General features: G+C 42.6%; 114 protein-coding genes and 3 pseudogenes (2 of these 117 running past the window's edge). 55 read left to right on the plus strand and 62 right to left on the minus strand.

Annotated features, from left to right (window positions below):
* The 8 genes and pseudogenes from BTO10_RS03665 to BTO10_RS03700 all read right to left on the minus strand — a co-directional run.
* Nucleotides 1-476 carry the 5' portion of an SDR family NAD(P)-dependent oxidoreductase gene (locus BTO10_RS03665; protein WP_105023598.1) on the minus strand. Its footprint begins 160 nt before the window's first position, so the window shows 476 of its 636 coding nt (coding positions 1-476); the start codon lies at nt 474-476; its stop codon lies off the left edge, out of view.
* A gap of 273 nt (nt 477-749) precedes the next feature.
* A pseudogene (locus tag BTO10_RS03670) lies at nt 750-1,271 on the minus strand (hypothetical protein); the annotation flags it as partial.
* Nucleotides 1,264-1,734, minus strand: a pseudogene (locus BTO10_RS03675) (OmpP1/FadL family transporter); the annotation flags it as partial. The pseudogenes BTO10_RS03675 and BTO10_RS03670, both read right to left, overlap by 8 nt.
* A gap of 93 nt (nt 1,735-1,827) precedes the next feature.
* Complete coding sequence (locus BTO10_RS03680; RefSeq protein ID WP_105023600.1) at nt 1,828-2,640, minus strand: crotonase/enoyl-CoA hydratase family protein; 813 nt, start codon at nt 2,638-2,640, stop codon at nt 1,828-1,830.
* Between the two features lie 201 nt (nt 2,641-2,841).
* Entirely contained in the window at nt 2,842-4,836 is a 1,995-nt protein-coding gene (gene fhuB, locus BTO10_RS03685) for a Fe(3+)-hydroxamate ABC transporter permease FhuB (protein ID WP_105023601.1), read from the minus strand.
* Nucleotides 4,836-5,789 carry an iron-siderophore ABC transporter substrate-binding protein gene (locus tag BTO10_RS03690; RefSeq protein ID WP_105023602.1) on the minus strand — a complete coding sequence of 318 codons (954 nt, stop codon included), beginning with the start codon at nt 5,787-5,789 and terminating at the stop codon, nt 4,836-4,838. Before BTO10_RS03690 ends, fhuB begins: the two co-directional genes overlap by 1 nt.
* A 90-nt stretch (nt 5,790-5,879) precedes the next feature.
* Entirely contained in the window at nt 5,880-8,003 is a 2,124-nt protein-coding gene (locus tag BTO10_RS03695; RefSeq protein WP_004737285.1) for a TonB-dependent siderophore receptor, read from the minus strand.
* Nucleotides 8,004-8,210: 207 nt separating this feature from the next.
* On the minus strand, nt 8,211-9,119 hold the full coding sequence (locus tag BTO10_RS03700; RefSeq protein ID WP_105023603.1) for an AraC family transcriptional regulator: 909 nt from the start codon (nt 9,117-9,119) through the stop codon (nt 8,211-8,213).
* A gap of 217 nt (nt 9,120-9,336) precedes the next feature.
* Between BTO10_RS03700 and BTO10_RS03705 the strand changes: the two genes are divergently transcribed.
* Nucleotides 9,337-10,095, plus strand: coding sequence for a siderophore ferric iron reductase (locus tag BTO10_RS03705; protein WP_105024240.1), 759 nt, complete (start codon nt 9,337-9,339; stop codon nt 10,093-10,095).
* A 33-nt stretch (nt 10,096-10,128) separates the two neighbouring features.
* Nucleotides 10,129-10,914 (plus strand): ABC transporter ATP-binding protein, encoded by a 786-nt coding sequence (locus tag BTO10_RS03710; RefSeq protein WP_105023604.1) that lies wholly within the window; start codon nt 10,129-10,131, stop codon nt 10,912-10,914.
* A 102-nt stretch (nt 10,915-11,016) separates the two neighbouring features.
* Here BTO10_RS03710 and BTO10_RS03715 read toward each other — a convergent pair whose 3' ends face one another.
* A complete protein-coding gene (locus tag BTO10_RS03715) occupies nt 11,017-12,210 on the minus strand; it encodes a multidrug effflux MFS transporter (RefSeq protein ID WP_004737280.1) in 1,194 nt (397 codons plus the stop codon).
* Nucleotides 12,211-12,477: 267 nt separating this feature from the next.
* On the opposite strand from BTO10_RS03715, the gene BTO10_RS03720 reads away from it, so the two are divergent.
* From BTO10_RS03720 to BTO10_RS03745, 5 genes are all read left to right on the plus strand, one after another.
* Nucleotides 12,478-13,569 carry a PQQ-dependent sugar dehydrogenase gene (locus BTO10_RS03720; protein WP_105023605.1) on the plus strand — a complete coding sequence of 364 codons (1,092 nt, stop codon included), beginning with the start codon at nt 12,478-12,480 and terminating at the stop codon, nt 13,567-13,569.
* Between the two features lie 444 nt (nt 13,570-14,013).
* Nucleotides 14,014-14,223, plus strand: a complete 210-nt coding sequence (locus BTO10_RS03730; RefSeq protein WP_105023606.1) for a cold-shock protein — start codon at nt 14,014-14,016, stop codon at nt 14,221-14,223.
* Between the two features lie 600 nt (nt 14,224-14,823).
* Nucleotides 14,824-15,372, plus strand: a complete 549-nt coding sequence (locus tag BTO10_RS03735; RefSeq protein ID WP_105023607.1) for a hypothetical protein — start codon at nt 14,824-14,826, stop codon at nt 15,370-15,372.
* Between the two features lie 555 nt (nt 15,373-15,927).
* Nucleotides 15,928-16,983 carry a tyrosine-type recombinase/integrase gene (locus BTO10_RS03740; protein WP_004737276.1) on the plus strand — a complete coding sequence of 352 codons (1,056 nt, stop codon included), beginning with the start codon at nt 15,928-15,930 and terminating at the stop codon, nt 16,981-16,983.
* Nucleotides 16,984-17,360: 377 nt separating this feature from the next.
* Entirely contained in the window at nt 17,361-17,891 is a 531-nt protein-coding gene (locus tag BTO10_RS03745; RefSeq protein WP_105023608.1) for a hypothetical protein, read from the plus strand.
* A gap of 147 nt (nt 17,892-18,038) precedes the next feature.
* On the opposite strand, the gene BTO10_RS03750 is transcribed toward BTO10_RS03745, so the two are convergent.
* The 5 genes from BTO10_RS03750 to BTO10_RS03770 all read right to left on the minus strand — a co-directional run bounded on the left by BTO10_RS03750 (nt 18,039) and on the right by BTO10_RS03770 (nt 22,148).
* Entirely contained in the window at nt 18,039-18,512 is a 474-nt protein-coding gene (locus tag BTO10_RS03750; RefSeq protein WP_105023609.1) for a hypothetical protein, read from the minus strand.
* Nucleotides 18,513-18,568: 56 nt separating this feature from the next.
* Nucleotides 18,569-19,330: a hypothetical protein gene (locus BTO10_RS03755; RefSeq protein WP_105023610.1), complete on the minus strand. Its 762-nt coding sequence runs from the start codon at nt 19,328-19,330 to the stop codon at nt 18,569-18,571.
* 84 nt (nt 19,331-19,414) lie between these two features.
* Entirely contained in the window at nt 19,415-19,924 is a 510-nt protein-coding gene (locus tag BTO10_RS03760) for a hypothetical protein (RefSeq protein ID WP_105023611.1), read from the minus strand.
* 550 nt (nt 19,925-20,474) lie between these two features.
* Nucleotides 20,475-20,855 (minus strand): hypothetical protein, encoded by a 381-nt coding sequence (locus BTO10_RS03765; protein WP_105023612.1) that lies wholly within the window; start codon nt 20,853-20,855, stop codon nt 20,475-20,477.
* Between the two features lie 480 nt (nt 20,856-21,335).
* Nucleotides 21,336-22,148 (minus strand): helix-turn-helix domain-containing protein, encoded by an 813-nt coding sequence (locus tag BTO10_RS03770; protein ID WP_105023613.1) that lies wholly within the window; start codon nt 22,146-22,148, stop codon nt 21,336-21,338.
* A 175-nt stretch (nt 22,149-22,323) separates the two neighbouring features.
* Between BTO10_RS03770 and BTO10_RS03775 the strand changes: the two genes are divergently transcribed.
* The 21 genes from BTO10_RS03775 to BTO10_RS03875 all read left to right on the plus strand — a co-directional run bounded on the left by BTO10_RS03775 (nt 22,324) and on the right by BTO10_RS03875 (nt 36,500).
* Complete coding sequence (locus BTO10_RS03775; protein WP_099165635.1) at nt 22,324-22,617, plus strand: pyocin activator PrtN family protein; 294 nt, start codon at nt 22,324-22,326, stop codon at nt 22,615-22,617.
* Nucleotides 22,618-22,669: 52 nt separating this feature from the next.
* Complete coding sequence (locus tag BTO10_RS03780) at nt 22,670-23,212, plus strand: phage regulatory CII family protein (RefSeq protein ID WP_105023614.1); 543 nt, start codon at nt 22,670-22,672, stop codon at nt 23,210-23,212.
* 15 nt (nt 23,213-23,227) lie between these two features.
* A complete protein-coding gene (locus BTO10_RS03785; protein WP_105023615.1) occupies nt 23,228-23,443 on the plus strand; it encodes a hypothetical protein in 216 nt (71 codons plus the stop codon).
* Complete coding sequence (locus BTO10_RS03790) at nt 23,440-23,682, plus strand: hypothetical protein (protein ID WP_105023616.1); 243 nt, start codon at nt 23,440-23,442, stop codon at nt 23,680-23,682. The genes BTO10_RS03785 and BTO10_RS03790 overlap by 4 nt, the downstream gene beginning before the upstream one ends.
* Nucleotides 23,670-23,897 (plus strand): hypothetical protein, encoded by a 228-nt coding sequence (locus tag BTO10_RS03795; RefSeq protein ID WP_105023617.1) that lies wholly within the window; start codon nt 23,670-23,672, stop codon nt 23,895-23,897. Before BTO10_RS03790 ends, BTO10_RS03795 begins: the two co-directional genes overlap by 13 nt.
* Complete coding sequence (locus BTO10_RS03800; RefSeq protein WP_105023618.1) at nt 23,894-24,172, plus strand: hypothetical protein; 279 nt, start codon at nt 23,894-23,896, stop codon at nt 24,170-24,172. The genes BTO10_RS03795 and BTO10_RS03800 overlap by 4 nt, the downstream gene beginning before the upstream one ends.
* Before the next feature lie 3 nt (nt 24,173-24,175).
* Nucleotides 24,176-26,095: a rolling circle replication-associated protein gene (locus BTO10_RS03805; protein WP_105023619.1), complete on the plus strand. Its 1,920-nt coding sequence runs from the start codon at nt 24,176-24,178 to the stop codon at nt 26,093-26,095.
* The gene (locus tag BTO10_RS03810; protein ID WP_105023620.1) at nt 26,095-26,346 is read left to right on the plus strand and encodes an ogr/Delta-like zinc finger family protein; all 252 of its coding nucleotides are present in this window, start codon (nt 26,095-26,097) and stop codon (nt 26,344-26,346) included. Before BTO10_RS03805 ends, BTO10_RS03810 begins: the two co-directional genes overlap by 1 nt.
* Nucleotides 26,347-26,380: 34 nt before the next feature.
* Nucleotides 26,381-26,602, plus strand: coding sequence for a hypothetical protein (locus BTO10_RS03815; RefSeq protein ID WP_105023621.1), 222 nt, complete (start codon nt 26,381-26,383; stop codon nt 26,600-26,602).
* Between the two features lie 134 nt (nt 26,603-26,736).
* Nucleotides 26,737-28,416: a tetratricopeptide repeat protein gene (locus tag BTO10_RS03820; RefSeq protein ID WP_105023622.1), complete on the plus strand. Its 1,680-nt coding sequence runs from the start codon at nt 26,737-26,739 to the stop codon at nt 28,414-28,416.
* 265 nt (nt 28,417-28,681) lie between these two features.
* Nucleotides 28,682-29,872, plus strand: a complete 1,191-nt coding sequence (locus BTO10_RS03825; protein WP_105023623.1) for a DNA circularization N-terminal domain-containing protein — start codon at nt 28,682-28,684, stop codon at nt 29,870-29,872.
* On the plus strand, nt 29,869-30,807 hold the full coding sequence (locus BTO10_RS03830; RefSeq protein WP_105023624.1) for a phage tail protein: 939 nt from the start codon (nt 29,869-29,871) through the stop codon (nt 30,805-30,807). Before BTO10_RS03825 ends, BTO10_RS03830 begins: the two co-directional genes overlap by 4 nt.
* Nucleotides 30,800-31,399 (plus strand): phage baseplate assembly protein V, encoded by a 600-nt coding sequence (locus BTO10_RS03835; protein ID WP_105023625.1) that lies wholly within the window; start codon nt 30,800-30,802, stop codon nt 31,397-31,399. The genes BTO10_RS03830 and BTO10_RS03835 overlap by 8 nt, the downstream gene beginning before the upstream one ends.
* Entirely contained in the window at nt 31,396-31,797 is a 402-nt protein-coding gene (locus BTO10_RS03840) for a phage GP46 family protein (protein ID WP_105023626.1), read from the plus strand. The genes BTO10_RS03835 and BTO10_RS03840 overlap by 4 nt, the downstream gene beginning before the upstream one ends.
* Nucleotides 31,794-32,837, plus strand: a complete 1,044-nt coding sequence (locus BTO10_RS03845) for a baseplate J/gp47 family protein (protein WP_105023627.1) — start codon at nt 31,794-31,796, stop codon at nt 32,835-32,837. Before BTO10_RS03840 ends, BTO10_RS03845 begins: the two co-directional genes overlap by 4 nt.
* Nucleotides 32,819-33,349 (plus strand): hypothetical protein, encoded by a 531-nt coding sequence (locus tag BTO10_RS03850; RefSeq protein ID WP_004737256.1) that lies wholly within the window; start codon nt 32,819-32,821, stop codon nt 33,347-33,349. Before BTO10_RS03845 ends, BTO10_RS03850 begins: the two co-directional genes overlap by 19 nt.
* The gene (locus BTO10_RS23675) at nt 33,346-34,926 is read left to right on the plus strand and encodes a hypothetical protein (protein WP_258096983.1); all 1,581 of its coding nucleotides are present in this window, start codon (nt 33,346-33,348) and stop codon (nt 34,924-34,926) included. The genes BTO10_RS03850 and BTO10_RS23675 overlap by 4 nt, the downstream gene beginning before the upstream one ends.
* Complete coding sequence (locus tag BTO10_RS03860) at nt 34,926-35,468, plus strand: hypothetical protein (RefSeq protein ID WP_004737254.1); 543 nt, start codon at nt 34,926-34,928, stop codon at nt 35,466-35,468. Before BTO10_RS23675 ends, BTO10_RS03860 begins: the two co-directional genes overlap by 1 nt.
* A gap of 127 nt (nt 35,469-35,595) precedes the next feature.
* Entirely contained in the window at nt 35,596-36,018 is a 423-nt protein-coding gene (locus BTO10_RS03865) for a glycoside hydrolase family protein (protein ID WP_004737253.1), read from the plus strand.
* Nucleotides 36,019-36,027: 9 nt separating this feature from the next.
* Nucleotides 36,028-36,258, plus strand: a complete 231-nt coding sequence (locus BTO10_RS03870) for a hypothetical protein (RefSeq protein ID WP_004737252.1) — start codon at nt 36,028-36,030, stop codon at nt 36,256-36,258.
* Complete coding sequence (locus BTO10_RS03875) at nt 36,249-36,500, plus strand: hypothetical protein (RefSeq protein WP_004737251.1); 252 nt, start codon at nt 36,249-36,251, stop codon at nt 36,498-36,500. The genes BTO10_RS03870 and BTO10_RS03875 overlap by 10 nt, the downstream gene beginning before the upstream one ends.
* Before the next feature lie 124 nt (nt 36,501-36,624).
* On the opposite strand, the gene BTO10_RS03880 is transcribed toward BTO10_RS03875, so the two are convergent.
* The 3 genes from BTO10_RS03880 to BTO10_RS03890 form a co-directional block, all read right to left on the minus strand.
* Nucleotides 36,625-37,818, minus strand: coding sequence for an acyltransferase family protein (locus tag BTO10_RS03880; RefSeq protein WP_004737250.1), 1,194 nt, complete (start codon nt 37,816-37,818; stop codon nt 36,625-36,627).
* Nucleotides 37,819-38,037: 219 nt separating this feature from the next.
* On the minus strand, nt 38,038-39,006 hold the full coding sequence (locus tag BTO10_RS03885; RefSeq protein ID WP_004737249.1) for a phage portal protein: 969 nt from the start codon (nt 39,004-39,006) through the stop codon (nt 38,038-38,040).
* A gap of 20 nt (nt 39,007-39,026) precedes the next feature.
* On the minus strand, nt 39,027-40,778 hold the full coding sequence (locus BTO10_RS03890) for a terminase large subunit domain-containing protein (protein WP_004737248.1): 1,752 nt from the start codon (nt 40,776-40,778) through the stop codon (nt 39,027-39,029).
* A 134-nt stretch (nt 40,779-40,912) separates the two neighbouring features.
* Here BTO10_RS03890 and BTO10_RS03895 point away from each other — a divergent pair, with 134 nt between their 5' ends.
* The 14 genes from BTO10_RS03895 (at nt 40,913) to BTO10_RS03960 (ending at nt 50,928) form a co-directional block, all read left to right on the plus strand.
* Nucleotides 40,913-41,740 (plus strand): GPO family capsid scaffolding protein, encoded by an 828-nt coding sequence (locus BTO10_RS03895; protein ID WP_004737247.1) that lies wholly within the window; start codon nt 40,913-40,915, stop codon nt 41,738-41,740.
* A 46-nt stretch (nt 41,741-41,786) separates the two neighbouring features.
* The gene (locus BTO10_RS03900) at nt 41,787-42,824 is read left to right on the plus strand and encodes a phage major capsid protein, P2 family (RefSeq protein WP_004737246.1); all 1,038 of its coding nucleotides are present in this window, start codon (nt 41,787-41,789) and stop codon (nt 42,822-42,824) included.
* Between the two features lie 121 nt (nt 42,825-42,945).
* On the plus strand, nt 42,946-43,395 hold the full coding sequence (locus BTO10_RS03905; protein WP_004737245.1) for a head completion/stabilization protein: 450 nt from the start codon (nt 42,946-42,948) through the stop codon (nt 43,393-43,395).
* Nucleotides 43,395-43,859 carry a phage tail protein gene (locus BTO10_RS03910; protein ID WP_004737244.1) on the plus strand — a complete coding sequence of 155 codons (465 nt, stop codon included), beginning with the start codon at nt 43,395-43,397 and terminating at the stop codon, nt 43,857-43,859. Before BTO10_RS03905 ends, BTO10_RS03910 begins: the two co-directional genes overlap by 1 nt.
* A complete protein-coding gene (locus BTO10_RS03915; RefSeq protein WP_004737243.1) occupies nt 43,856-44,395 on the plus strand; it encodes a phage virion morphogenesis protein in 540 nt (179 codons plus the stop codon). Before BTO10_RS03910 ends, BTO10_RS03915 begins: the two co-directional genes overlap by 4 nt.
* Nucleotides 44,395-44,613, plus strand: coding sequence for a DUF2635 domain-containing protein (locus BTO10_RS03920; RefSeq protein ID WP_004737242.1), 219 nt, complete (start codon nt 44,395-44,397; stop codon nt 44,611-44,613). The genes BTO10_RS03915 and BTO10_RS03920 overlap by 1 nt, the downstream gene beginning before the upstream one ends.
* Nucleotides 44,613-45,749: a phage tail sheath subtilisin-like domain-containing protein gene (locus BTO10_RS03925; protein WP_105023628.1), complete on the plus strand. Its 1,137-nt coding sequence runs from the start codon at nt 44,613-44,615 to the stop codon at nt 45,747-45,749. Before BTO10_RS03920 ends, BTO10_RS03925 begins: the two co-directional genes overlap by 1 nt.
* 3 nt (nt 45,750-45,752) lie before the next feature.
* Complete coding sequence (locus tag BTO10_RS03930; protein ID WP_065679511.1) at nt 45,753-46,118, plus strand: phage tail tube protein; 366 nt, start codon at nt 45,753-45,755, stop codon at nt 46,116-46,118.
* Between the two features lie 11 nt (nt 46,119-46,129).
* A complete protein-coding gene (gpM, locus tag BTO10_RS03935) occupies nt 46,130-46,873 on the plus strand; it encodes a phage terminase small subunit (RefSeq protein WP_105023629.1) in 744 nt (247 codons plus the stop codon).
* Entirely contained in the window at nt 46,857-47,126 is a 270-nt protein-coding gene (locus BTO10_RS03940) for a phage tail assembly protein (RefSeq protein WP_105023630.1), read from the plus strand. Before gpM ends, BTO10_RS03940 begins: the two co-directional genes overlap by 17 nt.
* 29 nt (nt 47,127-47,155) lie before the next feature.
* Nucleotides 47,156-47,269, plus strand: a complete 114-nt coding sequence (locus tag BTO10_RS03945) for a GpE family phage tail protein (protein WP_258097042.1) — start codon at nt 47,156-47,158, stop codon at nt 47,267-47,269.
* 35 nt (nt 47,270-47,304) lie between these two features.
* Nucleotides 47,305-49,347 carry a hypothetical protein gene (locus BTO10_RS03950; RefSeq protein WP_181143952.1) on the plus strand — a complete coding sequence of 681 codons (2,043 nt, stop codon included), beginning with the start codon at nt 47,305-47,307 and terminating at the stop codon, nt 49,345-49,347.
* Nucleotides 49,348-49,796: 449 nt separating this feature from the next.
* Nucleotides 49,797-50,336: a YaeQ family protein gene (locus BTO10_RS03955; RefSeq protein WP_105023631.1), complete on the plus strand. Its 540-nt coding sequence runs from the start codon at nt 49,797-49,799 to the stop codon at nt 50,334-50,336.
* A complete protein-coding gene (locus tag BTO10_RS03960; RefSeq protein ID WP_105023632.1) occupies nt 50,329-50,928 on the plus strand; it encodes a hypothetical protein in 600 nt (199 codons plus the stop codon). The genes BTO10_RS03955 and BTO10_RS03960 overlap by 8 nt, the downstream gene beginning before the upstream one ends.
* Before the next feature lie 410 nt (nt 50,929-51,338).
* Here the strand turns inward: BTO10_RS03960 and folE are convergent, their stop codons facing one another.
* Entirely contained in the window at nt 51,339-51,992 is a 654-nt protein-coding gene (gene folE, locus BTO10_RS03965) for a GTP cyclohydrolase I FolE (protein ID WP_004737232.1), read from the minus strand.
* A 215-nt stretch (nt 51,993-52,207) separates the two neighbouring features.
* Here folE and moeA point away from each other — a divergent pair, with 215 nt between their 5' ends.
* Together moeA and moeB are read left to right on the plus strand one after the other, a co-directional pair.
* A complete protein-coding gene (moeA, locus tag BTO10_RS03970) occupies nt 52,208-53,443 on the plus strand; it encodes a molybdopterin molybdotransferase MoeA (RefSeq protein ID WP_105023633.1) in 1,236 nt (411 codons plus the stop codon).
* Between the two features lie 12 nt (nt 53,444-53,455).
* On the plus strand, nt 53,456-54,205 hold the full coding sequence (moeB, locus tag BTO10_RS03975; RefSeq protein WP_105023634.1) for a molybdopterin-synthase adenylyltransferase MoeB: 750 nt from the start codon (nt 53,456-53,458) through the stop codon (nt 54,203-54,205).
* Nucleotides 54,206-54,324: 119 nt separating this feature from the next.
* Here moeB and ribB read toward each other — a convergent pair whose 3' ends face one another.
* From ribB to luxC, 7 genes are all read right to left on the minus strand, one after another.
* Nucleotides 54,325-55,017, minus strand: a complete 693-nt coding sequence (gene ribB / locus BTO10_RS03980; RefSeq protein WP_105023635.1) for a 3,4-dihydroxy-2-butanone-4-phosphate synthase — start codon at nt 55,015-55,017, stop codon at nt 54,325-54,327.
* A 22-nt stretch (nt 55,018-55,039) separates the two neighbouring features.
* Nucleotides 55,040-55,741: a flavin mononucleotide reductase LuxG gene (gene luxG, locus BTO10_RS03985; RefSeq protein ID WP_105023636.1), complete on the minus strand. Its 702-nt coding sequence runs from the start codon at nt 55,739-55,741 to the stop codon at nt 55,040-55,042.
* Nucleotide 55,742: 1 nt separating this feature from the next.
* Nucleotides 55,743-56,879 (minus strand): long-chain-fatty-acid--protein ligase LuxE, encoded by a 1,137-nt coding sequence (luxE, locus tag BTO10_RS03990; RefSeq protein ID WP_105023637.1) that lies wholly within the window; start codon nt 56,877-56,879, stop codon nt 55,743-55,745.
* Between the two features lie 85 nt (nt 56,880-56,964).
* Nucleotides 56,965-57,939, minus strand: a complete 975-nt coding sequence (gene luxB / locus BTO10_RS03995; protein ID WP_105023638.1) for a luciferase subunit beta — start codon at nt 57,937-57,939, stop codon at nt 56,965-56,967.
* Nucleotides 57,940-57,965: 26 nt separating this feature from the next.
* Nucleotides 57,966-59,033: a luciferase subunit alpha gene (gene luxA, locus BTO10_RS04000; RefSeq protein WP_105023639.1), complete on the minus strand. Its 1,068-nt coding sequence runs from the start codon at nt 59,031-59,033 to the stop codon at nt 57,966-57,968.
* A gap of 34 nt (nt 59,034-59,067) precedes the next feature.
* On the minus strand, nt 59,068-59,985 hold the full coding sequence (locus BTO10_RS04005; RefSeq protein WP_105023640.1) for an acyl transferase: 918 nt from the start codon (nt 59,983-59,985) through the stop codon (nt 59,068-59,070).
* Nucleotides 59,986-60,000: 15 nt separating this feature from the next.
* Nucleotides 60,001-61,434 carry a long-chain-fatty-acyl-CoA reductase LuxC gene (luxC, locus tag BTO10_RS04010; protein WP_105023641.1) on the minus strand — a complete coding sequence of 478 codons (1,434 nt, stop codon included), beginning with the start codon at nt 61,432-61,434 and terminating at the stop codon, nt 60,001-60,003.
* Between the two features lie 225 nt (nt 61,435-61,659).
* On the opposite strand from luxC, the pseudogene BTO10_RS04015 reads away from it, so the two are divergent.
* The 6 genes and pseudogenes from BTO10_RS04015 to BTO10_RS04040 form a co-directional block, all read left to right on the plus strand.
* Nucleotides 61,660-61,755: pseudogene (locus BTO10_RS04015) on the plus strand (molybdopterin-synthase adenylyltransferase MoeB); the annotation flags it as partial.
* A gap of 258 nt (nt 61,756-62,013) precedes the next feature.
* Nucleotides 62,014-64,149: an LruC domain-containing protein gene (locus BTO10_RS04020; RefSeq protein WP_105023642.1), complete on the plus strand. Its 2,136-nt coding sequence runs from the start codon at nt 62,014-62,016 to the stop codon at nt 64,147-64,149.
* 11 nt (nt 64,150-64,160) lie between these two features.
* Nucleotides 64,161-64,778 carry a hypothetical protein gene (locus tag BTO10_RS04025; protein WP_105023643.1) on the plus strand — a complete coding sequence of 206 codons (618 nt, stop codon included), beginning with the start codon at nt 64,161-64,163 and terminating at the stop codon, nt 64,776-64,778.
* A gap of 161 nt (nt 64,779-64,939) precedes the next feature.
* Complete coding sequence (locus BTO10_RS04030; RefSeq protein ID WP_105023644.1) at nt 64,940-65,254, plus strand: hypothetical protein; 315 nt, start codon at nt 64,940-64,942, stop codon at nt 65,252-65,254.
* A 50-nt stretch (nt 65,255-65,304) separates the two neighbouring features.
* The gene (locus BTO10_RS04035) at nt 65,305-66,153 is read left to right on the plus strand and encodes a sulfurtransferase (protein WP_105023645.1); all 849 of its coding nucleotides are present in this window, start codon (nt 65,305-65,307) and stop codon (nt 66,151-66,153) included.
* A 328-nt stretch (nt 66,154-66,481) separates the two neighbouring features.
* Nucleotides 66,482-68,782 carry a putative bifunctional diguanylate cyclase/phosphodiesterase gene (locus BTO10_RS04040; protein ID WP_105023646.1) on the plus strand — a complete coding sequence of 767 codons (2,301 nt, stop codon included), beginning with the start codon at nt 66,482-66,484 and terminating at the stop codon, nt 68,780-68,782.
* Between the two features lie 147 nt (nt 68,783-68,929).
* Here BTO10_RS04040 and BTO10_RS04045 read toward each other — a convergent pair whose 3' ends face one another.
* The 13 genes from BTO10_RS04045 to BTO10_RS04105 are packed head-to-tail and all read right to left on the minus strand — an operon-like array spanning nt 68,930 to nt 80,116.
* Nucleotides 68,930-69,496, minus strand: a complete 567-nt coding sequence (locus tag BTO10_RS04045; RefSeq protein WP_004737224.1) for an OmpA family protein — start codon at nt 69,494-69,496, stop codon at nt 68,930-68,932.
* 1 nt (nt 69,497) lies between these two features.
* A complete protein-coding gene (locus BTO10_RS04050) occupies nt 69,498-70,814 on the minus strand; it encodes a TadE/TadG family type IV pilus assembly protein (protein ID WP_146106814.1) in 1,317 nt (438 codons plus the stop codon).
* Nucleotide 70,815: 1 nt separating this feature from the next.
* Nucleotides 70,816-71,400 carry a tight adherence pilus pseudopilin TadF gene (gene tadF, locus BTO10_RS04055; RefSeq protein WP_102424796.1) on the minus strand — a complete coding sequence of 195 codons (585 nt, stop codon included), beginning with the start codon at nt 71,398-71,400 and terminating at the stop codon, nt 70,816-70,818.
* Nucleotides 71,390-71,926 (minus strand): TadE/TadG family type IV pilus assembly protein, encoded by a 537-nt coding sequence (locus BTO10_RS04060; RefSeq protein ID WP_102424797.1) that lies wholly within the window; start codon nt 71,924-71,926, stop codon nt 71,390-71,392. Before BTO10_RS04060 ends, tadF (BTO10_RS04055) begins: the two co-directional genes overlap by 11 nt.
* Complete coding sequence (locus BTO10_RS04065; protein ID WP_105023647.1) at nt 71,923-73,053, minus strand: tetratricopeptide repeat protein; 1,131 nt, start codon at nt 73,051-73,053, stop codon at nt 71,923-71,925. The genes BTO10_RS04060 and BTO10_RS04065 overlap by 4 nt, the downstream gene beginning before the upstream one ends.
* Complete coding sequence (locus BTO10_RS04070; RefSeq protein WP_105023648.1) at nt 73,050-73,916, minus strand: type II secretion system F family protein; 867 nt, start codon at nt 73,914-73,916, stop codon at nt 73,050-73,052. The genes BTO10_RS04065 and BTO10_RS04070 overlap by 4 nt, the downstream gene beginning before the upstream one ends.
* Nucleotides 73,916-74,830 carry a type II secretion system F family protein gene (locus BTO10_RS04075; RefSeq protein ID WP_105023649.1) on the minus strand — a complete coding sequence of 305 codons (915 nt, stop codon included), beginning with the start codon at nt 74,828-74,830 and terminating at the stop codon, nt 73,916-73,918. Before BTO10_RS04075 ends, BTO10_RS04070 begins: the two co-directional genes overlap by 1 nt.
* Nucleotides 74,827-76,092, minus strand: a complete 1,266-nt coding sequence (locus BTO10_RS04080; protein WP_004737217.1) for a CpaF family protein — start codon at nt 76,090-76,092, stop codon at nt 74,827-74,829. Before BTO10_RS04080 ends, BTO10_RS04075 begins: the two co-directional genes overlap by 4 nt.
* The gene (locus tag BTO10_RS04085; protein WP_004737216.1) at nt 76,089-77,282 is read right to left on the minus strand and encodes an AAA family ATPase; all 1,194 of its coding nucleotides are present in this window, start codon (nt 77,280-77,282) and stop codon (nt 76,089-76,091) included. Before BTO10_RS04085 ends, BTO10_RS04080 begins: the two co-directional genes overlap by 4 nt.
* Nucleotides 77,283-77,284: 2 nt before the next feature.
* Entirely contained in the window at nt 77,285-77,746 is a 462-nt protein-coding gene (locus BTO10_RS04090) for a hypothetical protein (RefSeq protein ID WP_004737215.1), read from the minus strand.
* Nucleotides 77,746-79,071 (minus strand): type II and III secretion system protein family protein, encoded by a 1,326-nt coding sequence (locus BTO10_RS04095; RefSeq protein WP_004737214.1) that lies wholly within the window; start codon nt 79,069-79,071, stop codon nt 77,746-77,748. The genes BTO10_RS04090 and BTO10_RS04095 overlap by 1 nt, the downstream gene beginning before the upstream one ends.
* Nucleotide 79,072: 1 nt before the next feature.
* Nucleotides 79,073-79,849, minus strand: coding sequence for a pilus assembly protein CpaB (locus BTO10_RS04100; protein WP_105023650.1), 777 nt, complete (start codon nt 79,847-79,849; stop codon nt 79,073-79,075).
* A gap of 54 nt (nt 79,850-79,903) precedes the next feature.
* Nucleotides 79,904-80,116, minus strand: coding sequence for a Flp family type IVb pilin (locus tag BTO10_RS04105; protein ID WP_004737212.1), 213 nt, complete (start codon nt 80,114-80,116; stop codon nt 79,904-79,906).
* Between the two features lie 211 nt (nt 80,117-80,327).
* On the opposite strand from BTO10_RS04105, the gene BTO10_RS04110 reads away from it, so the two are divergent.
* A complete protein-coding gene (locus BTO10_RS04110; RefSeq protein ID WP_105023651.1) occupies nt 80,328-80,786 on the plus strand; it encodes an A24 family peptidase in 459 nt (152 codons plus the stop codon).
* Here BTO10_RS04110 and BTO10_RS04115 read toward each other — a convergent pair whose 3' ends face one another.
* From BTO10_RS04115 to BTO10_RS04125, 3 genes are all read right to left on the minus strand, one after another.
* Nucleotides 80,787-81,671 (minus strand): LysR family transcriptional regulator, encoded by an 885-nt coding sequence (locus BTO10_RS04115; protein WP_008216276.1) that lies wholly within the window; start codon nt 81,669-81,671, stop codon nt 80,787-80,789. It abuts the gene before it with no gap.
* A 566-nt stretch (nt 81,672-82,237) separates the two neighbouring features.
* Nucleotides 82,238-85,255 carry a M6 family metalloprotease domain-containing protein gene (locus BTO10_RS04120; protein ID WP_105023652.1) on the minus strand — a complete coding sequence of 1,006 codons (3,018 nt, stop codon included), beginning with the start codon at nt 85,253-85,255 and terminating at the stop codon, nt 82,238-82,240.
* 254 nt (nt 85,256-85,509) lie between these two features.
* Nucleotides 85,510-86,502 carry a sugar-binding transcriptional regulator gene (locus BTO10_RS04125; RefSeq protein WP_008216278.1) on the minus strand — a complete coding sequence of 331 codons (993 nt, stop codon included), beginning with the start codon at nt 86,500-86,502 and terminating at the stop codon, nt 85,510-85,512.
* A gap of 457 nt (nt 86,503-86,959) precedes the next feature.
* On the opposite strand from BTO10_RS04125, the gene tal reads away from it, so the two are divergent.
* Together tal and tkt are read left to right on the plus strand one after the other, a co-directional pair.
* Nucleotides 86,960-87,910, plus strand: a complete 951-nt coding sequence (gene tal, locus BTO10_RS04130) for a transaldolase (protein WP_004737207.1) — start codon at nt 86,960-86,962, stop codon at nt 87,908-87,910.
* Nucleotides 87,911-87,988: 78 nt separating this feature from the next.
* On the plus strand, nt 87,989-89,980 hold the full coding sequence (gene tkt, locus BTO10_RS04135) for a transketolase (protein WP_105023653.1): 1,992 nt from the start codon (nt 87,989-87,991) through the stop codon (nt 89,978-89,980).
* 94 nt (nt 89,981-90,074) lie between these two features.
* On the opposite strand, the gene BTO10_RS04140 is transcribed toward tkt, so the two are convergent.
* A complete protein-coding gene (locus tag BTO10_RS04140; protein WP_102424154.1) occupies nt 90,075-90,728 on the minus strand; it encodes an outer membrane beta-barrel protein in 654 nt (217 codons plus the stop codon).
* A gap of 223 nt (nt 90,729-90,951) precedes the next feature.
* On the opposite strand from BTO10_RS04140, the gene BTO10_RS04145 reads away from it, so the two are divergent.
* Nucleotides 90,952-91,539, plus strand: coding sequence for a peptide permease (locus BTO10_RS04145; RefSeq protein ID WP_141565386.1), 588 nt, complete (start codon nt 90,952-90,954; stop codon nt 91,537-91,539).
* Nucleotides 91,540-91,587: 48 nt separating this feature from the next.
* Here the strand turns inward: BTO10_RS04145 and BTO10_RS04150 are convergent, their stop codons facing one another.
* Nucleotides 91,588-92,784 (minus strand): sensor histidine kinase, encoded by a 1,197-nt coding sequence (locus BTO10_RS04150; protein WP_105023654.1) that lies wholly within the window; start codon nt 92,782-92,784, stop codon nt 91,588-91,590.
* Nucleotides 92,781-93,470, minus strand: coding sequence for a response regulator transcription factor (locus BTO10_RS04155; protein ID WP_105023655.1), 690 nt, complete (start codon nt 93,468-93,470; stop codon nt 92,781-92,783). Before BTO10_RS04155 ends, BTO10_RS04150 begins: the two co-directional genes overlap by 4 nt.
* 195 nt (nt 93,471-93,665) lie before the next feature.
* Here BTO10_RS04155 and BTO10_RS04160 point away from each other — a divergent pair, with 195 nt between their 5' ends.
* Entirely contained in the window at nt 93,666-95,198 is a 1,533-nt protein-coding gene (locus BTO10_RS04160) for a methyl-accepting chemotaxis protein (protein WP_105023656.1), read from the plus strand.
* 572 nt (nt 95,199-95,770) lie between these two features.
* Here the strand turns inward: BTO10_RS04160 and BTO10_RS04165 are convergent.
* The 18 genes from BTO10_RS04165 to BTO10_RS04250 form a co-directional block, all read right to left on the minus strand.
* Complete coding sequence (locus tag BTO10_RS04165) at nt 95,771-97,696, minus strand: transporter substrate-binding domain-containing diguanylate cyclase (protein ID WP_004737199.1); 1,926 nt, start codon at nt 97,694-97,696, stop codon at nt 95,771-95,773.
* Nucleotides 97,689-99,707, minus strand: a complete 2,019-nt coding sequence (locus BTO10_RS04170) for an EAL domain-containing protein (RefSeq protein ID WP_105023657.1) — start codon at nt 99,705-99,707, stop codon at nt 97,689-97,691. Before BTO10_RS04170 ends, BTO10_RS04165 begins: the two co-directional genes overlap by 8 nt.
* 17 nt (nt 99,708-99,724) lie before the next feature.
* Nucleotides 99,725-102,328, minus strand: coding sequence for an EAL domain-containing protein (locus tag BTO10_RS04175; RefSeq protein ID WP_181143953.1), 2,604 nt, complete (start codon nt 102,326-102,328; stop codon nt 99,725-99,727).
* Between the two features lie 515 nt (nt 102,329-102,843).
* Complete coding sequence (locus BTO10_RS04180; RefSeq protein ID WP_105023659.1) at nt 102,844-103,470, minus strand: OmpA family protein; 627 nt, start codon at nt 103,468-103,470, stop codon at nt 102,844-102,846.
* Between the two features lie 8 nt (nt 103,471-103,478).
* Nucleotides 103,479-105,065, minus strand: coding sequence for a pilus assembly protein (locus BTO10_RS04185; protein ID WP_105023660.1), 1,587 nt, complete (start codon nt 105,063-105,065; stop codon nt 103,479-103,481).
* Nucleotides 105,066-105,076: 11 nt separating this feature from the next.
* Nucleotides 105,077-105,634 (minus strand): tight adherence pilus pseudopilin TadF, encoded by a 558-nt coding sequence (gene tadF / locus BTO10_RS04190; protein ID WP_105023661.1) that lies wholly within the window; start codon nt 105,632-105,634, stop codon nt 105,077-105,079.
* A complete protein-coding gene (locus BTO10_RS04195; protein WP_105023662.1) occupies nt 105,624-106,106 on the minus strand; it encodes a TadE/TadG family type IV pilus assembly protein in 483 nt (160 codons plus the stop codon). Before BTO10_RS04195 ends, tadF (BTO10_RS04190) begins: the two co-directional genes overlap by 11 nt.
* Nucleotides 106,090-106,830 carry a tetratricopeptide repeat protein gene (locus BTO10_RS04200; RefSeq protein ID WP_105023663.1) on the minus strand — a complete coding sequence of 247 codons (741 nt, stop codon included), beginning with the start codon at nt 106,828-106,830 and terminating at the stop codon, nt 106,090-106,092. The genes BTO10_RS04195 and BTO10_RS04200 overlap by 17 nt, the downstream gene beginning before the upstream one ends.
* 12 nt (nt 106,831-106,842) lie before the next feature.
* Nucleotides 106,843-107,685, minus strand: a complete 843-nt coding sequence (locus tag BTO10_RS04205) for a type II secretion system F family protein (protein WP_105023664.1) — start codon at nt 107,683-107,685, stop codon at nt 106,843-106,845.
* Nucleotides 107,682-108,584 carry a type II secretion system F family protein gene (locus tag BTO10_RS04210; RefSeq protein ID WP_105023665.1) on the minus strand — a complete coding sequence of 301 codons (903 nt, stop codon included), beginning with the start codon at nt 108,582-108,584 and terminating at the stop codon, nt 107,682-107,684. The genes BTO10_RS04205 and BTO10_RS04210 overlap by 4 nt, the downstream gene beginning before the upstream one ends.
* 1 nt (nt 108,585) lies before the next feature.
* Entirely contained in the window at nt 108,586-109,857 is a 1,272-nt protein-coding gene (locus BTO10_RS04215; RefSeq protein WP_105023666.1) for a CpaF family protein, read from the minus strand.
* Nucleotides 109,854-111,095, minus strand: a complete 1,242-nt coding sequence (locus tag BTO10_RS04220; protein ID WP_105023667.1) for an AAA family ATPase — start codon at nt 111,093-111,095, stop codon at nt 109,854-109,856. Before BTO10_RS04220 ends, BTO10_RS04215 begins: the two co-directional genes overlap by 4 nt.
* Complete coding sequence (locus tag BTO10_RS04225; protein WP_105023668.1) at nt 111,095-111,574, minus strand: hypothetical protein; 480 nt, start codon at nt 111,572-111,574, stop codon at nt 111,095-111,097. The genes BTO10_RS04220 and BTO10_RS04225 overlap by 1 nt, the downstream gene beginning before the upstream one ends.
* Nucleotides 111,571-112,935, minus strand: coding sequence for a type II and III secretion system protein family protein (locus tag BTO10_RS04230; RefSeq protein ID WP_105023669.1), 1,365 nt, complete (start codon nt 112,933-112,935; stop codon nt 111,571-111,573). Before BTO10_RS04230 ends, BTO10_RS04225 begins: the two co-directional genes overlap by 4 nt.
* Nucleotides 112,935-113,759 carry a Flp pilus assembly protein CpaB gene (gene cpaB, locus BTO10_RS04235; RefSeq protein WP_105023670.1) on the minus strand — a complete coding sequence of 275 codons (825 nt, stop codon included), beginning with the start codon at nt 113,757-113,759 and terminating at the stop codon, nt 112,935-112,937. Before cpaB ends, BTO10_RS04230 begins: the two co-directional genes overlap by 1 nt.
* 20 nt (nt 113,760-113,779) lie before the next feature.
* Nucleotides 113,780-114,235 carry an A24 family peptidase gene (locus BTO10_RS04240; RefSeq protein WP_105023671.1) on the minus strand — a complete coding sequence of 152 codons (456 nt, stop codon included), beginning with the start codon at nt 114,233-114,235 and terminating at the stop codon, nt 113,780-113,782.
* Between the two features lie 121 nt (nt 114,236-114,356).
* Nucleotides 114,357-114,575 (minus strand): Flp family type IVb pilin, encoded by a 219-nt coding sequence (locus BTO10_RS04245; protein WP_105023672.1) that lies wholly within the window; start codon nt 114,573-114,575, stop codon nt 114,357-114,359.
* A 310-nt stretch (nt 114,576-114,885) separates the two neighbouring features.
* Nucleotides 114,886-115,343: the end of a methyl-accepting chemotaxis protein gene (locus BTO10_RS04250; RefSeq protein ID WP_105023673.1), read on the minus strand. Its footprint extends 1,105 nt past the window's final position; the window shows 458 of its 1,563 coding nt (coding positions 1,106-1,563); its start codon lies beyond the right edge, outside the window; its stop codon occupies nt 114,886-114,888.

A 115,343-nucleotide genomic window follows, 5' to 3' on the forward strand; every position in this document is an offset into this window, starting at 1 on the left:
TCTAGCAAGCCACCGGGACGTAAAATCGTGTACTCCAACGAGCTCGACATTAACCACGCTTCCGCCAACGATTTTTCACGAACGGCAGCGCCAAATCCTTTCTTAGAGCGCTCTGACAAGTATTGCCATGAATCACCGCAACCTAAAGACGTCACCAATACAAAGCGCTTAATGTCATTCATTTCCAGAGCATCAATCACATACCGGTGACCAATATAGTCAACTGGCACATCCGCTCTAAAACTGCCCATACTTGAAATCACCAACGCCGATTTCGGCAACTCAGCCACCGTCTTCTCAACTTGTTGCTTGTCGGTCGCATCGCAGCTCAGTGTTGTTACTCCAAGGATAGCCAAGCGTGGGTTCTTTTCTGGGTTTCTAGCAACCGCGATCACTTCAAAACCTTGTTGATGAAAGTGCTCGACTATTGCTGCGCCTAAGCCACTACCCGCTCCCCATACAACGACTGTACTCATAAATACCTCAAAAGAATCATGTTGTTCCTAATATTAACGACACAATCTAATCGGTTCTTTCGCTCAGATCAATAAATGCGAATAGTTCTCAACATTAAGCATTTATCCATAAACTAACTAATGTTTAACGAGATCCAGTAGAAGCCTTAACAGAGAATAGAGATACTTCGAGATGGCAATGATGCAGCAGAAACACAACAAACGCTGAGTGTAAGTCAGCCTCAACAGGCGGCCTACACTCAACTCTTTATTTGTGTGGAAGCAAAATAAAGATTATTTAAATTCGTAGGTGTAGGAAGCACCGACACTGTTATTTTCACCAAAGTCATCCTCGGCAAAAATAGTGAAGAAATTGAACGACTGTGCATCAGTTAACCTGTAACTTGCCCCTACACTAGTCCAGTAGCCTGAATAGTCATCAGAGCCCATTGAGCCTCCACCAAAGGCCATAATCGACCGCTCGTCAGTAATCGTTTTTAAGCCGAAGGCACCAATATAGCCACCATGTGTAGAGATCGGCATCAACACGTAATCAGAACCAACGTTTTCATCATCGAAAACGGCTACTTCGCCATCGTTATAGCTGTAACCCGCCATAGGAAAGATTTGCCAGCCAAAAGGCTCAATATCAAAGTAACTCAGTGGAACAAATGTCCCGATACTGTAGTTGTTCTTATAAGCATCGTTGTTGTATTCAGAGCGACTAAAGTTAAAGTTGACGATTCCCAAAGGCAATAACCAAGAACCACCAACTCGCCACTCTTCACCGTCAGCATTAACACGATCATTGGTCATTCAACTTGTAGCTAAGCGATGGGTTAATCTGCATTGCGGTTAAAGTGATATCTTCTAACAGCCCCGCTCCAGCCCAATCACTGCCGTAGTCAAGGCTATAACCACCTACTGCGCCTAACGCAATACCAAGGTGTAATTTGTCAGTCACTTGATGAGCGTGGAAGGCGCCAAATGAAGGCATCACTGAGTGAGCTTTACCATCTTGCTTGTCACCGTTATCTTGATATTTCATCTCAAGATCGAACGCCATTGTGTTGATGGTCGTCTTACTTTCGCCCATGTGAGACATGGTTGCAGGGTTTGTCCACATCGCCGCAGCAGAACGAGTGTACACACCATCACCAGCACCTGTAGTACCAGCGTTGGCGACAACAGCCTCTTGTAAAAATAGGCCACTTGCGAACGCATTTAAGCTAGTTAGGATAGCGGTGGCAGCTAGAGAGTAAGTAAAAGTTTTGTTCATCAGGATGCTCATTTAGCCTTAGACATAAAATTGCTCTAAGGTTACCGCAATGCCCTATAAGCAAAGGGAATATCCATTATTCCTGTACAAACGTTATTTGAACTTTCTCGCTAAGTAGGCGCGTGGTTTATCAGGATGAATTTCACGCTGTGCTGCTATCGCTCTGTTCTTGCCTAAAGCGACTTTGATTTGGTACCAAGTCTCGTAGAATAACGCGACACCAGGGCTAGACCACCAAGTTTTGTTGTAGAGCTTCTTATTAGCAGCGACAACATCCGGCGACCGGTTTGCACACTCCAATGCCAAGGCATAAGCTTCCGCGTACGGATCTTCAGCTATTTTTGTGACAAGCCCGTATTCTTTTGCGGTCTCGCTATCGATCACCTTAGCGGTCATTGCCATTTCTAGAGTGTGGTCTTTACGCATCAACTCTCGAAAAGCTATCGCGCCTCCCATATCAGGAATTAAGCCCCACTTGGCTTCTAGGATAGAAAAGTTCGCATCCGGGCTAGCAATTCTAAAGTCTCCCCCGCTCACCAGTTGCAAGCCACCTCCCCAACAGCGACCATGGATCGCAAAGATAACTGGGCATGGAATATCTCGCCAACCAACCGAGAAATACTGCGCGGCATTAGGACGTGTGGGCCACCACTTAAACAAAAGCTTCATCGCACCAGATTTGCTGTTCAGCAGCGACTTCACATCAAGTCCGGAACAAAAGTCAGCCCCATTACCTTTCACAATCACAGCTCGAATTTCCGTGCTCTTTTTAAGCGCCTTAACCATGTCATTAACGCCTTGAAACATATCCATATCAATGGCATTCAGCTTATCTGGGCGATTTAATGCCACCGTCGCAATTTGGTTTTCATCAATGGAACAAGTAATACAAGATAGGCCGGTCATATGGGCTACTCAACTAAGTGGTCAGACCTTATCGTTATACATCTTGTTAACATATGCAAAATTTGCGTATCAAAAACGAGAGCTAGGTTGATCATTTTACGCTCAGGTTGGATAACGCATACGAACTAAAAAGGCAGCGATAGATAACATCAATCACTGCCTTGAATACTGATTTCAGCAGACAAAGCGCCGGGCGTTCACCTACGCTCTCCGAGATTTCAGCAGCAAGAAGATGAAGTAGCTTCCGCCTATGATAGAAACCAACGTGCCTGCCGCAAGCTGAGCTGGGAACACCACCACTTGTCCTAACCAGTCGGCGAATAGCATTAGTGCTGCACCAATCAAAAACGATAAGCTGATCTGCTCTCGAACCAAGCGAGCACCAACCATAGCGGCGATATGTGGAGCCAGTAGACCTACAAAAGTGACCGGCCCCATAGTGGTTGTTACCATCGAACATAAAACCGCGACAATACACAACAGAGCCACATAGGCGATGTTGATATTCAGTCCTCTAGCACTCGCGAACTGACGCCCCGTCGCAATTAACGTCACCCAAGGGCTCAACAGTAATGCAATGCCAATACAAACGGTTGTCACTAAAGCCATGATCGTCGCGGTATCAGGTTCAACACGATACGTAGAGCCAGCCAACCAAGCCAATAAGGTGTATTTTCCCTCGCCGACTCGCGTTAGAGAAAATTGTACTAAAGCCTCCAACACGGCGGTCAATGAGATACCAGTGAGAATGAGAATCGAAGGTGCAAACTGATGCTTTTTACCAAGGAGCAGCAACAAACATAGGGCAATCGCACTGCCCAAAAACGCTACCCACGGGCTTAATGAGTGAATCGAGTATCCCATAAGCAGGCTACTGAAAATCAAGGCTAAAACCGCACCGGCTGACACTCCAAGAATGTCAGGGCTTGCAAGTGGGTTGTAAACCAACCTTTGTAAAATCACACCTGCTACAGCCAGACCGCCACCAGCGAATATTGCGGTTAACATTCTAGGCCAACGAATAGACCATTCAAATGAATCTGGGATAACAAAGTAGCCCATATCAGAAGCAGGCTGTGACATTGTACTCAACGCCAGTAAAGCGAAGATCATCGTACCCACTAAGAAATAAGCCAGAGGTGAAATAGACCGTGGCCCTTTAGGCATCGAGAAGAATAGCTGATCCTGAGCTGACATCTGCTTACGAGCAATAATGATCAAAGCTGGAGCACCAATCACCGCAGTTGCCGTTCCTGTTGGAATCATATCCAATGACCATTGTGCCAAGAAAATCGCCAAGCTATCAGTCACACAAAGTAACAACGCCCCTAGCACGCAGCTGGCGATGAGTTCAGATTTCGCCTTTAAAAAGCCTAGATGTCTCGCTATGTTTGGCGCAATCAAACCAATAAAGCTGATCACGCCCACCGAAGTAATCGACACAGAAACCAGCCATACGCCAATCGCCATCAGTACAAAGAAGGTCGTACCGATATTAAGACCACGTGCAGCAGCTCCCTCTGTACCAATCGAAAGCAGAGTCAGAACCCTTGGAGCCAACAGGAAAATTGAGAAGACTGGCAGTAGTTTAGGCATCAACCAAAACACTTGCTCCCAACCATTCTGACCTAGATCGCCAGCTCCCCAAACAAACAAGTTCTGCGCATACTGATCATTAAGCAGAATAATCGCCGTCGCAAACGCACCGAGCAGTAAGTTAACTGCCATGCCCGCCAAAACAATCGGCAAACCGCTCATATTTTTAATACCAACAATGGAAACGATAAGCCCCATAGAAAGCAGCGCCCCAACCAGCGCAAACCAAACTGAATACTGAGCCACCAACATCGGCGCGACCACATTTAGAATGACCAGACCCAGCCATGCACCTGACGATGTACCTAAGGTAAGCGGAGACATCATGCGATTCTGTGTTAGCTGTTGAAACAGGCTACCTATCGCGCCGAGAGTTCCACCAATCAAAATCGCCATCACCAAACGAGGTAAGTTGACATAGGCTAACGCCATCAACTCAAATGAATCATCGGTCATTCGTTCGAACGAAGCGATGTCGCTAATCTGTGAGATTTGCCGGAACAACTCATCAACGGGACCAAATTCAGACTGGCCTAACCATAAATGAATAAGGGCAGCGAGAAATAGCGCTACCCCCATCATCAAACCACTGAATCTCATTACTGCTCCGCTAGCGTCAACAACGATTGCGCCATGGCTTCAGCGTTATACAAAATCGACATCGCCCCGCCGTAGCTCCAACTTGCCTCCACTGGGCTAAATTGGCCATTGCGCACGAAAGGCATACTCTTCCAAATTGGGGACTGATTTAACTTGTCTTGGTATGGGAAAGGTTCGAAGTAAAGCGCAATACCATTCTTTACCTTCTTAAGCTCAGTCATACGCTTTTGACTGATACCCCACTGGCTCGCAGGAAGCTCCATCGCATTTTCAAAGCCAAGCTGCTCAAGCGCATATTGTGGAATCGAGTTATCACCATAAATGTATACCGAAGTGGTGCTGGCAAAACGGAATGAAGTAACTTTCGGTTTGTCGCCCGGATACGCTTTATCTAGTTCGGCCTTAAGTACAGCAATACGCGCATCCATCGTAGCCAGTTTATTGTTCGCTTGTTCTTCTTTGCCAAGCAATTGAGCTATCTTCTTAAAGTTCTCGATAGCCGCCGCCGCGTTGCTATGCTGCTCACTATAAGTTTGGTAATAAAATACTGGTGCAATTTCAGAGAGTCGCTCTTGCAAATCTTTTTGAGGTGAAGCAATAAGAATCACATCAGGGTTGAGTTTCTTGAGCGCTGAAAAGTTAGGTTCAGTTCGAGTACCGATATCCGCAACCCCCTTAGGAATAGCGGGTTGAACAACCCAATCGGTATACCCTGCAATATCAGGTACTGCGACGGGTTTTACACCGAGTTCAATCACTTGTTCAGCAATGTCCCAGTTCAGCGCTGCTACTCTAACAGGTTGAGCTTCAAGGGTTTTCACTCCTTCGCTGTCTTCAACTTGGTAATCCGCCATCGCATTAAACGATAAGGCGCTCAGCAACAACGAAAATACGAGTGTCTTGTTCAGTTTTGTCACTTTAGAAAAATGGGAGCCTACACGTACTATATTCATGCCTAACCTACTCAATCTAAATTAAATATTTCTTGATAAGAAAAAGCAGCCCAATGTAAGGCTGCTTTTTAAGTGGTATTACTAACTGAATCAGAACTCGTAGTTCACGCTAAGCTCTACAGACTGCTCAGCACCGAACCAGCAGTTAGATTGGTCGTAGCACGCGTAATATTCTTCGTTGAAAATATTGTTCACGGCTAGGTTAGCTGTCGCACCAGATAGTGTGTCGCTTGCTGCTCCTAGGTCATAACCCACCGACAAATCAACAACCGTATAAGACGGAACTTTACCTTGCGTGTTGCTCGCATCCATTTGCATTTCACCCACGTAACGAGCGCCGGCACTGAATCGAGAACCAGCCAACATACCATTAAATATGTTGTAGTTAGCCCACACATTAGCCGTATGCTCAGGCACATAGATCGGTGTCGTACCCTCTAAACCGTTACTAGAGTCTTCAGTGATTTCCATGTCAACATAGGTGTATGCTGCTGCAATATCGAAGCTTTCAGTCGCGAACCAACGTCCTGATAGTTCCGCACCTTGCGATACCACTTCACCCACTTGGATTCTTGGGCCATAAACGTTAGTTGGGTCTGTCATCAACATGTCTTGCTTAACGATATGGAATAGAGAAACCGTCGCTTCTTTCGACATATCATCAGACAGGTATTTCACACCAATCTCTGCTTGTTGAGCATTCTCTGGATCGAATTCGTTACCCGCTTTATCAACACCTGGAGCGGGTTCAAAGCTCGTCGCATAACTTGCGAATGGTGCTAATCCATTATCAAACTGATACAAACCACCTAAACGGTAAGTGAACTGCTTGTGATCGGATTCATGTGCGTAGTAATCACTTTCAGACTTGTAGTGATCGAATCGCGCACCTGCAATCAGCACTAACGCATCCAGACGAATTTGGTCTTGAACGTAGAAACCAAGCTGGCTTGACGTTGTGTCATCTAAGTATTCGCCGGTTTTAGTCACGTCACTACGGTCTAGTAGATCGTTATTCGGATTTAATGGATCAAAGCTGTTAAAGCCGCTGCCATTCGCACTGTAAGATGAGTAGTTAACATTACCGTCTAGATCTTGGTAATCGATACCAAGCAACAAGTTATGCTCTACTGAACCAACATCGACAATACCGCTCAATTGGTTATCAATAACAAACCCTTTAAAGCTCTCATCAGTAGAGTACAAGTAACGGTCAAGCTGATTAGGCGTGCTTGGGTCGTAGCTCACGTGATAAGTGTTCTCTTGGTATAAAGAGGCATCTGTATAACGAGCGTTCTGTAGGAATGTCCAATTGCTATTAAACTCATGGTTGATCTTATAGCCGACCATAAGAACTTCACGCTCAAACTTACTCCAGTTCTTGTCACCCATAGAAACAGATGGATCACTTGCTTTCAGCACATCCAACGGCATTGCCGAGTTGATACCCATTGAAGGGTCATTTTGGTAGTACAGATTGAAGTTGATTAACGTGCTGTCCGTTGCTTGCCAGTCTACAGAAGGAGCAATCAAGTAACGCTCTTCTTCTGCGTTATCAACTTGGCTGTCTTGCTTACGAGCTAGTGCTATCAAACGGTAAGAAAAGTCACTATTGCCGAACTGACCAGTAGTATCAATCGACGCTTCTTGTAGATTACGTGAACCTGTTGCAACACCAACTTTAGTAGACTGCTCCGTTTGTGGTGCTTTAGCGATCATATTGACCATACCACCCGGTGGCATAGCACCATAAAGTACAGAGGTTGGCCCTTTGAAGATCTCTACTTGCTGCATTGCAATCGGGTCAATTTGCGGTTGTAGATTCCAACCATTCAAGAATTGAAGTGACAGACCATCGTAGTAGTTAACATTGTTAGTCGCGAAACCACGGATAGAGTAAGAGTCAAACATTGCTACTGAGCTACCGCGGTTTTCAGTTACAACACCCGGTGCATAACGAAGGGCTTGATTTAAAGATTGAACACCTCGTTGCTCTAACTGTTCTTCATCAATAACGGTAATACCTTGAGGCGTTTCTTCAGGCTCAAGTGCCGACTTAGTCGCGGTATTACGATAGGCTTTACCCATAATCGTAACAGTTTCTACATTCGAATCTGCCGTAGTAACGGTCTCTTCCGCCATGGCTTGCGCTGAAAGTGCAGTCAGCAATGCAACTGCTAGTGATGAATACTTAAAACGAGTGTGAGTGGTCATGATTCCCTCGGTACCAATGCTTATTTGTAAATAATAATAAATCTCATTTGCATTGTATGTATCTATCGATGGGATAATTAACAATTTGGTGCAAGTTCAAAAAGAACTTGGCCTATTTATAACGAAAAAAGGTCAATTGATGATTAAAAACACAATTGACCTTATTGAGTGAATGGCTTTGTAAAGAGTATGCTAGACGCGATATGACTACGATTTAATAATAGGAACCCAGTACTCCATCACTGCATCCGCTGCATGAGTTTGATAACCGAGTGGGTATACTTCAAGCTCATAGCCATCAACACCTCGATAACCAGAACTCGGTAACCAATTGAGTACAAACCAACTCAAAGTATGTCGAAGATTCTCAATCGGACCACAATGTTTCACCACAGCATAGGTTTGCTTTGGAATGTTTAAGACCTCTAGCTTGTCAGAGATAATGCTCGGCAATTGAGGAATTGAAATCTCATCATTCAGTTCAACTCCCGCCCAATAATGAATATTGGTGCCATCAAAACAAGCCTGAGTGAGATCAACCACACCAATGAACTGATAGGCATTGTCATCAGGTAGTGTCACTTCCCCTTCTAAGCGTGACCACAATTGAGGGACTTTCTGTGCAAAATCTTGTGTCAGCGAAAACAGACCACTGATTTCAGAAGTGATCCCTTTCACTAGGAACGATTCTCTTTCCTCAATACGAACTTCAACAAAGCTCTGCGGGCCATTATCAGTGCTGCTCAGCGTGTCAGACACTTGTATCGGTTTACGAAGTCCCGTTCTTTTTCCAGCTTTTCGATACTGACTTGGACTAGAACCAAACATCTGCTTAAACGAACGGCTAAAGCTAATTTCTGAATTGAATCCTAGTTCAAGCGCGATATCGATAACTCGCTCTTTGGTATCTAACAGTTCTTCAGCAGCTTGGCTTAACTTGAGCTCTCTGACGTAGTTCGCCACAGTAAGCCCAGTTTCGGCTTGAAACACTCTTTGCAGCTGCCAACGAGACCAACAGCTCTGTTTCGCAATATCCTCTAAAGATAATGTCGAGCTGAGGTTCGCATGTATATAAGCCAAGACACGGCTGATACGGTCAAATGCAGGTGTGTTCATAGTCACGCTTTTATAATCTCGCTAATGGCAGCAATTAAGTCGATTCAGAATTACTTTTTATCATTTAAAGAGGCTTTTATCACTTAAAAATGACTAAGACGCACTCAATTTATAAATTTAACAATAAGAGTTCTCCGAGGAGATGCTCCATTTTGTATGGTTATCATCGATAAGGTTCGATATGATAACGCAACTGATTATCATTTACTGGTTTAACATGCTTTCCCAGCTGCACAACATTGCCACTCGTCGTAGAGCCCCCTCTCTACACCAGAAAATCTTCGCTTATTCAAAACAGATTACCCCTTATTTAAGCGGCAGTTATGGTTCTCTGAGCAGCAAAAGTATTGCCATAACAAATGATAAAAGCCATATCGAGATAAAGCGCGTTTACGATGGCTTGGCGGAAAATCATTCTGAGGCAGGTAAAGCCTATTGGTTAACCCGAACCTGGGATTTAGTATGCTGGCAGCCAATCTACGTCACCTTCGTTTCTATCTATGGCCTTCATTCATTGCCAGATATCAAGAATATCGGTCAATTCAGGTATAAAGAATTTGTCACAGGATACCGCTTCTTCAATGGTGATCACCAACACGGTACACCAGAAGAACTAATCCCGCATGCGGGTCAAGCCATATTGGAACTCACGGAGTTTTTACGCAGCCAGATTAGCGAGTGGACACGCATTCGCCCGGGGTTTACCAACCATTTGCTCGCAGATCTACTGCTGGGTTGTTTGATCAAACTGCAACAGCGCGAACAAAGCCTGACTAATGAGTACATCACTGAGCAAGCAAGGCTATGGTTAACAGCGTGCCAACTACCAGAGAACCACTTAGACAGCCTCAAAGTCGACGATACAACAGGGTTGCTTAAGCTCGTTAGGGTCAGCTGTTGCTTAGTCTACAAGTGTGACTCTAGAAAATATTGCGACGATTGCCCTAGACACCCAGACAATAAGAAAACCGCTTAACACTATTACTTAATCTTAAAATCCAGGACTGACATGTTTCAGCTTTCAAATATCACAATGGTTCGTAACGAACGCACCATTCTCTCAATTGACGAGCTTTGTATTCCAACAAATGAACTTACGGTCGTTCTTGGTCACAATGGTTCTGGTAAATCGACGCTGGTTAACTTGCTCTCAGGTCAAATGGCACCTGATCACGGCACAGTAAAGCTGGATGGTGCTTCTATCTCTTCTTTCAAAAGCAAAGACTTAGCCAAGAAGGTTGCGTATTTACCTCAAAAGCTCCCTGCTTCGGCAGGCTTAACAGTAGAAGAATTGGTTCGTTTAGGGCGTTTTCCTTGGCGAGGCGCGTTTGGCCGTTGGAACGTTGAAGATCAATCTATTATCCAACAAGCTATGGTTAGAACAGGCGTTGCCGAGTTTTCACAAGCTTTAGCGGACGATTTATCCGGCGGTGAGCGCCAACGAGCGTGGGTTGCGATGTTGCTCGCCCAACAGTCTCCAGTATTGATTCTCGACGAGCCTACATCCGCACTAGATGTTCATCACCAGTTCCAATTGATGGGTTTACTGTCTGAGCTTAATAAAAAAGAAGACGTTGGAATCATCGTCATTCTGCACGACTTGAATCTCGCACTGCGTTACGCGACACACATAGTCGCTCTAAAGAAAGGTAAGATCGCCTTTGAAGGAAGCGCTGATAAGTTGCTTAATGAGCAGGCCTTGTCTGAGCTTTATGAGTCCCCTATCCGACTGATCGACCATCCAGTTCCAGCCAAGACGGCAGCCAGTGAGAAGGTCGCTGTCGTCTGCGAATAGCAGATAGTCTGGGCAAGTTAAGCCAAAGCGTTGAGCATTAAAAAGGCCATTGAAATTCATCATTTCAGTGGCCTTCCAGTTTAAATTCGAGAACTCATTTAACTAGCTAAGCTGAGCGTCTCTGGCTTCTTGGCTACTAAAGCCACGCAAAATATTCAATAACGTAATCGCCGTGAACAACGCGATGACCAATGACAGATGCCACGCTTCGCCAAGGCCAAGTTTAACCAACCCCATACTTACCAGCGAAGACACCACCATTTGGCCGCCTCCCGACATCGCAGCCGCTGCACCTGCGTTCTTTTTGTAAGGCAACATCACCAAAGCTTGAGCACAAGGTAACGCGATACCATTCCCCAGTATCATCAAAAACTGACCGAGCATTAGATAGAGAGGCTCAAGTGGGCAGAAGAAAAGCCACAACGCTGCCGATATATGTAACACAGGCGTGCATAGCAGTGTTTTCTTGTTACCTAACATTGGACGGATACGGTTACACAAACTTGTCCCGCCAAGCATGCCTAACGCAGGGATCACCGCCCACATCGCATATTCATCGGATGTCATCCCGATCTGGTTTTGCATAATAAATGGCATCACCGACACAGTGGTGATCATGAGACTAAAGTTAAGCCAACCAATGCTCGCAAAACTCATAAAGTAGCGAGAAGTGAGTAGCTCTTTGTATTGCGATGCCATCTTCTTCGGTGAGGGAATCGGCGAGAGCTGTAAAACCGTTTCTTTGAATTTAAACGCCAATACGACCCAAGCTAATGAGACATAGCCAAGTAGCGAGATAAACACCATACTCCAGCCAAAGTGGAAGTTGATAAAGCCACCAATGACGGGGGCAATAAGAGGTGTAATCGACGCAACCATCGCAATGTAAGACATCGCTAATGGTAAGTCAGCACCGTTGAATCTATCTCGTGTGGAAGCGCGAGCCAGCACAGCACAACAGCCCGTGCCCAATCCCTGCAGGAATCGCCCCAATACCATACTGGTAAAAGAATGGCTGAAGAAGATGATCATCAACAAGCCACACATGGCGAGTAGTAAGCCACTTAATAGTACCTTTTTACGCCCCAAAGCATCTGAAATTGGACCATAAACAAACTGTGAAGGCCCGAAGCCTAGCAGGTAGACACTCACCAACAGCTGAGCTTGCTCTAGCGAGACATCAAAGTCCTTTGCGATCCAAGGTAAAGAAGGAAATACCAAACCCATACTGAGTTGGCCGATACTGATGACTAAACACGCCAGTAAGATTGACTTAAAATCAAATCGACGGCTCATGAGGCTGTACACGTAATTAAAAGGTTTGCTTTATCAACCTCACAACATAGAGATATAGAAGATAGAGAGAATGTTGCAGGTATGATATTCATGGTGCTCCGAAAGGATCGATTGGACTGTCGCAGGGTAAACATACGTTAGCTCGTATAATCATACAACACTGGCTGAACTAAATATGTGAATAGTCACTTTTCACACACCTTAACTTTCCGCCTGTCGCTCACACAAGCTAGACTAACACTAGCGCGCAACAATGAAGGGACTTCAATGAACACCTATCACCGTATCCTCACCTCAGCTTTGGCACTGGTTGTGTCTGGTCCCCTTGCCTCAACAACGGCTTTTGCTTGGCAAGCTGAGAAGATAACCGATGGACTTGTGATTCCATGGGGACTCGCCTATGTAGACGAAGGATCCATGTTAATCACAGAAAAAGAAGGTGTGATCAAACATGTTGATCTGAAAACCGGTGACCAGAGCACACTGTTCAGGCTTCCCAATGTGTGGGCAAAGGGTCAAGGTGGAGCGTTAGATATCACCTTTTCGCCCTTTGAAGAAAACAAACTCTATATCACTTACAGCAAAAACATCGATGATGAAGGTGTAACCACACTCGCTTCTGCTGATTACCAAAATAGTGAAGTGTCTAATTGGCAAGATGTATTCGTTTCAGAATCTAGAACCGACACTGGACGTCACTTTGGCAGTCGCATTACCTTCGATGATAGCCACCTCTACTTTTCGATTGGCGACCGTGGTGATCGAGATAACGGGCAAAATACCTTAACTCATGCAGGTTCAATATTGCGCTTGAATGCTGACGGAAGCACACCAAGTGACAATCCATTTGTAAACAACGACAAGGTTCTCAACGAAATCTGGAGCTATGGCCACCGAAACCCGCAAGGACTGTTCTACGACTTCCCAAGTCAAAAGCTGTGGTCGATTGAGCATGGCCCACGTGGTGGTGATGAAATTAACCTAATAAAAGCGGGAGCCAACTACGGATGGCCTGTCACATCTCATGGTAAAGAGTATTGGGGACCAATCAGCGTTGGTGATTCGGAAACTAAAGAAGGCATCGAAGCACCTAAAAAGGTCTACATTCCTTCAATCGCCCCTGGCAGCTTAGTGGTTTATCAAGGGGATAAGTTCCCAGAGCTCAAAGGAAAATTATTAGCAGGCGCACTTAAACTTACCCATATCAATGTGGTAACGGTCAATGAGCAAGGTGATGCGACTGACGAGCAACGTATTCTAGAAGACCTAGGCGAAAGAATCAGAGACATCGAAACCTCACCAGATGGGGATATTTTCTTCAGTACTGACAATGGCAACCTCTATCGCCTAAAAAGGTAGCAACTCCGTTAAAACAATCAGCACAAACATTAGATGATTTTATAAATAAAGCCGTTAAATACGGGGCTTCAGGTCAATTTAGCGGCTTTCTTTTCCGAAAGCACAATATGTAAAAACAGTGCAACCACTCTAATTTTGTCATCAAACTTACCTATGTTTTTCACAAAAACGACAAGAAATCACCATACAACTGTAACTACATGATATTTAAGGAATGCAAAGTTTGACTACCCCCAAGTTTCTGCAACCTTTCACTATGGATTCGATTGACTATCCCCTGATTTGATTTAGACTCGATTTCGGCTAGAAAGAAAGTTCTTTGTATATAAACATTTCGTTGGATTACTAGTAACCCCGTTGTGTTGTACGCAATAGCAATAAACTTTTCCACGCTATCAGTGCCACAATTGGCTCACTATAAAAATTAATTTTAGGGATAACATCATGTCTAACACAGTTACTGGTACAGTAAAATGGTTCAACGAAACTAAAGGCTTCGGTTTCATTCAACAAGAAAACGGTCCAGACGTATTTGCACACTTCTCTGCAATCATTGGCGAAGGTTTCAAAACTCTTGCTGAAGGCCAAAAAGTTGAGTTCGTAGTATCTCAAGGTCAGAAAGGCCCACAAGCTGACAGCATCAAAGTACTTTAATTTAGTATTTTAAAGCTTTCTAAAAATAGCCAGCCTCTGCTGGCTATTTTTTTACCCGACCGATCGTTTGAGTGACCACTACGTCAGGGCGACATGCGCTAAGACCAAGCCATAGCACGGAGAACAAAAACCCAAACGGAAACCCCTGGTCAAAACCGTCTATCAACTCATATCAATCTTAGTCAAAGCAGCTCCTAGGTCGAAGTTCCTTTATCTAATACCTAAAGTTCACCTCAATATTCATCACTTAACCACCACGTAAAACTAAGCCTAGTTCATTACATTTAGTCGTCAGCACAGTAAAATATTTGACTACCCTCACAACTCACTCGAATGTAAGAAATCCGCATAAAAATGGCCGCCTTACAATCGGCTGTATTTTTGTTTGTACTTGCGCTCACTTTAATCCCTGCCTGTTATTCCTAGAAAACCTAGAAAATTATACTAAGGATACGAATATACAACGAACGTTATACATGTGTGTTAAAGCTCAAGTATTAAGCACTCATTTTATAAATTCATCTTCAATCCACACGCCAATCTTGATATGCTACTAGATGAATACTTTAATAAAAACATCAATAAAATGAGTGTATTAGTATGAAAAAAACAATATTTACCCTTTCTATTACCACTTTATTTTCAGTCGCCGCTGTTGCTGCAGATTCTATGTTAGGTGAACCTAGAGAACTTTTGCCGAATGAAGACATCAAGAGTTTTTCAATGGTAGATCTTAACGGTGACAACATTGAGGAACTGGTTTTCGTTACTGAAAGTGGTCAACTAAAATATTCGCCGCTGACTGGCCTTGGACAGGGTTTAGTTGATTATAGTGCTTATCAGCGCTTTAGAGACCGCCGTGGGTCGTATACCATGAATATCTCGCTGAAAGGAGGTACAAGCTCAAACCCGAAACTCGAAGTATTAAGCAATAGTAAACTTGGCATATCTTTCAATTCAGGCTATCTTTGCGCGGCTAAAATGTCTTTAAAAAATAATAAAATCGTCGCTAAAGCCAGTTCATTCTATGATGCAGCCTATGAAATAACATATATTTCTGATGATTACATAGCAGGAAAAGTGAGATGCTCAGGTCCCAATGGCTTAGAGCAAAATGAATTCGTGCCATTTACAGCGACACGTAATTAATATTAGTTAACAATAATCTAGACTTACCAAGAAGTGTCAATACCTTAAATGTTGACACTTCGTGTTTACTTATACTTCCGCAGTTCTTTTGTATGACTCGGGGCGATCACTTCTCAATCACATAATCGTTAAACGCTTACGTCATAACCACCTAAATTGAACCCGTGTTCTTCCTTGTTAGTTCAACATAAGTGCTTAAAATAATTATGGTGTAACAAAAGCCTCATCTTGCTAGCTAACGGCTCTACTTCGTTTATACTAGGCGCAACTTACCTATAGTCTGTGATTTCAAAAAACCCATTGGTACAGCTATAGACACATCATCCGATTGGAACCCTGACATCATATGGCTCTCAAACCGACAATCTATAAGTTTCACTAAAATACGCCATTCCCTGCCCTACCTAACGCCAACCATATATACCATTATTTTCAATCACTTAATAAAAATAACAACCTAGAAGAACTTCAATAAACTGCTATAATCTCTGAACCTTGGTACACCTTTTGTACCCCTCAAATCACCCTTTTGGTACACCTCAGAGGCACACGTTCATGGCATCTTATAGTATTGAAAAGCGAACTCTAGCGAGCGGTGAGTCTCGCTACAAAGCCACCGTTACCGTGAAACACCGGAGCAAAATTGCTCAACGTTTCTCTAAAACTCATAAGAAAAAAACGCTCGCTACTGCCTGGGCAAAAAATGAAGTGCGAAAGATAGAAGAAGGTGAAACTCAAGACCGTTCTGTACCCATTGGCCAGCTTCTAGACATGTACATTGGGAACAAAAACCTCTGGGACAATACTGGCCGATCTAAACAAACCGTATTAAAAATGCTCCGTGATTGTGACATAGCAAAAATCTATTCCGATGAGCTAACCACTAAAGACTTGATTGAGCACTGCCAGAATAGAGGCAGTACGGGAACCAAGCCCTCTACCGTCTATTCCGACATCTACTTTTTACGTTCGGTATTCAAACGAGCTAAACCTGTATTCAACGTTGCCGCGAACGTGAACACATTCTTAGAAGCAACACCCATTCTGTATGAAATGAAACTCATCGGTAAATCAGAGAAACGAACCAGACGGCCTACTACCGATGAAATAGACCTGTTAAAAGAAGCACTAGAAGAACGCGAGCAGCGCAGAGAAAACAAAATCCCCTATTCAATGCTTCTAGACTTCAGCATCCTGAGCTGTATGAGAGTAAGTGAAGTGTGTGGTATTCGTTGGGAAGACTTAAACGAAGAACTTAGAACAGTGATCGTACGTGACCGAAAAGACCCACGTAAGAAAGAAGGCAACCATATGGTCGTTCCTCTGCTTGGTGAAGCATTCGATATTGTGATGAGGCAAGAGCGTAAGGGAGAGTTGATATTTCCTTACAACCCACGCTCAGTTGGTAGAGGCTTCGTTGAAGTGTGTCAAAAGGTTGGGATTGATAACCTACGTTATCATGACCTACGCCGTGAAGGTGCAAGCCGCTTGTTCGAGAAAGGCTTTACCATTGAAGAGGTTGCTCAGGTAACTGGCCATAGAAACCTAAATACCTTGTGGCAAGTTTATACCCAGTTGTTCCCGCATAAACTACACGACCGTAAAATATAAAAGCGATTAATGGTTTGTAGTGAATATAAAAATATTGACTCGAAGGGGCCTATTTGTGTTCACAAATAGAATCCCCAAAAAAAGCTATTCAACCTATCAAGATCCTGGACATTTTCGAGCTAGAAAGTGCTAAGGGTAAAAATTCAACCTGTGAAGGTTTTGGACATTTCTGTGTCAGTGACTTTGATAAATTAGAAAACCATCAATAACTACAGATATGGCAAATTTACTTGTGAAGAGCTAGTGCGATGAGTAACATCGGACTAGTAAAAGAGTTGGTTTAAGTGCGTATTAAGTACTGTCACGTTAAACCAAGAATATTGTCGTCGGGAAATACGGTCAGCACACTGATAGAGTTTTTATAAAAAAGAGGAATTATGTCTGATATAGCTAATGCAATATATAATCTTGCAGAGCCGAGATTAATTGACTGGGCAACTCTTTTTGTGGCTATAGTCTCAATGATAATTGCATGTTTCGCGGCCAAGTTTTCATTAGACCAGAAAAAGATCTCGACCAGAGTAGAACGTAATAAGGTGTTAGAGGATTTATTTGAAGTTTTACACATTCTCAAACACTATGATGGTGAAAACATAGACAGAAACACGTTGGATAAAACCTTTAAACGATTACAAAGAATTCAACTCACTTGTATGGAAATTTTTACTCCTGAAGGTACAGCGTTTGTAAGAGAAGTACTGGAAAAAACCCATGCTATGGGTACAAAAGCTGTAGCGTATAAACAGGGCGTACCAGAAACTTTTATTCAGATGATGGAACATAGCGGCAACGAGGTAGATATCCTCAGCATAAAGGAAAAACAGCGTACTACTTATGAAGAATATCGCCTTTTTTTCTTCAAAGGTGCATTTGATGAATTTGAGAGGCTCTTTGCCAAATATAAATAACCAGCGATTTATATTTAATAGGGGGTTAACAGCGTCAAAGGTAAGGAGTCATTAAAACTCCTTACCTTGAACTATAGTTATCTCGAAAAAAAATTAAAAAATAAAAACTTTCTTTTACTCAAAAATTAAAAGAAACATTATAGAATTTCAACTGAGTGACCTTAGAGTTAGTATAAATCTATTATCAGGAACATTGCCACCTGTAGTTCCTCTAAGGATAATGCCACCTTTATTGTCAATTGATGATTCAATATCAACATCGCTTAAAGAACCATCATCATTTTCTATTTTTATATCAAATAGTGGCTTTTCACCTTTCTTATGTAACGACTTAGGAATGTACTTACTGAATATTTTTCTATTGACATTTTCAACATTTAAATCCCAGTCATCAGACGCAATTATTATCCTTTTAGGCTTAAGTCTTAAAAACTTCCAAACGGCATAAACTGTACCTAAGATAGTTGATATCACTTTTAGTCCTAAAATTAGCCACTCAACATTTTCTAGCCCAAAAATATTAACAACGTCTTTAATCAATGAAGCAAACATATTTACTAAGACACAAACTATAAAAATAAAATCTTTATATTCCCACTCAAAATCGTCTAGAAACTTCATCACTACTTTCCTTAAGGTTTAATTTTAAAACATCCATATGATTGATTTTCATCTATTTAATTCTTAAAGTTTGTATATTTATACAATACACTGTCTTTATTTAAATTATCTATAAATTGATTTATATTTCGATAGTTAGTATCTAAACCAAAATCAGATAATTTAACTTCTTCATTAAAAAGATGAAGTGATAAATTATTAATAGTTTCAATCATATTTTTCTTAAATTCTTCATGCCCATCATCAATTCGTTGCACTGTTTTAAAAGCATCTTTGATACTACTTTCTGTTCTTTCTGAATATATTGGTGAGGTTAGCGTTAAAAATGTTATGGCCTGTTGGACAATTTCATTTACATATTTTTGACTTGAAAAACCGTTTTTACTATTATGAACTTGAACTTTACAGGCAGTCATGAGAGTTTTTTTTGCCTTCTCATCAAAGTCTTGAAGGTTCTTTATTGCTTGTATTTCCCAACTTTTACATAATTCATCTGTAGTTTTATCTTGATATGAATAAGCTGGCTTTAAAAATTCAAAATACTTTATACCACATAGATAAAGTTCAATCATATTATTGAATAATTCTATTTTATAGTCAAAATTCCTCTCACCAAACCACTCATTTTTAGCTTTCCAAGCAATAATAACAGCAAGGCATGTTGCTAAACCACCAAGAAAACTACCTATATTACCCACTTGTTCTATAAGATTAATGTCTGCTTTGAAAATGATACCCAGACATATACCTAGAGTCATGTAAGTAAGCATACTTAATATATATACAATAAAATTAGATATTTTAATTCTTTTTTTCATTATTCACCTTTCTCAAAGTAAAAAAACAGCACCCAACGATGGAATAAAAAACGCCATTCATTGGGAATCTACCTTAGTCTCTTGTTATATTCTTATGGCTGGCTCTAGCTTCATTGTTGGAGCGCCTATTGGCTCAATAGTGTAATACAAAGCGATATAGTCATCACCCAAGTATTCGGGAATAATTTGCAGCGTTAAGTACTGTCCTTTGTATGCAATCTCTATGTAAGGTATTTCGTAGATTTTGAAGGATATAGAACCTGCGTTTCTCTCTAGGATACTTGCCTTACTTCCCGCTTTAGAACGAGCAGCAAGCTGGACCTGATCAAAATTCACTCCGCCAAACACAAGTCGATCGAAATGTTTTTCAATAAATAGATTCCCATCCAGTATTGGAGAGCGAAGGCTAGGAACTTCAGTTTTTTCACGACGACTAAATTTAGATATTTTTTGTTCAGTCACCTCCTGTGGAAGTGTGTTCTTTGTGCCAAAATATCGTAAATCGTCAGGTAAATATTTAGTCCCTATGCCTTGGAAGAGAAACATAACAAGAGTACCCGTTCCACCAATCACCCACTTTATATATTTTTTCATATTAATAATTAGCTACAAATATTTATTGCAATTATACCTTATTAGTCAACGAAACAAGTACTATAAGATTGGATTGCATGTAACGCTTCATAGACGGAATTTTATGCAACCAATCAAAAAACTAATTATACTCACGCTCGATCTAATGCCCGTATTACCTAGCAAATAGGATGTTAACTTCAGAAATGACCGAAAGTTTCTATATAACTCCGGCGGCATCGGAGCAATACGATTTTCAACCTACATACACCCCAAATAAGCTCGGTCTGACTCTCTTCAATTGGATTAGATTTTATAGGGAAAACGCACGTCCACTAAAGGAGGTAGAGTATTTGTCCTAACACGTTTTGGGGCAGTTCTGAGCTAGCTGGCACTTTTTGAGAAAAGTGCCACGAGTAAAACTTCAGATACGGAGTAAGACCGAGGATCGCCTATAGACAATTATCAAGCCCGCCAACCTTCTAGAGCAGATCGCACAGAGGCTCGGGCTTGTCCAACACTTGGGATTTAACGTTGGCTACGCAACGCTTAATCCTTATCTGTTAGCCGTTTAGTCGCAGTTTCCCTTAATGTTACCTACGAACATATTTGCCCCATTAAAAGCTCCAAACCCATTAATGGACTTTGTATATACGGCTTTTCCTGAATCTGGATATACAGCCCACGTTTCTATAGTCGATTCGCCATCATTACCAACATCTGCGCAGATTAATGTAGCCGTGCCAGCTTGAAAACAGCTCATGTTATTTGGAGATACGCTACTTTCTTCACCTTCAAATTCAACAATGAATTTTTGAGATGAAATACCATCTTTGTCTATTTCAAAGCTTTCGATTTGACGTGTAGAAAAGCCCTTTAGGTCGCCTACTACATAGCAACTAGCTTGACTGGTAAATGATACTAACAAAAAAACAAAAGTGAGATACTTCATAACTTCTCCAAACGGCTAACGCATATTAGACGGATTTTTTCCGTAATTTTATGTAACCAATGATAACGATAATTATACTCACGCTCAATCTAACGCCAGTATTGCCTAGCGACTAGGGGTTGAAATTCAGAAATTGACGAAAGATTCCGTATAACTCCGGTGGCTTCGGAGCAATACGATTGTCAAACTACATACACCCAAAATAAGCTCGGCCTGAGCCTCTTCCATCGGATTAGATTTGATTAGGGAAAACGTACGCCCCATAAAAGGTGTAGGGTATTTGATCTAAGTGGTTTCGGGGCACTTTCGAGCTAGAAGATGCCATGGGGAAAAATTCAACCTTAGCAGTTTTCTGGATAATTCCGTTTTAGTGAAATTGTTGACTTAGCAAAGCATGAATTATTAAAAACATAGAAAGGTCGCTTATCTTTGTGTCCAGGCTAACTAGAGCAAAGCACCCTTTCGGATGCCTGTACGTTTCTATATCACCGCCTTCATGACGGTGGTAACAACTTTCCCGATTACCGCGAACTCGTCGAGTTTCTCCCCATTCACGATAAACGAATCATATTCTTCTTTGTTGTCTGAGATGACGTTATAGCCCTCAGCCATGATGTCGTACTTCAGGCGTTTTATGTAGACGTGCTTACCAATGCGAACAACATAGACACCATGCTTTACTGGGTGATCGAGTTCCCGGGTATCGACTAATACTTCATCGCCGTCGCTCAAAGTGTCTTCCATTGAGTCACCGTGACAAATGATGATACGTGCATCTTCTTCTGTTAGGCCGAAGCGTCTTAACCATAAACAAGGTAGGAATTCGGTTCTGAGTTGGTATTCGGTATCGTTTTGAGCACCAAACCCACAAGAGGCATAAACGTTGTACACGGGTACAGCGCACATATCGCCTATTTGAGAAGTGGCTTTCACAGACTTAACATTCGAAATCTCTGTGACATTGCCATCGGTATTGCGAGAGGCTCGGCTAGCAACCTGCTGGCTAGTTTTGCTGCTACCAATATCAACTTGCTCTACTGACGTCGAAGTTACGCTAGGTGCTGATGCAGTTAATAGATATTCCGCTTCATCAAGATCCGTGACGTATTTCTCAATCAGTTGTTTTTTTACATCTGGGTGGAAATTAGAAATATGGTATTCAAATACTTTGCTAGAAGTAGCACTTTGTCTTGATAACCAATTGTTACGTCTACCTTTTTGGGAGACACCAGTCACTGATTTAGGCATTCCATCCAAACCCACTAAATCCGAACTTAGAAACCACTCTTTCACACAAACACCAATAAACACCGATAATCACTTGACATAGTCACCATCTGGGCGCACCATTCACATAAACACGAACAAACAAAATGTTTATCTATCATATTAGTCAAGAACAAGGATAAACACCAATTAACTAAGAACTATATCACGTCAGTGCTGTAGTGAAAATGAGGATAACTATATGAGCATGGATATTCACTACGGGCTTCAAGCAATGTTTGGTAAGCCGATTGTCCAATTAAGCGAAGTTTCAGAATCATTTTTTGGAATGAAGTATGCGACGGCTAAAGCCAAAGTTAGCAGCCATGAATTCCCTATCCCTGCCTTTCGTCTTCATGAAGAAAGTGAAGCTAACAAAGGTACAAAAGTTCCGTTATTGATTCGAGTTAACGACCTTGCTGATTACGTTGTAAGAAAACACGAGGAAGAGCGAGCAAGGATGGAATCCATCTACGGAAAGTTTCATCGTCATTAAAACCATCTTCGAAGCTAACCACTTTTCTTATGTTTCATAGTGAGTATCAGACATGGAAGTGAACCAGACAATGTGCGTCTTTTTAGCGGATGTACAAGAACAGTACAACGAAGCATGCGGCTTATTTCGAGCACGACACCGTAACGAGCTAACAGACATAGCCAAAGCTTGTGGCCTTAGGTCAAACATGTTGCGTAACAAACTGAATGTCGAGCAACCTCACGTACTTTCTTTACCTGAAATGATGGCAATTTCTAAAGCAACGGATGACTACGTAATTTTAGAAGTTGTACTTCGCCAGTTACGGCTAGTGACCGCTCATATTCCTGAAGGTGAAAGAGAAACGTTTATTAAACGTGCTCTAAACAACTCTGTGATTGCTGGAGATATCTCTCAGCTTGCTTTAGACACGGCAGGCCAAAGAGCCCTGCCTCGCTCAACTCGAAACTCAATTATCAAAACGGCACAAGCTGGTATTAGCAACTTGGTGCTGCTCATTAACGACCTAGAAGACCGCACAAGTGGTGCTCATCCTTTCTTATGTATGGGTGTGGACTTGTTAGCCAACGGTGCGCCTTTACCCGGCCTCACTTAATTACGGGGTGTAATTATGAAAAAACCATTTATCGCGATTCAAATCAACTCATTGGAAGAAGCACTCAACATCGAAAATGTTGCTGCACTCACTATCACCAAATATCAAACGAACGAAGTAGAAGGCCAAGAGCAACTGCAGAATAACTTGATCGCAATGTGGCGCGGCATTCATAAGCAAGCGGGTGACGCTCTCGACCAGTTCAAGGTTTACCAGAAGGAACCAGTATGAAAACTCTACTCAAAACCATCACTTCAGGTGAAGACAAAATTTATGTCTACGAGGCTGGGTATGTCGAAGGCGTGAAAGCTGCTGAAGCTTATTTAGCAGGCTCTGACGGATGGGGAGCTTCTATGTACTTCCCTTTGTATAAGGTCGAAGACTTCGCTCAAAACCAAGCTCAGGTTGCCAAGTTCCTTGAGCTTGCCAAAGAGAAACTCGGGATGAAGGCAGAACCATGCAATACGTAGCGGTTGTACTGAACAGCGGTGGCGGCGTGGTTCGTGATGATGAAACTAGCGAAGTTAAGAATCTTCTTCTCGGTGAGTTTGATTCACCAGACCCAGCAATCGAAGCGGCTTGTGAGCACTTCAACTGTCAGCATGTTATGAACGGCGTGATCATCAGAGGTAATCACACTGGCGGTCACATGATTATGGACACACAGGAGTTTAGCGAATTATGAGTGACGTTACTTTTAGACCAGCTAAATCGACGGCTGACTTGCCTATCACTTCTCCAATACACAAGCCCTGCCCTGATATGGCAGGGATGGAGAAACCAGATCCAAAGAAACGAGAGCGAGCGCGCTTTTTAGTGTCGAAGTTGCGCGAAAAACACGGCATTAAAAAGCGTGTTAAGGGCAACTCTCAGCCAATGAATTATGTGTGTAGTGAAAACGGGTGCGCTGAACCTTGGGGCTCGGTAAGTAATGCGAATCCAGGGGATGTGAAGCAATAAGCGATGAAGATTGAAACTCTGTACCATGTGGCCGGAGCTGTCCGGCCTATTGATGAAGTTAAAACTGCTAATGCCAGCTATGAAGCTGGTTTTTTAGGTTCCAAAATTCCTCACTACACAGAATACGAGCAACAATTGCTCGATTCTGGCGTGGTTAAATCTCTTCCTGTTTACGACCGTGTTTTTAATCAAAAATCAAAGCACGTTACAGATGTTAAGTTGGCAACTGAACATTTCAAAAGGCTAAATTCAAACTCCAAACCCGACCGCGAAGCGGCGGCCGAAAGGCCGGAGACACTAGGCTTGTCCAAGGGCGCAAAAGTCCGACACGAGAAAAAGCGTTTAAAGTTGGCTCGAATCAACAAGCGTGTGAAGGTTATCGGGCAACCCGTTGGCACTAAGACAGAGCTTGATAGCCGAATGGGTCATGAAAGCTTTGATGCGTTATACGCGAGTACAGAGCGAAATACTGCGCGAGTTTTACCACTGAAGCATGAGAAAAGGCCTCCTTTCGAGAGGAAGCTATCACCAATCTCTCTTCAACTGCAAAAACGAGACTGGTCCGGGCAAATGCGCGCTCAAATTGTTACCCAGACGCCTGCAGGAAATGCACCCGAGGCTAATTCGGGTACTCGTTATACGGAAAAGCTAACACCAAAGAGCGTTTCTAACATGTTCGAGAGTGGTGCGTATGTTGCCCAATGTCATGAAGGGTTTACGACATTTCTGACTTTGACTTTTACACCGGCACAACGTCACGCCATTTTTGGAGCAATGGATGAAGGCATCGATGCTGACGGCCCGTTCACTCCAGTAGAGTTTGAACGAGATACCGGTGATCTTATTCCTGGCAAAGACGGCCTGTATACACAGTTACCAAAACAACCATTCAAAATCATTAAACCACTCGATACCAGTATTGGGCGCGAAACTTCCCGCTTTCTCGATGGCAGCAAAAAGATGTTTCATCGAGGTTGGTACACAGAAGATGGCGATTACGTTCCTGGGCAATTTAAAGCGAAGCCTTCACCCTTTGGCCCTGATAGAGATAAAGCTGATTTCCATTATATGTGGGTTGCAGAAAGCCCAATGAATGAAGATGGCGAACCCAACCCGCACGTTCACTTATTGTTGAAATGGACGGTCGATAAAAAGCATTTCAAAGACTGGGCCAAACGTTTGGAATCGCTATGGGGTCATGGCATGGCTCACATCGAAAGAATTAGACAGCCCAAAGCAGCCAGTACTTATCTCATCAAAGCGGTGGGCTATGCGGCCAAAGGCAATAACGCTGACCAAGGTTTAATTAAAGGGAATCGTTACAGCATAGCGAGAGTCTCACGCGCACCAAGTTGGGAAACTCTCGCCTCGTTTGAAGCCGACAATATTACGGCTGTGATTCGAGAGTTGGGTTACAAGCTTGAGCAGTGGAAAAAACCTTTGCTGCGAACAATCTCACGTATCAATAAGCAAAAAGCTCAAACCGTGAAAGCGTCGAGTATCGCCAAGCAACAAGGCAAGCCTGAAGACCATCTCAAAAAACTGCAGTCACGAATTATTCGCTTAGAACATGCGGCTAAGAAAACCACGCAAGAAATCAAGTCTCGCCAAATGCATGCTTCTAGTGGTAACCGGTTCTCGATAACTTTTGACGGCGATGAAGCCAAAGAACGGATGGATAACTTCTTGATGTGGGCAGCTGGAGCTAGAGGTTGGTCGATGACTTGTCGTGATATCGATTGTAGCGATTTAAAGCAAGAAGCAGATGAAACTTATCACGCGCAATATCACCACTTCTTAGAACGGCGGGCTTATTGGCGATCGGTTCTTGGTGAACCTTACATACCCGAAGAACCCGATGAGGATGAAGTGAGTTATTGGCAAAGTGCCAAAGCGGATTATTTAGAAGGGAGATTACAATAATGCTAGTGACATGCCCAAAATGTGAAAGCAAAACTCGAATTGCGACCTCGCGTTCCATCAGTTCAGAAACGCGAGAGCTGTACTGCCAATGTTTAAACCTTAATTGTGGAAAAGTGTTTGTAGCGCATACGTCGTTCTCGCACTTCATTGAACCGACAGGCCAAAAGCCAAGCTCAGAACTGCAGCCTGAGCTGTGTAAAGGTGCTGTGAACCAAATCGATATCTTTGAAGCAGAACAACCAAGCACTTAAAACAAGCAGTCTAGACTACGGGTATTTTGAATAAATGAACCTTATTCCTAAAAAGCGCCTTGATGCTTTGCTTGAAGTGATCTCAAAAAGAGATATGCCAGAACAAACTCGCAAAGCCGTGAAACTGGTGTTCGAGTCTGGCTATTCTTACGAACTGGCTTCACTAAGAACTGGCGTATCAAGCAAGCGCGTTTCATTGGCCGTGCGCAAGCTGAACCAAATGGATGGGAAATTAGTGAAGGCGTACAGAGTGTGAATAATGAATTGAATAAGTTGATGTAATAGTACAGCTCATCTAAAAAGTGAGAAAATCTCGAATTTTCAATTGTGTATAGGTTTTTTTATCTATAGATTACAGAACATTAGGTCAATACAACATTAAGAATATATATGGATAATGAACAAGAGTGGTCACTGACCGGTTTTTTAGATGAGCTTAAACGTATTCACGAAACTATGCCTGACCGCCGTTTTGTCTTCATATTAGGTGCTGGTGCTTCTATTGAATCTAATGTTAAAGGTGCTGCTTCTCTTGCCAGGGAATGGATGGAGATTATTTTTCGTCGTAGTAACAATGAAGATGAGTATGATGATTGGTTGCAAAACAACCCATTACAGATAGATGGCTGGGACGCAAATAATTTAGCTGCTCATTATCCACAAATATTTAGTTTTTGCTTTAATGGAGATCATGAGTCCGGATACGCTGAATTAGAAAAAGCAATTGATCAAGGAAGTCCTAGTTTTGGCTATGCGGTACTAGCTTGGGTGCTCGCTCAGGATCGGCATAATATGGTGGTTACTACCAACTTTGATAATCTAGTCGCGGATTCTATGTATATCTATGGTGGCAAGACACCATTGGTAATAGGTCATGAAAGCCTAGCAAGTTACCTAAAACCAATGTCACGCCGCCCTATGATTGCTAAAATTCACCGAGATCTGTTCACAGACCCAATTAATGACGAAGATGGTGTCGGAGAGTTAAAGTCCGACTGGATAGAAGCTCTGAGAAACATTTTTCGATTCTATACTCCAGTATTCATTGGCTATGGTGGCAACGATGGTAGCTTGATGAACTTCTTAAAAAGCCTAAAAGCTAACGATATCAGCGGCAGGCCATTCTGGTGTTATTATGAGAGAGGTGAAAAACCAAACGGAGATATCGCAGAGCTGATGAATGAACACAAAGGAGTTCTTATACAAACTCCAGGCTTTGATCAATTGATGTTTAAGATAGGTACTGCCTTTGGTTACGAGCGTCATGGTCAAAGAAGGCTTGTACAAGAGCATACTGAACAGATGCTTAATACCTTAGACGCAAAGATTGAAGAAGTTTATAAGGATAGCCCTGAAGAAGTAAAAAGCATGCTACGCGATAACAATTCTGGTGAAGTTCGCGACTGGTTAGATTGGGAATTCGAGGCCTCTGAACAAGCCTCGAACACGGACAAGATAGCGGTTTATGAGGAAGCACTAAAACATCTACCTAACTCAATGGAGCTGCATACAAATTTGGGTCACACCTATAGTGATATAGGGGATTGGGACATGGCTGAAAAACATTATCTAGAAGCTGTAGAACTGGATCGAGATAGTCATATCACAAAAGGAAATCTAGCATTCATCAAATTAACTAAAGGCCAAATAGATGAATCCAAGAGACTATTTGAAGAGATCTTGGAACAAGATCCATCTTCACCTAACGCACATTCAGGATATTCTTCAGCCTTGACAAAAGAAGGCGACTTAGATAGAGCGGAAGAATACATACTCAAAGCTTTAGAACTTAGTGAAGGAACAGGGACAGGGACATATTATAACAATTATGCGCACTTCCTAATTATCAGCCAAAGATACGACGAAGCAGAAGTAATGATTCATAAAGCTTTTAGTTTTAAAAGTGAAAGCTATTTTCACCATGAAACATTTGCTGAATTACTATTGAATACTGGACGAATAAAGCAAGCAGAAGAAGAGATTAAAACAGCGTTACGTATCAACCCAGACAGCCCAGAAAGTAAACGTTTAAGTAAATGTATTGAAGAAGCTAAACTAAAATTAATTTAGAGCTAACTTTTTCAAAACGAACAAAAACGATCTCGAAGGATCTCTAAATCCCTAATCTAAAACAGCCCTCGATGTAGATACATCGGGGGCTGTGTTCCAATACAACTACCGAAATGAAATGCGGTTCTAAGATCGCATAATTGCAGTGTGGAATTTTGGTGTGGAGGGGTGGGTGAGTCCGAACAAGGCCTGAGCGCCCTACTCCATCACTCATTTTATTCTCACTGCCTAATTCTGATTTTCTTCTGTAGTTGGTGGCTTTTTGATGTGGGAACGACAGTACGAGCACGCTAGATGGAATGGGCTTAAGCTCAATATCCTCTCGACCGCCTTTGATGGTGGTAAGCGCTTGCAAGTGAGCGAAATCCCCTACGCAGAGCTACCACACATCAAAGTTATGGGAACGAAAGCCCGTACCTATACGATTGAAGCGGTGTTCGTTGGTTCCAGTTCTCTGGCCGATGCCAATGCCCTCATTGAAAACCTAGAAGCAACACCAAAAGGCGAGCTAGAACATCCTTGGTTGGGTGAACTTCCGCTTGTCTTTGAAGATGTATCGCAAAGCATCAGTACCAAAAAAGGATTGGTGACGCTGAGCCTGAAGTTTGCTCGTGCTGGCTCTTCCCCATCAATCACTGCACCGACTTCCGTTCGCACAAAAACGCAGGCCAACATGGTCGAGAGCTTATCGAAGCGTTCTTTCGTGAAACAAGTTAAAGGCTTGGATGTATCGAACATTCACCGAGTTCAGAATGATGCCATCAGCGCACTGAACGTGTTGGTCGACATCACCAACCGCTTAAAGCTTGAAGATGAAAGCCTTCAAGACATTAACCACGCCATCAATAAAGCATTCTCTGCAGTGAGTAGCCTCAGCACTAACCCAACTGAGTTCGCTGATCTGTTTTCTGCCTCAGTGGATGCGGTGGCCGATGGTGTTCAAGCCGAGCCAAGCTCAGGTAATGAAGCGGTAGACAACTCGCGTAGTGCTCAAGCTTTACTGCTAGGTGAAGTGAAACCGGACACGCCAACTCAGCACCACAATGTGCAAATGGTGACGGGCGCAGTGAAGATGAACAAAGACATCACACACCTAGAAAAAGGCGACCGCTTTGATATTACGCAGTCGGATAAGCAGCCTGAAACCATCAAGAATGACCTGTCTACTTTGATTGTCGGTATCGATGAGCGCATCAAAGACACCACCAAAGTGTCGACGCTTGAAAGCATTGAGTTGTTCGATGCAGTCACGATATTGAAAAGCAATATGAAGGTTCAGCAAGATAAGGTGGTCAGCGGTACTGCGCCCCATAGAACGGTACAGTCACCACGCTTTCAATCTGCGCTGGCGATTGCGCACGATGAGTTCACTCAAGAAAAAGTCATCACAAAAATGAATGCACTGCAGCACCCGCTTTTCATTCGTGGTGACATCGCCGTAAGGGATATGTCATGAACACGCTAACGATGCACATTGATGGCAAGCCGCGCACCTTCTATCAAGCGAATATCAACTACTCTATTGAACAGCTGGCCCACACATTCAGTTGCTCAATTGAGCCTATGAGAATTGAAAGCCCGTTGTCGGTTGAGTTCTTCCTGAACGCCAAGTCGATTCTGATTGGTCAGATTGATGGTGTGGATTCAAATACCGATTCAAGCACTCACGCTGTTTCCATTTCTGGCCGCTCAAAGAGTGCCAATATGATTGATTCACGCATCACGATGGATGCGCTTTATAACTTGAACGTTGAAGAGCTGCTTCGCCATGTTGCCAAGCCATTTGGTTTGAAAGTGAAAAGCCTGGTGAAGAGTATGCCGGTCATTCCTGAGTTTCAAATAAATGCGGAATCCCCTGTAGAGAACGTGGCACAACTCATTCGAGAGCAAGGTTTTATGTTGGTTGAGCGCAGTGGTGTGTTGACCATTGAAAACACCGCGCATGCAACTATCAGCAATATCGGCCTAGAAACAGGCAACAACATCGACAGCCTGAACATCAAGCGCACCTTCAATCAGCAATTTCACACCATTGATGTGCAAGGTCAGTGGGATGACGCAAGCGCACAGGTCATCAATCCAAACGTCGATAGCTCACGCACTATGGTGATCACCTGTGACCAATTACAAAACCGTGATACTTGCCTGTCTCGTGCTAAATATGAGCGCAACCTTGCCATAGCTCAAAGCCTGACGGCATCAAGCACAATTGCCGACATATTCCCTGAGTTGGCCATTGATGGTTTAAATCGAGTTATTCGAGTAGCTGACCAAGAGCAAAGCTTCAGTGAGATGTTGGTAATCAAGTCGCTTGGCCTATCGGTGTCTGAAAGCTCTACGGAAACATCGGTTGAGTTATTCAGACCGTTTAAGGAGCAAAGCTATGTCTAGTGCTCTGCAGCAACAACAGCGATTAATGGCCAGAATCAAAAATGTGATTGGCACCGGCACGGTCACAGGTGCAACCACAGGCCGATTACAAATCAAAACCGCGACAGGCCGAACTAACGACAAGATAAAACGCGTACACAACTACGGTTTTATGAGCCGCCCACTACCAGGTGCGAAAACTTACAACCTATTCATTGGTGGAACCACATCTCGCGGCATCACCGTGAACGTAGAAGACGAACGCCACCAAATAGAGTTACAGCCTGGTGAAGTCGCGATGCTCGATGACAAAGGCAACCTTGTTCATTTCACTGACCAAGGCATCAAGATAAACGCCAGCGCAAAGTTAGAAGTGATATCGGCACAAGAAACCACCGTGAACGCAACGGCTGTGAACGTGACTGCACCTAAGTCCACGTTTTCTGGTGATGTAGAGATAGGCGGCAACCTAACGGTTATGAAAGATACACAAGTTACGGGCGCTGTTGGTAGCTCTTCAGGTACGTTCGGTGGAGTTAGCGTTGAGAAACATACTCACGACTACAAAGACGATAGTGCAAACAGAACAACCAAGGGGCCAAACAAAGGATGAGTCATTTCAATTTAACGGCTTTGACGGCATCACTTAGCTCTAAAGAGGGGCTAACCCATGCTGTGCTTCAGAGTGTTTACAACTATGCCGAATCGACTAAAAACGATCGCGCCCGTATGGCAAGCAATGAGCGTGGCGGCACTTGGAGCAATGAGTTGATAAACGTGGTCGGCTCTCGTGACTGGACGCTCAAGCGAGCAAAGCTTACCGACGAAACATTAAGCCTTGCTAAGCGATTTTGTGAAGAGTCACTCGCTTGGCTCATTACCGACGGCCACGCCAAAGCAGTTGAAGTTTCAGTATGGCGAGAGAAGCCAACCCAAATGGGTCGCAATGTGATGATAACCCTAACCAATGGCTCTCAATTTGATGTTCCACTTTCAAAGGTTAACCAATGAGTACAAAACGAAGCTTAGATGAGTTGATAGCTCGTGCAGAAGCGAATCTGGTGTCTGTAACAGGGCAAAGCAACCCAGCAACCAAAGGGATAGCCGCTGCCATTGCGGGGGTCAGCTATGGGCAATATGGTTATCAAGATTTGCTCTTCAGACAGCTGCACCCAGAGACTTGCTCTGAAGAGTGGTTATACCTACACGCTAATCGCCATAAAGCCCCTCGACTACTGCCCACGTTCGCAACGGGCCGAGTCCAGTTCACTGAGCTTGGCGGAACGGTGGTGATCAAAAAAGGCACTCGCTTAACGCATGGCAATAACGAGTATGAAACCACCAAAGAACAATACAGCAATGCTCCGGTCGAAGTGATCGCACTTAAATCAGGAGTTGATAGCAACTTACCTGCAGGCGCAATACTGGCGCTAAGCGAAGGGCTCAGCGGAATTGACCCAAACCGTGTGGTTTCACAAGGTGTAACTGGTGGCGCGAACATTGAAGAACTCAAGCATTGGCGTTCCAGAGTGATCGTAGCGTTTGAGAAGAACGAGCTCATCGGTAAATCAGAAGATTACCAAGCCTGGGCGGTGTCTGCTCACTCCGATGTGGACTTTGCTTGGGCGCTCGACAACACCCCACAGCGAGGCATGGTGGAAGTGTATATCGGTGCGCGAGAAAGCAACCCGACTTTAAGTGCTGGAGTAGTCAAGTTAGTGCAAGACACCTTTGAGCGTAACCGACTGGCAGGTTGTCATCCAATCGCTTATCTACCAAAGCAAGTGCCACTCAACATCGAGATACAAGGCATTCAAGACCAAGCCATACGTAATGATGTAGTCACCGCACTAGAGAATCTTGTGAAAGGGAAAATGGGAAAAATCGACCCGATAACTCAAAAGCCTGAATCCATCACCAATACTGAAATTGTGTTAACCACTTCAACCGTGACCAACAACTTCATTGTTCGTACACCTGTTGGTGAGGTCGCTATTGATAAAAACCAGATACATGTACTAGGAAGCGTAACGTGGACACCGCCGACTTAATTATTAACTACAGTGCCGGTGATTTTGAAAACGCCTACCGTGGTCTATTACCCAAAGGCGAATATTGGCAAGACACCGAGAACGTCGAGCTGGCCAACACCATCAAAGGCATGGCCAAAGACTTCAAGCAAACCCATGACGATATTGAACTGTCGCTATTAACCGAGTTTGAAGAGCAGCAATTTGGTTGGAAGATTTCAGACTATCAACGGCTCTTGATGACGATGGGCTCTAAAGGTGTGGTATTTGATGAAGTCGCTAACCCAAACCTCATCAAGATAAAGCTTTACAGCTACAACAATGACGCGGCCTTTAAAGCGCTAGAAGAAAAACGACTGCCGCACACCGAGTTTCATTGGATTTATCCATTTGATGCAAATACACAATTTGAACTGGCTACGGCCTTAACCATGAAGCCAGAGTTTAGCTCTCAGCTTGAATTAGAAGCTGAAGCCCCCTTTCTGTGCTGCACCGCCATCACATGGCAACTTGAAATAGGAGACACCGTATGAGCACGCTGCAAGGTATCCCAACTCAGCACGGGATCAGCATTCTCAAAAGTAACCTGAAACAGACCGCGAAAAAGTTTCAGCTCATTGGAGCATTAACCCACAACGCGCCAACTGCGAGCTTGTCTGTTTTCCATACGGACACAATCGAAGCCAGTTATTACGATGATAATGGCGTACTGACGTTTGTATTCAACCTACCGATTGAAAGGCACTTCAATGAGTACCTCTATCAAATCAAGATTGTAGATACCGCAGGTCAATCCATCGTGGATTGCCAAACCCCAGTGATTGCTTTGGCTAAAGGTATTGGCGGCATGGTCACTCTAAAAGCTGCGGTTTCGGGGCAAGCTGGACAGGTCATTTTTAAGCACAATCAGTACGTGACGGAAACGGAGTTATTGGGGCTTCACTTTCCCAACCTTAAAAAAGAGTTCTCTGACAAATACCTTGGTAAAAACTCTAAAGCTGCTGACTCGGGCAAGCTTGATGGTAAGGATTCGTCGGCTTTCTCTCAGTGGGAAAATGTGCAATCGGGCACCTGTTCTACGGGTTGGGTTACAATTGCTACAGCTGCTGGCGCTCGTGGTTTTTCTGAGGTCTATGTTTGGGACAATGAAAGCAGTGACCATGCATTTATGCATATCGAGTTTGTACGCAGCTATAGAGATACATCGATTAGCATCGTTACAGTAGGTGGACACGCCAAGCGAATTACAGGTGCTCGCGTCATTGCTAATGGCGACGATACATATGGCGAGAAGCGCCTGCAAGTCTATGTGACGGTAACGTCTGTTTACAACGTTCGCCTAAAAGACTCAAATGCATTAACTGGCTACTCAGGAATCAGTCCTGTTAAGCCTGAGCTTCAAAACCTACCTAGTGGATGGAGAGTTGAAAATGCCGAGCTTACTGGTCTAAATGAGTCAGGTGGTGGTATGGATACAACAGGTACGTTAAATGAGCGTGGTCAGCGAGTATTCAGTCCAAATAACAAACCCACCGCCGCCGATGTAGGTGCATTAACTAAAGCCGATATGTTGGCCATGCGCTGCGGTGAGATAGGCTACTTTGACGACCCCAATCCTCGTGCTGGATGGATCACCTTAGATGGCGGGGATTTATCGAGAACAACCGATGCTTTACTTTGGGCTCATGCTCAACGGACGGGTTTGTTGATAAACCAAGCTACGAAAGATTCAGATAAGAAAAAATACGCAGCGTATTGGGGAACCGGTGATGGTTCTACCACGTTCACAAGGCCTAATCTGCATATAGTAGGAGGTTTCGTTCGTGCAACCCCACTAGGCGTGGCACATGGTGCGTATCAAGGTGATGCAATACGTGAAATTCAAGGTGACTTCGGTAATATAGCTTATCAAAAACATCCGGCGGGTAATGCTTCCGGTGTTATATCTATGAACAATAAGTACGGGCAACAAATAGCTCCAGCGACAACAACTGTGGTAGGGAGCGGTGACGGTTTTGACTTTAAAGCATCAAGAGTTGTTCCTACTGCAAGCGAAAACCGACCACACTCCATAAACTACGCAGCTAAAATTCACAGAGGATGGATGTAATGAAAACAGCTTATTTTTACGATTGCGATACGTCTATCTACATCGGTCATCGTCCAGTCCATAAAATTGATGGTTATGACGATTATCTATTGCCGCAGCTAGCCACACTAATTGAGGTTCCTGAGTTCGACTCAGAAACGGAACAAGCTAAGTTTGATGAGCAAAATCAAACGTGGACGGTAGAACCTAAGTTTGTTGAGGTGACGGCTTATCATAAGCAAACTCACGAATCCAAAGATTTTGATGACGCGTCTTTAATCACAGACGACTACACAAAAGACGAGCCAGCTACTCAATGGGACGAGTGGATTAACAATGCTTGGGTAACCAACCAAAGCAATAAGTACGTGGCTGAATACAACCAAACTGACGAGATAAGACGACAGCTTTATTCTCGTATGTGTGACCCGTTAATTGCAGAAGCTCAAATCAAGCGTTTAAGTGGCAACAAAGCAGAGGCCGATATTAGCGAGGCTCAAGCCCTAGCTGCGAGAGCAAAAATCCAAACAGAGCACCCGTGGCCAACACCGCCTGCCAACTAATCCCAACCCTATTAAAACCCAGCTATCACGCTGGGTTTTCTACATTTTCCATTTAGAATTCGCCCCAATATCCGCCACTTAACCACCACGGTAAACTAAGCCTAGTTCATTACATTAGGTCGCCAGTATGGAAACGTTAGCCACAACACTAATTAAGAAGCATGAAGGTCTTCGGCTTAAGCCGTATCGATGCAGCATGGGGAAACTCACCATCGGTTATGGACGCAACCTTAGTGACAACGGCATTACCCTAGAAGAAGCCGAGCAGCTACTTCAGCACAATATTGACGAAGTGATTCAGCTGGCTCAAACCTTACCTTTCTTCAATGCTCTGAATGAAGTTCGCCAGGCAGTGATTGTCGACATGATCTTCAACATGGGCTTGCCACGTTTTCAGAAATTCAAAAAGACCATTGCTCTCATTGAACAGCAAGCTTGGCAGGCGGCCGCTAATGAAATGTTAAACAGTCGCTGGGCAAGACAGGTGGGTAACCGCTCTCAAACGCTCAGTGAAATGATGCGTTATGGAACTGAACCAACACAAAAGTAAGGAATGGGTATGAACGTTATTACCGGAATTTTAGGTAAAACCCTATGGGAAGTACTGAAAGGCTTAATCTTACAAGTCGCATGGAAAGTGATTCTTGAGCGCTTCGCCTCTCGTCTTGTAATTTGGGGCCTAGAGAAGCTTAAAACCCTCACAACGAACGATGTCACACAAGAAACAGTGAATGACATTATCCATTCACTGAAAGGTAAAAAACTCAAAGAGGTCGAACAATGGGAATGACAATAGATCCGAACTGGCTTAATGCTGTGATAGCGTTTTGTACCTTTGTCACCCTTATCCTTAGCTTACTGATTAGTTACTTGTTTCGGCTATCGAAAGAGCTTGGAGAGCACAAGACTCACGTAGCGGAAACCTACGCCACCAAAGATGATGTCAAAGAGCTAGGCGACAGAATAGAACGCAGCATGGTGAAAGAATTCGACCGCCTACACACCTTACTCCAAGGTAAGGAAGCTGTATAAAAAGAAGCTGAATAAAGCTAACATAAACGCACTTCGATAAAAGAGATTTTAAATATTCGCCTACAAGTTAATTAAAGATCGAGGGTTGATTTAACCCTCGAAATCTTCTTAGATAAGCCCTTTACTACGCTGAATTTTTCTCATTCTTTTTAGAGTTCTCTCTTACAAAGAAGACTAACTTTGAATAATAAATGTCAATTTTTTCGACTATTTTCCCCGCTTGTCTTGAGCTAGCCTTCTCTATTGATTTATAAAATAAAAACGAGAAAACTATGGAGCTAATTAGCACACAAATAGCGGAAAATAGTTTCGAATTATTTTCAGAGATAAACTTCACTGATAGGAAATAAGTAGGAGATGCTACAAGACCAATCATCATCATATGTGTGAGATATAGTGAGAATGAAATCTTACCTAAGAATGAGGGGAGCTTTGATGATAATATGCTGTTAAAAAGACCGAAGTTAACGATTAAAAAAACCAAAACAAAAGAAACTATTATATAGTAATATCCGCCATAGTTAGGCTTACTCAAAGCGTATATAATTAATGGTATAAGGATAATGTATAAACTTTTATGAATACTCTTGAATTTAAAGCTACGCTGAATATCAATTATCAATGCGCCAGCAATGAAAGATAAAACATAAAAGTGCTCAAAGAAAAAACAAAAAGAAAACACACCGAGGTATGTGAAAAGTCTGTTTTTACCATCACCTAAAAGAGGAAGTACCATAAAAAGAAAATAAGAACTTATTAACTCTGGCCCCATTGTCCAAAGGACACTATTATAGGTAGGCTGTGAATGGTAGTTAAAAAAAGTATACCAGAAAGAACTTGATAATGCAGATTCAAGTTCTGGTTCAAAACTCCACTGGCTATTTAGCCATGAAATGGGGCCGCTTACATATATTTCACCAAACTCTATAGCGAGCTCTTTATTACTATACAAACCATTTGACATGCAAAAATATGCTAAAAATATACTACTTGCGACCGGTATTAATAAACGGAAATACCTTTTCGCTGCCGACTTTCGGATGTAGCTTAATCTATCTTTTTCTTCTAATTGAAAGAACTTTATACTAAGAACCGAGCCTGACATCATCCAAAAAAGCCAGACACTAAACGTTCCATTTGTTAATGCTAAAATAGTGGAAGTTATCATTTCATTGAATATACCCCCAGACATGGACCATTGCTCTAACCTTGTGTCATAATCAACGGCATAGGTGTAGCACAAATGCATTATAACTACGGACATTGCTGCAATGCCGCGCAATCCATCTAGTGGGTAAAGTTTTTTGGTTGCTATCATATATGGAAATCTTCTATTTAGGGTAAATTCACACTCTAGACCAACATTTACTCTTAGTATCAAGTTTAAGTCGCTGTACTCTTCTTGATATTTCTGACCTAAAATAGCCTGAATTCTGGAGTGAAATTTTACTTATGATGATAAAGTGGGGGGGAATGATAGATTAATTAACGTTTAATGACCACCTCCTTCTTCGAGGAACTCCCCTAATAGCTGAGCCTAAGCCGCATCCAAACGTTTATATTCTTTAGGGGTAATGATCGGATGCCCCACAACATCATTCAACTCTTGCATCATATCAATGAGTGGTAGCAACTCGTTTTTGTGGAACAGCCAATCGACCTTATTCAAGTCCAGTGACGTAATACTCTCGCGTCGAATGCTCATCAACTCGATTGGCACACGGTGAACCGAAAGCACCTCGTTCATGGTTTGGTTCTTTACTTCTTTGTATGAGTCTTTGGCTTCCACCTGACCAATTGGTTTAAGCTCTGGGGCTTTGGTGTCTTTACCTTTGGCATTCACAAACAAGTTTTTAAACGCCATGCCTTCTTGAGCCTGCAGTTGTTTTTTGATGGCCCTTTCTTGTTTCTCTGTCATGGTGGGCTCGTTCATATACAGCAAGTAACCAGCATGGTTACCGTTACGGTAGTACTGACGACGAAACAAGGTGGCATCATCGTTCAGCCAGATAGACGTCAAAGAGCTAATGTGACTCGGCAAACCATACAGCTCTTGCGCTACATCGTAATCGCCCAAGTGGAACACTTGACCTTTCTTGTAGTCGATACGACCATCATCATCGTAGGCTCTAGGCTTATACGTCCAACCTAAGTCTTCACGTCTACGCATATAGAGAGCAGGTATGTGTTTGAGCTTGATAGGCTCCCCCACCCCTCCATAGCCACGAATAACCTGTAAGTAAGCATTGCCAAAGGTTAAGTAGTCTTGAATAAAGCGCTTTACATCTTGGCGTGAGAGTAATCCACTCAGCGCAATGGCGTGCATTAACGTATTGCGCTTAAACTCAATCGCACTCGAATGCATCGGGTTCGTGCGCAGTGCCTTGGCTAAGGTATCGAGCGCAATCGGTGGTTCGTATAAACCATCAACCAACGCCACTTCTAAATAACTAAGAATGTCGCTATTCATCACGCTCACGGGGCTAGAAAATTCAATCTCTATCACTTGGTCTCTCCAAAATTAGGCTAGAAGAACTCGACACTGGTGTTGGTGTCATTGTTTATATCAATCGGCTCCCAACGCATTACATGCATCGAAGCCCAAGCTAAATCGGCATGAGAGCCAATTTTGCTGCGGTTGGAAACAAAGGTAATTTGGTTACTCACCTTAGTGGTTTGCTGGCGGATCATTAAGAACGAGTGAACGAGATCATCCCATTCAGCTTCAAACTGTAAACGGCCACTGTTAATGATTTCTCTCGACTTGTAAGCCATCAATCGCTTCACTTCGGGTGAGTAATCCAGCTCGACCAGAGCTGGGTAAAACTTACGAACCAGCTCAGCTGTAGCCGAGCCTACGCCACTGGTATCCATGGCCATGTACACCACATTGTATTTCTCAGTAATGCCGCGAATGGTGTCAGCCTGTTGCTCATAGCTGGAGCCTTTAAGGCGAACCCGCTCAATAAATCGGAACACGCCACCTTTACGTCTAGGCTTCAACGCCACCACTAAGCCCGCATCATCCGAGCTTTCACCCGTACCGCCACCTCTTGGGTCATAACCGACCAATACTTCTGCGTTACCCACTGGCCTTGCTTTCTCGTGGTCGACATCTTTCCAAAGTGAACTGTCTGCCTTACAGGCCAGTAGCGCCTTAAGAGAGAAGAATGAAGCGCTGTCATCCAAGAATTTACAGCGAAGCAGGTTGTCAAATACCTCTTTAACCGGATACTTACGCTTAAGCTTCTCCATGTTGAAGAGCTTGTCACCGCCTTTGGCAATGGCATCATCAACCGTGATCATTTGACGGAAGATGTAATCGGGGCCAAGCGCACCGTCTTTCAGTGCTTTATGGCTTAGGTCAATATTGTCTTCTTTCTTACCAGACCATTTCGGGTAAGCCTCATGCGCCATAGTAGAAGGGGTTGATATGTAGGTTGTACGGTACTGAGCCTGAATAGACATACCACCTGCATAGTCATCAAGTGCCCTAAAGCGAGGAATCCAGAAAACCTCATCCCAATACATATGACCGTTAAAGCCCTGAGAAGATGAAACATTGGTTGAACAGAAAATAAGGTTGGCGCCATTGCTTAATTCAATGTCGTCTTTACCTTTTAAATCAATCCCAGCAAGCTCTAGCGCAAACTTGCGAATGTAATTTTTAAAGATGTACGCCTGTTTCTTGGACGCAGAAATAAACACCTGGTTATCTCCGCTAAGCACTGCATCTTCAAACGCTTCCCATGCAAAATAGAACGACAAACCAATCTGGCGAGATTTAAGATAAAAGCGAATCTCGTTGATCTCATCGTTTTGCTTGTGCTCATGAATCTCTTTCTGGTAGCCAAAGAAGGTCTTTTCACGGTATTCATCCAGCATCTCTTTCGTAATACCGGAAATATCATTTTTAACCTTATTTGATTTACGTCCTCGCTTATTCTCACCACCGCTAGAACTCGCTGGTCGAGAGCGCTCTTCTGACTTCTGGTTTTTATAGTGCTGCTCTAGCAGCATCTTCAGCTCACGCTCTTGGCATTCGAGTTTATGGTCAACCCACATCAAGTAGGCAATACGCTGCCTTAGCATTAATTCAACGGGTGCATCATCCCTCAGCTTTTTCCAATCAAACTGAGTTATCCATTTCTGAACCGTGCGAGTAGCCACACCAACTTGCTCCGCAATTTCAGGCGGCTTTCGTTGGCGCAGAAACAATTCCAAAGCTTTCGTTTGGTCGGTGGTGTATAGCGGTTCGCTAATAACATTCGTATCCATGCTTGCATAGTGCTACAGCGCTTGTGATTACTCAGCTTGAACGATTTCTATATCAAGCGTTTAGAACTAGGACAAATACAAAAAGGCGGAGGCATTGGGTAAATTGGAATCATCGAATTTAGGAGAGTTTAGGCATGTTCCAATCAAAGCAAATTTGTATTTTACAGGCAGGAGCAACCATTGATGGTCGAGTCATTGAGCAAAAAATCATTGATGAGATTGCAGAAACTTACAACCCAGAAGTCTATACAGCTCGAATCAATGCAGACCATTATCCGTGGAGCAACAAGTATGGCTCAGTCCTATCTGTAAAAAAGAAAGATGACAAGCTATTCGCAGTACTGAAACCAAACTCAATGCTTTTACGTATGGCTGAGCAAGGCCAGCTTTTACATACCTCATGTGAGTTCTATGAAAAGTTTGCCGATACAGGGAAAGCCTACCTGACCGGATTGGCCTTGACTGATGAGCCTGCATCGTTAGGGACGACACAGATTCAATTGTCGGCTAACAGCAAAGATAAAGCGTGCGTGCCAACGAACTTTCAAATTACCCCAGAGCAACTCTCAAAAGACACCGAGGAAGAAGCCTCGATGTTCCATACATTTAAACGCTGGCTTAAGGGCGAAGGTGAACTTGAGCAGCTCTCACAACAACAGGAAGAAGACAACATGAGTAAAGAACTTGAAGAGCTACTCAAGCAAAGCATTGAGCAAGGCAAAGAGAATCAGCAGCAACTAAGCCAGTTAAGTGAGCAAGTTGAGAAGCTCAACACCAATGGTCAGCCGCAAGAGCCTGAAGTCGAAGAAGGCACTGAAGTGACTGAGCTAGAGGACAAGGTAGAGAAGCTTTCATCTCAGTTAGAAAGCCTAACAGGTCAAATCGAAAAGCTCAGCAAGCTAACCGATGAAGAGCAGCGTCAGTTAGCCGGCGAAAGTAATGACGAAGAGCGCTACTTATAGGCTTCGACACATCTTCAACCCATAACGAATTTAATTAGGTAAGAACATGCAAAAGCAGACCAAAATAAAACTCAGCGCTTACGTGAAAGCGGTAGCCGCTCAAAACGATGTGGATGATGCAACCGAGAAGTTTAACGTGAGCCCGAATGGTACTCAGCGCATTATCGCAGCTATCCGTGAAAGCAGTTGGTTCCTTAACAAAATCAACATCATCTCAGTGAAAAACCAAAAAGGTGAATCCATTGGTCTTGGTGTAACAGGCATGATTGCCAGTCGTACCGATACGTCAGGCTCAGGCAAACGTACACCGAAAGATCACTCAAGTATGGGGGCTATGCCTTACATGTGTGAGCAAACGAACTTTGATACCGCGCTTCGTTACGCAAAACTGGACGCGTGGGCGCACCATAAAAACTTCAACGCCTTGATCAGTAAAGCAACCCGAGAGCAAATTGACGCCAATAAAATCACCATTGGTTGGTATGGCGAAAGCGCCGATAAAAATACCGATGCTACCGCCAACCCGAACGGTGAAGATGTGAATAAAGGTTGGTTCCAAGCCATGCGTGATCATAATGAAGATCGCTTAATTACCACGGGACAAAAAGCGGATGGTGAAATTCGTATCGGTGAAGGTGGTGACTTCATCAACCTAGACCTAGCCGTGCTTGAAACGAAAAACCTACTGCATGACGCCTGTGAAAACGATTCAAATCTTGTGGCCATCATCGGCTCCGATTTGCTGGCTTATGACAAAGCCAAGTTCTACGAAGCGCACGGTAATACGCCAAGCGAAAAAGGCAAAATTCAAGAGCTGCAAGTCATCGGTACCTATGGCGGTCTGCCTGCAGTAAAAGTACCAGGCTTCCCTTCGACGGGCATCATGGTGACCAGTTACGACAACTTATCTATCTACATTCAAGAAGGTTCAGTTCGCCGGTCTACAGGTAAAAAGAACGACGAAAAAGACCAAATTGAAAACTTTGAGTCGATGAACATGGCTTACGTGATCGAAGAAGTTGGCAAAGCCGCAGCCATTGAATTCAAAAACGTGAAGCTTTGGATTAACGGTGCTTGGCATTAAGCCAACCGCTAGAAACTAACCCCCCCTCAATGCAGGCTCTATTGCTATTTCAGGTGCGCTTTGGCACCAACTGTTATTCGCGATTGTCGGCCTGCATTCCCTAACCCAATAAGGAGACATCATGGAATTTGTCGGTGATAAAAACGAGCACTATGAATCTGAGTTGCCAGCTCAAGGCAAATATCCAGCCCTGAAGATTTCAGAGTTTCAGTCTCTGTTCCATTTCCAAAGTAATGAAACAGAGGCAGGCATTCTGCATTACGCTACGTTGTCACGTATCAAGGTGCATTCTGAGTTGAAAGACACTTTAGTACCTTTCGCTAGTTTGACGGAGCTATCTCAAGAACGCTTTGGTGATGATGACTCAACCAAAACACTTTACAAGCAGGCCGTATTCGCACTGACCGCCGCTCAACTGATTAGCGTGCAAATGAGTGGTGACACTACCGCTGAAGCAGCAGACCGACAAGAAGCTCTCACCAGTAAGAAAGAAGAGTGTGAGGTGCAGTACCGCCAAGCCATAGACATATTGATCCACGCAGAAGAAACCTACTGCTTTGAGAGGGTGTAATGAAAGCGCTGCAAAGCTTAACAAACCTATTCAAAAGCCATGTGACAGATGCAGCAAAGATGGATGTGTGGGCGGAGGATGGCGCATTATTTTGTGGTCAAGGTGTCGATATCGATGGGTTTGAAATTGAATATACCGCCATCGTTTTCTTGCAAAGTGCCAAGTTAGAGCCGCAAGTGTTGTTTATGCATTTAGTCAGCTGGCTCAACAAATACGACCCAGAACGAGCGGAAAAAGGCTTACCCTTGCCGACGTTCGCGCTAGAGCCTCTCGATAAAGGTGTGTTTGATCTCAAGCTGAAAATTGATATTCGTGAAGAGTTCGACCTTCAAGAAAACGAACAAGGCAATTGGAAGCAAGGTGATACCCGTTATGAATGTGTCAGTGGTTTTGAAGCGCGAGCCGATGAAGACCAACTCGGTGAATTGATCCACTTTGTCGGCCACTTAAGTGATTTGCCATGAGTGAATTAACACTCACGACGCCTGAGCAATTGACTCAAGTTGTGGAAAGTTTAGTGCTTACGGTCAGTGATAAGTTTGAGCTGAATAAACGAATGGCCAACCGCGCACGGCAGTTCTTTCGTCAACAAATTCGTGCTCAACGAGATATAGACAACAACCCGTACCAAAGCCGAACACGGCGAAAGGCAACCCAACTATGCGATGGCACTCAAGCGCAGAACACCGTGAACAATAAAAACATGCTGCTTGGTTTTGGCAAGGCGCTAAGAACTCACGTTACAGACGATAGCTTTGAGGTTGGCCTAAAAGGCGTCGCAGGTCGCATTGGCCAAGAGCACAACCAAGGCGCTCAAGTGTCATTTACGACTCGCGTTAATGGTCACTACAACAGTAAAACAGGTCAATGGACAGGTGGCGTGAAAACCAAGCGCAATTACCAAATGCCCAAACGAACCTTCATTGGTTGGACGCCTGCTCTAGAGCGAGAGTTACTCGCCATGGCAGCGGAACACTTTGCACTAGAGGATGCAGCGTAATGGATAAACAAGAAGTAGAGAAAACGGCGCTACCCACTTTCAAGATTAAGCCAGCGAAAACAAGTTTAATCGTGAAAGACCCAACAACCCGAGAGCCACTGAAAGCGGCAGGTGAAAATAAACCTCGCAACGCTTACTGGCTACGTCGACTCGCTGAAAAAAGTATCGTGGTCATCGATAAAACAGCCAAGCCCACAACCCAAAAGGAAACTAAATAATGAGTATTGGTTTTGCTGAAGTACCCAGCACCGCTCGCGTTCCCGGTGTCTACATTGAAATTGATAATAGCCTGGCAAACAGCGCAGAAGACTTGCAAGTTGTATTGGCGATCGGCAATGCGGTCAGTGGTGCAAAGGTCAGTCACAATAAAGTCACGCTTTGTATGGATGAGACAGAAGCGGCAGACTCGTTTGGTGCGAGTAGCGACATCGTAGAAATGATCACCTACTTCCGTAAGCAAGATAAAACCATGCCAATTTACGCGATCAGCGTGGGTAGCGGTGATATCGCAAGTGCATTGGCCGCGCTAGGTGACACGCAATACCACCACATCATGTGCTCATTGAATGACGACACTACCATTCGCGAACTGGGTACCTTTCTTGAAAACCGTTATACAGCATTAGAGCAAGTACCAGGTGTTGCGTATCTACCGAAGAAAGGCACCCACGCCGAGCTAGTGACCTTTTCAGCAAAGAGCAACTGCCCGTTAATCAACTTCCTGCCAATCAACAACTTTGGTGACTCTAAAGACCAAGCATTATCAGATGCAAAAGCCATTGGTGCATGGGTAGGTCAAATCGCCCCGTCATTGGCTATCGACCCTTGCAGGCCGCTACAAACACTCAAGTTAAACGGTGTTTATTCACTGGCAACGCAAGAGTGGGATTGGGCTGAACGCAACCTCTTTTTGTATGAAGGCTTGAGTACCTACACGGTGAACTCAGCGAATGAAGTGTTAATTGAACGTGCTGTAACGGCTTACACCGAAAACGCAGCTGGCGTAACAGACAACAGTTACCTCGATGTAATGACACCTGCAACCGCCATGTACTTCCGACAGAAACAGCGCTCGTTGATCTTGAGTGTCTACCCTCGCCATAAAATTGCGAAAGACGGTACCAAGTTCGCCAAAGGTCAGCCGATTGTTACGCCGACCATGTTCAAGGCCAAGCTGTTGACCTTGTATAGAGATCTTGAATACCAAGGCATCGTGCAAGATTTCGATGGCTACAAAAAGTCGCTCATTGTCGAGCTTGATAAAACCAACAAGCAGCGCGTCAACTACCAAGATTCACCGCAGTTCGTGAACGGTTTGATTATCGTCGCAGGCAAAATTCAATTTAGGAAGTAAGTCATGGGAACAAAAATTACTAGCCGTGCCGTCCTTAACGCAGGCTCATTGGGTCGCCTTCCCCTTAAAGAAGGCGCTGAATTTGGTATGGGCAACATGAAGCGCGAAACCGTCATGGGTGACGATGGCCCTTTGGGTTTCTCTGAACAATTCTCAGATGCGCCTTTCATCAAGTGCACCATCATTCACGCTCAAGACACCGATGAGAAAGCCATTGCTGATTTTGTAGGTGAAGACATCACCTTAGAAACGAACACAAGCCGCGCATACACCTTGAAAGGCGCATGGACAGTGGACCCACTTACTGTAGCGGTAAAAGATGGTCAGCTTGAAGTGGTCTTCAACGGTGACGAACTCATCCCGCAGTAAGGAGCAATACAATGATATCCATACTGATGAAACGAGAGGCTATGAAGGAAAAGCCATTAACGGTTGAAACCTTTGAAGTGACCGACAGTGTTGACCTTCTCAACGATGTTGGCGCGATTAGCGAATCAGCATTAAGTCAATCCGTTCGCACTGCTTTTGCTGATAAGCCTTGGGAAGAAACACAGAACGTTTTTAAGCAAGACCAAAGCCGCTTGCGCACCTTGTCTGGCTCGAAAGAGAAAGACCCGTACAAACAAGAGCTCATTAACAAGTACCGCCCATTGGTTGAAACGCTACTGGTTACCCACAAAGGCGACTACGGTAACCTCGATGTGATGTGGTGCTTTTATATGTGGCACTTCGACCTTGGCAAGTTTGAAGAGATCCACGATGACTTTCGAGCAGCCATTGATGGCGGGTTAGAAACGCCGGCTAATTTCAAAGTGAACGGTCAAACGGGCTTCTGTGATTACGTGTTTAAGTACACGCACAAAGCGCACACTGAAAAGAAAGAGTACAAGCGCGAGTACCTGCTTAAAGCCGTGAATGATTTACTGGCAGGTGAGCTTGCTACCAACGCACCACTTAAAGTGAAGATGTTCCGCCTAGTCGGTGACTGGCACCTTGAAGCAGGCGAAAAAGAAAAGGCGCACAACCTGTTTGAGCTAGTGATGAAACTAGACCCAAAGAAAGGCGGCGTGAAGAAGAAACTAGAAGCATTACAAAAGGAGCTTGGTTATGACAGCCCAAACTAAAAAAGTACAACTGGCCGTAACGATTGAACGTGATGGCGCAGAGATAAAAGAGATTGAGCTGCGTAAGCCCAACTCCGGTAATTTACGCGGCCTTAGTTTGGTTGATGTCTGTGAAATGAAATTTGAAGCCGGTGAAGTCTTACTGCCACGCATTTCAAATCTAAATGAACGTGACGTCTTAAATATGCCTGTTGAGAACTGGGCGCCACTACTGACGACCATCGCCTCTTTTTTCGTCAATACGGAACTGTAATTGAGCACGTAGAAGACTATTACGCAGACATAACCTCTGTATTTCATTGGCCACCAAGCGAAATAGACAAACTCAGCTACAACGACCTCTTGTTGTTCCGAGAGAAAGCCCGGCAAAGAACCGAAACTGAAGAGAGCGAATAAGCTCTCTTTTTTTATATCTGCAAAAGGCAAACACTATGAAGATGAATTTATCGATTGTTATGGGGATGGTAGATAAAGTATCAGCCAAAGCCAAAAGCATGTCGAAAGAGACAAACCGCTACACGAAGGCCATCCAAAAATCACAAAAAGCTCAAGCTGATGATTCAGCAGCTATCGGAATGATTGACAGCTACAACAACATTAAAAAAATTAAGCAACAAAACAAACTCACCCTACAAGCTGAACAAGAGCAACTGGAAAAGCTGACTAAGAAATCCAAAGCGCTTCAAGCCCCAAGTGCGAAGTTAACCGCTCAAATTGCCAAGCAACAAGCGAAAGTCAGCAAATTAACCACAGAGCAAACTGGATACCAACAGAACCTATCAGAGCTGCGTAAGAACCTGACTAAAACAGGTGTAAAGGTCTATAAGCTCGATAGTGAATATGAGCGGTTGAGCCAAAGCTATAAGAAACATGGCAAAGAAATCACTGCTGTAGAAAAAAACTATGCTAAGTGGCAGAAAAGGCTCAGCGGTGTTCAAAAGCTCGGTGGGGCAATCAAAATGCCTCAAATTGGCAAGGCCGCGCTTGGTAAAGGAGCGGCATTACTCGGTGGCTTCAGCCTTGCAGGGTTAGTCAGTGAGGTGAACAGCGCTGCAGGTGAAATGGATGCCCTAGCAAAAAAATCAGCCACACTGAAAATATCTATCAGTGAGCTGCAAGCCATACGTAAACAAGCTTCACATACAGGTGTAGAAGAAGACACTATGTCATCAGCTATGACTCGATTCACTAAGCGGCTAGGTGTTTTACAAACTACAGGTAGCGGAGCGCTTGGCTCATACATCAAAAAAAGTGGTAACTCTGCCTTCAAAGATCTAGAAGGTGCTGCAAATACTCAAGAAGCGTATGAGACATTACTGCAGTCATTCTCCAAACTAAAAACCGAACAAGAGCAAATGGCCTTTGCTGATGCTGCGTTTGGACAAGATGGCCGTCAAATGCTTCTCTTGCTAAGAGAAGGTACTGAAGGGTTGGCGAAATCACGCAAAGAGTTAGCCGAACTAGGAGGTGGAGCTAGCGCCGAAGATGCAGCAAAAGCCGAAGCCTATAATGATGCAATGCAGCGCATTCAAGAAAGCTATAAATCTATTAAGTTTGCAGCGCTTGCTCCAATCATGGAAAAAGTCACCAATGCCTTCGATAAATTCACAGAGAAATTCAAGAACGCTAAATTTCGTGATGAAACTATCGAGCAAATCACTCAAGCAGTGAAAGGCTTATACAATGGCTTGGAGTTCCTTGGGCGAGTATTGGTCTTCACTGCTAAATACTTTAAAGAAATGATCGCGGTTCTTGCCATTGTCAAAGCTGCAATGATTGCCGTGAATGCAATTATTTTAGGTAATCCTATTGGGTTGTTGATAGCAGGCATCATGGCTGCTGGGGCCGCAATTCTTTATTTAGTCGACCACTTCTATGGCTTAGATAATGTGATGAAAGCGATCGGCAACGGCATTCGCTATTTATGGGGAGAGTTTAAGAAACTCATAAATAAACTGCCAGATTCACTTATTCCCGATGGTTGGAAAATCGATACCGAAGAGGCAGGCCAGTCGGTTGATAGCCTCGCCAACAAAATGAATAAGATTAAAGATAAAAAAGCAAAACTGGGGGTGACCACAGAGCAAACTGATCGTAAAAGAACTGAGGTCACGACACATTCGTACCTGACAGGTGATTTTTCTCAGCCGGAGGTAGCCAATTCAGATCACCTGCTTAATCAATCCTTTGATAGCCTTGCCAACAAAATGGACAAGATTAAAGATAAAAATGCAAAGTTGGGGATCACAACTGAACCAAACGACAGGAAGAGAACAGAGCATACGACACCTTCATACCAAGCGGGTGAATTACCTCTTCAGTCATACCAGCCGCTCAAACCTCAGTCCATTAACAACAAGTCTGAAGTGTCACTCACCATAAAGTCTCAAGCGCCAGTCGCTATAGATAAAGCTAAAAGTGATAAGGGGATAGATTTGAACTTAGACGTGGGGAATATGGCGACAAGCTTTTAAGAACAATGAACTAAAACCAAAGCACCCAGCAAGGGTGCTTTTTTATAGCTGCAGCATAGTCATAGATAACTACACTCGATAACTTTTGAGATACCGTTGCTTTGTCACCAAAAACACAAAACCGCCAAACAAGGCGGTTTTTCGTGTTCTGAGTTAAGGCGTACTCAACAATAAAAAGGTGTACCGAAAGTTAGAAGATCGCCTATGGTACGCCTAAAGCAACCCAACCCCTTTATTTACCTGAAAAGTAGATCCAATCGAGCATGTGATCCCTTTCTTGTTAGCTCGCCATGAATGCATAAAATAATTGGGGTGTACCAAAAGTGTCATCTTACTAGCTAACTGCCCCACTTCGTTTATACTAAGCGCAACTTATCTATAGACTGTTATTTCAAAAACTCATTGGTACACCTATAGTACACCTCACCCTCTTGGAACCCTTATATCACATGGCTCTCAAACCCACAATCTACAAGTTTCGTATCTCTTTAACTGATATGAACCGCGACTATTACGACTCTTTTAATCTAACGATTGCACAGCATCCTTCTGAAACAGAACAGCGTATGATGGCTCGTATCATGGCGTTTTGTATCAATGCTTCACCGGAGCTTCAATTTACTAAAGGGTTGTCGACTATCGAAGAACCTGATTTATGGCAGAAGTCTTTAGATGACCAGATCCTCGAGTGGATCGATGTGGGCGAACCTGACGCTGAACGTGTTAAGAAAGCCACTCGCCTATCAAAGTCTGTTCGTGTGTTCAGCTTCAACACTAAATCAAACGTTTGGTGGGAGCAGAGCAAAGGTAAATTCGGTTACCTTAAAGCCCAAATTGTTCGTCTAGACAATGATGGTATTGAGCAATTGGCTGCAATGACAGAACGCACCATGGACCTTTCAGTTATGCTGACAGGCAACTCTGCATTCGTTAATAGCGACACACAATCAGCTGAAGTTACGTGGGAAGAGCTACAAAGTAATGACTGAGCTTCCAACCAGTAACCAGCAAAAGCTTGAAGAAAACCAACAAGCTAAAACCAAACTTCACGTTTGCTTGAAAGAGTCAGGTTTAGATTCAGTAACTGCGATTGCAATAGGCTTTGAGAAAGAGCTTTCGTCTTTTATTGACGAAAACCACGCTCTGTTTAAACACGCTTGTGAGAATAAACCTGATAATTCAGCACGTCAGACACTGCTTGGCCTACTGACCAAAGAACATATCGATGCCAGCTATCGTTTTGAGAGCAATAAAGACGCTAGCGAAGCGATGCAAAGTGTCTTCGATAATACGGTAGGCAGTGAGCATAGCGACAAGTTTCAAAACTCTAACTCTCAGCAGTTAAAGTTGGTAACGCATTTATGGTTGTTCATTCAAGGTCGACTAGGTATGGATTACAGCCTAGCTAATGATCACGCAGCAGCAACCGCCAAGCTACTGTCTCGGTTATCAAGAAGCACAGACGATGAAATCCGTGTTGAGTTCATGGCGAGTTTCTACGATGGCTTGAACATCTATCACGCGGAGAATAAACCGTCTGGTTTTATTTATAGCTTAAAGCGTTTGTTTAACCTGTCATAAGCACTCCACCAGCTAAAATCAAATTTGCGCTTTGCACTGTGTAGAGCGCATCTCTTTCCAACCACCTTTCCCACAATTCCTCCTGGACATCAGATTCCCTACTACACTCGTCCCTCGCTTTAGGGAATGACGAATATGACTAAGTCGCTCACTCTGCAAGATCGGCAGCGCGTGCTTCTAAAAGGCTGACAATAGAATACAAACTGAACCTCCACCCTCGTATTTTCTCTTATGAGCAAACCGATCTTCTCCGTCATCCCCGAGAAGGAGGAACGAGTGAGTCGGGGATCTCCTATCCACGCTCCTGAAAACTCATATTACAGGTACAAAAAAGCCCCGCTGAGAGCGAGGCTTAGAATCTTGTTTACCGTTTTACTGAGGCTAAATCGTACTTATCACATCACTGGAGATTAACGTAGACCGTGTAAGAACTCGTGACGAGTCGCTGGGTTAGATTTGAAGATACCGCCCAGTGCTGTAGTGGTGGTTTCACTGGTTGCATCCATTACACCGCGCGATTTAACGCAGTAGTGAACCGCATCCATAGTTACAGCAACATCTTCTGTCTCAAGCAAAGTTTGCAAAGCAACAAGGATCTGCTGAGTCATACGCTCTTGAACTTGTGGACGCTGCGCAAAGAAACGTACGATACGGTTGATCTTAGACAGACCAATGATTTTACCACGAGGGATGTAAGCAACCGCAGTCTTACCATCAATCGTCACTAAGTGGTGCTCACAAGTACTGGTCACGGTAATGTCTTTTACACGAACCATCTCGCGAACACCCATCTTGTTTTCAATTACGGTAATTTTAGGGAAATTTGCGTAATCTAAACCAGAGAAAATCTCATCCACATACATTTTTGCAATACGGTGTGGTGTTTCTTCCAGACTATCATCCGTAAGATCAAGTTCGAGTAGAGTGAGAATCTCACGCATATGGTGTTCGATTCGTTCCTTTTTCTCTTCTCGGCTAACCTGGTTAGGACTCATTGGCGTCTCTAAACCGCGGCTTGCTAGCGCATCTTTAACCAACTTCGCTGATTCGCTAAGACCTGACATTGAACTTCCTCTTTTGTTACCCCTTCTGGATGGCAAACAAGGATACTCGGAATTTTGAATAAATACACCCATATTTTAAGGGAGGTCATTATTTACGGGGGCTAAACTGTGCTAAAGTGGCTTCAATTTCGTTGACGAAAAGCGTGTTTTAATCATTATTGAACCACCATTGCCAACCACAAAATCAAAACAATAACGATCAAAGGATTTCAATTATGGGCTGTTGCGACGCTCCGGGCTTAATGCCAATTGAAGAAGCACTAGATAAGCTGCTGTCACCAATCAAACCGATTCAAACGACTCTAACTCTGCCATTAGCAGATGCATTAGGCTACGTTCTTGCTGAAGACATACTCTCCCCTATTTTTGTGCCTCCTTTTGATAACTCAGCAATGGACGGTTACGCACTGCGTTTAGCAGACCTAGAGAACAGTAAAGTACTGCCATTAGCAGGTAAGTCTTTTGCAGGCCAGCCATTTGAAGGCGAATGGCCAAGTAACACCTGTATTCGCATTATGACTGGCGCTAAAATTCCAGAGGGTTGTGACGCTGTCATCATGCAAGAAAATACTCGCGAAACTGATGCGGGCATTGAAATTCAGCAAGACGACATCAAACTGAACAATAACATTCGCCCTACGGGTGATGACATCAAGCAAGGTGACATCGTTCTTGGCCGCGGTGAGCGTTTAACGCCTCGTGATATTCCAATGATCGCCTCACTAGGCGTGAGCCATGTGACTGTTGCACACAAACCGAAGGTCGCTTTCTTCTCTACTGGTGACGAACTAAAGCCTTTAGGTCAGCCTCTTGAAGATGGTCAGATCTACGACAGCAACCGCTATGGTATTAAGCCGCTGATTGAAGCGTTTGGTTGCGAAGCGATTGACCTAGGCATTATTCCTGATTGTCCTGCAACGCTTAAAGAAACCTTTATGAAAGCACAAGAATTAGCAGACGTAGTCGTCACTTCTGGTGGCGTAAGTGTTGGCGAAGCGGATTACACCAAAGACATTCTCGAAGAGCTTGGCGAAATCGGCTTTTGGAAACTAGCAATCAAACCAGGTAAACCATTCGCATTCGGTGAGTTAGACAACGCTTGGTTCTGTGGCCTTCCGGGTAACCCAGTGTCTGCAATGATGACGATGTACGTGTTGGTTCAACCTATGCTGGCGAAACTTGCCGGTCATACTGCGTGGACAGCGCCAGAACCTATTCCTGCAACGACTAAGTCTGCATTCAAAAAAGGCCCAGGCCGTACTGATTACCAACGTGGTATCTACTCGATTGAAAACGGTCAATTTGTCGTAGAAACAACAGGTAACCAAAGCTCCGGCGCTTTCCGCTCAATGAGCTTAGCAAACTGCTTTGTAGTATTAGAACGCGAACGTGGCCGTGTTGAAGTTGGTGAAACAGTTCAGATTCAACTGTTTAACTCGACGCTTTACTAACGAGGCTTGCTGATGGAAATACTGTCTGACGCAGAGATGCTTCGCTATAACCGCCAAATCATCCTTAAACAGTTTGATTTTGAGGGCCAAGAAGCACTAAAACAGGGTTCGATATTGGTCTTAGGTGCCGGTGGACTGGGCTGCGCTTCAGCTCAATACCTTGCAACCGCTGGTGTTGGGAAGCTAACGCTTATTGATGACGATGTTGTTGAGCTTTCAAACTTGCAACGACAAGTGCTTCACACCGATGCTGATATTGGTAAGAAGAAAGTCGTTTCAGCCGCTGAATCATTACAGCTGTTAAACCCACACCTTAGAGTTGAAACGGTCGACCACAGACTTGATGACGAGGCACTAGCAAAGCTCATTGAAGCGCATTCGTTAGTACTTGATGCCAGCGACAACGTTGAAACGCGCAATCAATTGAACCGCTTATGTTACGCATCTAAAACGCCTTTAGTTTCTGGAGCTGCGATTCGCATGGAAGGTCAGATTAGCGTATTCACTTATCAAGATGACAATGCACCTTGCTACCAGTGCTTAAGTACCCTATTCGGCAGCGGCGCGTTAAGTTGTGTCGAAGCCGGTGTCATGGCGCCTGTTGTAGGTATTGTTGGCGCAGTACAAGCGATGGAAGCTATTAAAGTGATTGCTGTTTACGGCCAACCAAAGAAAGGCAAAATTATGATTTTGGACGCGCTCAGCATGTCTTGGCGAGAAATGAATCTGATGAAAATGCCAACCTGTCCGGTTTGCAACTAACCACCTTGTTTAAATAAGCCCGCTTTTGGGGAGTTATTTTTGACTTCTGCAAAACAAAAAACCGCCCGATAAGGGCGGAAAATCAACTAGCGACTGAACAAACAAAGGAGCTTTAAATACTAAGAGCAACTCACTTCACACACTAAGCCACTCTCATATTCATTTCGAAGAGCGATGCCTGTTCGATAATCGACGATATCTTCAATAGTGAGTACTGGCATTCCATGGCGCTTTGCAAACTCAATGGTCTCTGGCAGCTTCGCCATGGTTCCATGAGGGTTAGTCAGTTCACAAAGGATCCCTGATGGGAGTAAGTTTGCTAGATACATCAAATCGATCGTACCTTCGGTATGACCTCGACGGGCCAACACACCATTTGTTTTCGCAACTAGTGGAAAAACATGGCCTGGTCTTGCTAAATCCTCTGGTTGAGCATCAAAATAAGTAGCCGTTTTGACCGTTGTAACGCGATCTTTCGCAGAGACCCCGGTCGTCACCCCTTCTTTCGCTTCAATCGAAACCGTAAAAGCGGTCTGGTTTTTACTGCGATTATCTTTCACCATAGGAGGAAGCTCTAACCAATTGGCGCGTTCCTCCGTTAAGCACAAACACACGATGCCACTGCATTCACGAATCATGAGTGCCATTTGCGCTTCGGTAAGATGCTGTGCAGAGAAGATAAGGTCGCCTTCGTTCTCGCGATCCTCATCATCCATTAATAGAACACCAAGGCCATTTTTCAGAGCCTCAATCGCTCTTTCTACCCTTTGTACTGGAGTGCCAAACTCATCTAGTAGTGACGTTGAGCTCATAGTTTCTTCTCCTTGATAATGATTACAAATAAGCGAACGCGTCCGCGTAAAGTTGCTCTGGTTCTGCCCCTCTTTTATCACAGAACCAATCACGAGCTACTTCAACCATTTTGCATGGACCACACAAGTAGATATCGAACTCAGATAAGTTACGGAAATCACTCATCACACACTCCAACACCTTTCCCTTCTTAGTATATTGAGGACAGGTTGATATTTCAGTGACTGGCACATAACTGACATTTTTATTTTGAAGCGCAATATCCACCAGTTCGTCATGCACATACAGGTTATCCATATCCTTAGCACCCCAATAAACGTAAATCGGCTGGGTAAACCCTTGCTCCAAGCTATTTTTCAAAATACTTAGGGCGTAAGACATTCCGGTCCCGCCAGCGACCAATAACAAGGGTTTGACACTTTCCTCACGCAGCCAAGCCTCGCCTCGCGCCTCACTTACCTCAACCATGTTGGCGCAGACCCAAGAATTGGTGAGCTCTTCCATCACAAGCGTATTTTTCTTGCTGATATCTGAGCCACCAATATGGAGTTCTAAAAACGTACCATTAGAAGGACATGAGGCTATAGAAAACGGTAAACTACCACAGCTTAAACTGACGTTAATGTACTGCCCTGCCCTAAATTCAAAAGGCTGAACCGGCTTGAGCAATACTCGAAATATGAAGTTAGTTAACGGCTCAATTTTTTCTATCGAACATAGCATATCAGTTGCCTCCTTCATTTTTGGCTGTAAACGTTTGAGACATACTGAGAGCACACCCCTTCATACCCCGCGTCTTAACTCTTCTAACGATCTCAACGGTGGTTCCCGGGCGATCGCCTTCTTCTTCTCGCACAATGCCGATGTCATCCGTCACTAGAAAGCATGGATAGCTAACTGCCGAAGCATCCATATAGCTCATCAGCCCTGGCTGGCCACTCGGAAGCGGCTTTAATGTTTTAGGATCCAGAGCTCTTGCAAGGACCCAGGGCGGTACACGCTTTTTGTGTTCTTTATCTTCAAAAAAGCAGGTGTTCAGTTCAACTTGATTAAATGTATCTCGAATCTGCTCTGCGCTGTTTAAGGCAAAAGTCTCACACAAAAGTTGGTTGAACTCGTCTCTATCGAGTGATTGATCCTGATGTTTTTTCCAGCCGCCGCCAGTGATGATGTAAAGATCGCTACCACCATTGAAAGTTTTATCTTGTTCGCGCATGAAACAGCACAGTAGGTAGATAAAATAAGGAGGGCCGATAAGACAAATGGTTTTACCAGACTGCTTAATACGATTCATATTAGCTAGCGTCGCCTCAAAGTCTATCTCATCCTCAGTGACAGTAAATGTGGTCGGATAAAGGAGCTCGACTAAACTCATGACGTACTTGAACCAAATATTGTTGGCATTAAAGCGATCTGGGCCTAAGTTCACCAACTCCATCTGATGGTCAAACCAATCACCTACGTAATTCATACCGAAATTTACTGAGCCAAGAAGTCGCTCAATACTGAGTCTATCTCGAGCGACAATACTTTTGGTGCCACTAGTGCCGCTACTAGTAAAGCGATTTTCTACCTCTTCATCGTCCAGTGTTAATAGGGTCTTCAACTTAAAAATAGAAGTGGGGAAAACGGGGATCTCATTGAGATCTTCGACCACCTCTCCGACTCCGATTATCTGGCAGAACTGACGATAGTCATCATTATTATGGTAATGGTATTGATATGCCCCTTTAACAAGGCGAGATGTCAGCTGTTTTTGTTCCTGCAATGACCATTGCTGAGGAGTTCCCATGAAAATCAAGTCATCGATTTCTGTGCTCGCTGCGATATTTTCCTGCTTAACCGCTGAAAGTACGTCCATATAAATGCCTCTATTAGTTAGCGCTATCGCGCGAAAAGAATGGTGATATAAGGGGCATCGCTGCCCCTTCAGCATCAGTTAAACCTTACGAATGGTATTTGGCGATGTTGGCGTTTACCACATCGATAACTGCTCTTTGCTGCGCTTTATCTTCCATCGACTCAAAAGACATCAATAGGTCCGCGGCACCACAACACTCAATCGCAACTCGCGCTGCCTGGGTACTTTCTTCATAAGTGCCGATGGCATTTTCTGACAACAGGTCTGCCATTTTTTGCTCAAAGTCGGTATTTGGGTAAGATTCACGGACAAACTCTTCCAAATATACGCGTGCTTCTGCCCTTGCAGCTTCACCATCTACATTTTGGTTAACCAGCAGCGTTAGTTTGTGTCGAACCTGACTAACATCGACACCATTTGCCTGAGCAACTTCGTGGTACAAAACAGCGTATTCTTTTCTTTGCGCGTTTGAGTCGTCCCATTTAAACACGAGTGGGAGCCCTAACTTAGCCGCCCATTCAACCACTTCTTTGCTTGTTGCATTCACAAATTGCGCAGGACCGCCTTCAGTGTACGCGTGTGGGTTAACAGAGATTTTAGGAAAACTATAAAAATCATTGTTTGGATGGCAGTACCCAGTAGTGAATGCATCATTGATGATCTTGTGACACTCACTGAACAACTGAAACTGAGAATCCGTTGGTCGATTAAAGAAGCGCATATCTGCACTCTTTTCACAGTCACTAAAGCCAAAAGCAAAGCGGCCTTCACTCATTTGGTCAAGTAGACACGCTTCTTCCGCCACACGTACTGGATGATGTGTGGTAATAACGTGATTCAACGAAGCCACTTTGGCGTTCTTTGTCATACCAAGTAAAAAACCAGCCACCGTTAATGGGGCCCCAACCACACCATTGTTCGAAAAATGGCTTTCGTAAACAGCCAACGTGTCAAACTTCAACTGATCTACGTAATGTGCGGTATCCAACATTTCTTCGATGACTTGATCAGAAGAACGCTTTGAATTCATAAAATTGAGGAAGAATAATCCAAATTTCATGTCTCTTTCCTTTTAGAAAATATTAATTACTGTTTTTCTTTGAGATATGGCATCACATCAGACTGGAATAGCTTCATAGATGCGATAATTTCGTCTTCAGAACCGTTTGCTTCAAAACCACAACAAATATTGTTAATACCCGTCGCATCGATATCTTGCTGGATAATCGCGATACACTCTTCAGGTGTCCCTACTGGGTTGATTTCGTAGCTGTAATCAATTCGGCGATTGGTGTCTTTGTGGCCTTTCAACACAAAATCACGCCATTGGCCTTTATTGAAGTCGTAACCTTTTGTTTGGTCAGAGTCGTCAAAAATCTTAGTGGCATTCACGTATGAGTCGTACCAATGACCTAAGAATTTGCGGCAAATATCTTTGGCTTTATTTGAGTCATGATCGACGGAGGTAATGTAAGACAAACAGTGGTCAATCTTAGTCACATCGTACCCATGTTCATTCGCGACTTCGTTGTAAAGATCAAGCTGTGCTTTCTTCTCGTGAGTGTTGATTATCCAGCTTAGAATCATTGGCAGGCCGCGCTCTGCAGCCCATTCTGTAGTTGACGCTGACTCCGCGACGACATAAACAGGAGCGCCACCTTGCGTGTAAGCCGATGGATTCAGTTGGATCTTCGGAAACTTAATGTGTTCGTTATCCGCCGCGATATAGCCTTCATTGAAGCCTTCTTTCATCAAGTCATACCAAGAGTCCATTAAGGCTCGGCTGTTATCCATGTCTGTACCAAAGACACGGAAATCTTTGTCGTACAAACCGCGACAAATACCAAAACGGAATCGTCCTTTTGACATTTGATCCAGTAAGTTTACGTCTTCTGCTTGTCGAACCGGATGGGCAGTTGGTAATACAATGGCTGCGGTGCCAACATTGAGCGTTTCTGTCGCACCTAATAGGTGTGCGGCAGCAACATATGGATTCCCTAACAACCCAAATTCAGTGAAGTGGTGTTCTAGTAACCAAACAGTGTCGAAACCACAACCTTCAGACGCTTTGCCCAGATTAACCAATCGCTTCATCACTTCGGTCTGAGAAAGCTCAGGTGGCTGATAAGTGAGAAGGAAGTTTCCAAATTTCATAACATTTCCTTATTTGTTGGTATTGCGATGAGACCTAAGCCATTTCTGGCGTACGGCTTTCAATTTTCGCTTTCAAGCGACGTTCATTCACAGTCGCGATGGTGAGCTGTTCAAAATCAGGCTCAATAAAGTCGACGTCGATTTCTAAGCTACCTCCATCCATTGCGATTGCGGCTTTGGTGACGGATTGGTAGAAATTACGTAACACGACCAAGTTCTCACCCAAGTCATGAGAGCTACCAAGCAAGGAGTAGAGCTTGCAATGCCCACTACGGATATGCGCTAACATGTCATAGACTTCTTCTTCCTTAACCCAGTCATCGTTGTTAGCGGTAAAGGCGATTAAAGGAACCGAGGTATTGGCTACTTTGTCGAGAGTAGAATCTAAGGTATCCCAGTGGTGCTCGAAGCAGTCGCGAACGAACACTTCAGAACCAAGCTTATGGCCTTCAAAATCAAGATCGTTTGGTAGCTCATCGATAGGCAAACTGAGGTAATCAAAACCAAGCGCTTTTTCTAAAGTGTCACGCAAGTTCACCACACCAACCGCAGTAATCAGAAAAGACAGCTCAAGGTCGGAAACCACTTCATAGGCGACACGAGCTGAGAGGCTTGCTGCAATCAAGCCAAGGTTTTTTGTACCCTTTGTCTGCAGCCAATGATAAACAGTGCACAAACTGTTTTTGCCCGTCGTCATGGTGAATTCATCAATCGAACCCGAGCTGAGCCCCACATGATGAAGAGAATCATAACGGAACACATGGAAACCATTTTCAGATAGATATTCGGCTAACCCAGCAAAGTGATCCATTCTTCTGGCAAAACCAGAAGCAATTAAAATGGTACTGTTTTTGGAAGGCGCATTTTCTTTTGGAGGCGTTTCCCAGACGTGAAGTTCCTGACCATTGTTCACGCGCAACACGTGTGCAATAGTCTTGCATTGATTATTCATTGTAAATTTCCTTATTTAAGGGACGAAAACCAAGAATTTATCTTCTTCAAGAAAGCGGGTTTGCTCTATTTCGACAGATACATCCTTAGTGGTGAAGTTATATGGTCTTTCATGAGAAACAAATCTAACTAAACGTTGAAGTGGGCGCATTGCATCATGTGCGCCACCGGCTCTAAATATATTATTCATTCCAGATTCAACGATTCTTTCTACTCCTTTTACGGCGAATGCATCTCGATATTTCTTGGAAGATTCCCATGGATAAAAAGAAATCGTTTGTGTTTGATGTTTCTCTATAAATTGAACAACATCATCAGCTTTATTTATTTTATGGATATAAACGCAACGACTTAATGGATGGTTATATTCAACTCCGGGCTCTGACTCGATAATCATCCAGTTATTTTTCGGTTCTGATATAACTTTCAACCCTGAAAATTGACACTCAAGACGAGTCATAGAAAATAAAGCTTCATCATCAAAACTTTGCTTTGATTTTGGCAAAACTTCTTGATAAAGATTTAGTTTTTCAACAAGTTTTGATTTAAATTCTTCATACTTATCTCCAGAAAAGTAAATATTCTGAGTAGAAAAGCAGGCATTTTGGTCATAAAAGCAAATATCATGAGCAACACCCGAGGCGGCTTCTTCTAGATCGGCTGGATGGTCTAACACGGTAAAGCTCTTCTTTGGACCAAACTTCAAAACATCGATGTGTGAAGGAGAATGCTTAACCGCCCAATCAATGGCATCTCGCCCCCCCCAAGCAACCACTGCATCCATATGACTGAGTAATTCTTCAGCGAGTGTCGTATCAGATGCATGAGGCCAATACAATACAGAGATGGAACGAGAAATAGGATGATTCGGATCGACGTCAATAAAGCTCATCGCTAGCGCGTGGGCAGTAAAAGGATCCGATGCTGACATTCTCACAATACATTGGTTTTTCGTCAGTATACCTCGTAGTATTGAGGTAACACCGGAGAGAGGAACATTCCCCGCAAGCAAATGCATCGTGCGTCCTTTAGGAAAAGCCCTCACATAACACTCCCCCTGTGGTAACCATTCATCTTGTATATGTGTAGAGCCAAGTTCGGTATTAATAATGTCGTAAAGCGCACTCTTAGAGCAAAGGAGCATTGCAATCCAATTTGCTTCTAGTTTCGCCATTTGTGGTGAATACCCCAAATAAGTAATAAGAGACCGAATATATGCCCTTCTTCTTGAATATTCTTCGCTCTTCCAACGCTGCCCCGTTGTATAAAGAAAATTGATGATGTTATTTATATTTAGATCATTTAAATAGTCATGAGTCACCATCTGGTTTAGATGAACATGATTAAAGGAATCAATCTTAACTTTTTTTTCTTCAAAACTGATCTCAAATCGATTTTCTTCAGTATAAAGTATCTGCCCATTTATTATCAAAGGTAAGTGTTTTTCCATATCAAAAGCTTCTCCTTTTAATTTGAAAAAAATGCTAACCAATTAAGTTAATCTTTAACACCTATTTAGCAACTTTTAACCAGATACATTAAATAGATCAAACAAATGATAAGTATTATCATTTATTGTAACTTTAGTTAATCTTATTTATAATTACTCATAACATTTAACAAACGCCCAAATTGCAAACACTTTAGTTTTTGACTGTATCAGTGCGATTAAACACCAAAGCAAGGTAAGCTTCTGATTCTCGACGCTATGTCACACAGCTGGCGTGAAATGAACTTAATGAAGATGCCGAGTTGTTCGGTATGTGGGTAAGCTCACCACGAGTAAGATAACTATTTTATAACTCCTCAAGCCCTGACCACTGTCGGGGCTTTTTTATTTGGACTTGAGTCCAAACATTCCTGATTTCAAATTGAAATACTTCATGAGTAATCAGTTGTATTTAAATTCTCATTTTGAGAATATTGAGCACACTGAGCAATCAGCAAAATAAAGCTATTAAAATCATAAGCTTAAACATGGCACGCTACTTGATTAAGTATCTATACCTTCCATCACAAGGATGTAGATATGAGAATTACAACGTTAAGTTTGCTATTAAGCGCGCCACTGGTCGCCAACGCAGCGCCATTCGATACTTGCCCGAGTAAGGCATACCTTTTTCAATCCACTCCCGTTCAAGTCTGGGGAGTTAACCTCGTTACTGGTTCTACGACCTTATTAGAGGACGACACGGGGATGAACGCTAACATCAATGGTGTCGGTTTCGACTTCGAAGATAGATACATCTACGGTTATGACACCACTAACAAGCGCTTGGTGCGCCTAGGCAAGGATTTCCAAGCAGAAGTCATCAACACCAGTGGACTGCCAACAGACCATACTTTCTATGTGGGTGACGTTTACGATCATGTTTACTACCTGTACCGCACTGGTAAAGGGCTTTTCACTGTTGATCTATCACCTTTAGATTCTGATCCAAATGCAACCGTAACGGTCAACAAAATCGCTGGCAGCCCAGCAACGGTGAAATTGACTGATTTCGCCTTCCATCCAAGTGATGGCTCTCTATATGGTATCGATAATAACTCTGGTGGCTTATACAGCTTCAACCCTACAACTGGCGCCGAAACCTACATCGGCGACACTGGCGAGTTGGGTACGTTCGGTGCTGGCTATTTTGATGTCAATGGCTACTACTATGTGTCTCGCAATCAAGACGGTAAAATTTATCGTATCAACCTTTCTCCAGACAACGCTGCCAATATCGCGGCAGGTATTGTTCCAGCCGTTGAATTTGTTTCGAATGGCCCTGCTTCTGGTCAAAACGATGGTGCTCGCTGTGCCAACGCCCCTGTTGTTAATGAAGATTCAAACATCGACTTTGGTGACGCACCAGACAGTTACCTAACTCTACTAGCGAGCAACGGCCCTCGACATGAGCTTGATGGCATTACGTGGCTAGGTACTGATGCGCCAGATGCCGACCTAGACGGCTACGTAACTCCACAATCCGATGAAAGCGTCGGCATTGATGACGAATGGGTTAACGGTGGTATCGGCTTTGTTACCGGACTTGAAGCTGGATTGGACTCAAAAGTTGTGATTGAAGCTTCAACAACAGGTTACCTTTCTGCATGGATAGACTGGAACCAAGACGGCAGTTTCGATGGTGCAAATGAACAAGTGTTTACCGATTACCTACTTGATGCAGGTGAAAATGAATTGTTCCTAAACGTGGACATTGATGCACTGTCTGGCACGACATGGGCACGCTTTAGATTCAGTCAGCAGACCAACTTGAGCTACTTTGGTGGTTCAACATCTGGTGAGGTGGTCGATATTCAAGTTGACGTGTTGAATGATGGTGCGACAGCTCGCTACTTCCCTAGTGCTTCTGGCTACGCAACACTCGCCTACGAAGATAACTGGCCGTACAAAGCCGATTACGATATGAATGACGCAGTCCTATTCTATCGCATAACGGAAATCCTTAAAGATGGCAAAGTAGTTAAATCAACCATTGATGGACGCCTGGCTGCTGTAGGTGCTTCATACAGAAACGGTTTTGCAGTTCGACTTCCAAACCTAGACCCAAGTTTAGTGAGCAGTGGTAACTCATACATGAAACACAACGGGGTATTCACAGACCTAGATCTTGAAGAAGGACGTAGCGAAGCAATATTTGTCATTGCAAACGACTTAACTGAGAAAATCACTACCTCTTGTAACTTCTACCGTACCAGCAATGGATGTAAAGAAGACGAACAGTTCTCCTTCCAAGTTGGTATTACCTTAGCGGGGGATGGTGTGAGCACCGCAAGTTGGACTGATATGCCTTACGACCCGTTCATCTTCGCAACACCAGGGTACTATCACGGTGAAAATCTTCCGATGCATCCGGGACGTAGCTGGGAGGTACACCTACCAGACCAAGCACCGACCGAAGCCTTCGACACAGTGAACCTATTTGACTCTGGAATCGGTGTTGATGATAGCGACCCAGCAACAGGCAAATATTTCAAAACAGCAGAAAACCACCCTTGGGCTCTCATTATCACATCAACAGAAGAATGGGAATGGCCGCAAGAGTACGTGGATATCGTAACTGCTTACCCAGAGTTTAAGCTGTGGGCAGAATCAAGCGGTGAAAATAACCAGACTTGGTATGCATCACCAGCAGACAACCAATGTTACGAGCCATAAGGAGAGACGTCATGAGTATCAAAGATATACATAATCGCGAACATCATAACGTTGAGTTGAGAAGCAACCTCTCTAAGGAAAATAATATGTCTGCACAAAGCTCTTGGAACATGAAGAAAACAATAACCGTAGTTTTAGCAACAGCCCCACTCCTGCTAGCAGGTTGTGGTGGGGGCGGAGGTGGCGGTGGCGGCAGCACGGCTTCTCCTTCACCGTCATCACCGGCGACGCCAGCAGCACCAGCAACGCCAGTAGCTGCAACGCCATCACCTTCTCCAGTAGCCAGTGCAGCAGCGGTACCAACTTACACTATGAGTGATTTAGTGGTACCCGATGGTTTTGATTACAGCTCTGTAGAGCAGTTTGATATCGACATCGACATCAGTAGCATTTCAACAGACCGTTCGTTTGTTACTGTGTATAGCCGTTTTAGTGCTCGTGACGACTCGACATTGAAACCAGACTACTCAAGCAAAGTGATTGCAGGGTCATTAAACAATGGTGTGTTCGCCTCGAACTTCGCGAGCCCAGTCAGCCACGATTCACTTCTCGTGGAGATTTGGTTTTACAACGGACAGCCACCTCTACAAAAAGTAGTATCGAGCAGCAACTCTCAGATCGTGTGGTAATGAAAGTTTAGCTTCGAATATCCACAACCAAAAGTGAGCAGCAATGCTCACTTTTTTGATCGCTCCAAACCAATAACAATGAAAATTATCTGATTAGAGTTCATTCACTTTACTTCGAATCTAACTTATATTTTCAAGATAACCTTCAAAGACTTACTCTAATGAAACAGTTAAAACTAGGTCTATTTATCTTAATGTGCGGTGTAGGCGTATTAGTTGCCCTTACCCATTTTCCGCTGACGTCACAAACGGGTCAGCGTATTGAAGCCAAAGTGATCTCTAATACACTCACTCAGTCATTAGATGGACACAGACGTTATCTTACTGTTCAAACTCAAGACAACAGTGTATTTCGCGTGTCCATTGCACCGACCACAGACTGCCCTATTGATTCTGTAGTCTCGCTTGATACATTAAGTAACCAAATCACCGGACAAAACGGCTATCAGTTCATCCACTGTAGAGCTGCACCTTAGCCGCCGATATAACAACAGCTATAACGACAACAAGAATGGATACAATAAGAATGAATCAACCACTCATTTCACCAGAACAACTTCAACAACGTTTGTTAGAGCAAGACAACATCATCATCCTAGACGCCAGCATCGAATTTCAAATTCCAAGTGAGTCTGAAAAGATCAAAGGACAAATGATTCCTGGAGCAATTCGTTTCGACTACGACAAAGACTTCAGCAACAAACACACCCTACTTCCTCACATGTTCCCTTCCGAAAAACACTTCAACACTCGTGCACGTGAAATCGGCATCAATCAAGACAGCACGATTGTTGCATACGACAACTCGGGGACTTTCGCTTCGCCTCGCGCTTGGTGGATGTTTATGGCGATGGGACATCAGGATGTTTACATCTTAGATGGCGGCTTACCTGCTTGGATTGACGCAGGTTACGCAACAGACACATCGTACAGAGCTGAAGTCACGCCGGGCAATTTCGAAGGCAACATTCAAGACAACTACTTTGTGGATGCAAAGCAAGTCCTGAGCTATTCGGAGAGCAAGAGTGCCAATATTCTGGATGCACGATCTCAAGCTCGTTTTGATTCAGAAGTGCCTGAACCAAGAGCTGGATTACGCAGCGGGCATATTCCAAACTCAGTTTGTCTACCATTCGCACAAGTGCTAAACAACGGTAAGTTGAAACCACAGAGCGAGCTTGTAGAGATATTTTCTACGTTGGACTTAACACCAACTCAACCGATGTTCTTTAGCTGTGGTTCAGGTGTGACTGCCTGCATCATTTTATTAGCCGCAAAATTGGCGGGATACTCGGGTGAAATGGGAGTTTACGATGGCTCATGGACAGAATGGGGCGCTAACGAAAGCCTGCCTATCGCCGTAACAAACCAGTAATTCAACTTCGCTTACTGCCACTATTAGAATATACTCCGCGTGCATAATGAGCTTACTCCTAACATGGGTAAGCTCTTTGTTTTTATATCGTAACGGCTCTCGGCTAAACTCCCAGCAATAAACCAACAATAAACACTTATCAATCAAACACTAATCATTATTGTTGATATAAATGTTAATTTTTTACTCAAGAATCCCGATACATAGTCGTTACACTATTTAATCATTAGTCATTATCGATGTGTCTTACAAACTTAATACATCATATTGACGCCCAATAGTTTGTCTCGTGCACTCTGTTCAAAGTCGTAACCAAAAAAGGCATTCCATGGCTCTATTTAAGAAAAATATCTGGTCGCTGTACGCTCTAGTCGTACTGCTCACCTTGATACTTTTCACTGTGCTAGGTGTAACAAAATGGCAAGCAAATAGAGAAGACTTCATTGAGCAGCAGCATATTCAAGTTGAGCTGTTTTCTAGCTCGGTCAGTTCATTGCTCACAAGCCAAGAGGCACTCTTAGAAGTCGTTGGACACCAGTTGGCCCAACAGTCTGACTTCACTCGTACCGCCGCAATTCAAATTCGTCCAATATTGGATAAACTGCTTGAAACTCACCCAGCGATTGCTGCATTTGGTCTGCTTAACACACAGGGTGACTACCTGTCTGTTAGCTCAAACCTCAAACTGGCAGACCAAGACAACTTACTTGAGCTTCCACAAACTCGAGACTCCTTTCTAGAAGCGCTTTCAAGTGACAAGATGGTTCTAGGGCGTACCTATTTTCAAAAGTCCCTAGATAGCCTAGTCATCCCGTTAAGAAAATCGATTTCAGTGGATGGTAAAACCATTGATGCCGTAATGACTGCAGGGTTGCGCTTAGACAGCACTATAGTATTTGAAAACAACGCACATGCTGGAAGTTACAATACACTGACCTTGTTAAGACAAGATAAGTACCGTCAATTTTTCTCTAGTGACATCGAGTCTCTTGATGCTTACTTAAAACCAGTAGGCAGTGACCTGCTACAGCGCGTGAGCACTAACTTTTCAGAGCAAGTCAGCGCTACTGTGCAAGAAGCGAAAACGGGAAAAGAGACCTACTCATTTTTTGTCAGTGATGATAAGTATCACTCTCTACTCAGTGCTAAATACCTACCCGATTACAAACTTTGGGTCGTTGGTCGCACCGACCTTGCACACGTCGATACCGTGTTTATCGAAGAGTTTGGCATTCTTTTCATTATTTTTATTTTGATCCAGTGTGGTTTCTACATTTTGGTTAAGTCTATTGCCAAGAATGAGCAGCGCACTCGTAGTCAACTTATCTACCAAGCGAACCACGACCCTCTCACTACACTGCCAAACCGTTTATACATGCGTAAGAACATCGATAAATGGGTGGCAAGTGAGTCAGAGCAATTCTCACTGCTGTTCATCGATATCGATAACTTTAAATGCGTCAACGATACGCACGGGCATGATTTTGGTGACAAGGTTCTTAAACAAATAGCGCTGCGTTTAATGCGATTCCGCTCTCGATTGAGCCTCTTGGTGCGTGAATCGAGCGACGAGTTTCTGTTTTTAACTCCAATAACCAGTAAGTCTGAAATTAAACGACTCGCAGAGCGTATCATTGAGGTGCTATCTCAACCCTATGAAGTGCAAAACTCTCAATTCCTATTAGGCTGTAGCATCGGAATTGCACGTTTCCCTGAGCATGGTAAAGACCTTGATAACCTGCTTCGCTCTGCGGACATCTCAATGTACAAAGCCAAACAGCAGCAAAACTCATACAGCATTTTCACTACAGCAATGCAAGACGCTCACCTCTACAAGATGAAAGTCGAACAAAGGCTGCGTATTGCTATCGAGAAGCAAACACTATTCATGGCTTTCCAACCTTTAGTACGGACAGATGAGAGTATTGACGGTGTTGAGGCTCTTGTGCGCTGGGTTGATGACGAGTTAGGTTTTGTTCCACCAGATGTGTTTATCCCCGTCGCGGAGAGCACTGGCTTAATGCATAAACTCGGCACGTTTATAATCGAGTCAAGTATTATGCAAATCGCTCATTTGCATAGAACGACCGAGCAAGAGATCGGGTTATCGATCAACATCTCGGTGCGCCAGTTCTCTCATAAATCGTTCTCTGAACACCTGTTAGCCACGCTTGAGAAATACCAGTTCTCACCAAGCTGTTTGACACTAGAAATCACTGAAAGCTTGTTCATTGAAGATGTCACGTTAGTGAAACCAATTTTCGAAGGCCTCAAACAGAACCACATTAAGATCTCTTTAGATGATTTCGGTACTGGCTATTCATCATTGAGTATGTTGAAAGCACTGCCTATCGACGAGCTTAAAATCGATAAAAGCTTCATTGAGAATATTGCAGTAGACCAGCAGTCGCTAACCATGGTGCAAAACATCATTGCTATCGGTAAGAACTTCGGAATGGTGGTGTTAGCGGAAGGTGTGGAATCAAGCGAACACTTTGCTATCCTCAAAGCTTGCGGCTGTGATTTGATGCAAGGCTACTACTTCTCACGCCCTATCCCATACGAAGAGCTGTGCGAATATCTTACTCCCTCAGAGTCAATTCAAGATCAACCAGAACCTATGGTTTAGTTACTTAGCGGTGTAGTGATTCACAAATATAATAAGACTAAAAAGGGAGCCAACATCGGCTCCCTTTTGTTTTATTTGAGTTTCGTTATACACCACTCAAGGCTGCAGCCCAGAGAATAAAAACACAGACAATGAAAACAAAGCCCATTATGACTTAACGGTGATGACAACTCGTCGATTGCAACCTGTTGCCTTGTTGTCCGCAACCTTACAAATGGGTGCGCTTTCGCCATACGCATATTCAACGATGCGAGTTCCTTGGCGAAGATCTTCCTTTAAATAGCTAGTCACTTGCCCCGCACGACGTGATGAAAGCGCTTTGTTGTAGCTTTCACTACCAAGACTGTCAGCATGGCCTTCAATAAAAATCTTTGATTTATCGTCGACTAAGCTTAGGTATTGTTCCAGTACTTGTTTATGACTTTCATCCAACTTATACACGTTGATTGGATAATTAAGTACTAGAGATTGTGTCGCTTTGTCATAGAAACACACATCGTCTTGAGCCGCGATTTGGATCACCTCACTCTCTTTATTGAGTAGCTCATTCTGCGGTATTTCATCACGCTCTAACAATCTACCCGTTACTTGAGTCGTCACAACATGAGAAGAGACCAACTTGGTCGATGTTATATATTCATCGACATTGCCCAAGCAATTCGCATAGCCAACTGGAGAGAGCAGCATCATAGAAATAATCACTAGGTATCTCATGTTAATCCTTAAGTTTTCCTGTTTCTTCATTAATCAAATTCAAAATATACTTGTACACATCTTCACCATCTTTGGCGTGATAAATGTTTTTCTTGCCGAAGCAGTCTCCAAAGCCATCACTTGCTTGGACGCGATAGTTGATACCAATAACACCCATTGTCACTTTTGTTTTCTCAGCTTCAGTTGGTGCATTACTCTGGAAACGATTTCTTTTAGCTGAAATGGTTGAGCGCAGCTTTTTACATAACCCCCGATCCACCAATTTCTGTAAGTAGGTTTCGTCGCTATCGCTACCATCGGATAACACAATAAACACCTGTTCAGGGTTAAGGTTAGTCGCCTTATTGGCTTCTTGTGCTGCAGCAATGATTCCGTTCCAAGAAGAGGTACCTCCACCAGCTTTCAACTGAGCACTCATTAACTGAGCTCGAAAATTGTCATAATCCTCAGTCAGTGGAATATCGTAAAACTTGAAGTAATCATCAAAATCATTGTTTCGCTTATAAAGTCGCTCTACTTCGTATCGACTCATTCCATGCGATGGCTCTATAATCTCGTTATACAAGGTTGGTTCATCAAACATTCGTCTAACCGTTGTCGCAGGAGAGTTCCGAGCGTAGTCATAAGCATGTTTCTTTCGCCATGAAGCACGATAACCATAAGCGTTAAGTCTTACTATCTCGTCAGATTGTTTAACATGGAGCGGGTTGTACCCGAGCAAAGCAACTCGGCTTTTTTCCTCCGAATTAAACTCCTCAATGTCATCGACGACTCGCTTAATGGTTTCTTTCACGACATCTAACTTCATTTTTCCGTTCTTCCATGGGCTACCCATAGAACCACTGAAGTCACCAATAAAGTAAACGTCTACTGGCTGAGGAAGATATTTGCGCGTCACAGCTCGGCCACTGACTGAAAACTCAGGCTTTAAATTCACGTCTTCGTATGCAATCCAAGACGTGTATTTGGCCGTCGCCCTCACCACAAAGTCGCTGAACGGTGCGAGCTCACCACTTGCTTGTACACAACCATCCTTGTACTCACATATACTGGTATACACCGCTACATCGACATCATCTGTATTATCGACAACATAACGATCCACTAAGTAGCGTGCATACTTAACGTTGTTCTCTTCATCCTCTCTAGGGCTTGCGATAAGCGCTAGGCTAGCTACCTCTGCCGCTTCCAGTAACCTTGTATGTGCAAGCATCTGTTGCGACATCTGCATCGAAAACGCCATAAAAATAACCATCATCGGTAACAGGCCGACGAACAAAATACCCGCGACTCCCTTATTTCTTTTTATTGAACGCACCTTAAACCCTCGCAAATGAATAAGAAGAACTCACAAGACGGAAAACCTCACCGTTCGCGATACCAATCAGGTTTGTTGGGATTTCGTAGCACAATGAAACCTGATACATGGGTAATCTGCGCCCTCTGGAAGTGACGGGAAGCATTTCAATCGCTTTTTCTTTGGTGATATCGCTCATGTCAGGAAAGTCACAACCTTGTATGTTTCCTTTGGTTAGCGTCTTTTGAACCCTTCGGTAGTTCAATTTACCTCCAGAAACGGCAGCCTCTTCGAGCCTTATCTCATCAATTCGCATTCCGAATTTGGTTTTGTCAAAGTTCGGAATCATCCGCTTCATCGAAGCCGAAGCAATTGCAAAGGCGTTATGTTCTGTTTTCCTGCAATCACCTGCGCAAATATCCATCTTGGCGTTAAATAACTGCTTCCGCTCTGCGAAAATCGTGGTCATTGAATATGTAGCTCTGTCCAATTGGCCTTTCTTGTTAATCGCTAGCATGTGGTTCACTACAACTAAGAAAATGCCAGAAGCAAAGACAAGCACCATCGCCAGTTCAACCGCAAACGATCCTTTTTGTTTAACTTGCACAACCTGCCCCCTGACCAATTTTGAAAGAGCATCTTTCATACTCTTGGATCGTAATAACTTCGCGCTTTATCGGCATATCTGGGAACCAAATAGACACAATGGGATCGTAAGTGTATTCCAAAGCGTAAACTGCAAGTGCCATGTCTTCTGGTTCATCTTTCTTATCCGGACACTTATCTGCAGAAGCATAGTTGTCCGTGCATTTCAGAAAACCTTCGTAGTCTCGGAAATAGTTCACATGAATGATGACGCTACCCTCTTTAACGACGTTGCTCCATAGCGCTCCACCGGCTTTGTCCAACTCATCTTTGATCATTTGCCCGTAGTTAATCGATTGACTACTACTCGAGTCACCCGCTTTTTTGGTTCTCATCACTGCCGTTGTTAATGCGTGGTCAGTCATACTCATTGAAAACGTCAAAATACAGATCTCAACCCACCCGAAGACAATCGCGAGGAAAATTGGAATACCCATAGCGACTTCAACCGTTAATGCTCCCTTTTGCTTACGTTTAAACGATCTCATAAACGGACATACCTTTTCTTGGTGTAATCAACAACAAATGCTCCTTTAATATCAATGCTATTCAGAAACGCCTTGGCTTCATCCAGGTCATTGAAATCACCTATGCAGTAGCGCTTCCACAGCCCATGTGTATAGGAATACACAGCGCCATAGTTTGTTTTCAAATAATTCAAAAAGTCTGAAGGAATTGCAGTGTACGTTGCCAAAACTTGTACGCGATAAATAGGCTTTGCGTTTGGTTTAAGCTTTCTAGGATCAAGTACAGAACCACCGACACTGTGTTTAGACGCTTGAAAGTCTTTGGTAGCATCAAGCTTGCTCACACGTGATGTTGGGGCAACAAAGCCACCTGAATTCACTTGAGAGCCAATAAGCTGCTGTTCCATCTCTATTTTTGACTGTGTCACGATATTCTTCCCTCCGCTTTTAGATATTGACATCATTAACGCTTTAAGTTGCTTACGCGCTTGTTCATCACTATTTGAATGTTTCAAAACCTCGAGCGCGATATCTGGCCTTTGAGATTTAACTGAAGAAAGAATCAAGTTAGAGCTCACTCTTTGATCATTAGGATTCGAAAGGTATAGGTCATATAAAATGTCCGTCGCACCTAAATAATCAGCCTGCATTATTTTCACCACGGCAATGTTATTACCGGCCTCTCTATCAGATGCACCTTGTTTACGACTCTCTTCAAAGTGTTCGATGGCTTTGACAAACTGCTTCTGCTGAGCCAAAATTTTTCCGGTTAAAAGTTGATACTCATATTCGGTACCTCCTTCGTCGCGGTATTTATTTAGCTCTTCTAGCGCGCGTTCAAAGTTCTTTTTCTGATAGTAAATTCGAGCATTAGTTAGTATGTATTCCGGGTTATCAAGGTTGCTCTCGCTATAGGTATTGCGATATAGCTCCGCCGACTTGATATCCTTTAGGTCTAAATACAGGTTAACGAGTTTTACTTTATATATAGGGTCAGACTGTATGTTTGCTTTGTAGAACTCGATAAGTTTCTGCGAATCGCCGGCCCCTATGAGTAGTTGTTCTTTGGTCTCAAGTTGATTATTCACGGTTGTACAACCAGAAAGTAAAGCGAAGAGCACAGTGACAAATAAATACTTTTTAATCACATCAACATCCTTAAAATACCTGGGGCAGCAATGAGAACAACAATAGGAACCATGATAAAAGCAATCAGAGGGATGGACATTTTTGCCCCCATCTTCCCAATTCTTTCTTCCAGATCCATCATGTTCAATTCTCTGATATCAGTCGCTAGCGTTGCCAGCACAGGGCCTACAGATGAACCAAACTGCAAGCTCTGCACCATGGTCATCACAAAGCTTTGCGATTCACTGGTTGGTACAAGGTCGTAAAACTCCTCTAGCGCCTTTTCCAAACCAACAAGGCGTGAACGTTCCACCGTAACTCGGACAACATGAGCAAGATTGCTATCAATAGAATGAAGTTCCTTAGCTAAGTATTCCAGGCTCGATTCGATAGTCATCCCGGTATGAACACACACATTCATCAAGTCGAGTAAAAAAGGTAGCCTCGAACTAATGTGTTTAATATTGGCTTTCCCCCGAGCAGACACATAAGCATCAGGGGCAATAACAAACGCTAATAACGCGCCCAATAAATACAACAAAGAAAACAGTACTTCGGTTTCTCCGCTATAAAAATCAAAGCCAATAAGAATCAAGCAGATACTAAAAGGAACGATTTTAAGGAGGTAATAAGCATCGGCGAGAAAGTCACTATAAAAACCCGCCGCTACTAACTTGCGTTTAGTTTCATCTTTATTAAAACTGATTCGAGATAATATCGATTTAAATAAGTCGGTTCGCTTCTTTTCTTCGCGTGTCGAACCAATAATTCTTCGGGTTTCAATATTTGCTCTGGTGTTGTCCCAAAATCGCAAGCAGTACGTGGCAAGCACCATTGAAACTACAAATATCACGCCCCAAATGCCCAGGGTTTTCATGTCCATTAGTTAACACCCCGCAATATCAGCCAAATGCAAAAGAACCCGAGCAGCTCACTTACTAGAACGTAATAAAAAATCGGCTGACCAGCCTCTTCGAACATCACGAAGCTGTAGTTCTCTGGGCTGGTGAACTTTAAAATGATCAAGAATATTACTGGTAAGCAAGCAATAATTTTTGCTGATGCGCGCGCTTCAGAGGTCAGCGCATTCTTTTTCTTCTCTACCGCTCTCGAATCAAACATGAGTCGGTTAATTTTGTTGATGACATCTTTCAGCTGACCACCTCGTGCTAGGTTGATTCGGATTGTTGAAGCGAAGAAAAAATATTCTAAATAAGGGAATGTATTGCTGCTTCGTTCAAGTACGTCGTCAGGGGCCTCACCTATCAGTAGGCGCTCAGCCATAAATTTGAACTCTTTACCTACCTCGTTATCAAGCTGCTTACCAACATATTCGAATGCATGGATAATACTTTGCCCAGAAGATATCGCCCCGCTCAGAATATTTAAGGCATCTGGAAAATTAGTTTTAAACCGGTCCATCTGTCTCTGTTTGAGCTTGTTATAGAAAACGAAGAACAAAACGGGCTCAGCGATCATCAGGCAAACAGGGTAATCCAGTCTTAAGAAGAACTCATTGATGGCATACACCGCTGACGCAGAAACACAGACAAACAAAATAAGCTTCAGCGACATATTAGGCTGAAATACCTTGACCATCTTCTTATAGCTTTTCCGGAACCTGGTTTTGTAGCTCTCTTCAAACTGCTGAGAATCAATAACAGATCGAACGCCCTTTACCCCTTCGAATTCAGCCTCCATCTCGATCAAGCTACTCAACTTTTTGTTTTGACGAGAGCGATGAATAAGGAAGTAGATCAGCAACGCGCTCCATGACGCAATCAGAATGAATGTCATGAGAAGATCTCCCTGACCGCTTGCTCTAGCCCGAAAAACTTAGCACGTTCATAAATGACAGAGCGGGTTGATAAACCGGGGGTCCTGAACTCACCGACCATTTTCCCATCTTTAAAATCAGAGCTCGCCTCGTAACGAAAAATATCTTCCATCACAACGCTATCCCCTTCCATTCCTATGATTTCCGAAATGTACATCACCTTACGGCTGCCATCATGAAGACGCTTTACCTGAACAATCAGGTCTACTGCACTCACGATGGTTCTGCGTATTGCAGATATCGGCAGGCTAGCGGTTGCCATCATCACCATGCTCTCAGTACGAGCAATCGCGTCGCGTGGTGTATTGGCGTGCAATGTCGACATAGACCCATCATGACCGGTATTCATCGCTTGAAGCATCTCGAACGCTTCTCCGCCACGACACTCACCAACAATGATTCTGTCTGGGCGCATACGAAGAGCGTTGATCACGAGATCGCGCGCGGTAATTTCCCCCGTTCCTTCAACGCTGGCTTGTCGAGTTTCAAGCCTAACGATATGCGGCTTTTGAAGCTGCAATTCGGCAGCATCCTCTATGGTAACGATACGTTCGCCTTCACCGATGAAACCAGATAACGCATTGAGTAGCGTTGTTTTACCTGAACCTGTACCACCAGAGATCAATATGTTGCATTTACAGTGGCTAGCAATCGACAAAAGCTTGGCCATCTCAACAGACATAGCACCAAACTCTGCAAGGTTCTCGAGCTTAATTTTCTGCTCTTTGAATTTACGAATAGAAATAGAAGTACCATCAATCGCCAGCGGAGGTATTACGATGTTGACACGGCTACCATCCATTAAGCGTGCGTCACAAAGTGGCTTAGATTCGTCAATACGGCGCCCTACGTTAGAGGCGATCCGCTTAGCTATAGTGTTTAACTGCTTCTCGTTAACAAATTGAATTGGCGACTGTTCTACCTTGCCATTGATTTCAATGAAGATATCCGAAGGCCCATTGATCATAATATCCGAGATATCATCGTTATCGACCAAGGCTTGCAGTGGTCCCAAGCCTTTAAGTTCATCAAGCAGTGCCTTAACCAAATCGACCCGTTTCAAGGAGCTGACTTGCAACTGCTTCTTGTCGATCAAGATATTTACGGAGTCTTTAAGCTGCTCTTCAAGCTCTTGATTACTAATTTCGACGAGTGACGCCGCATCCAACGCATCGAAAATCTCATCGCGAAGTTGAATGTAGATTTCTTTTAATTGATTCATTTTCTAAACAAACTAAAGCGTGATTTAGGTTTAATTTTCTTACCCGTCAATGTCGCGACTATACTCAGCACAGCAGACGAGGACTTGGATTTAAGCAACTCATTGATGCCTTGCTGGACCACCATCTTCTCGAGCGACGGCTCATACATGAAGTCAATGCTGTCCTTGGCTTTGATCCGCTCTTTAGCGCTAGCAAGTGTCACCATAAAGTCCTTTGCCGGCCTATTTAAATTGAAAATGATTTGGTGTTCGGATTTACCTATCTTTTTCTTCAAAGAGTTATAAGAGCGCAATGAAGACACCGACGGTTCACAAACAATAAAGATGCGATGGTACTTATCTGACAATTCCTGATCGTGCATTTCTTCGTAACAAGACAACGGCGCTGAATCGATAATAAAGTTATATTGATCAATCAGTTGATTAGAAAGGTTGTAGAGCGTCGACGCGTGATCAGAGAGACAAGCGACGTTCTTCTCTAACACCAAATAATCAAGCTTGTCTTTCACCGGGTGTACGTAGGTCTTGGCGATGGCACTGTCGATATCAATTTGATTCAAATCGATACTGTTGTGTTTAGCTTTTAAGCCTTTCACACCGATATAGATGTCGCTATTCAAAGCCCCTGAGTCATGATCGACTAAAAGCGTTTTTAAATTCGCTTGTTCAGCCAAAGAGTGAGCCAAGACTGAACTCACATATGAAATGCCAATCCCACCCTTGGTTCCGAGTACTAAAATACGCTTAGCAACACGCGTTTTTTTAACGGTGCTTTCACCCTCTTGCGTAGACTTAATTGCCGCAAGTAACGCATCAAGCTCAGAATCCCACAGCACATACGTCGCACCTAAAGCGTGCACTTGGTTACGCAGCTTTATCGAGTCAACATCACATAGAACGAGTAAAGAAATGTTCACATCCAGTCGAACCGAAATCTCAGAGACTTGCTCTATTACGTTTGGTGCACTGCGAAGGTCCAATACAACATGGTTCAGCTTGATGTTTGACTGATTCCAAGCACCGTCTAAATCAATATCGGTCACCTCAATAGGTTTGGGAAAGCCTTCGATTGCGTAAAGATCTTGGATCGATGCTGTTAGCGTGCTGTCGTCAGAAACAACCAAGTCTGTCGCTTGAACCGACGATTTCATTTTCGACGACGAGTTACGAAATAAAATATCTAAGTCCATCGCTACTTCGCCTTTTTGATTGGGTTAACCAAGCTAATGTTACGGTTGTGCTCAACACTACAGCCAAATTGGTAGTCCTCACGTTTCGAAAACACCATCACGCCGCAATCACTGCTTTTAATGCGAACGTATCGCCCTATGATCAGGATGTTTTTCTGCTGGTCATCAGCAGCAAGCTCGACTTTATATCTGTCTTTGGCAATCGACTCCGATTTAAACCTATCTCGAAACTTAGCTACGAACTCACTCGCATCTGGCTTGTATTTGACGTAGAACGTTGACTTAGGCTCTCTTGCATTCAGCTCTCGAATAAAAGCCACAGAGCGTGACATTGAATCTTCGCTGATCGTTGTATCAAACTCGAAGCGTTCTTCTAGTTGCTCAATAACACTGGTGTTCGTGCTATCAACATGCGTACAAGCAGAGGCAAGCAGTACTAGTAGAGTAATAGCGATCCATTTCATCAGTTGAACCCTCCTTGGTTGATTGTGTTTTCTAGCTCTGGCTCATCAAGTTCAGAAAGGTCGATTCTCAGGAGTCGTTCAAGGTCGCTGGTACGCCTAAAGCTCGGCAGTTTGACCTGCTCTTGCTCAACTGGATCGACTAAATTAACCGTAGCGACGATAATGAGTTCAGTTTTAGAGCGGTTAGTAGAGGTGTGACTGAACAGTGCGCCCAAGATTGGGATGTCACCCAAAATTGGAATCTTGGTTAACGATTCACGCTCTTCTGAAGTCAGCAGTCCTGCGAGTACAAAGCTTTGGCCATCTTTCAAATGGACCGTAGTTTGGGCTCTTCTAGTACGTAACGAAGGCACGGAAATAAGCCCGGTCGTGGTCTTATTTGATTCATCAATTGAGCTCACTTCTGGTATCAAGGTTAAGCGGATGTTCTCTGTATCCGTGACCTTTGCCACCATCGCCAATTTAACACCATACTCTTTATAGGAGATGGTAATGCCATCTTCGTCTCGCACCGCGATTGGGATTTCACCACCCGCTAGGAAGCTAGCCTGTTCGCCAGAAATAACGGATAGATTGGGCTCTGCCAGCACGCGTCCAATCTTGTCATCACCGCTCGCAGAAATAACAGCAACAATATCCTGAGCGGTAAAGTCAAGCAGCTTATTAACAAAAGTACCTGGCTCACCGCTGTCACTATAAGTCACACCCAACTCGGTTAAAAATGAACTCGAGACTTCCGCAACCGTTAGTTTTACGTTGATCTGCTCGGTGGTAAGCACTTTTAAGTTATTAATCACTTGGTCGTAGTTGTATTGTGCGGTGTACTCTATTTCGTCGAGCGCTTCACCGTCTGCATCTTTGAGTTCGTAAGCGGCACGACGACGTTCTTTATTAAGCATTTCACCGACAAGGCGGTTGATCTTCTGTTTAATCTCTTCACTGCCAACAATACCATCGAGTACCACTTGATCACCGATATTGGAAACCACTACGTTTTCATCAGGGAATCGTGCGATTAGCGTCTGCTTTAGTAGCCTTAGACTTTGATTAACCACCAATTCAGCATTGTAAATTTCGTTTCCGCCACGATCATAAACAATCACTGAAGTAGTGCCTTGGCCAACGCCATAAACGACAACCTTGTTTTCATCAATAATTTTGTAGTCAGCGATCTCTTGGTTCGCTACAAATACTGTCGATATTTGTCTCTTTAAATTAATGGTCTTCGCCGCACCTTGATCTAAGTTCATTAAGTCAGATGCGAGCAATGGGCAAGAGAGAATTGCAGACAATAGCAAGGCTATATGTTGTTTATTTAAATTCATGTTAGTCCTTACCACGTAGTTCTCTGACACCAAACTGTGTTTCTAATAAGTCACTACTGCGAATAGATAAATAGCGGTTTTCAATTTCTGAAGGAATGATATTTACATCCCCAATTTTTTGAGCCATTTCGAGTTTCAATACACTGCGCATATTTAGAGCAATAACTAAGCTGTATTTTTTATCTTCAGCATCTTGTGAGTCGGTATCTTCGCTACCTTTAATCACCTGTAATACTCGCGCTCCACTAATAATGACTCGGCTGACCAAATCACCGATGTCTCCATATCCACTCTCTACTAGGTTTGATTTTGAAGATGTAGTAGAAACAAAGCTCACTTTATCGCCAGGAGTAATGGTCGATGTTTGTACAACCCCGATGCCTGTTACTTCATAAAAATAAGGCAATTCGCCATCATTAAGCGACAGATACATATAATCTCGGTCTCCTGGGTTTGAAATCATCTCTTGTGTTAAATAAGTACCTTCTTTGATGTCTTCTTTAAAAAGAGCCCCAGGTTGAACAACAATGTCTTTTTCTAAGGTATAGTAATAGCCGTCTAAATCCGATATATGGACAAACTTCTTCTCGTAAAAATTGGGAGTCAAGGGTTGAGAGCGCTTGATCTCTTGTTGAGCGACTAAAATACTCACTTTGAGTTCTTCTTTTTTCTGGACTTGTTGTGGCTCTTTGTCCGATGAAATATAATTACTATTGATATATATCAATGTCGAAAAAATAGATAAAGCGATAAGAAGGAGAATGATAATTCTGTTCATATTAAGCCTAAAATAGGGGCCCAAGCCCCTTAATATAGTATTATTTGTGGCCGTTTAATTGCCTGTAGTTGCAGTAGTCAAGTTGGCTGTAACCGCATTCAACGCACCTGTAATTGCATTTTTAAGCGCATCTGTTTGAAATGCAGCAAGTACTAAAGCTGACATTACAACAGCGATAATTGCATATTCCACCGCAGTAACACCGCGAATATCATCTTCGAACTTCATTTTTAGTTCAGCTAGTTTTGCTAAAGTTTGGTAGTACATAGTAATCCTCTAAAAAGTATATCGACCATTGGTCTTATTGAAATTGCGAAATGAAAGTTACCGGATTTAGAAATATACATCCAATTAATAGTTATTATGATCGCATAACAGAATCTTATTTAATAGATAGATAAACTATTTTTATGTCTTCATAATAATTATTAATTACAATTTTATTGATATTAGAACCAATCATAGATACCCTTTAATTATGAATATAGAAATAATTAATTACTCATTTTTAATCGCTCTAAACCTATCAATATTTTCTTGTGTATGCTTTTTGGATTGGAAACACCGGAAAATACCAAACAACTTAAATAAAATTGCATTGGTATTTAACCTGGTTGTAGCCTTATCAAACGGTTATTTGGCTTCATCCCTACCGATCTCTATTGTGTGTTTCGTTATTGGAGTTTTACTTTGGTACCTCAAGGTAATCGGTGCTGGCGATGTTAAGTTACTGACAGCATTGGTCGTTGGAATTCAACCTGATCTAGTCATTGCAACCTTGATTTCTATAGGTTTTATGGGAGGGGGATTAGTTTTAATAATGTATATAATCGGTAAGATAAAGCGTTTCAATAGCTACAAAAAAGGTATCCCTTATGGGATACCCATTGCTTTAAGTTGTTTTATTTTCAGCACAATTTCAACACTATCAAACTAATCACATAATATTATGCTTTATTCCTGATTCGGAAATATCACTAATCTGAAAAAGTTGCTGTATTTTATCTTTTATTCCTAGAGTTTCGAGTTCTTGTGAAATTTCATCACTACACCAGACATACATATTTACTTTCTGACGTAACGGGATTGTCTTACACTTTTCATCACATACCGACCACTCAGGAAAGATCAAAACCGTCCCGTTAGTATCGAGTTCATTTTTTAACAATTGGCATGAGCTTGTTTTAACCCAACTTGTAACGTGAGATGTTTCAACATTGTAGTCGTTTAATAGCTCTTGAACATATGACTTAGACAATGAACTGCAAAAAACAACTCTCTGTGGATAGCACTCATAAGGGTCAAGGGAACAAGAATACGCGATCACATAGTTTACCGTTTTTAATTGATAGGACTTTCCGTTCCCCTGTGAAATTCTATCCATAGTAAATATTAAGTCATAACGCGACAACTCCAATGAAGAAGACTTAGTAAAACTGTTTATGGATAAGTCGATATTGTTTAACATTCGAAATTCATTAATTACTCGATTGACCAAATCGAAACAAAATGACTCGTCGATCGCTATGTTAAATTGATCTCTTAGCTCCACTTTCTCTAGATCTTCAAATAACCTCTCATACATGGACATGGTTTGGTCAGCATAATCCAGTAATACTTTTCCATGTTTAGTCAGTAAAAATCCTTCTTTTCGATCAAAAATACTTGCCCCTATTGTACTCTCGATCTTTTTAATATGTTGAGATACCGCGGGCTGTGTCATAAATAGAGACTCAGCGGCAGCTGTAAAACTTTTGTGCTTAGCAACGTGTGAAAATGTTCTTAAATATTTTACGTCGATAGATCTGTTGACGTTTTTCATGGTGAAAACTACCCCGATGTTGCGTTGTTTTATTAATTATTCTTATTAAAAATCAGCGTAAAAGTAACAATAGTGTCATTCAGATACAAAAAAACATTATTTATATAGTCATAAGTAATGTTTATATCCATCTACATAAACAAATACATTTCCCGAACCAACAACTGATTCACAATCCTTATGTGCTTTTACAAACAACATATTTAACTTGTCATTCGTTTTCCTGAGCCCTTACACGACACATGCTCAACACTAATGACAATGAACACAATTATAACCAAAAGCTATACATCGACCACCTTTAAGGTGCAATAAAAGCTCTGAAATTTATGTAAAAATTCGTCATTTATAAGACTTCAGATGAAAAGTCACTCAAAAACATGATTGTTCAAATTTGTGATCTAGATAGCCATCAAGTGAAACTAAACACCTATAAATATTACTTAATTCAAAAAAATGCGACAAAATACGCTGTTTTTATTCTGAAATGAGGTTTTGCAAGACACAAAAAAGGGCTAATAATCGTAGCCCTTTCCGTATATGCATAATTATATTATGGTTTTATTTCAACACTTCATTCGTAACCTGGAGAGTAAGCAGAGTATAAAAAGAATAAGAAACGATGAGCTGCCTCCTGACGAATCACCTTGATTCAATGTCACCTCTGACTCGTTTGAAACATTAGGCAAAACTTCTATATCAAAAGAACCAACCCACTCATCACCACTCAACAATAAGACCTTATATTTAATATTGTCATATAAAGCCTGCCTGCGCTCTGCTGGCGCATTATAAATAATCTGGGCACCGATTATATTAGCTAGTCCATTACGTGGGGCTTTAAGAATATTTAACGCTTTCACTTCACCATTAATATTTGGAAACAATTGGACTTCATCGCCATATTTGACTTGTAGAGACTTCGTTTCCAACAACGATACTTTCTTTTTATGCACATCAATAGTAACCGACTGTTCGGTGTACCCCCCTACGGGATCCTGCACCTTGACGCTCAATCGATACTTTTCACCTTCCAACGCTCCGTTCGGTACATGTATAGTCAATGTTTTCGATTGTGTACCACTCAATGCTAATCTAGCACCTTCTGTCTGAGTCCAAGTGACCTGATGTTCAGCTGAATCAACATCCGTAATCGTCGTTACTTCGAATACCACTTTCTCACCAGCTACAGCACCAACCTGAATCTTATTGAGCTTAAATTGGGGAACATCATTAACCGGCCTAATTTCAACCTCAACAGTCGCGTAATCACTTTGGTATCCACCACCATCAACAAGACGATAAGTAAAACTATCTCGTCCAAACTGGTTGTTCGAGGGGAAATATGTAATACCTCTGATAACACCTTTAGCTGGCTTACGACCTATCTCAATTGAATATGGGTGAGATCTCGGCAAATTAAGATCATTGGCCAATAAATTGAGCATAAACGGACTGTCTTCTTCCGTAACGACAGAGTCATCTACCACAATAGGCATGGATTGGCTTGGTTGTTCAAAAAGTACCGCAAAAGGGAAGTTTTGGCCGAAGCCACGACTCAAGCCTCGAGTTTTATAATCGGACATTGCCCCTGAGAATTGTGCTTTCCTCTGTCCATCACCCAAATAAGCATCAAAAAACTGTGTTGAATATTCAGGTGTGCCGTTTTCAATCTCTAAAACCAATAACTTGGATCCAAGTCCAAGCTTTACAGGCTCATCAAAAATAATCTGCCCTCCACCTTGCTGCGCAACACCTCGATGCAATAGACGGCCAGCTGCTTCATCAATCACAGCATTACCAAATCTTGATTGAAACGGATACTCAATCAGTCGATAAAACATCGGCATAGCAACACTCGTCGCCTTAGCGTAGAAGTGCAGCCCTGCAATATCCTCACGCCCCTCAACAACATCAATGGCGAAGCCAAGCACGTTTGTATTTGTACTATAACGGGGATAAGTTCGGCCAAATGACGTGACCCAAGACGACTTAGTGGCCGCGTTGGGGATAGCTAGAGAAAATGTTGCCTTATCAGCATCACTACTAATATTTGAGATGGTTACATCGGTACTTCTTCCTGCGGTAATGTCAGTCAAAGATGGTTCAGAATTATCAGAGATATTCGTCACTGCCTCTCTGCCGGGAAAAACATCGCCCGAGTCACCGGATGAAAACCCACTCTCAAGTAGCCCATCGCCATCAGCCTGAAATACCTGAACCTGCATAGGGCCATCACTATTGAACTGGTTATCTATATTTACCGCCGTAATGAGCAAGCCTTCGCCACGAAGTGCTTGGTCATAATCGGTTTTGCGTCGGTTCTCAATATAAGCTCGAGGCCCAAACTGCTTTAAGTATGGGTCAAGGTGAATCACACTTTCCCCCTTAAGAGTGTCAATTTGGACCAGGCCATTCTCTGAAAGAACGGTTGGCTTAAGAAAACCTGACGCCTCTTTACTCCATGCCAGCATGTTTACTGGAGTCTGACCTGCGTATTCGTCGCTAGGCTTTCTTGCCCAGCTTCCGCCTCCCATCAACCCCCAATGTCCAATTGAGCCGTCATGCTTATGAGAGTAAAGATCCGGCAAACCCAACATTAAATGCCCAAGTTCGTGCGCTATTACTCCCATGGTTGACTGATGATCGTCTTGATAATCAGCAAACAAGCAATAAGCGCTGATTCGCTTTCCATCAATCTCGACGGTACTGTGAGCGTACTTATGAGGCCAAATCGTTGGAGTCTTTCGTGTACCGCTAGATTTATCATTACCCGCAAAGACGAACATAACGGAGAGTTCTTGAGGCGAGATGCTATCGTCATTGTTCGAGTCGTATTGAGCAAGATTGAAATCCACGTCTATGGCTTCATACGCTTTTTCAAACACATTATTGAGTTTAGTTTGGCAATTACGCTCTGATTTGGAGTGGCAGTTTGGATGTTCAATATCTAGAGTGACATTCATGACACCGTCATTCTTTGTTCCTTCACTCTCTTTCGCTGGAACAACTTTATAGTTACCGTAGCTATTTTTTAGAAAGTAATCTTGGACGCTTTGTTGATTGGTTCCAAATATCGTCGACTGAAAGTCATGGTCCACTTTTTCGTTTGAAAAGCTAACTTGTACCACTAATAATGGCTGCTCTATGATTTTATTATTTAAAGCTCGGCTTTCATGCGAACTTTGGTTCCTTATATAATTAAACCTCTTGTTGTTAGCCGCGGGTGATTCAATTAGTTCATTGAAATATGTTGGCTCTATTTTTATATGCCTAACATTAGATTCAGAAGGTACATCTGTCTCACTCGAAGCTAGAACTCCAGTGGAAACTATTCTGCCTTGCTCTTCTTCATTCTTTTCATATCTAGCAAAATACCATTGACTGTCAGAGTCTTGGATATAGAGGCTACCTGTTTGGTCTTGATACCAAAACATATGCTGAGAGCCCATTAACCGCAGTTCTTTAGAACTGCCGTCAACAAAAGTTATCGTATGCCAAATTGGTGCAGGTAAAGTGCTTGCTTGTACTGTAATAACAGCTAATAACGCTGTTATTACAGTACAAATTAGTTTTGTCCTCATTAGGATAATCCCATTAATAATTCTTTCTCAATAAGAGATAATTGATGCGTTAAATGCAACGCGACTTTATCAATGGGGATTTATGTAAACCAATTAAGTTTCTAACTAAACCTATAAATAATAGTTATACCTAATCTTATATAAATTTAATTTATGACAATATAAATAATATAATCAAATGGGAAGGCTGAATAACCCACCCATTTTTAATCAGAATAAAAGCGCATTAAAAAGGAAGACCAACAATAAATAATTTATTTATCAATTAATGTCATCTGCTCATCTAAGTTCAGCACGGTTAGTGCATTACTTACGCTGGTTGCTATAACATCAACCACGCCGGTTCTTAATGCACCTAACAACGCGAGCGGTTTACTGTTCTCGGCAGCAATGGCAATCACCTCAGCAATAGGGCGAAACTCTTCTAAACCCAAGCCAATAACACGGTCACTCATCACTGTGTTTGCTGCTTTACCGTGTACGTCGAAGAAGTCATAGCCAGCGAAGTCACCTACCACACCTTGTAATAGACGCGATTGAACTACCTCGCCGGCGGTAAACCAACCTAGGTCAACCATGTAGCTGTTTTCACTCATATCACCGATACCCACTAATGCAACATCCGCCTTTCGAGCGAGATCGAGTGTTTGCTTTACTGTGCTGTTTTCCATAAAAGCGGTTTTCTGGGCCTTGTTCTCTGCATAAGCTGGCGCATACAAGGTTTCCGATGAACCACCGTATTTTTTGGCTAGCTGCCGACAGATGTGGTCGGCATTGAACATACCGCCTCTTGGGTGAATACCGCCAATGCCACACACGAACTTACAATCACGTGGGGTAATTACACCTGTGTGGTGAGCAACAGACGATACGTTACGACCTTGACCGACTGTTACGACCATGCCGTTTTTTAATGTACTGGTTAGATAGTTAGACACTAAGCCGGCAACTTGAAGACGTTGCTGTTCTTCATTCGGTTGATCCAGAGCGACAAGAGCACGCTTAACACCAAAGCGTTCAATTAAACGTTGCTCGATCTTGGCGCTGAATACAGGGTGGTATTTAACCGTTATCTCAACAATACCTTCATCACGGGCTTGCTTGAGCATACGACCAACCTTTGCACGAGAGATAGAGAACTTTTTCGAGATCTCTTCTTGGGTGGCACCATCCTGATAATAAGCAACCGCGACTTCAGTCAGGAGATCAGTGTTTTCTTCGGAAACATCTTGAATATTCTTACTCATATACCACTCAACCTATATTTAACAATAATTTTCCTGCTTGAAGAACAAATGTTCGATGACTAAGCAAGTGATACACAAGTTTACACCTTGAACATATGTAACAACAAGGAACATTTGTTCAAGGTGTTAGCCATAGTTTTATTGTTGATTAATTCACCTTGCTCAGCGTATTAAACGTTTGCTTCTATCGCCCATGATTACTAGAGCGAAATATATTTGACTAAAGTCACCATACCGCACTATTTGTCGTTGACTTTGGTGCTAGATCAGATAAATATGGCTACATCATTTACTCATCGAGCGATCAAATGTTCTGTGCAAATGTTCGTTCGAAGAAAAATTTAAATTAATGTAAGTTTGGCTCACTGGAAACTCCACTGAGAACTTCATTAGTTAGCTTGCAAATGCCCACATCTCTCTTCTCACGAGATGTAATGCGATAGATAGGATGATCAAAATGAGCAACAAATTAGAGCAACTTCGTAAACTAACGACAGTAGTAGCAGACACTGGTGAAATCGATGCAATCAAAAAGTACCAGCCAGAAGATGCAACAACTAACCCTTCTCTGATTCTTAAAGCGGCTCAAATCGAAGAGTATGCGCCACTTATCGATGCTTCAATCGAATACGCTAAAGCACAAAGCGCTGATAAAGCACAACAAGTACAAGACACTTGTGACATGCTTGCAGTAAACATCGGTAAAGAAATCCTGAAAACAATTCCAGGCCGTATTTCTACAGAGGTTGATGCTCGTCTTTCTTACGACACTGAAGGCAGCGTAGCTAAAGCTCGTCAGCTAGTAAAAATGTACAACGATGCTGGCATCACTAACGATCGCATCCTAATCAAACTGGCCTCTACTTGGGAAGGTATCCGTGCTGCTGAAATCCTAGAGAAAGAAGGCATCAACTGTAACCTAACGCTTCTATTCTCTTTCGCACAAGCTCGTGCATGTGCTGAAGCTGGCGTATTCCTAATCTCTCCATTCGTTGGTCGTATCATGGACTGGTACAAAGCGAAAGAAGGTCGCGACTTCGAAGCATCTGAAGATCCAGGCGTAATCTCAGTAACTGACATCTACAACTACTACAAAGAGCACGGCTACAACACTGTTGTTATGGGCGCAAGCTTCCGTAACATCGGCGAGATCCTAGAACTTGCTGGTTGTGACCGTCTGACTATCGCTCCTGCACTTCTAGCTGAACTAGAAGCTGCTGAAGGAGACGTTGTAGAGAAGCTAGTTGACTCTAAAGGCTCTAAAGAGCGCCCAGCTCCAATGACTCACGCTGAGTTCCTATGGGAGCACAACCTAGACGCAATGGCAGTTGAGAAAGTTGCAGAAGGTATCCGCAACTTCGCAGTTGACCAAGGCAAACTAGAAGACATGATCGCAGCTAAGCTGTAATCACACAGAATTAAAAAAGGGGAACGTTTGCGTTCCCCTTTCAATTTCCAATCCAATATTTAAACACTGGTAGTTATTATGGACCGTAAACATTTAGCTAATGCTATTCGTGCTCTAAGCATGGACGGCGTACAACAAGCAAACTCTGGCCACCCAGGCGCACCTATGGGTATGGCTGACATCGCTGAAGTTCTTTGGCGTGATCACCTGAACCACAACCCGTCAAACCCAGAGTGGGCTGACCGCGACCGTTTCGTTCTTTCAAACGGCCACGGCTCTATGCTGATTTACTCTCTGCTTCACCTAGCAGGCTACGAGCTATCAATCGAAGACCTCAAGAACTTCCGTCAACTGCACTCTAAGACTCCGGGTCACCCAGAGTACGGTTACGCACCGGGTATCGAAACAACAACTGGCCCACTAGGCCAAGGTATCACTAACGCTGTTGGTATGGCGCTTGCTGAGAAAACTCTTGCAGCACAATTCAACAAAGAAGGCCACGACATCGTTGACCACTTCACTTATGCATTCATGGGTGACGGCTGTCTGATGGAAGGTATCTCTCACGAAGCATGTTCTCTAGCAGGTACGCTAGGTCTTGGTAAGCTTATCGCTTTCTGGGATGACAACGGCATCTCTATCGATGGTGAAGTTGAAGGTTGGTTCTCTGACGATACGCCTAAGCGTTTTGAAGCGTACGGCTGGCACGTAATCCCAGCAGTAGATGGCCACAACGCTGAAGCAATCAACGCAGCAATTGAAGCAGCTAAAGTAGACCCACGCCCTACTCTAATCTGTACTAAAACTATCATCGGTTTTGGTTCTCCAAACAAATCTGGTTCACACGACTGTCACGGTGCACCACTAGGCGCTGAAGAAATTGCAGCTACACGCAAAGAACTTGGTTGGGAGCACGGTCCTTTTGAAATTCCGTCGGAAGTTTACGCAGAATGGGATGCGAAAGAAGCAGGCGCAGCTAAGGAAGCAGCGTGGAACGAGAAACTTGCAGCTTATGAAGCAGCACACCCTGAGCTGGCAGCTGAATTCAAACGCCGCGTAAACGGTGAACTTCCTGCACAGTGGGAAGAGAAAGCGAACCAAATCATTGCTGACCTTCAAGCTAACCCAGCAAACATTGCATCACGTAAAGCGTCTCAAAACGCACTAGAAGCGTTCGGTGCTATGCTACCTGAATTCCTAGGCGGCTCTGCTGACCTTGCACCTTCTAACCTAACTATGTGGTCTGGTTCTAAATCTGTTTCTGCTGAAGATCCAGCGGGTAACTACATCCACTACGGTGTACGTGAATTCGGTATGACGGCTATCATGAACGGTATCGCTCTGCACGGTGGTTTCGTACCATACGGCGCAACGTTCCTAATGTTCATGGAATACGCTCGTAACGCAATGCGTATGGCTGCTCTGATGAAAGTTCAGAACATTCAAGTTTACACGCACGATTCTATCGGTCTTGGCGAAGATGGCCCAACTCACCAACCAGTTGAGCAAATGGCTTCTCTACGTCTAACTCCAAACATGAGCACATGGCGTCCATGTGACCAAGTTGAGTCTGCAGTCGCTTGGAAACTGGCTATCGAACGTAAAGACGGCCCAACGTCTCTAATCTTCTCTCGTCAAAACCTTGCACAGCAAGAGCGTAGCGAAGAGCAAGTAGCTAACATCGCGAAGGGTGGTTACATCCTGAAAGATTGTGAAGGTAAGCCAGAGCTAATCCTTATCGCTACCGGTTCTGAAGTTGAGCTAGCGGTTAACGCTGCAGCTGAATTGACAGCTGAAGGTAAGAAGGTACGCGTAGTATCAATGCCTGCAACTGACGCATTCGACAAGCAAGACGCTGAGTACCGTGAATCTGTACTTCCATCTGACGTAACAGCTCGTATCGCTGTAGAGGCTGGCATCGCTGACTTCTGGTACAAGTACGTTGGTTTCGGTGGCAAGATCATCGGTATGACAACGTTCGGCGAATCTGCACCAGCAGGTGAGCTATTCAAGATGTTCGGTTTCACTACTGAAAACGTAGTAAAGACAGCGAAAGAGCTTCTAGCTTAATCTTGATTCAGTTGTCTCACCTTGAAATAGGTTGATGCATACCAAAAGCCCTACATTTTCATGTAGGGCTTTTTTTGTATCTCACCTTTCACCGTTAAAACGTAAACCTTGCCCCCAGACGAAGTGTATTCTGGTTTAGGTTTTTACTATACGTGTGCTCATACGCAGCATCGACCGCAAGCCAAGAAAGAACGTCAACCGAGCTCACAACCCCGAAGTTGTTTAAACCATGTTTATGCGTGTCAGAATAGCTATAAAATGGTTGCAACGACCAACGCTCGTTAATAGAAACAATCGCCCCAGCCTCTCCGATAAAGCCCTCATCGTAGTTTTTGGTGGTCTCTCTATCACACGGTCCAAGAATGGTGTCATTTCGGCACGAAGAGCGTCTCTGCGGCCTAACCCAATTCACCCCGCCAGAAGCGTAAAGCTCAACCTGAGAAGTAATAGGATGATACCAGCCCAACTGAACAGACAAATCAGACAGTGTCGTCGAAGAGCGTGTGGTCACAGAAGAGTCGAAACCGACGAAGAAAGTATCGTTTAAGGCATAGTTACCGCCGACGTAACCACCGTAAAGCTGCTTACTCCCTGAGTTATTGTAGGCACCGTCAAAGTAATCTTGAAAGCCATCGTCACTCACCCTCGTATTTTGATACCCCGTGTAGAGGTAATTCGATCCTTTTGAGGCTATACACGGAGCACTAATAAAACTTAAGCAAATGGTGGTAACGATAAGGGGGCGCATGCTGATGCTCTGTCTTTTGATTGGAATATATGAAGTGTAACTTAACCTCAATTGAACGATGTTTTATTTTTGTTTCAATTTTTTACAAATAGAAGTCCCCACTTCCTTTTTGTGCAAACCAACACCACCTGTGTATACGCTTAGCCTCTTACATTTACTTAAAGAACTAAAAAGTGCCGCAATATAGGATTGTATAGAGTAATTAATCAACAATGGTAACGAGATGCTTAGAAGACTATTCACTTCATTTACAATAATGCTTGCCTGTAACAGTGCCAATGCAGCTTTTTTCGAAAAAGAACTTTATACACCTTTAGCTGAAGCTTATTCTTCTGATAAATCGATAGACAAATTCTTCTCATTGACCTGTAACCCGTGTTGGAACATGTCGACATTATTCGAAAAGAATAGTCGACTAAAAGAGCTAGAAATCAACCGTATTCATGCAGTTTTTGATGATCTGACTGAAACTTCGGCAAGGCTCTACTATACAGCTAAAGTGCAAGTCGACCCGGTTCCGCATGCTTTGCTTTACGAACTATTTGCGATCGTCCAATCAACTGGTGAATTGAAACTTTCGGATGCTGATTTATTATTTTCTGATTTTAAATTGCTCAATACACAGCAGTTGTCAGAAGATCAGCTCGTTGAAGTCGAATCAATGATCCACGACTCTATAAATCTAACAGAGACCGCCCGAATCTCGGCAATTCCTGCATTCGTCGTCAATGGCAAATTCAGCGTAAATTTATCGAACCATCGTTCTATTGATCAGTTTATCGATACACTTAACCGTCTAAAAGACGCATAACGTATAGGGTTCTTAGGGGGAAGTACACTTCCTCCTAGTGCAGCAAGACTACCCTCTACGAATCACTAGTGTGACTTTTCCTCCAACGTTATTGTTTGAAAGTAAAACAATCCCATCTAAAACCTTCGTCAACTCAGATATGAGTATTAATCCAATACCATATCCTTGCTGTGATTTAATTTCCCCTAGCGTCCCCGCATTGAACGCGCTGACGATTTTCTCTTCTATGCCACAACCATCATCGCAAAAACGTAGTACGTCATGTTTGGGATAACGAGCTAAAGAGACCGTGATTTCTGATTTTGCATGCTTCAACGCATTCGAGATAATGTTGAGAAATACAATCCTTACGATAGCGCTATCTGTTTGTACCAACGTGTCACATCCATATATTGTCAACGTTTGATGTGAACCAAGAACATTGTTGAACGATGATAGAATAGTTTGCAGGTTAACTTGTCTTTTTACCGCTTGGATATCTCCGTTCATCAATTTAAACAAATACAAACTGCTCTCACATAAGGTGTTCAAACTATCAACTTGAGTTGCCAATTTCTTTGTCAGATACTGATTATCACCTTGTTCATAAAGGAGCATATCACTAGTCAGTTGAATTGAAGCTAGCGGGGTACGAATGTCGTGTGGCAAAGATGCATAAATAACTTTTTGTTTGTTTATCAAGCTACTCAGCGATTCTGCCATGATATGCTGGTTATCGATTAAGTTACGAATAGGTTCAGGACCTGTTCTACAAGCGCGACTCGCAAAGTTTCCTTTCATATACTCGGTTGATAATCGCTGCATTTCTTTCAAGCCATTCGACCAGGTCCTCAGTGATATCAAGAGAACTAATAATGTGCATGTAACCTGTAACAGACCATCAAGTAAACCTAACCACCTAAGTCGCTTAACATGTGCGTCATCTTGATATGCTTTACTGTTAAATGCACCGAGAATAAAACGGTCAGTATCGTAACGTTTCACAATTGTATGAATGTCACCTTTCGATTGGATTTTGTCAGTATCAGAAGCGACATCACACTGAAATCGCCAAACATTATCTGCACCTATTTGCCGGCTCTGATCATGTTCAATAAAACCTTCAATAACCATTTCAACGCGTTTAAGGTTGAGCTCCCGTTCTGCATCTTTTTTCAAAGGCAGAATAAGGCTAAAAGACAATACCGAACTAATTAAATAGCCTATAACAACAGATGCAACGATCTGAGACAAAAAAGCATTCATAACTTGCTCACTGGATGCGCTAAATAAAACCCTTTAGCTCTTCGATTTTTAATTAACTGGATCTCGGGTAAGTAACGAAGTAACTTTTTACGTAATGAAGAAATACGCATATAAATGGAGCGGTCTTCGACATGGTAACTAAACCCATGAATCTTCTCAAAAATATCACTAACCATCATAGGCATATTGGCATCGATTAAAACCTCGACTAGTTCGTACTCTGAAGGGATCAAGCTAACAACAATGTCGTTATAAATAAGAGCTGAATCTTGCTCGCGCAAGTAGAAGTTGTTTGAATCACAAGAGATAGTTACTTTTTTGTCAACCGCACTTAGTTGACGCTTGATACGCTCTACCAACACATTACTGCGAATAGGCTTCGAAACGTAATCGTGCGCCCCTAAAACGAGAGAATTCGTTTCACATAATTCACTATCATTGGCTGTCATCATGATAATCGCAGACGGTATATTTTTTCGTTTTACTTCGCTTAGGATTTCCAAACCAGATTGCCCGGGGAGTTGTATATCTAACAAAATTAACCTAGGCTTTTTCGATTCAATGTGCTCTACCGCTCCTTCTCCCGTCGCTAAAGAATCAACGTTAAACCCCTCAACAATTGACAGTAAGTAACTGAGCATTTCTCTCAACTCGTTATCGTCTTCAATAATTAATATGTCTAACATTTGACAGCCTCTTTTTATGCTTACTAAACAGCTAAAAGTATACCTTAAACTAGCTTAGGCTTCTTTAAGTCAATGTAAGGCAATCTCTGAGTTATACAGCGTCGTTACTTGATGGCTCTTTAACTCGATTACTATCGATACGAGTACAAGCGATGTAATTTAACGTGAATAATAATTTGACGGGGGTCATATCAATTGAGCAAAGAAATAACTTTTCCTGCTAGTTTTAACTTACTATCAACAACGGATTTACATAGCTATATTACTTATGCCAGTGACAATTTCTGTACCGTTGCGGGTTTTAGTTATGAAGAACTAAAAGGGCAACCACATAACTTGGTTCGTCATAAGGATATGCCAAAAGCTGCATTTAAGGATATGTGGTCACATTTGCAATCCGGAAAATCTTGGATGGGGCTCGTAAAGAATAGAACTAAAAACGGCGATTACTATTGGGTGGATGCATATGCAACCCCAATAAAATTGAATGGAAAAACTGTAGAGTACCAATCTGTTCGTCTAATTGCAGATCAGGAGAATGTTTGCAGAGCTAACAACATCTACAAACGCCTAAATAATGGAGAAAAGATAAAAAGATTATCACTACCAAAACTAAAGCTTTGGCAAAAAATAACGCTATCAAATGCTCCAATATTCTTGGCGCTGGCCTACGCAACACCGGTGAATTATAGTTTAGCTTTTGGACTGTTTACGCTATCTATGACATCGACTTTTACCTTAACAAGGCGACTCGATAAGTTAACAAAAAACGCGCAGAAGATTTATGACAACCCTCTAGCACAGCTAATATATACCGGTTGTCTAGATGACGTTAGCCAAATTGAACTTGCACTGAAAATGCGTAAATCAGAGTTAAACGCCGTAGTAGGAAGAATCCAAGCCTCCAATACAGATACACTCAATACTGCGAAAGATAATATGACTGCTGCAAATATTACATTGACTAATATTAGTGAGCAAAACGATCAATTATCACAAACCGCAACCGCGATCACTGAAATGGGCAGTGCGATTTCAGAAATTGCTGAGAACGCGTCTAGCACATCGAGGAACGCGGAAACCTCTATAGAGTCAGTAGACAAGTGTAAAAAAGCAGTCAACGAAACAGCACAACACATATCACGCGTCTCTGATGAGTTGACTCAAACATCGAGTTCTATAATCAAGCTAGTCGAAAAGCTCGACAGCATAGACGAAGTCGTGGACTTGATATGTAAAGTTTCAGAACAAACAAAACTGTTAGCTCTAAATGCTGCAATTGAAGCTGCTCGCGCAGGAGAACATGGTAAAGGGTTTGCGGTGGTAGCAGACGAAGTGAGAACTCTTTCACAGCAAAGCCAAAATGCAACCTTAAAAATCACCACTCTGACATCTGAAATTCAAAGTCAAACCCGTAAAGCCGCCATGTTAATAGATGACGCTATTGATGCATCCAGCTCATGTATCGAGGCTTCTGATGAGACGGAGAGAGAGCTTAATGATGCATTACTAAACGTGAACAACATATCTGACAGAAGCATTCAAATTGCAACCGCTATTGAAGAGATGACGTCTGTTAGTCACGAAATGAACCAGTCGATACAACAGATATATGACAAATCAGTAGAAAATCAGCGTGCTGCCGAATCTAGTACCAAGTCAAGTGACCAACTGACTCAATATCTAGAAGATCAACAAAACTTAGTGGCCCAGTTTAGGCAAGTTTAATATAGCTAACAAAGCTAAATACAAGTTTTTTAACCCTAACATTTAACCATAATAATCACCATGCCAGTAGGTAGCGAACTCTGACTCATTGGCATGGTGGCCTTATCCTAATAAATAATACCTCCCCTTCCCCAAAAGTTTGGCAGACTTAGGCTAGACAATACCCCGGTCGGCATGAAATACGTTGAACAACACTGAACCTAATCCAAGCATGTACATAAGTAAGCATCGCTAAGGGTTTTAAATGAGTACCTTAATCCTCAAAATTATAAAGATGAATAAGAACTTTGGACGAAGGCTTGGTGTCTAGGAAATCATCAGCTAGTTGATTTGACGACTTTTCAATCGGGAACAGGTATCTAATACTTGAAGCGGGGGCACGTCTTTACAGCAAAACTAAAAGGTAGATTGAATAATTTTGACAATCCCTTCTACCTCATGGCACAAACTAATAACTGCCAAACTTAGCCGTCTGACAGTCAAAAGAATAAGCAATATATCTTTCATAGACTAGTGCTATCTGAGGCAGATAACCTATTTCTGATGACTAAGAATTATGGCAGCTTTGATACTTATACTATTTTATCTTTATACATCCTTACATCAACCTGAGAAAGAGCTTCTCTAAGACAGATATTATCTTCTTTTATAACTAAACTTCCCATAGAAACATCAACACACATTTCTATACCTTCAACAAATACGCGAAAAGATTTAAGTTCAGAGACTAAAGAACTCAGACCTGGTGATAGTCGTTTGGCTGTGAGTATAAATTCGTCCCCTCCGATACGATATGCTCTCCCTGGCCATTTCGTTGATATAATTTGAGAATACTTCTCTAAAACCATATCGCCAGCTTCATGACCATATGTATCGTTAATAAATTTAAACTTATCGATATCGGCATATATGATTACTGAGTTTTTTATTACTTTGGAATTAGACTTACGATAAAGGGCTCTACGATTACCCAAATTAGTAAGTTGATCGGTTGTCGCTTCATGATACAAAGCAACAATTACAGAAAGCATTAGTAGGCCAGTAATCACTATCATCGATATAGCAAACTCGATAAATTTATTCATTTTTATCATGGAGGCTCGCCAATCCTTTCGGTCACTAAACTTGCTAATGACTTCTGGAAAATCTACTATCTGCATTGCCTCTGAAAACAGCTTAGCATAAACTTGACCTTGTTCGTTGTTTTGAAAAGCTATCGCAACTCCATAATCTATTGGAAGTTTAAACCTATTAACGATATCAATCGGAAGCTTGTAGCCTGTTTCATACATAAGCTTGTTGTAATTAATCGATCCAATTGGCAAAAAATCGATCTCTCCTGCAACCAAAGCCTGTATCAGTGCCTCCTGACTTTCATATAAGTACAGTTTTTTGCTAGTTAAAAATTTATTGAATAGTTGCTCGAAGAAGTCTCCTTTGACTACGCCAATACGTTCAGAAGTTAATTCAGATAGAATAATATTTCGACCCGACTGATCTAAATTACCAACGAGGTACATCTCAGGGTAATAATATATCTCGCTAAAACTAAAAAGACGGCTTCGACTATCATTGACTGCCATACCAGATATCATATCAATTTCTTCGTTTAACAAACTATCATAGACGCTTTGCCAAGACTCATCGACTTCATTATCAAACTGACATTGAAAACCAAGCAAAGTACAAGCTTCATTTATTGCAGTTTTACTCGCGCTGGAGTCTTCTATTAAACCATCGGTCTCTAAGTCTTCAGCTTTATAGCGAATGGTAATGGGCGAAACTATATTGTGAGCAAGCACTGATTTGCGTAATCCAGAGATACGAGCTTGCCTTTCTTGCATCTCAATAATACTCGATGATTGCGACAAATAAGAGCCGTTCTGTATAGCGAGATTAATATCAGAAATAAGCCTACCTTCACCCTCTTTTAGACCAGCAAACGCAACAGGTGGAACAAACCAAGAGTTGACCGTTCGATCCGCATAATAACCTTGAGACAGTAGTTTTTCTAAGTGCTCCATACTTCCTAAGACAACAGCATTATCTGGGTAGTGGAAACTCGTCACAAAACCAAGCGTACGATCATAAGTTTTCATGATAATGCGACTACTTGAGTTCCGTAATTTAAGTAAGCTTGCATAGACACTATCCTGTTCGATCCAAAGCTCGGAGACATTAACGCTGTCTATTGGAATTTTGGTATAAACATACGAATAATCAAAAGAGTAAGGTAAAGAAAAACGAAATCGTTCAGTTAACTTATCAATTGCATGAATATTAGAAATGAGGTCGATCTCTTTGTTCTCTAGAGCTGAAACTGCTTCTTCATTACTTTGAAAGGTCACTATTTTAAACTCGACATTCATATCTTTTTCAAGTTTGCTCAGCGTCTGAGATACTACAATATCTTGCCCTAGAGAACCCACCCTAACAACTTTTGCGAGTGTAAATGTTGAAAATAAAAAAAGAAATAAGGCTAAAACTATTCTATTCATAACACACACAAACTTTATCTATTGCTTTCGATGATTTTGACGTTAATAGGTTATTAAGTGCAGACAATGACATCGGCCTAAAAAAATAATAACCCTGAACAAGACATGGCCCTAATCGGTTCACAGATTTTAATTGCCTTTCAGTTTCCACACCTTCTACTATAGCGACCGCACCTAATGTTTTTACAATCTGTGTTGTTAACATGAAAAGCTTGCTACCTATCTCAGTATCAATATTATTTGTCAGCGCCCTATCTATTTTGACCTTATCAAACTTGTATTTAGACAAATAACCTAAGGAAGAATAACCGGAGCCGAAATCATCCAACGCAATCGACACTCCTAACCCTCTTAGCTCAGCGATCTTTGCAACAGTTCCTGACTCATCACTGATAAGCACATCCTCAGTAATCTCAAGTGTTATCTCAGAAAAACCTACTTCACTTGATAAGACAATATCTACGAAACTTTTTATGAAACTATCTGACAAAAAGGTGATTGGAGAAACGTTTATTGCGATACTATCAAGTGCGTTCTCAGCGGTTTTGGCAATTTTTCTAAAATCTGATAATGCTTTCTCAATAACCCAAAGGTCTAAATCGACGATCATCCCTGTCAATTGAAAATCAGTAATAAAAGTGGGAGGTGTTATTTTTCCCTCGTGTGAACGATGACGAAGTAATGCTTCAATTGAAACTATAGAGTCTTTATCATCAGAACAAATTGGTTGATAGAATAGCTCAAACTTTCCTGTAGACTGCAATCGTTCAATATTTCTTTGTGCTTTTATCGATTTATTAACTTGACCAACAACATCTCCGATACCTAGAGCCTGCCTACTATCTTCATAGTCGAAAAACTTATCACTTGTCATTTTTACACTTGAATATAAAGTTAGATTACTAATTCTTTTGAAGAATGGAAAGTATATAAGCACGCCGATTGTAAAGTTTAATATTTGCAACAACATTTCATTTGATAGCCACCCATATAAATGGAACGTATTATAAAACGTTGGCAGCATCCAGTTATAATTTTCAATAACAGGTTCGATTACCCCTAAACTTAGAAAAAAGTAAGCTATTAGAGCTTGAACTATAGGTATTAATATGAAGGGTACCATCATGAATGGATTCAACATAATCGGAACACCGAAAATAACAAGTTCATTAATATTAAAAATGCCAAATAAAAGTGATATCCAACCTAGTGCTGTATACCTATAGTTCCGACAAAAAATCATACAGATGACGAGACTCAACGTACTCCCAGAACCGCCCAGAGCAGAATACTGGTCAAGAAAACTAGTCAATACTAATGATTCTTGCGGTGCATATAGTTCATATTCCCCAATGAAATTTGCTCCATTAATTCCAAAAAACCAAGTAATATTTTTAAAAAATAGATATATGGCAATTTGTAAATACTCAGGAGCAACCCATTCATTTGAGTTTAGGACGACTTTAGCGCTGTCTAAAGCGAGGCAAAGGAATTCGTAAACAACTTCAAAGCAAAAAATAAAAGTGAATATCGCTAATAGTGTCCAAACTATAAGGTTTACTGTTTGTTGTACAACCTGTGGTAAAGATTCACTCTTAAAAAATCGTTTCTCACTTATCCTTTTAAAAAGGTTAGCTACAAAAATAGGCACAATAATTGATAAAAAAACAGAAGATGACACAAATGCTTCGAAAAAATTATCATCATCTTTAGTTAGCGATACAGCTTTCATTAAAATAAACATGGTCGAAAGTGATGGTGTTATAACCATTGCTCGCGACAGTTTATATTTATTACTTAAAAACAAAGAGAAATAAATACACAATAGAAGAGGATAAACTTCTTGTATTACATTTGAAGATGAAGATAAAAACGAAGAAACCGTTTTGTCACCATATGATGATGTAGCGTGAGCAAGTAGTGAAAACAACCCAGATATAATTGGAATAGGTATCAGAGTCACCATGACATTACATATACCTAATAATATTTTATTTTTTTCATTATTCATAATGTTTTAAGCCAAAATTATCTGTATTTTAAGTTGAAATCGCTAACTGTCATTGGTCTTCCTAATAACCAACCTTGTCCGAAGGTTACTTTTAGCTCATGTGCAATATCCAAATCATTTTCATCTTCAATTCCTTCTAAACACACTGTACTTTCTTTGCTTATTATGTAATTGACAATTTCTTTTATATGATTATATCCACCTTCTTTTTTTCTCAGTATTTCCAAAATACTTCTATCAATTTTAACCGTGTCAAAATGTATTTTATCTAGTACTAGCAGCGACGAGTTCCCTGTAGAAAAGTCGTCAAGTGAGAACTTTATGCTAGATATTTTCCTCACCTCAAGTATAAATTTTTGAACCAGGTCAAAGCACTCTCTAGTCAATGTTTCTGTTATCTCGAACTCAAGATTATCTAAATCATTGTTAACTGAGATCAGAGCTAATACTTTCTCTCTAAAATCATCACTTGCAATACTTGTTGAACTAACATTGACAGAAAAATTCACATCAAAACTTGAACTTTCATAGATATAATTAATTGTCTTCTTAATCATAAGATAATCAAGCGTATGAATTTTATTCTGCGACTCTAATACTGGAACAAATATTTCAGGCGAAATGGACTGATTTCTAATACTTAATCTAGCTAATACTTCGACACCATACAGTTCACTGTTATCTAGCCTTATTTTAGGCTGAAAATAACAATCAAACTCTTCATTCATTAGACACTCATTGATTGAATTTTCTATAGCTCGATTATCCATATAACTCTTAGCTATTTTAGAGTACTCGTAATGGCAATAATTTTTGTTTTTTTCAGCACTGTTTACCAGCATCGCAGAGCTTGATAATTTAATATCAGAGCAGCAATCCCCTGTCGTTTCTTTTATACCTACATCTATAATTAGGTTATACTTTGAAATTTTACGAGAAACTTCATCTATACACTTATAAATCAACATATCATCATGACAGTCGACAAAAATAATAATGGCATCATCTAGGTACCTAAAGGCTTTATAGTTAATACACTTAAAAGGGGCAAGTTGCTTTGTAAGTAGAGCTAAACTATCGTTACGATGCCTAGAAAAGTCATTTACATCATCATAATTATTATTCACTCTTATAAATAGAATATGACTATAATTCTTCTTTCTATAAAATAGATTGATCATTCTCTTATTGTATAATCCATTGATACCGTCGGAGAAATAACTTTTTATTCGGTACGCACAAAGAGTCAAAAATAACACTAACGATATGATATACGTTGTGTGCAAATTTTGCCGTTCGACTAATTTAACCTGTGCCGTCTCCTCAATCATATATGTATTAGCCACATCTTCTCTATCAATAAACCCTGTACTTTTAGCGGTAGCAATCAAGTCTGATATAGAGTCATAAATGACTTTTGAGCCTTTCATATTTTTAGGTATTGCAAACACAACAGATTCATAACCAACCAGTTGATTTTTATATTGTTCATAGCCGAGGTTAGCCATAGCTAAATGACCATCTAAATCACTAGCTATAAATCCATTAACCTCTCCGTTTTCAAACCCCTCAATCAAATCATTCGAGCACTTATAAGATATCGTCTCTCTACCATATTGATATGCTACCCGCTCGTTTCGTTGCAACACACCGACACGACCCACTTGCTCATTGTCTTCTAATGTAAACAGACTCTGCTTTAACAAGCCTATGCTCTCAGTCACATAGAAATCCTGTAATAGATCTTCTGAATAAATTGTAAGACGTGATAATTTATTACTTCCTAGCTCGCACTCTTCATCGTCACACTCTCTGGGTTTTATTTTAAAAAGACCCATTTTATTCGATAAATATTGATATTTTGAAAGCACAGAGACATCATTATCATCGTGACTAAAAAATGGTTTAACATCCACATCAACAATTAAGTCGACTTCGCTTAGTTTACTATTTTTCATTTCCTCTTTTAGATATATGTCTCCGACGTCCGATAGTGCTGAGTTAAAAGGGTCTAATAAAAAACCAGCGTATTCTTTTATAATTCCGACATGTATTGATTTATTAGACGTAATGGGTGCCTTATGTGGGTATAGTTTTAATAAACTTGTGTTACCCGCTACAAATATTGGTTTGCTATAAAGGTCCGATATGCTTTCTACGTAGGAAACGTTATTGCGAAGGCCAATTGAATGTAAGTAGCTCTGCGCGTCCTCTCCCCACGTTGAGCCTTTCAATGCATATACTTCATCGCCTCTTTGAAAACCTTCTTCAAAGTCTAACTTGCTATATATGTAAACAATTTCATCACGAATAGGTTTAGTGAATGAGAAAGTATCTTTTCGCTGTTCATTTGGGGATAAATCGAATACCGCATGAACTGCACCTCTTTGTGCTAAGTCTAAAAGTTCACTTAATGGTGCTTTTAGTAACTCTATTCGTATTCCTGGTGGTAAATATTTCGCTAAGCTATCCAAATACTTTTCGTACACTCGCTTTTCACCTATATCGCTCACAAGCTTATCGGAAGCGCTACCTGTGATTACCCCAACTCGAAAGGTCTTTAAGTCTTCATACACAGTCGGAGTTTCATTGAAAACATTCGTGGCAAAACTCTTACTCACCGAGAGCACGCAATATATAAATGTGATCAATACACTTCTATATACATACGATTCGTTCATTCGCATCTAACAGGTTCCGGGATGGATAAAAATAACCTAGAGGTTACCGAAGCCCCCCCCCCTTAAATACTAATGTTACTTAAGGAAAGTTAAGCAAAAAATTAGCTCTCGGAAGAAAGTTGTACAAAAAGAGGAATTGTGAGGTGACAAATCTTAATTAAAATTACGTTAAAGCTAAAAATAGGTGGGGTGGTAACGGCTCCATGACAGATAACATCAAGCAGCACTGTGAGGCGACTTTCTTTTAGTATACAACCAAGTTGAGGGCTGACACTTGCTCTCGTAATAAACGAGCACTCTCTGCAACTAATGTGTGCATCACGAACTTTTATATAGGATTCTGCGTATATTACTTGCGGTTAATAATATTTTTAGGGAAGTGACAAATCACCATTTTTGTCAACTTCCCATTATTTCAATAGGTAGCCAAGCTACAGACAGGTTAAGCTATGAATTTAGTCGTCATCACCTGTAGATGTCCAAACTTCTGCTCGTCTGTTCTCTGCTCTTCCCTCTGAACTCTCATTAGAGGCGATCGGCTTGGTCTCACCAAAAGAACGAATAACCAAGCGATTCTTCTCTACACCATCAGCAACCAAAGCATTTGATGTTGTAAGTGCTCTTTGTAGCCCCAAAGCTTGGTTGTAGCCTTCATCACCAGTGCTGTCTGTGTGCCCATCAACAGTGACCGAGTTGCCACTAGCCTGCAATTCGCTAGCTAATTGAGTTAAGGCTTTGCTGCCCATTGGCGTTAAGTTGTGTTGATCAAACCCAAAGTGAAGACGAGCCAATAGCCCGTGACGCTCTTGGTTACTTATCCAAGTCTCACATCCTGATTGATTCACCCCCATGTTGGACTGACTGGCTAAGGCTTGCTTCAATGCACTACTATCAGATTGCTGTTCGATCTGTAGAACGCCCAGTCTGTGCTGGGCAATACCCACCACATCACCAACCCTAACGCTATGTTGGTATTCACTGAATGCCGTGTCACAATAAACGTTGATACTTTGCTCCGCGTTGGCGTGTAGACTATATTGTAACGCCGATAGGACGATGGAGCTGATCATTAACTTTTTCATATTTTCCTCTAGTACAACTTAGTAGTACCACTTGTTTCAGTGCGTGAACGAATAAGTTCATCAATCTTTTTGATTAGGTCATCTTTTTTGGTTACATCTATGATGTCTTCATTTGGGTCAATCACACATTCTAGAAACCCGTATTGGTTAGACGCATCAAAATCGATACCAATTACACCTATGTATAAACCAGGTATTGCTTTTCTAGCTTGGTCACACATACCTCTGTTAACCAACTCCTTGAAAATGTTATTGGGGGGGTTTTCTTTTCCATCGCTCAAAATCAATAGCACCTTTGCTTTACTATTGTAAGCTTGTTGCTCTTCTGGATCGTCGCTATGAGGGTTACCATCATTTAAAATTTGAAAACCTCTCAATATACCTTGATATGCCGACGTTCCACCAGTCGGCCACATGTTACGGATTTTATCTATTGCTCTTCGATCGTTTGACAGTGGTATTGTATAAAACTGCAATGGCTCAGGGCTCCCAAACCATTGAAGCAGGCGATTTTCTTTTGAGTGATAGTAATTCGATATTAATGATGATTTATCAATAAACATGGTTGACAAAGTTTTAGGGAAATCAACATAATCAAAAGTATCAGGCGTTCTTACTCTAGTTGTACGCAATACGTCAGCGAGACGTTTTGCGACCAGATAATTCTCCTCAATTGGTGCTGGGCAATGAACTTTTTTTCCTTTGGTGTCGTCCTTCTTTTGTTTTGCGCAGTTTGTGATGTATTCTTGTTTGTAACCAATCCAGAAGTTCCAATCGATGTCATAGTAGGAATATGGAGATACATCAGCGTTAAAATTATCTTTATAACTCAATTGGCTAGTTACATTAGCATCATATTTTGCTACTTTTTCTCTCGTCCGTATATTAAAAGGCACGATCCCCACGCGATTGAGCAGCTTGTTTGCTGAATTTTCTTCTTCCGAATCTAGGCAAACCTGTTTCCACTCCCCTTCCTCATATACATTGCGGATGGATTTACAAAGCAATTTGCTCGAAATGACATCAATTGAATTTTTTAGGTCCGCGATCTTCTTTGTTTTTCTTTTTTCTCCCCACGACATATTCATTGAGCCAGAAAAGTCAGATACGAACACAATATCGATATTCTTGTCGCCACTAAGATAAGACGAGTATTTTCGAGCTAATGAGCGACCTGCGAGATCTTGCTGTTCGCCAAACGAAGGGATAAAACGGCTCGCAAACCAAGAGTCATGCGTCGTCTTTGCATTAACCGTGTATTGGATATATTCAAGAACTCCTGCTTCCTCATCTTGCGGTTGATGATACCTATGGGTAGAAAGATTCGTTGATTTGATGTCTCTCACGTAATTTTCGACATATTGGTTCGCTAGCTCGCGCGCAAGACCAGGCCGATCTTCTATGGTCACCGCTATCGCCGCCGCCTCTGCAGAATCTCTAAGTCGACTGGTCTCTTGCACGTAGCGCGTGCTTTCAACCGCCCAAAAGGTCATTCCCATGATAGGAACAAGTAATAAACCCATCCATACCGCAGCAACCCCTTGCTGTTTTCGAAAGCTGAGGTGCTGGAGGTTGATTTTCCGTTCAAGCTGCATTTTCATCTCTTTTATCTCCCCGGCATGATTGAAGAAGAGATAATCTTGACGGTAGTGCTTGTACCGCCGTTAAAGAAAGGTTGGAACCAGAAGCTTTCTTCTTCACAAAGGCTAACGCGGTATAAGGGGTAAACAACACCTTTATCTACCGGCGCTAAATCCGCATGATCAATAATTGAATCGGTTTGACAGTTTAAGTTTCTAAACTTACTACTACTAAACTCAGCAACATTATTGTTGTTGGTTAACGACTCTATCTTAATTGCAACATTGTTAACGGGCGTATTCAGCATTCGACTTGCAACTTTCACCATATCTCGTAATTCTTTCCGCATAACGGAAACGTTTTGTCCAGCTAGCACATCGCCATCAAAGTAACGAGAACGTTCTTTGATAATATTCACCAAAGCAAAACTCGATCGATCAAGCTTTGCGCGGGTAAGTAATTGATTGCTCAAGTCAGCAGCAAAGAGGTAAACACCCCAAAGTGCGATCAGTACGAACAGTAATTCAATGGTAAAAGAGCCTTGTTGACGAGACGCAGAACAGACACGTTGTTTACAGCTCATCATCTTTCCAACCCTCATGTTCTAAATTCAAAACCATGGTGCGAGAGATATCTCTATCTGCAGCGCCTACTAGCATAATGACCGGCGTGTAGCGGTAAGTTACAGTGATTTCGGCAAGGTCATAGTTGAAGTTCAAACTTTGCCCAGCGTGTCCTCTGTTCGCCACAAAATCATCATAGTTTTTAAAATACCTCCCTTTGATCGAGAAACGTGAACCGTCAATTAAAAAGCGCCATAAGTTGTCATCATCTTCAATTAAGCTTCTGAATTTTTTCTCGTACTGCTCGTTGACCCCTTTACCCTCATAGATCTTAGCGTTTCTGATGGTTTCTCTAAGCGAGTACTCGGTCATGTTCACGACGTAGATTCGATAGCTCGACTCAAAAATTGCGAAGGTTGCAAAGAACAGAACCAGAGCACCCAATACAAACTCAATGGCAGTTACTCCCTTCTGTTTATAAAGGCGCTTCATTAGACGCTCCCGTTTGAGTGAGCTTGGCGGTAATAGCCTGAATTTCTTGCGTCGAAAAGTCGTCTTTTAGTAGCTTTTGAGCTGAGTTGACTTTGTCGGTTTTCATCAATGCTATCGCCAAGTTTGCTTTGACGATCTTATTAGCGGGATCTTCTTTCAACACCGGAGCTAACGTTTCAATCGCCTGATGATAGTCACCATTAGCTATCTGAATCATCGCGATATTATTCTTTATTACAATGTCGTCGTAGCCACGTAAGCGAGCAAGACTCAGCTCCTGGTATGCTTTTTCGTACTGACCTATTTTTGCATATGACACACCGAGTAATACGTGAATTTGACCGGAATTGTTTCCGGCCTCAACCGAATTTATATAAGAAGAAATAGCACGGCCAAAGTCATTTTTATCATCGAAAACTTGGCCCTCTAGCTGATACAAACTTGGGTTAACGATGCCCTCTTGATGAAGGTGTTGAACATAGAAATCTGCCGATTCAATATCACCTTTGTGAAAGTATGCCCAGGCCAGTCTCTGTTTCACTGCTGGATCTTCCGAGCCTTGCTCCAACTGGTATTTATAATGGCTGATAAGGCCGTCGTAGTTTTTAACCTTCTCCATATTGGTCACACCCGCGTGTCGTTGCTCTTGCTCAGTAGGTGTCGATTGGCACCCTGATAACAGGCTTAGCGTTAACAACATCAAATAAGTGCGCTTTTTATTCATTCGAACCGCCCTCTAGATACTCAATGTCATTTGCATGATGCTCGGCGCAAGAATCAAAATGACGATTGGAAACATGATGAATAAAATTAAAGGCACACTCATTTTGGCAGAGAGCTTACCTACCTTCTCCTCAACCGTAAGCATTTGCTCTTTACGCATATCCTCAGCAAGATCACTGAGTATTTGTGCGACAGACGTTCCGTATTGCAAGTTCTGAATAATAGTCAGAACAAAACTTCTCACCGCAGGGGTGGGGATACGCTCCGAAAGATCATTCAAAGCCTTTTCGATACCATGTATTTTACCTGAGTCAGATGTGCGCTTAATTTGGTAGCAAAGGTCAGAATCGAACTCTGCAAGCTCTAGAGCCAAATAAGCTAAACCAGCCTCTATAGTCATACCGGTTTGTACACATACTGACATCATGTCCAAGAGGTAAGGAAGCTGTGAGGAGGTTTTTCGGATAAGTATCTTACGGCGCACTTGCAACAAAGTATCTGGAAGTACAATTACAGTAATTAAAGAGGTAATCGCAACCAACAGTTGGTTACTCGACGTCATGTCTCCCATCAGAACCAAAATAGAGACCACCCCCAATACCAATACCTTCGCGGGAAAATAGAACTTCGCCCATTTCGTGTTGTAATATCCCGCTTCGATCAGTTTCTGCTCGAGCTCATCATGATGCTCCTTGCCAAATCTAATGAAAAATCGATTCAAGCGCGAAGGCGGTTTAATAGCATCAGTCGCTAGATAATTCGCTAATTTCTGTCTGCGCTGTTCGGCCTGTACCGACTCGATGATCAAAAAGAGCAGCGACAAAAACAGCACAATAAGTGCAGCTAGTATCATCATGCGCGAACACCTCTTACTAATAACCAAACAATAAATAAGCCGATAAGCTCACTGCCCAGCACATAAAACAATACGACTCTCCCCTCGGGGTCATGAAGTACAAAATCGACATTTGATGGATTGATTTGGCTAAGAATAATCATAAAAATCAGAGGGATAGCAGCCACTATCTTGGCTGAAATTCGGGCTTCCGAAGTCATTGCCATCTTCTTTTTTTCTAACGTTCTAGCATCCACCAACACACGAATTAATCGAGCCAACACACCTTTAAGTTGTCCGCCTCGCGCAATATTGGCTCTAAGCGTTACAGTAAAGAATAAAAACTCTGAATACGGGTAGTTTTTACACGAGCGTTTAAGTACTACTTCCGGAGACTCACCTAACTTAAGTCGGTCTCCCATCAACTTAAACTCACGCCCGATAGGATTGTGCATCACTTCGCCGACATAGCTAATGGCTTGCATTAAACTGTCACCCGCCGTCACGGCACTCATCAGAATATTCAACGCGTCAGGGAAGGTATTCTCGAAATCTCGGCGCCTTTTAGTCACCAAGAAACGATAGCCGAAAAAAGTAAAAACGAGAGCTAACACAGGTACACACCAAGCTTTAGTCACAGATAATAGGTCTATCACAATGAACCAAGAGGCAGCCAGACTACCCATGACGTATAAAGTGATATACAAGGTTGAACGCGGCCCCAACACCATCAGGGTAGGTGAAATAGACTCTCTAAACCTGTGCCAAACCTGTTTCCCAACTAATGATCTCACGTTAATGGCGTCAAAGTTTTCAACTTCTACGTCTTCAATATTGAAGAATTGATTGACCTTTTTTACCTTTGAATCTCGGATCAAAAGAAGTAAAAGAGCGAACAGGATCAATGAAATCCAAAGCATGCTAAACTCCCTTAAAGGATTCGATAAGCTCTTCATAAAGCCCAAAGAATTTCGCTTTTTTCACAAGCTCAGAGCGCTGCATGATCCCATTGGTGACAAACTCCCCTTTCACATTTTCGCCGAAAAGAGCATCGTCGTGCCGAAAGCCATAAATCTCTTCCATCACCACGCTATCGCCTTCAAGTCCAACAATTTCCGATATACTGGTAATTTTACGCGTACCATCACGCAGCCTATTAACTTGTACAACCATCTGAACGGCACTCACGATTGTTCTTCGAATCGCATCTAACGGCTGATTCAAGTTCGCCATCATCACCATTGATTCAACACGGGCAATTGCATCTCTCGGCGTGTTCGCGTGCAGCGTAGACATAGACCCATCGTGGCCGGTGTTCATCGCTTGCAACATCTCAAATGCTTCAGAGCCACGACATTCACCGAGAATAATTCGATCAGGACGCATACGAAGCGCGTTGATCACCAAGTCTCGCTGAGTCACAGCCCCAGTTTGTTCAACACTGGAGGTTCGCGTTTCAAGTCTAACTAAGTTAGGTTGTTGCAGACGCAGTTCAGCGGCGTCTTCAATAGTGACGATACGTTCGTCTTCCGCAATGTATTGAGACAAAGCGTTCAATAAGGTTGTCTTACCGGAACCAGTACCACCAGAGATAAGCACATTAATACGACAGCGAGACGCTATCATTAATACTCTCGCCATATCAGGTGACATCGAACCAAAATCGATCAAATCATCAAACCCGATATTTTGTTCTCTAAACTTTCGAATAGAGATCGATGTGCCATCCAGCGCAATCGGTGGAATCACGATGTTCACACGGCTACCGTCATCTAACCTGGCATCAACTGTTGGAGAGAGTTCATCAACGCGTCTGCCTACACGTGAAGCGATACGCTTAGCAATAGCCAACAACTGCTCTTCATTCACAAACGAAACTTCGGACTTTTTGACCTTACCATGTCGTTCGAAAAAGATGTTATTGGGCCCATTAACCATGATATCGGAGATAGACTGGTCCTCGACCAAAGGCTGCAAAGGACCAAGCCCAAACAGCTCATCGATAAGGCTTTTCACTAAACCAGATTTCATCATTGATGTGATGGGTCTCTGGTAGCTATTGGCTAATAAATCTACTGCCGCTTGTATCTGTGATTCTAGTTCTTTTCGGCTCATTTTCTGAACCGCTTCGGCGTCTAACGCTTCAAAAATTTGACCACGAAAGGCGAGATATAAGTCTTTATTAGAACTCATTTAACACGCACCTTCTTTAACCAAGAGTTCATCGCTTTCTGGTCGATCGGCTGGCCATTAATGAGTTTGACCAACTGCTCCGTAGAGTGACTAATATTTCGGTCGTGTTTATGTCCTCGCTTACCATCAATAATGATGTGCGCAAGCGACTTACAATAGTCAAACTCTAGATCAACACTCACTCCCAGATACTTATTAAGATCCGACTTTTCCAACACAAAAGAATTTTTAGGTCGATGGTAGTTAGCGACCATAATGATGCGAGTACGCGACGACAAAGTCAGCTGTAAGCTCTCTATCTTTTCATACAGCCGCTTAGCGCTCCTCACCGATGACACCGATGCGTCGAACACCAACACAACCACATCAAAATTTTCTGCCAAGAGTTGTGGTTCAACTTTGAAGTCCACTGCCCCAGAAAAATCTTCAATAATGAAGTTGGTGTTTCTCGCCAACAGTCCACATAAGGTTTGGCTATAATTAAAAATATCACTTGGGCTCTTCTCACCATCAATCGCTAACAAACGAAGATGCTTACGAGCATTAAAGAGGTAGCTCAATGCACCCTCTTCGTCCATTTCGTGCAATGGCGTGGTAAACTCATCAATGGTTCGCGGCATAAAATCTTTTAGCCCAAGCAAAACATCAATATTAGTACCAGCATTTTGATGGTCGACAAGAATCGTATCTGAGCCTTGTGTCGATAACAGTGACCCAAGTTCAGTAGAGATAAACGACGCGCCCACACCACCTTTGCTACCAACAATAGCAACGCGTTTTGCTTTACGTTTCTGGCTGACACCAGAAAAGGTTTTGAGGTTCTTACTCACGTGAGTTAAGAAGTCCGCAAATTCTTGTTTATTCACCGGCCAGAAAACGTAGTAGAACCCCATCTCTTTAAGAGAGCGAAGCGTTGAAATAGCATCCTCTTTACCGATAACTACCACGCCTTTATGAGTTGGTAGTTTACTAGCGAAAGCTTTTGCATCTTCTACAACATTGCTCGACTCATTAAGCTCAAGAATCACAATATGACTGCTTTGTTGCTCGGTAACTTTGGTTAATCCGGCCGTTGTGTTTACGCAAGCTGGCTCATCCCACCCTTCAAACAGAAATACTTCTTGAACTAGATTCAAACACTCTTGTGATTGATAAAATAACGTACACCCAGCCACACCGCTCGAGGTTGTCAGAACTGGCTTGGCTTTGGTTGCTAACGCTTTTGTCAAATCAAACATTATTGCTCTCCTACCAATCTTGACTTATGCGCCACTTGCTTCAATCTCATCGACTCAACAAAACAGTCAGACTGCCTCAAATTGACATGTATTTGGGCTGGCTTGCACGTTTGTGTCTTCAAGCGCGTTAGCGTTACTTTGATTCCTAGGTCACTTGGCAACGACTGGGCATACCGATAAACAACTCGTTGTGGTGTGATAATATGCGATGGATACTGTTTAAAAATACTCTGCAGCAGCTGTTTGTTCGCAGCTGACTTATAATCCACCACATAGGTAGCCTCTTTATCGACCGATTCAATTTCCTGTATCAAGTCACTAATCTGCTGAGCTGTTTTATCGCGTTTTTTAATAACAAACTCAAAACTATGGTGCTCTTTGTAAACAAGAGCTTCTGCACCTTGAGCGACGAAATACTGTTCAGAAGCACAGCCAAACAGTGAGGTAGAGAACAAGGCTATCAATGCTAATTTCTTCATTGGATAAATCCTCCTTGCGACAGCAGACGAATTGTTGCATCAGACGACGTTACTTCCTTACCATCCCACTTGATGTTCAACCAACGTGCCAATGTCGATGTCTTCTTAATGTACGGAAGTTGAATATCTTTTGGCTTCATTGGCTCCACTAGATTTACAGTAGCGACGATGATCAATTCGGTACGTTTCCTTTCGGTGGTTGCTTTTCTAAACGCGGCGCCAAGAACTGGAATATCACCAATAAATGGGATCTTTTGCATTTTTTCCAAATCAGCGCTGCTCATCAAACCACCTAGAACAAAGCTATCACCATCGGCCAGCTCTATCGTTGTCATTGCACGACGAGAAACAAGCTGTGGCACTTTGATACCAGCTGCTTCAACATACCCCTCAACTTCACTCACTTCAGGTGCCAGTTGCATTCGGATCTTGTCTTGGCTCAACACTTTGGCCGTTAGATCCAACTTGATACCGAACTCTTTGAATGAGATGTTGACGTTATTATTGGAAGACATGATTACAGGTACTTCCCCGCCAACCAGAAAACTTGCAGACTCACCGGATAATACGGTTAAGTTCGGCTCAGCCAGAACCTCTGCGATCTGGTCATTTCCTAACGCTGTAATCAAGGTAGTGAGCTTAGCCGCATTGAATTGGTCAAAAACAAATTGCCCGACACTTGAACCTACCGTACTCCAATCAGAACCAATGGTCTGGCCAAACGATTCTGTCACTTGCGCGACCGATATTTTAACGTTCACCTGCTGAGTCGTGGCGACTTCAATTCGCTCGATGATCCCTTGCCACGTCATATTGCGAGCAAACACCATGCTTTCAGACTCTTCATAATCCGAGCTGTCGGATTTAAATTTTAGCTTTTGTGCTTTGTCCCACTTCTCCATTTTTTCTCGGTCTAGTAACGTCGCGACCAAGCGATAAATATCGTCACGCGTTTCTTCTGAATCAACGATACCACTCACTGCAACTTGCTCACCTATTGACTGAACCTTTACTTGAGCGTCAGGAAAATGGAATTTGAGTTGTTTCCTGACGTCCGTTAAGTTCAAATCAACAATAATACGGTCGGATAACAGCACGTCGTTATCCACTCCATAGACAATCAATCGCGATTGGCCCACACTATTTGCAAACACAACAAGAGTGCTATCGTTGATTACCTTGTAATCAACGATGTTAGGGTTGTTTATGAACACTTGACCGATAGGTGTTTTAAATTGAATGTGTTGACCATCATTTAAAGTGATAGAACGATCAGCAGCGAAAGTATTTGTTGTTGAAAGTAAGCCAAACAGCGTTACTAAAATGGAGCCAAACAATGCTCCTTGATGGATAATCCTCATCACAAAGCCTCTCTTGGATTGTTCTCATTACCACGTAACTCATTAACTCCTGTGTAGTTATCAATGATATTACGCACCTCAGCAAACTCAGGCTGACTATAGGTTTGGCTGCGATAAATTTCGATGTGCATGGTTCGTTGTGCAAGGGCGAGTTTGGGTAGATCATCCGGGCTTACTTCAATGACAACTGTCGTTAAGCCAGCCTCTTCACTTGGAGAGCGAGCAGTAATCGATCTATCCCCTGTGTCATCATTTCCGATATTGAGCACCTTGACATGTTTCAAAAACATCGACGCCTTCACTCCGCGAAAACGCTTCGGCTTATCAAGGTTGCCAGCCAAATTGGCATTAGGAGAGCTCACCGTAAGCACATCGACAAAAGACCCCGGCCGGATGTAGTCATTTATCAAGTTTTTATCGCTAACTTTTAATGGGTACAATGTCATGTTCTCGGTAACGAGAAGATCAATGTAGCCAGGTCTACCAGGGCTCACTTGATATTCAGGTAATACCACATCACCAGAGCGCAGGTTTCGATTTAATAGAATGGAAGGCGAGAAACTGATTTGTGTATCTTCTCTGACACCAAGTTTTAGTGCTTCACTAAGAGGCAATTGTTGTTTAACAACATCTTGTGCATTGACTGCATGCCCTTTTTTAAGGGCTTCAGTTGCAATCCAAACTCCCACATGTTCTTCGCTTTTTTCTACGACCACTTCATCGGCAGTGTTCGGCTCGGGTTCACTCTTAAACAAATCGACAGCGCCTAATGCGCCCACGATTAAAGCAGCGATGGCAACAAGTAATACCAGTCGTGATCTCATAATATTCTCATTCTTTGAGGTTATATATATGGCGTAGATTTAGTTAAAATAACCAAATAGAATCCGATGCTGATAGCAATCCCATACGGAATACCTTTTTGATCATTCAACGTTTCTCTCGCTAGTATTTTGCTTATCAACTTTGTCTTTACTAGATAAAAAACTACTAAAACCCCACCAGAAAAAGCCATCATAACGAGTGCCCAAATTAGATCATGAACAGGAATGGTAAGTGATAAAGCAGATGCATATTTAATATCACCAGCGCCAATCCAAATTAGCTTATAAAGAATAAGCCCTATACCTAACACGAGTAAAAAGCTCATAACTTGAATATCTAACGGAGATAAGAAAGACTGCAATAGCAGTAATACGTATAACGCGTTGTTTTGTATCTTACGGTAGAGAAAGTCAGTGGCCGACACATATATACACAATATTGCCAAGCCAACTAGATAAAATTCATGACTAAAAATAGGAACGCCACATAAATAAAGTAAAATAAATCTTACAGTATATCTAAAACTAACAATGCCAGACCTATAACATATTAGTCCGGCATAAGTATCTAATTATTACTAAACTAGATATTAAGGATTAACCTTGCTCTTTACCGCCTGCAGTCGAAATAGCAGTAGCGACTTTATCAAAAGCATCTTCTAACTCGTTGATGAAACCGCCGTCTCCCACTGCTGTCGTTACTAACACAGCCATTGCTACGGCAATCAGACCATATTCGATCGCAGTCACGCCGCGTTCATCGTTTTTAAATGAATGGAAAAAATTGCTAGCAGACACGTATGCTTTAGTTAACATTAAATCTTTACCTATAAATTTGGATATCAATAATTTGCTCGCTCTGAGCACAATCATCCTCACACCAAAACTCAAAAATCAGTACATAGCAAAGTTAAGCAAATTTAAGCGTAGTGGGACTAATATATTTATGGCGAGTAAGAGCATCAAACTATTAAAAATTTCTAAAATACACTTTAAGCCAAGAATATTATAAAAATTAAAGTCCTTAACACTATGTAACAGATAAATAAAAGCCCCGCTAAAAAGCAGGGCTGAACATTTACATTTTGTTTAATTTTGACATTTATAATATAGATTAAATACGTCGCTACTTTTCTTCAAAACGTTTAGCTAACTGATAGAACTCGTTTACTTGTTCTTTAAGCTCTGTCGAATGATCCTTCACTGAGTGTGTTGCGACCAAATTCTGTTCTGCTGTCGACGCGATAGATTGCATGTGAAGATTCACCTCACTCGAAAGAGTACGTTGCTTATGGGCTGAGTTTTCTACCGACTGCATCAACTCGTTCATAGATTGCATCAAGCTTTCAACTTCAGATAAACGCTCTGCGCTCACCTTAGCTACATCACCACATGCATCGGTCTGCTCTCTGTTCGCTAAGATGTCTTTCTGCCAACCTTCAATGGTTGTGAGCATGGTTTCGATGCTCTCTTTGATTTGTACTGTCGCGTTCGAGGTACGCCCAGACAGCGCACGTACTTCATCAGCCACTACGGCAAAGCCTCGGCCTTGCTCACCCGCTCTCGCCGCCTCTATTGCTGCGT

Origin of the sequence: Vibrio chagasii (assembly GCF_002954585.1) — a bacterium.
In the GTDB taxonomy this organism is placed as follows: domain Bacteria; phylum Pseudomonadota; class Gammaproteobacteria; order Enterobacterales; family Vibrionaceae; genus Vibrio; species Vibrio chagasii_A.

Bases quoted from the DNA above. Each gene is read 5' to 3' on its own strand.
- BTO10_RS03680 (WP_105023600.1), bottom strand. From the start codon at position 2,640: ATGACCGGCCTATCTTGTATTACTTGTTCCATTGATGAAAACCAAATT.
- fhuB (WP_105023601.1), bottom strand. From the start codon at position 4,836: ATGAGATTCAGTGGTTTGATGATGGGGGTAGCGCTATTTCTCGCTGCC.
- BTO10_RS03690 (WP_105023602.1), bottom strand. From the start codon at position 5,789: ATGAATATAGTACGTGTAGGCTCCCATTTTTCTAAAGTGACAAAACTG.
- BTO10_RS03695 (WP_004737285.1), bottom strand. From the start codon at position 8,003: ATGACCACTCACACTCGTTTTAAGTATTCATCACTAGCAGTTGCATTG.
- BTO10_RS03700 (WP_105023603.1), bottom strand. From the start codon at position 9,119: ATGAACACACCTGCATTTGACCGTATCAGCCGTGTCTTGGCTTATATA.
- BTO10_RS03705 (WP_105024240.1), top strand. From the start codon at position 9,337: ATGCTTTCCCAGCTGCACAACATTGCCACTCGTCGTAGAGCCCCCTCT.
- BTO10_RS03710 (WP_105023604.1), top strand. From the start codon at position 10,129: ATGTTTCAGCTTTCAAATATCACAATGGTTCGTAACGAACGCACCATT.
- BTO10_RS03715 (WP_004737280.1), bottom strand. From the start codon at position 12,210: ATGAGCCGTCGATTTGATTTTAAGTCAATCTTACTGGCGTGTTTAGTC.
- BTO10_RS03720 (WP_105023605.1), top strand. From the start codon at position 12,478: ATGAACACCTATCACCGTATCCTCACCTCAGCTTTGGCACTGGTTGTG.
- BTO10_RS03730 (WP_105023606.1), top strand. From the start codon at position 14,014: ATGTCTAACACAGTTACTGGTACAGTAAAATGGTTCAACGAAACTAAA.
- BTO10_RS03735 (WP_105023607.1), top strand. From the start codon at position 14,824: ATGAAAAAAACAATATTTACCCTTTCTATTACCACTTTATTTTCAGTC.
- BTO10_RS03740 (WP_004737276.1), top strand. From the start codon at position 15,928: ATGGCATCTTATAGTATTGAAAAGCGAACTCTAGCGAGCGGTGAGTCT.
- BTO10_RS03745 (WP_105023608.1), top strand. From the start codon at position 17,361: ATGTCTGATATAGCTAATGCAATATATAATCTTGCAGAGCCGAGATTA.
- BTO10_RS03750 (WP_105023609.1), bottom strand. From the start codon at position 18,512: ATGAAGTTTCTAGACGATTTTGAGTGGGAATATAAAGATTTTATTTTT.
- BTO10_RS03755 (WP_105023610.1), bottom strand. From the start codon at position 19,330: ATGAAAAAAAGAATTAAAATATCTAATTTTATTGTATATATATTAAGT.
- BTO10_RS03760 (WP_105023611.1), bottom strand. From the start codon at position 19,924: ATGAAAAAATATATAAAGTGGGTGATTGGTGGAACGGGTACTCTTGTT.
- BTO10_RS03765 (WP_105023612.1), bottom strand. From the start codon at position 20,855: ATGAAGTATCTCACTTTTGTTTTTTTGTTAGTATCATTTACCAGTCAA.
- BTO10_RS03775 (WP_099165635.1), top strand. From the start codon at position 22,324: ATGAGCATGGATATTCACTACGGGCTTCAAGCAATGTTTGGTAAGCCG.
- BTO10_RS03780 (WP_105023614.1), top strand. From the start codon at position 22,670: ATGGAAGTGAACCAGACAATGTGCGTCTTTTTAGCGGATGTACAAGAA.
- BTO10_RS03785 (WP_105023615.1), top strand. From the start codon at position 23,228: ATGAAAAAACCATTTATCGCGATTCAAATCAACTCATTGGAAGAAGCA.
- BTO10_RS03790 (WP_105023616.1), top strand. From the start codon at position 23,440: ATGAAAACTCTACTCAAAACCATCACTTCAGGTGAAGACAAAATTTAT.
- BTO10_RS03795 (WP_105023617.1), top strand. From the start codon at position 23,670: ATGCAATACGTAGCGGTTGTACTGAACAGCGGTGGCGGCGTGGTTCGT.
- BTO10_RS03800 (WP_105023618.1), top strand. From the start codon at position 23,894: ATGAGTGACGTTACTTTTAGACCAGCTAAATCGACGGCTGACTTGCCT.
- BTO10_RS03805 (WP_105023619.1), top strand. From the start codon at position 24,176: ATGAAGATTGAAACTCTGTACCATGTGGCCGGAGCTGTCCGGCCTATT.
- BTO10_RS03810 (WP_105023620.1), top strand. From the start codon at position 26,095: ATGCTAGTGACATGCCCAAAATGTGAAAGCAAAACTCGAATTGCGACC.
- BTO10_RS03815 (WP_105023621.1), top strand. From the start codon at position 26,381: ATGAACCTTATTCCTAAAAAGCGCCTTGATGCTTTGCTTGAAGTGATC.
- BTO10_RS03820 (WP_105023622.1), top strand. From the start codon at position 26,737: ATGGATAATGAACAAGAGTGGTCACTGACCGGTTTTTTAGATGAGCTT.
- BTO10_RS03825 (WP_105023623.1), top strand. From the start codon at position 28,682: ATGTGGGAACGACAGTACGAGCACGCTAGATGGAATGGGCTTAAGCTC.
- BTO10_RS03830 (WP_105023624.1), top strand. From the start codon at position 29,869: ATGAACACGCTAACGATGCACATTGATGGCAAGCCGCGCACCTTCTAT.
- BTO10_RS03835 (WP_105023625.1), top strand. From the start codon at position 30,800: ATGTCTAGTGCTCTGCAGCAACAACAGCGATTAATGGCCAGAATCAAA.
- BTO10_RS03840 (WP_105023626.1), top strand. From the start codon at position 31,396: ATGAGTCATTTCAATTTAACGGCTTTGACGGCATCACTTAGCTCTAAA.
- BTO10_RS03845 (WP_105023627.1), top strand. From the start codon at position 31,794: ATGAGTACAAAACGAAGCTTAGATGAGTTGATAGCTCGTGCAGAAGCG.
- BTO10_RS23675 (WP_258096983.1), top strand. From the start codon at position 33,346: ATGAGCACGCTGCAAGGTATCCCAACTCAGCACGGGATCAGCATTCTC.
- BTO10_RS03860 (WP_004737254.1), top strand. From the start codon at position 34,926: ATGAAAACAGCTTATTTTTACGATTGCGATACGTCTATCTACATCGGT.
- BTO10_RS03865 (WP_004737253.1), top strand. From the start codon at position 35,596: ATGGAAACGTTAGCCACAACACTAATTAAGAAGCATGAAGGTCTTCGG.
- BTO10_RS03870 (WP_004737252.1), top strand. From the start codon at position 36,028: ATGAACGTTATTACCGGAATTTTAGGTAAAACCCTATGGGAAGTACTG.
- BTO10_RS03875 (WP_004737251.1), top strand. From the start codon at position 36,249: ATGGGAATGACAATAGATCCGAACTGGCTTAATGCTGTGATAGCGTTT.
- BTO10_RS03880 (WP_004737250.1), bottom strand. From the start codon at position 37,818: ATGATAGCAACCAAAAAACTTTACCCACTAGATGGATTGCGCGGCATT.
- BTO10_RS03890 (WP_004737248.1), bottom strand. From the start codon at position 40,778: ATGGATACGAATGTTATTAGCGAACCGCTATACACCACCGACCAAACG.
- BTO10_RS03895 (WP_004737247.1), top strand. From the start codon at position 40,913: ATGTTCCAATCAAAGCAAATTTGTATTTTACAGGCAGGAGCAACCATT.
- BTO10_RS03900 (WP_004737246.1), top strand. From the start codon at position 41,787: ATGCAAAAGCAGACCAAAATAAAACTCAGCGCTTACGTGAAAGCGGTA.
- BTO10_RS03905 (WP_004737245.1), top strand. From the start codon at position 42,946: ATGGAATTTGTCGGTGATAAAAACGAGCACTATGAATCTGAGTTGCCA.
- BTO10_RS03910 (WP_004737244.1), top strand. From the start codon at position 43,395: ATGAAAGCGCTGCAAAGCTTAACAAACCTATTCAAAAGCCATGTGACA.
- BTO10_RS03915 (WP_004737243.1), top strand. From the start codon at position 43,856: ATGAGTGAATTAACACTCACGACGCCTGAGCAATTGACTCAAGTTGTG.
- BTO10_RS03920 (WP_004737242.1), top strand. From the start codon at position 44,395: ATGGATAAACAAGAAGTAGAGAAAACGGCGCTACCCACTTTCAAGATT.
- BTO10_RS03925 (WP_105023628.1), top strand. From the start codon at position 44,613: ATGAGTATTGGTTTTGCTGAAGTACCCAGCACCGCTCGCGTTCCCGGT.
- BTO10_RS03930 (WP_065679511.1), top strand. From the start codon at position 45,753: ATGGGAACAAAAATTACTAGCCGTGCCGTCCTTAACGCAGGCTCATTG.
- gpM (WP_105023629.1), top strand. From the start codon at position 46,130: ATGATATCCATACTGATGAAACGAGAGGCTATGAAGGAAAAGCCATTA.
- BTO10_RS03940 (WP_105023630.1), top strand. From the start codon at position 46,857: ATGACAGCCCAAACTAAAAAAGTACAACTGGCCGTAACGATTGAACGT.
- BTO10_RS03950 (WP_181143952.1), top strand. From the start codon at position 47,305: ATGAAGATGAATTTATCGATTGTTATGGGGATGGTAGATAAAGTATCA.
- BTO10_RS03955 (WP_105023631.1), top strand. From the start codon at position 49,797: ATGGCTCTCAAACCCACAATCTACAAGTTTCGTATCTCTTTAACTGAT.
- BTO10_RS03960 (WP_105023632.1), top strand. From the start codon at position 50,329: ATGACTGAGCTTCCAACCAGTAACCAGCAAAAGCTTGAAGAAAACCAA.
- folE (WP_004737232.1), bottom strand. From the start codon at position 51,992: ATGTCAGGTCTTAGCGAATCAGCGAAGTTGGTTAAAGATGCGCTAGCA.
- moeA (WP_105023633.1), top strand. From the start codon at position 52,208: ATGGGCTGTTGCGACGCTCCGGGCTTAATGCCAATTGAAGAAGCACTA.
- moeB (WP_105023634.1), top strand. From the start codon at position 53,456: ATGGAAATACTGTCTGACGCAGAGATGCTTCGCTATAACCGCCAAATC.
- ribB (WP_105023635.1), bottom strand. From the start codon at position 55,017: ATGAGCTCAACGTCACTACTAGATGAGTTTGGCACTCCAGTACAAAGG.
- luxG (WP_105023636.1), bottom strand. From the start codon at position 55,741: ATGCTATGTTCGATAGAAAAAATTGAGCCGTTAACTAACTTCATATTT.
- luxE (WP_105023637.1), bottom strand. From the start codon at position 56,879: ATGGACGTACTTTCAGCGGTTAAGCAGGAAAATATCGCAGCGAGCACA.
- luxB (WP_105023638.1), bottom strand. From the start codon at position 57,939: ATGAAATTTGGATTATTCTTCCTCAATTTTATGAATTCAAAGCGTTCT.
- luxA (WP_105023639.1), bottom strand. From the start codon at position 59,033: ATGAAATTTGGAAACTTCCTTCTCACTTATCAGCCACCTGAGCTTTCT.
- BTO10_RS04005 (WP_105023640.1), bottom strand. From the start codon at position 59,985: ATGAATAATCAATGCAAGACTATTGCACACGTGTTGCGCGTGAACAAT.
- luxC (WP_105023641.1), bottom strand. From the start codon at position 61,434: ATGGAAAAACACTTACCTTTGATAATAAATGGGCAGATACTTTATACT.
- BTO10_RS04020 (WP_105023642.1), top strand. From the start codon at position 62,014: ATGAGAATTACAACGTTAAGTTTGCTATTAAGCGCGCCACTGGTCGCC.
- BTO10_RS04025 (WP_105023643.1), top strand. From the start codon at position 64,161: ATGAGTATCAAAGATATACATAATCGCGAACATCATAACGTTGAGTTG.
- BTO10_RS04030 (WP_105023644.1), top strand. From the start codon at position 64,940: ATGAAACAGTTAAAACTAGGTCTATTTATCTTAATGTGCGGTGTAGGC.
- BTO10_RS04035 (WP_105023645.1), top strand. From the start codon at position 65,305: ATGAATCAACCACTCATTTCACCAGAACAACTTCAACAACGTTTGTTA.
- BTO10_RS04040 (WP_105023646.1), top strand. From the start codon at position 66,482: ATGGCTCTATTTAAGAAAAATATCTGGTCGCTGTACGCTCTAGTCGTA.
- BTO10_RS04045 (WP_004737224.1), bottom strand. From the start codon at position 69,496: ATGAGATACCTAGTGATTATTTCTATGATGCTGCTCTCTCCAGTTGGC.
- BTO10_RS04060 (WP_102424797.1), bottom strand. From the start codon at position 71,926: ATGAGATCGTTTAAACGTAAGCAAAAGGGAGCATTAACGGTTGAAGTC.
- BTO10_RS04070 (WP_105023648.1), bottom strand. From the start codon at position 73,916: ATGGACATGAAAACCCTGGGCATTTGGGGCGTGATATTTGTAGTTTCA.
- BTO10_RS04075 (WP_105023649.1), bottom strand. From the start codon at position 74,830: ATGACATTCATTCTGATTGCGTCATGGAGCGCGTTGCTGATCTACTTC.
- BTO10_RS04080 (WP_004737217.1), bottom strand. From the start codon at position 76,092: ATGAATCAATTAAAAGAAATCTACATTCAACTTCGCGATGAGATTTTC.
- BTO10_RS04085 (WP_004737216.1), bottom strand. From the start codon at position 77,282: ATGGACTTAGATATTTTATTTCGTAACTCGTCGTCGAAAATGAAATCG.
- BTO10_RS04090 (WP_004737215.1), bottom strand. From the start codon at position 77,746: ATGAAATGGATCGCTATTACTCTACTAGTACTGCTTGCCTCTGCTTGT.
- BTO10_RS04095 (WP_004737214.1), bottom strand. From the start codon at position 79,071: ATGAATTTAAATAAACAACATATAGCCTTGCTATTGTCTGCAATTCTC.
- BTO10_RS04100 (WP_105023650.1), bottom strand. From the start codon at position 79,849: ATGAACAGAATTATCATTCTCCTTCTTATCGCTTTATCTATTTTTTCG.
- BTO10_RS04105 (WP_004737212.1), bottom strand. From the start codon at position 80,116: ATGTACTACCAAACTTTAGCAAAACTAGCTGAACTAAAAATGAAGTTC.
- BTO10_RS04110 (WP_105023651.1), top strand. From the start codon at position 80,328: ATGAATATAGAAATAATTAATTACTCATTTTTAATCGCTCTAAACCTA.
- BTO10_RS04115 (WP_008216276.1), bottom strand. From the start codon at position 81,671: ATGAAAAACGTCAACAGATCTATCGACGTAAAATATTTAAGAACATTT.
- BTO10_RS04120 (WP_105023652.1), bottom strand. From the start codon at position 85,255: ATGAGGACAAAACTAATTTGTACTGTAATAACAGCGTTATTAGCTGTT.
- BTO10_RS04125 (WP_008216278.1), bottom strand. From the start codon at position 86,502: ATGAGTAAGAATATTCAAGATGTTTCCGAAGAAAACACTGATCTCCTG.
- tal (WP_004737207.1), top strand. From the start codon at position 86,960: ATGAGCAACAAATTAGAGCAACTTCGTAAACTAACGACAGTAGTAGCA.
- tkt (WP_105023653.1), top strand. From the start codon at position 87,989: ATGGACCGTAAACATTTAGCTAATGCTATTCGTGCTCTAAGCATGGAC.
- BTO10_RS04140 (WP_102424154.1), bottom strand. From the start codon at position 90,728: ATGCGCCCCCTTATCGTTACCACCATTTGCTTAAGTTTTATTAGTGCT.
- BTO10_RS04145 (WP_141565386.1), top strand. From the start codon at position 90,952: ATGCTTAGAAGACTATTCACTTCATTTACAATAATGCTTGCCTGTAAC.
- BTO10_RS04150 (WP_105023654.1), bottom strand. From the start codon at position 92,784: ATGAATGCTTTTTTGTCTCAGATCGTTGCATCTGTTGTTATAGGCTAT.
- BTO10_RS04155 (WP_105023655.1), bottom strand. From the start codon at position 93,470: ATGTTAGACATATTAATTATTGAAGACGATAACGAGTTGAGAGAAATG.
- BTO10_RS04165 (WP_004737199.1), bottom strand. From the start codon at position 97,696: ATGAATAGAATAGTTTTAGCCTTATTTCTTTTTTTATTTTCAACATTT.
- BTO10_RS04170 (WP_105023657.1), bottom strand. From the start codon at position 99,707: ATGAATAATGAAAAAAATAAAATATTATTAGGTATATGTAATGTCATG.
- BTO10_RS04180 (WP_105023659.1), bottom strand. From the start codon at position 103,470: ATGAAAAAGTTAATGATCAGCTCCATCGTCCTATCGGCGTTACAATAT.
- BTO10_RS04185 (WP_105023660.1), bottom strand. From the start codon at position 105,065: ATGCAGCTTGAACGGAAAATCAACCTCCAGCACCTCAGCTTTCGAAAA.
- tadF (WP_105023661.1), bottom strand. From the start codon at position 105,634: ATGAGCTGTAAACAACGTGTCTGTTCTGCGTCTCGTCAACAAGGCTCT.
- BTO10_RS04195 (WP_105023662.1), bottom strand. From the start codon at position 106,106: ATGAAGCGCCTTTATAAACAGAAGGGAGTAACTGCCATTGAGTTTGTA.
- BTO10_RS04200 (WP_105023663.1), bottom strand. From the start codon at position 106,830: ATGAATAAAAAGCGCACTTATTTGATGTTGTTAACGCTAAGCCTGTTA.
- BTO10_RS04205 (WP_105023664.1), bottom strand. From the start codon at position 107,685: ATGATGATACTAGCTGCACTTATTGTGCTGTTTTTGTCGCTGCTCTTT.
- BTO10_RS04210 (WP_105023665.1), bottom strand. From the start codon at position 108,584: ATGCTTTGGATTTCATTGATCCTGTTCGCTCTTTTACTTCTTTTGATC.
- BTO10_RS04215 (WP_105023666.1), bottom strand. From the start codon at position 109,857: ATGAGTTCTAATAAAGACTTATATCTCGCCTTTCGTGGTCAAATTTTT.
- BTO10_RS04220 (WP_105023667.1), bottom strand. From the start codon at position 111,095: ATGTTTGATTTGACAAAAGCGTTAGCAACCAAAGCCAAGCCAGTTCTG.
- BTO10_RS04225 (WP_105023668.1), bottom strand. From the start codon at position 111,574: ATGAAGAAATTAGCATTGATAGCCTTGTTCTCTACCTCACTGTTTGGC.
- BTO10_RS04230 (WP_105023669.1), bottom strand. From the start codon at position 112,935: ATGAGGATTATCCATCAAGGAGCATTGTTTGGCTCCATTTTAGTAACG.
- cpaB (WP_105023670.1), bottom strand. From the start codon at position 113,759: ATGAGATCACGACTGGTATTACTTGTTGCCATCGCTGCTTTAATCGTG.
- BTO10_RS04245 (WP_105023672.1), bottom strand. From the start codon at position 114,575: ATGTTAACTAAAGCATACGTGTCTGCTAGCAATTTTTTCCATTCATTT.